65 protein-coding genes and 4 tRNA genes are annotated in these 83431 nt (G+C 73.0%); 40 read left to right on the top strand and 29 right to left on the bottom strand.

Annotated features, from left to right (window positions below):
* Positions 1-41: 41 nt before the first annotated feature.
* The gene (locus QOZ89_RS35340) at positions 42-389 is read right to left on the bottom strand and encodes a hypothetical protein (RefSeq protein ID WP_071049086.1); all 348 of its coding nucleotides are present in this window, start codon (positions 387-389) and stop codon (positions 42-44) included.
* A gap of 104 nt (positions 390-493) precedes the next feature.
* Here QOZ89_RS35340 and QOZ89_RS35335 point away from each other — a divergent pair, with 104 nt between their 5' ends.
* Complete coding sequence (locus QOZ89_RS35335) at positions 494-1564, top strand: IS630 family transposase (protein WP_241841751.1); 1071 nt, start codon at positions 494-496, stop codon at positions 1562-1564.
* Positions 1565-1953: 389 nt separating this feature from the next.
* On the opposite strand, the gene QOZ89_RS35330 is transcribed toward QOZ89_RS35335, so the two are convergent.
* From QOZ89_RS35330 to dut, 3 genes are all read right to left on the bottom strand, one after another.
* Entirely contained in the window at positions 1954-2472 is a 519-nt protein-coding gene (locus QOZ89_RS35330; RefSeq protein ID WP_312628178.1) for a gamma carbonic anhydrase family protein, read from the bottom strand.
* 283 nt (positions 2473-2755) lie between these two features.
* Entirely contained in the window at positions 2756-3484 is a 729-nt protein-coding gene (locus QOZ89_RS35325; RefSeq protein WP_071052909.1) for a DUF3710 domain-containing protein, read from the bottom strand.
* A gap of 146 nt (positions 3485-3630) precedes the next feature.
* Positions 3631-4284, bottom strand: a complete 654-nt coding sequence (gene dut, locus QOZ89_RS35320) for a dUTP diphosphatase (protein WP_312628175.1) — start codon at positions 4282-4284, stop codon at positions 3631-3633.
* Between dut and QOZ89_RS35315 the strand changes: the two genes are divergently transcribed.
* The 4 genes from QOZ89_RS35315 (at position 4283) to QOZ89_RS35300 (ending at position 6554) form a co-directional block, all read left to right on the top strand.
* Positions 4283-4426 carry a hypothetical protein gene (locus QOZ89_RS35315; RefSeq protein ID WP_157910604.1) on the top strand — a complete coding sequence of 48 codons (144 nt, stop codon included), beginning with the start codon at positions 4283-4285 and terminating at the stop codon, positions 4424-4426. The genes dut and QOZ89_RS35315 overlap by 2 nt on opposite strands.
* Positions 4427-4554: 128 nt before the next feature.
* On the top strand, positions 4555-4863 hold the full coding sequence (locus QOZ89_RS35310; RefSeq protein ID WP_312628173.1) for a DUF4235 domain-containing protein: 309 nt from the start codon (positions 4555-4557) through the stop codon (positions 4861-4863).
* A 298-nt stretch (positions 4864-5161) separates the two neighbouring features.
* Positions 5162-5542: an OB-fold nucleic acid binding domain-containing protein gene (locus QOZ89_RS35305; protein ID WP_071052908.1), complete on the top strand. Its 381-nt coding sequence runs from the start codon at positions 5162-5164 to the stop codon at positions 5540-5542.
* Positions 5543-5684: 142 nt separating this feature from the next.
* Positions 5685-6554 carry a DUF3159 domain-containing protein gene (locus tag QOZ89_RS35300; RefSeq protein WP_312628169.1) on the top strand — a complete coding sequence of 290 codons (870 nt, stop codon included), beginning with the start codon at positions 5685-5687 and terminating at the stop codon, positions 6552-6554.
* 303 nt (positions 6555-6857) lie between these two features.
* On the opposite strand, the gene QOZ89_RS35295 is transcribed toward QOZ89_RS35300, so the two are convergent.
* Together QOZ89_RS35295 and QOZ89_RS35290 are read right to left on the bottom strand one after the other, a co-directional pair.
* The gene (locus tag QOZ89_RS35295; RefSeq protein ID WP_071052907.1) at positions 6858-7544 is read right to left on the bottom strand and encodes a potassium channel family protein; all 687 of its coding nucleotides are present in this window, start codon (positions 7542-7544) and stop codon (positions 6858-6860) included.
* Positions 7545-7549: 5 nt separating this feature from the next.
* Entirely contained in the window at positions 7550-8215 is a 666-nt protein-coding gene (locus tag QOZ89_RS35290; RefSeq protein WP_071052906.1) for a potassium channel family protein, read from the bottom strand.
* Between the two features lie 345 nt (positions 8216-8560).
* Between QOZ89_RS35290 and QOZ89_RS35285 the strand changes: the two genes are divergently transcribed.
* From QOZ89_RS35285 to dxs, 3 genes are all read left to right on the top strand, one after another.
* Positions 8561-10651: an APC family permease gene (locus tag QOZ89_RS35285; RefSeq protein ID WP_312628190.1), complete on the top strand. Its 2091-nt coding sequence runs from the start codon at positions 8561-8563 to the stop codon at positions 10649-10651.
* Positions 10651-12246: a class I SAM-dependent RNA methyltransferase gene (locus QOZ89_RS35280; protein ID WP_397428900.1), complete on the top strand. Its 1596-nt coding sequence runs from the start codon at positions 10651-10653 to the stop codon at positions 12244-12246. The genes QOZ89_RS35285 and QOZ89_RS35280 overlap by 1 nt, the downstream gene beginning before the upstream one ends.
* Before the next feature lie 470 nt (positions 12247-12716).
* Complete coding sequence (gene dxs / locus QOZ89_RS35275) at positions 12717-14723, top strand: 1-deoxy-D-xylulose-5-phosphate synthase (protein WP_071052934.1); 2007 nt, start codon at positions 12717-12719, stop codon at positions 14721-14723.
* 440 nt (positions 14724-15163) lie between these two features.
* Here dxs and QOZ89_RS35270 read toward each other — a convergent pair whose 3' ends face one another.
* Positions 15164-15340, bottom strand: a complete 177-nt coding sequence (locus tag QOZ89_RS35270; RefSeq protein WP_198543541.1) for a hypothetical protein — start codon at positions 15338-15340, stop codon at positions 15164-15166.
* On the opposite strand from QOZ89_RS35270, the gene QOZ89_RS35265 reads away from it, so the two are divergent.
* Entirely contained in the window at positions 15327-16337 is a 1011-nt protein-coding gene (locus QOZ89_RS35265; protein ID WP_071052904.1) for a lysylphosphatidylglycerol synthase transmembrane domain-containing protein, read from the top strand. The genes QOZ89_RS35270 and QOZ89_RS35265 overlap by 14 nt on opposite strands.
* 14 nt (positions 16338-16351) lie before the next feature.
* On the opposite strand, the gene QOZ89_RS35260 is transcribed toward QOZ89_RS35265, so the two are convergent.
* Entirely contained in the window at positions 16352-18397 is a 2046-nt protein-coding gene (locus tag QOZ89_RS35260) for a phosphatidylglycerol lysyltransferase domain-containing protein (protein ID WP_083419731.1), read from the bottom strand.
* Positions 18398-18668: 271 nt separating this feature from the next.
* The gene (locus QOZ89_RS35255; RefSeq protein WP_071052903.1) at positions 18669-18920 is read right to left on the bottom strand and encodes a DUF6158 family protein; all 252 of its coding nucleotides are present in this window, start codon (positions 18918-18920) and stop codon (positions 18669-18671) included.
* 151 nt (positions 18921-19071) lie between these two features.
* Between QOZ89_RS35255 and QOZ89_RS35250 the strand changes: the two genes are divergently transcribed.
* On the top strand, positions 19072-19284 hold the full coding sequence (locus QOZ89_RS35250; RefSeq protein ID WP_071052902.1) for a hypothetical protein: 213 nt from the start codon (positions 19072-19074) through the stop codon (positions 19282-19284).
* Between the two features lie 164 nt (positions 19285-19448).
* On the opposite strand, the gene QOZ89_RS35245 is transcribed toward QOZ89_RS35250, so the two are convergent.
* From QOZ89_RS35245 to QOZ89_RS35215, 7 genes are all read right to left on the bottom strand, one after another.
* Positions 19449-21755, bottom strand: a complete 2307-nt coding sequence (locus QOZ89_RS35245) for a 3-hydroxyacyl-CoA dehydrogenase NAD-binding domain-containing protein (RefSeq protein ID WP_071052901.1) — start codon at positions 21753-21755, stop codon at positions 19449-19451.
* Between the two features lie 301 nt (positions 21756-22056).
* Positions 22057-23259 (bottom strand): thiolase family protein, encoded by a 1203-nt coding sequence (locus QOZ89_RS35240; RefSeq protein WP_312628161.1) that lies wholly within the window; start codon positions 23257-23259, stop codon positions 22057-22059.
* A 254-nt stretch (positions 23260-23513) separates the two neighbouring features.
* Entirely contained in the window at positions 23514-23735 is a 222-nt protein-coding gene (locus QOZ89_RS35235; RefSeq protein ID WP_312628159.1) for a hypothetical protein, read from the bottom strand.
* Positions 23736-24486: 751 nt separating this feature from the next.
* Positions 24487-25467 (bottom strand): S1C family serine protease, encoded by a 981-nt coding sequence (locus tag QOZ89_RS35230; protein ID WP_312628157.1) that lies wholly within the window; start codon positions 25465-25467, stop codon positions 24487-24489.
* 121 nt (positions 25468-25588) lie between these two features.
* The gene (locus tag QOZ89_RS35225) at positions 25589-26911 is read right to left on the bottom strand and encodes an HRDC domain-containing protein (RefSeq protein ID WP_083419730.1); all 1323 of its coding nucleotides are present in this window, start codon (positions 26909-26911) and stop codon (positions 25589-25591) included.
* A gap of 644 nt (positions 26912-27555) precedes the next feature.
* The gene (locus tag QOZ89_RS35220; protein WP_083419729.1) at positions 27556-28242 is read right to left on the bottom strand and encodes a DUF3000 domain-containing protein; all 687 of its coding nucleotides are present in this window, start codon (positions 28240-28242) and stop codon (positions 27556-27558) included.
* Positions 28243-28403: 161 nt separating this feature from the next.
* Entirely contained in the window at positions 28404-28817 is a 414-nt protein-coding gene (locus QOZ89_RS35215; RefSeq protein ID WP_312628152.1) for a hypothetical protein, read from the bottom strand.
* 683 nt (positions 28818-29500) lie between these two features.
* Between QOZ89_RS35215 and hemE the strand changes: the two genes are divergently transcribed.
* The 6 genes from hemE to katG all read left to right on the top strand — a co-directional run bounded on the left by hemE (position 29501) and on the right by katG (position 38891).
* Positions 29501-30607, top strand: a complete 1107-nt coding sequence (gene hemE, locus QOZ89_RS35210) for a uroporphyrinogen decarboxylase (protein WP_071052896.1) — start codon at positions 29501-29503, stop codon at positions 30605-30607.
* 132 nt (positions 30608-30739) lie between these two features.
* Entirely contained in the window at positions 30740-32194 is a 1455-nt protein-coding gene (gene hemG, locus QOZ89_RS35205; protein WP_312628149.1) for a protoporphyrinogen oxidase, read from the top strand.
* A 136-nt stretch (positions 32195-32330) separates the two neighbouring features.
* Positions 32331-32984, top strand: a complete 654-nt coding sequence (hemQ, locus tag QOZ89_RS35200) for a hydrogen peroxide-dependent heme synthase (protein WP_312628186.1) — start codon at positions 32331-32333, stop codon at positions 32982-32984.
* Between the two features lie 1674 nt (positions 32985-34658).
* Positions 34659-36119, top strand: a complete 1461-nt coding sequence (locus tag QOZ89_RS35195) for a sugar transferase (RefSeq protein WP_071052894.1) — start codon at positions 34659-34661, stop codon at positions 36117-36119.
* A gap of 63 nt (positions 36120-36182) precedes the next feature.
* Entirely contained in the window at positions 36183-36623 is a 441-nt protein-coding gene (locus QOZ89_RS35190) for a Fur family transcriptional regulator (RefSeq protein WP_071052893.1), read from the top strand.
* A gap of 24 nt (positions 36624-36647) precedes the next feature.
* Positions 36648-38891, top strand: coding sequence for a catalase/peroxidase HPI (gene katG / locus QOZ89_RS35185; protein ID WP_071052892.1), 2244 nt, complete (start codon positions 36648-36650; stop codon positions 38889-38891).
* A 254-nt stretch (positions 38892-39145) separates the two neighbouring features.
* Here the strand turns inward: katG and cysC are convergent, their stop codons facing one another.
* A complete protein-coding gene (gene cysC / locus QOZ89_RS35180) occupies positions 39146-40879 on the bottom strand; it encodes an adenylyl-sulfate kinase (RefSeq protein WP_083419728.1) in 1734 nt (577 codons plus the stop codon).
* 223 nt (positions 40880-41102) lie between these two features.
* Here cysC and QOZ89_RS35175 point away from each other — a divergent pair, with 223 nt between their 5' ends.
* Together QOZ89_RS35175 and QOZ89_RS35170 are read left to right on the top strand one after the other, a co-directional pair.
* A complete protein-coding gene (locus QOZ89_RS35175) occupies positions 41103-41873 on the top strand; it encodes a 3'(2'),5'-bisphosphate nucleotidase CysQ (RefSeq protein WP_198543537.1) in 771 nt (256 codons plus the stop codon).
* Positions 41874-42195: 322 nt separating this feature from the next.
* Positions 42196-42777 (top strand): YceI family protein, encoded by a 582-nt coding sequence (locus tag QOZ89_RS35170; RefSeq protein WP_071052891.1) that lies wholly within the window; start codon positions 42196-42198, stop codon positions 42775-42777.
* Positions 42778-43000: 223 nt separating this feature from the next.
* Here the strand turns inward: QOZ89_RS35170 and QOZ89_RS35165 are convergent, their stop codons facing one another.
* On the bottom strand, positions 43001-43633 hold the full coding sequence (locus tag QOZ89_RS35165; RefSeq protein ID WP_071052928.1) for a TetR/AcrR family transcriptional regulator: 633 nt from the start codon (positions 43631-43633) through the stop codon (positions 43001-43003).
* A gap of 108 nt (positions 43634-43741) precedes the next feature.
* Here QOZ89_RS35165 and QOZ89_RS35160 point away from each other — a divergent pair, with 108 nt between their 5' ends.
* Positions 43742-45520 (top strand): MFS transporter, encoded by a 1779-nt coding sequence (locus QOZ89_RS35160; RefSeq protein ID WP_241842266.1) that lies wholly within the window; start codon positions 43742-43744, stop codon positions 45518-45520.
* A 222-nt stretch (positions 45521-45742) separates the two neighbouring features.
* Entirely contained in the window at positions 45743-45931 is a 189-nt protein-coding gene (locus QOZ89_RS35155) for a hypothetical protein (protein WP_071052890.1), read from the top strand.
* Positions 45932-46174: 243 nt separating this feature from the next.
* Here the strand turns inward: QOZ89_RS35155 and QOZ89_RS35150 are convergent, their stop codons facing one another.
* Positions 46175-47596 carry an ATP-binding protein gene (locus tag QOZ89_RS35150; RefSeq protein WP_274536619.1) on the bottom strand — a complete coding sequence of 474 codons (1422 nt, stop codon included), beginning with the start codon at positions 47594-47596 and terminating at the stop codon, positions 46175-46177.
* Between the two features lie 313 nt (positions 47597-47909).
* Between QOZ89_RS35150 and QOZ89_RS35145 the strand changes: the two genes are divergently transcribed.
* Complete coding sequence (locus QOZ89_RS35145; protein WP_241842265.1) at positions 47910-48971, top strand: ATP-dependent DNA ligase; 1062 nt, start codon at positions 47910-47912, stop codon at positions 48969-48971.
* Positions 48972-49182: 211 nt separating this feature from the next.
* Here QOZ89_RS35145 and QOZ89_RS35140 read toward each other — a convergent pair whose 3' ends face one another.
* The 4 genes from QOZ89_RS35140 to QOZ89_RS35125 form a co-directional block, all read right to left on the bottom strand.
* The gene (locus QOZ89_RS35140; RefSeq protein ID WP_312628140.1) at positions 49183-51459 is read right to left on the bottom strand and encodes a hypothetical protein; all 2277 of its coding nucleotides are present in this window, start codon (positions 51457-51459) and stop codon (positions 49183-49185) included.
* A 30-nt stretch (positions 51460-51489) separates the two neighbouring features.
* Positions 51490-51879 (bottom strand): hypothetical protein, encoded by a 390-nt coding sequence (locus QOZ89_RS35135; protein ID WP_071052882.1) that lies wholly within the window; start codon positions 51877-51879, stop codon positions 51490-51492.
* 155 nt (positions 51880-52034) lie between these two features.
* Positions 52035-52817 (bottom strand): pyrimidine reductase family protein, encoded by a 783-nt coding sequence (locus QOZ89_RS35130; RefSeq protein ID WP_071052881.1) that lies wholly within the window; start codon positions 52815-52817, stop codon positions 52035-52037.
* 78 nt (positions 52818-52895) lie between these two features.
* The gene (locus tag QOZ89_RS35125) at positions 52896-53780 is read right to left on the bottom strand and encodes a prephenate dehydratase (protein WP_071052880.1); all 885 of its coding nucleotides are present in this window, start codon (positions 53778-53780) and stop codon (positions 52896-52898) included.
* A gap of 315 nt (positions 53781-54095) precedes the next feature.
* On the opposite strand from QOZ89_RS35125, the gene QOZ89_RS35120 reads away from it, so the two are divergent.
* The 3 genes from QOZ89_RS35120 (at position 54096) to QOZ89_RS35110 (ending at position 56362) form a co-directional block, all read left to right on the top strand.
* Complete coding sequence (locus tag QOZ89_RS35120) at positions 54096-54563, top strand: NfeD family protein (protein ID WP_071052879.1); 468 nt, start codon at positions 54096-54098, stop codon at positions 54561-54563.
* Complete coding sequence (locus QOZ89_RS35115; RefSeq protein WP_083419721.1) at positions 54560-55597, top strand: SPFH domain-containing protein; 1038 nt, start codon at positions 54560-54562, stop codon at positions 55595-55597. The genes QOZ89_RS35120 and QOZ89_RS35115 overlap by 4 nt, the downstream gene beginning before the upstream one ends.
* Before the next feature lie 246 nt (positions 55598-55843).
* A complete protein-coding gene (locus QOZ89_RS35110) occupies positions 55844-56362 on the top strand; it encodes a DUF2231 domain-containing protein (RefSeq protein ID WP_083419726.1) in 519 nt (172 codons plus the stop codon).
* Positions 56363-56879: 517 nt separating this feature from the next.
* Here the strand turns inward: QOZ89_RS35110 and treZ are convergent.
* From treZ to glgX, 3 genes are all read right to left on the bottom strand, one after another.
* Positions 56880-58796 carry a malto-oligosyltrehalose trehalohydrolase gene (treZ, locus tag QOZ89_RS35105; protein WP_071052877.1) on the bottom strand — a complete coding sequence of 639 codons (1917 nt, stop codon included), beginning with the start codon at positions 58794-58796 and terminating at the stop codon, positions 56880-56882.
* Positions 58797-59087: 291 nt separating this feature from the next.
* The gene (treY, locus tag QOZ89_RS35100; RefSeq protein ID WP_312628130.1) at positions 59088-61634 is read right to left on the bottom strand and encodes a malto-oligosyltrehalose synthase; all 2547 of its coding nucleotides are present in this window, start codon (positions 61632-61634) and stop codon (positions 59088-59090) included.
* A gap of 317 nt (positions 61635-61951) precedes the next feature.
* On the bottom strand, positions 61952-64135 hold the full coding sequence (gene glgX, locus QOZ89_RS35095) for a glycogen debranching protein GlgX (protein ID WP_071052876.1): 2184 nt from the start codon (positions 64133-64135) through the stop codon (positions 61952-61954).
* Positions 64136-64559: 424 nt separating this feature from the next.
* On the opposite strand from glgX, the gene QOZ89_RS35090 reads away from it, so the two are divergent.
* Both QOZ89_RS35090 and QOZ89_RS35085 read left to right on the top strand, forming a co-directional pair.
* The gene (locus QOZ89_RS35090) at positions 64560-65090 is read left to right on the top strand and encodes a DUF3145 domain-containing protein (RefSeq protein ID WP_071052885.1); all 531 of its coding nucleotides are present in this window, start codon (positions 64560-64562) and stop codon (positions 65088-65090) included.
* A gap of 747 nt (positions 65091-65837) precedes the next feature.
* Entirely contained in the window at positions 65838-66131 is a 294-nt protein-coding gene (locus QOZ89_RS35085; protein WP_071052875.1) for a DUF4193 domain-containing protein, read from the top strand.
* A 135-nt stretch (positions 66132-66266) separates the two neighbouring features.
* Here the strand turns inward: QOZ89_RS35085 and QOZ89_RS35080 are convergent, their stop codons facing one another.
* A complete protein-coding gene (locus QOZ89_RS35080; protein ID WP_071052874.1) occupies positions 66267-66884 on the bottom strand; it encodes an isochorismatase family protein in 618 nt (205 codons plus the stop codon).
* A 72-nt stretch (positions 66885-66956) separates the two neighbouring features.
* Here QOZ89_RS35080 and QOZ89_RS35075 point away from each other — a divergent pair, with 72 nt between their 5' ends.
* The 5 genes from QOZ89_RS35075 to QOZ89_RS35055 all read left to right on the top strand — a co-directional run bounded on the left by QOZ89_RS35075 (position 66957) and on the right by QOZ89_RS35055 (position 70005).
* Positions 66957-67769, top strand: a complete 813-nt coding sequence (locus QOZ89_RS35075) for a DUF3097 domain-containing protein (RefSeq protein WP_312628114.1) — start codon at positions 66957-66959, stop codon at positions 67767-67769.
* A gap of 139 nt (positions 67770-67908) precedes the next feature.
* Positions 67909-68874: an N-acetylmuramoyl-L-alanine amidase gene (locus QOZ89_RS35070; RefSeq protein WP_071052872.1), complete on the top strand. Its 966-nt coding sequence runs from the start codon at positions 67909-67911 to the stop codon at positions 68872-68874.
* An 840-nt stretch (positions 68875-69714) separates the two neighbouring features.
* Positions 69715-69787 (top strand) — tRNA-Gly (locus QOZ89_RS35065).
* 45 nt (positions 69788-69832) lie between these two features.
* Positions 69833-69904 (top strand) — tRNA-Cys (locus QOZ89_RS35060).
* 29 nt (positions 69905-69933) lie between these two features.
* Positions 69934-70005, top strand: a tRNA-Val gene (locus QOZ89_RS35055).
* A gap of 659 nt (positions 70006-70664) precedes the next feature.
* On the opposite strand, the gene QOZ89_RS35050 is transcribed toward QOZ89_RS35055, so the two are convergent.
* Positions 70665-71096, bottom strand: a complete 432-nt coding sequence (locus QOZ89_RS35050; RefSeq protein WP_007520135.1) for an SsgA family sporulation/cell division regulator — start codon at positions 71094-71096, stop codon at positions 70665-70667.
* Between the two features lie 605 nt (positions 71097-71701).
* On the opposite strand from QOZ89_RS35050, the gene QOZ89_RS35045 reads away from it, so the two are divergent.
* Together QOZ89_RS35045 and QOZ89_RS35040 are read left to right on the top strand one after the other, a co-directional pair.
* Positions 71702-71773, top strand: a tRNA-Val gene (locus QOZ89_RS35045).
* A gap of 868 nt (positions 71774-72641) precedes the next feature.
* Positions 72642-73154, top strand: a complete 513-nt coding sequence (locus QOZ89_RS35040) for an HIT family protein (RefSeq protein ID WP_071052884.1) — start codon at positions 72642-72644, stop codon at positions 73152-73154.
* 61 nt (positions 73155-73215) lie between these two features.
* On the opposite strand, the gene QOZ89_RS35035 is transcribed toward QOZ89_RS35040, so the two are convergent.
* Positions 73216-75333: an elongation factor G-like protein EF-G2 gene (locus QOZ89_RS35035; RefSeq protein ID WP_312628100.1), complete on the bottom strand. Its 2118-nt coding sequence runs from the start codon at positions 75331-75333 to the stop codon at positions 73216-73218.
* A 926-nt stretch (positions 75334-76259) separates the two neighbouring features.
* Here QOZ89_RS35035 and pgsA point away from each other — a divergent pair.
* The 7 genes from pgsA to QOZ89_RS35000 all read left to right on the top strand — a co-directional run bounded on the left by pgsA (position 76260) and on the right by QOZ89_RS35000 (position 83200).
* Positions 76260-77081, top strand: a complete 822-nt coding sequence (pgsA, locus tag QOZ89_RS35030) for a phosphatidylinositol phosphate synthase (protein ID WP_083419724.1) — start codon at positions 76260-76262, stop codon at positions 77079-77081.
* 17 nt (positions 77082-77098) lie between these two features.
* Complete coding sequence (locus tag QOZ89_RS35025; RefSeq protein ID WP_083419719.1) at positions 77099-78073, top strand: phosphatidylinositol mannoside acyltransferase; 975 nt, start codon at positions 77099-77101, stop codon at positions 78071-78073.
* Positions 78070-79209 (top strand): glycosyltransferase family 4 protein, encoded by a 1140-nt coding sequence (locus tag QOZ89_RS35020; RefSeq protein WP_071052870.1) that lies wholly within the window; start codon positions 78070-78072, stop codon positions 79207-79209. Before QOZ89_RS35025 ends, QOZ89_RS35020 begins: the two co-directional genes overlap by 4 nt.
* A 78-nt stretch (positions 79210-79287) precedes the next feature.
* Entirely contained in the window at positions 79288-79869 is a 582-nt protein-coding gene (locus tag QOZ89_RS35015; protein ID WP_071052869.1) for a hypothetical protein, read from the top strand.
* Between the two features lie 372 nt (positions 79870-80241).
* Positions 80242-81186 (top strand): pyridoxal 5'-phosphate synthase lyase subunit PdxS, encoded by a 945-nt coding sequence (gene pdxS / locus QOZ89_RS35010; protein ID WP_071052868.1) that lies wholly within the window; start codon positions 80242-80244, stop codon positions 81184-81186.
* 172 nt (positions 81187-81358) lie between these two features.
* Complete coding sequence (pdxT, locus tag QOZ89_RS35005) at positions 81359-81964, top strand: pyridoxal 5'-phosphate synthase glutaminase subunit PdxT (RefSeq protein ID WP_071052867.1); 606 nt, start codon at positions 81359-81361, stop codon at positions 81962-81964.
* Between the two features lie 480 nt (positions 81965-82444).
* A complete protein-coding gene (locus QOZ89_RS35000; protein ID WP_312628088.1) occupies positions 82445-83200 on the top strand; it encodes a YebC/PmpR family DNA-binding transcriptional regulator in 756 nt (251 codons plus the stop codon).
* Positions 83201-83431: the final 231 nt, after the last annotated feature.

Below are 83431 nucleotides of genomic sequence, written 5' to 3'. Positions count from 1 at the left end.
CTAGTGCAGCTCCGCGTAAATCTTGCTGGCCTGGCTGGTGATCAGCCGATCCAGGCGGTGGGGTCGCCGGCGTAAAGCCCGCAGGCGCAGTTGAGGGCCTGTTCGGGCGTGCCGACGGACTCGCCACTCGGCAGGTAGGAGTCCTCGTAGGCGCCGCGGCTGTCGAGGTAGATCGCGAAGCCCCACTGGTCGGGCTGGCCGGTGTAGCGCAGCCGGCACAGCGGGTAGGGGGCCGCGTCGTCCGCCTCGTCGGCGAAGACGGCGTCGAGGTAGGCGAAGTCGCCGCGGTAGCGGATGGTCAGGTCGCGCAGCTGGGGCCAGCGGGCGGTGTGCTGGGTGCGCAGCCGGTGTTCCAGCACTACCCGGGCCATCTCGGGGATCTTCGCCACGTCCCTATCCTGCCCGCCTTGGCGTGTCGGACCCGCGCGCGGGTCTGCCCGGTTCTTCCCTGTCGTCCTGGAACTGTCCCTTCCAGGATGCGGTGGGTGCTCAGGTGGGCAGCTGGTCCGGCGGTCCGAGGGTGGTCCTCGGCGCCGCGCAGCGTCAACGGTTCAAGAAGCTCGCCGGGACGGTGAGTGCCCCGTTCGACCAGGTCAGACGGGCCCGGATCCTGCTGGACGCGGCCGACGGCCGGTGGGGGCCGGTCGCGCTCGGCCGCCGCCACGGCGTGCACGCGGACACGGTCCGCCGGCTGTGCGCCCGGTTCGCCACCGACGGCGAGGCCGCGCTCGTCGACCGGCCCCGCCCCGGCCGGCCGCGCCGCTACGGCCCGGACGCCCGGCTCGCGGTGCTGGCCGCCGTCACCGAGACCGCCCCACAGGCGGCGTCGCAGTGGTCGCACCGGCTGCTCGCCGAGCATCTCGCCCCCACGGTCGGGATGTCACCGGCGCAGATCGGCCGGGTCCTGGCCGATCTCGACCTCAAGCCGCACCGGGTCCGGGGCTGGCTCAACCGGCCCGCCGTCCCGGACTTCGCCGACCGCGCCGCCGCGGTCTGCGACCTCTACCTGCACCCGCCCGCGGACGGGGTCGTGATCAGCGTCGACGAGAAGACCGCGATCCACGCCCGCTCGCGGCGCCACCCGACCCGCCCGATCCGCCCCGGCTCCCCCGCCAGGCGCGAGTTCGAGTACGTCCGGCACGGCACCGTGTCGCTGGTCGCGGCGATGGACGTCGCCACCGGCGAGGTCCTCGGTGAGATCATCCCCGGGAAGAACAACTCGGCGAACTTCACCTGGTTCCTGACCAGGCTCGACGAGGCGATCGACCCGACACTGAAGATCTACCTGGTGATGGACAACGGGTCGAGCCACACCGCGCACGCGACCCGGCGGTGGCTCGCGGCCCACCCCCGGTTCGTCGTGACCTACACCCCGAAACACGCCAGCTGGCTGAACATGGTCGAGATCTTCTTCTCGACCCTCACCCGCCAGCTCCTGCGGCGCGGCGACTTCACCTCCCGCGACAACCTCGCCAACAAGATCCTCCACTTCATCGAGGTCCACGACCGCACCGCCAAGCCCTACCGCTGGACCTACACCGGCGAACCCCTCAAAGCCGCCTGACAACCCCAGCAAGACTTACGCGGGGCAGCACTAGTGACTTGTCTACACAGCCCAGCCACAGTTCGTGACGGCGCATCAGCGCTGTGTCGACTCGGCCACCTCGCCGACCCAGACCAGGCTCTACCACCGCCATGTGCCAGGGGCCCGGAACCAGGCTGGGAGCAGGGTCCCTGCCGGATCGGCGACAGGGTCCCCGCCGGATCGGCGGACGGGGTCCCTGCCGGATCGGCGAAGCCGATCTGGGAGGTCGTGATCTGGGAGGTAAGCGATCTGGGAGGTCAGGCTCAGCGCCCGCGGACCTCCCAGATCGACTCCGCAAGCTCCGTCGATCCGGCAGGGACCCCGGGCGGCGCCCGGGTGCGGGCGCGGAGCGTCCGGCACGGGATGTCTCAGTCGAGGCGGCGCAGCTCCTCGCGGAAGCGCTTGCCGTTCTCCACGTAGTGCTCGGCGGCGATGGCGATGCCCGCGGCGCTGGCGGCACCTTCGCGGATCTTGGCGGGGACGCCGAGAGCCATCGCGCCAGGCGGGACAATGCCGTTGTTGCTGACGACCGCGTTGGCGCCGACGATCGCGCCGGAGCCCACTCGGGCGTTGTGCAGCACGATCGAGCCGGAGCCGATGAGTGCCCCGTTCTCGACGGTGCAGCCCTCCAGGTGGGCGACGTGGCCGACCACGCAGTCGTCGCCGACGACCGTGCTGTGCAGGGCGGTGGTGTGCACGACCGTGCCGTCCTGGATCGACGTGCGGGCGCCGATAATGATCTTACCGGTGTCGCCTCGCAGCACCGCCCGCGGCCAGATCGATGACTCAGGGCCGATCGTCACTGACCCGATAACGGTCGCGTCCGGATGGACGTACGCCGAAGGGTCGATGTCGGGAACCTGGTCCCCGAGCGCGTAGATGGCCAACTCTGCCTCCGAGGACATGAGCGCCCGCGGCCGCGCGTTCGCGTGCCCGGCACGAATGTGACAGTGGGTGTGACAGCGGACCGCCACGTCCGGCGTCCCCAGCCATCTTGGCGCCTACCCGTTTTCGGACGCCCCTGAAAATGACGCGCGACGCTTTCCGCCGCCCAGCAGGGCGTGAAGCGCCGCCGGCGGAAGGGTCGCCGACGGCTGGACAGCGGTGCGTACCACTCAGGGAGCCCCTTCCCGGGCTGCCAGGAACTCACCGGTGAGCTCGCCGGTCAGGTCAACGGAGCTCGGCGATGCGGGCGCCGGGTGTGGGCATCTGCGGGCGGCCGGAGGTCGCGTCGGTGCCGGTACCGTCGTCGTCGTCGCCCAGACCCTCGACGTGGTCGGCGACCTCCTTGGGCAGCTTGAGCGGCAGGGGGTCGCGGACCGGCATCGCGTCGTCGCCGCGGACGACCACCAGCTGGCGCAGCGTCTCCTCCAGCAGCGGCGCCCGGGACGGGTCGAGCGCGCCGGGGCCGGTCATCACGGCGCGCACGAACCAGCGCGGCCCGTCGATCCCGATCATCCGGCCGGGGACCAGCTGGCCGGGCACCGGTGTCGGCAGCGCGAGCTCCAGCTCGCGGCCGTAGCGGCCGTCGACCGTGTGCGGCGAGCCGCCGTTCGCCTGCAGCTGCTCGATGATCTCGGCACGGACGTCATCCCACAGGCCCCGGGTCTTCGGGGCGGCGAAGACGGCCAGCTCCATGGCGCTGTGGCCGTCGGCGACGACCACGCTCATCGGCCGGCCCGACGTCTCCTCGACCTGGAACTGGATCTGCGCACCCTCCAGCGCGGGCACCCGCAGGGCCCCGACGTCGAGGCGGTGGATGTCATCACGCGGGGCGTCGTCGACGTCGTAGGGTCCCCGCGGGTTGTCGACCGCGCCGGCGTGCTCCTCGGGCTCCGGCTCCTCGTCGATGAAATCGGCCTCGTCGGCCTCCTGCCTGCGACGGCGCCCGAATGCCATGGCCTTCCCTCTCCTGCCTTCTCACCGAGCCAGTCCCGCTCGGCTCAACGAGCGATCACCCCGAATGGGTCCCGCCCCGGGCGGTCCCCGGGCCGGTTGACGAATCTTCGTGTCGTCGGCCCTGGTGCTCCTCCCCCAGGGATCCGCTAGCGCGGATCTCTGGGGACCCCGGCGCGGCCGAGGCCGCCCCCGGGGACGCCCGTCGAGCCGAAGCCGCCGTCGCCGCGCCCCGAGGCCGGCAGCTCGTCGACCTCGCGGAAGACCGCGTGCTCCACGCGCTGCACGACGAGCTGGGCGATCCGGTCGCCGCGGGACAACCGGATCGGCTCGGTCCTGTCCGTGTTGATGAGGATCACTTTGATCTCCCCACGGTAGCCGGCATCGACGGTACCGGGTGCATTGACCACGGAGAGCCCATGCCGCGCGGCCAGCCCGCTGCGCGGGTGCACAAAGGCTGCATACCCAGCCGGCAGCGCGATGGCGAGCCCGGTTCCGACGATCGCGCGCTCACCGGGGGCCAGTGTGACGTCCTGCGCCGTGACCAGGTCCGCGCCGGCGTCCAGGGGCTGGGCGTACCAGGGCAGCGGCAGCTCCGGGTCAAGCCTGCGCGCCAGCACCTCCACCGACGCGCGCCCTGCCTCGGTCCCAGGTCCCGGCAGGGGCGCCGCGACGCGGGGCGGCAAGCCCGCGGGGAGGGCCGGTCGGCCCGCGGGGGCGGCCGGTAGGCCCGCGGCCACGGCATCGTCGGCCACGGCGTCGCTGGTCGCGGCCTCGGCTGCCGTCGGATCGAGGGCGGTCATGGCGGCTCTCCTTCTGATCGGCCTGATCGGCCTGGTCAACGGGCGGGTGCCGACATGCGCGCGCCAGCCGCTGGTGGCGCGGCCGGCGGGACCCGCCGGCCAGGGACGATACTGGCTGCGCACACCATCACTGGGTGGGTAGGTAGGGCAACGGCGGCGTGCGCGGACGGCGCCACACCGACGGTGGGACGCGGAGACGACATCCGCGCGGACAGGGCACGAACGACCGGCGCCGCACACACGAGCGTCGAGAACACGGAGAGGTGCACGGTGGCGGGACCGGTATCCAAGGTCGGCTGGAAGATCGTCGGGGGAGCGGCCACCGTGGCGGGCGGCACGGCGGCCACCAAGAGCGTCAACGCCGTCTACCGGAAGGTACGCGGCGGCGAGCCGCCCAAGAACCTGGCACACCCGGACACGACCTGGCGGGAGGCGATGTTCTTCGCGCTGCTGTCGGCGGTCGCCGTCGCGCTCGGCCGGCTCGCGGCCGAGCGGGTCGTCGCCACCGGCTGGACACGCGTGACCGGCGGGCTGCCGCCGGGCATGGAGAGCAAGGAGCCGGTCGCGTCGACCGATTGAGGTCGACCGACTGAGACAGGGCCACGGCGCCGGCCTGGAACATGGGCCGGCGCGCGCTGCGGGCCCGCCCCCGGTCCCTGTTCGCCGGGGCGGTTCCGCCGGTGGCGGTTGGCGCCTCCCGACGCTGTCGGGGCGTCAATCGGGCGACCGTCAGCGAGAGGACGGAGATCGAGGTCACAAAACCTACGGCCCGACCCCCTTTGCCGGGGCACACTGCCTTTCAGGGGTGTTTCAAGCCGATGTCCACGGACTCGGCGAGAAGCGCGGCCTGACATCGGTGGGTCAGATCGGAGGAGTCGTGGCTGAACGAGGCGGCTGGTGGGGCAAGGTGGTGCACCGGCTGACGGCCGACGACGACGAGCTCGAGGCGGAAGACCTGCAGCGGGCGGCCCGCGCCGAGGGTGCGGTCCCGATCGGGGGCTGCCAGGACCATGAGGCCGCCTGCGTGGCCGGCACCGTCCGGTCAGTCACCGTGCGCACGCGGTCCGGTGCGCCGAGCCTCGAGGTCGAGGTGTACGACGGCAGTGGCTGCGTGACGCTCGTGTTCCTGGGTCGTCGCCAGATTCCCGGTCTGGACGCCGGCCGGTCGTTGAAGGCGACCGGCCGGATCAGCCGGGACGACCGGCGGACGACGATCTTCAACCCTCGTTACGAGCTGCTCCCGGCAGCCAGCCACTGAGCAGCCGCTGAGCAGCCGCTGAGCAGTCATCGAGGCGCCACCGCCACACCTGGTGCCGGCCTCGCCGTCGGCGGGGACGCACGCCGGGACGGTTACTCTTGCGGGAGCCGACCGTCCCCAGGAGAGTGAGCCGACCTACCCGATGCCAGGACTGTCCCCTCGAGGGAACAACGCGCCCGACGTCCCGCCGCCGGGCGAGGACGCCCCGTTCGACGTGATCCCGCTCGACGTGGCCGCTCACCGGGAGAGCCAGCGCCCGCGGACGGACGGCCAGGACCCGGCCGATGGCCGGGGCACGGCGAGCGCCGAGTTCAAGGTCTCGTTCAGCGAGGCGATCGGCGGGCCCCGCGGGATCGTCGACAGCTCGCTGCCGACGATCGCGTTCGTCGCCCTCAACAGCGCCGCCGGGCTGGCCTCGGGGATCATCGGCGCCGTGGTCGTCGGCGTCGCGATCTTCATTCTGCGCATGGTCCGCGGCGAGCCGAAGCAGCAGGCGTTCTCCGGGCTGCTCGCCGTCGGTGTGGCGGGCTACATAGCGTCCAGGACCGGCCGCGGCAAGGACTACTTCCTGGTCTCCATCCTGCGTAACGCGGGCGCCGTCGTCGTCGGGGTGGCCTCACTCGCCGTCCGCCGGCCGCTCGCCGGCTATGTGATGGCCGGCCTGGACCAGCGGTACGCCGACTGGCGCAACCACCGCGACACCCTGCGGGCGGCGAACTGGGCCACCGGCGTCTGGATCGTCGTGTATTTCCTGCGGTTCGCGGTGCAGGGTGTGCTCTACCTCGCCGACCGGGACGGATGGCTCGCGGCCGCGAACCTCGCCCTTGGGCTGCCGCTGTTCGGCCTGGCCGTGCTCGCGACGCTGGCGATCGTGCGCAAGCTCGCCCCGGCCTCCCGCTTCGAGCCACCGGACGCCGCCGAGGAGGGCCCAGCCGACGCGGTGGACCCGGTGGCCGACAACGTCGACCCATTCGCGGCCAGGGCCGCCGTCAGGGAGCCGTACGACGACTAGCAGGACCGGCCGCCGGGCTCCGGTCACCGCAAACACACAGCGGCTGTGACGTCGTTCTGGCGAGCCATGCGCGCAACCCAGCCAACGGTGGTGACGGCGCATCAGCGCTGGCGCCCGGGGTCCCTGCCGGATCGGCGACAGGGTCCCTGCCGGATCGCGAAGCCGGGGTCCCTGCCGGATCGCGAAGCGATCTGGGAGGTCTGCTGGAAGGTCTGCTGGGAGGTCAGCGATCTGGGAGGTCGGGCCTCAGCGCCCGAATGCGGCGCCCGGTGCTGGGCGCGGAGCGTCCGGCACGGGACCGCCCTATGAGATGGACGGCGGGGTCGCGCCGAAGAGGGCGGCGAGCTCGGCCTCCGCGTCGGTGGTGACGGCGACGGCGAGCACCTCGTCACCGGGCTCCAGCGTGCTGTCCGGAGACGGGACGACGGCCTGGCCGCCGCGCAGGATGACGACCAGCGCGCAGTCGCGCGGCAGCGAGATGTCGCCGACCGACTGGCCGGCGACCGGCGAGTCCGCCGGCAGGGTGAGCTCGACCAGCGACGCATCGGACTGGCGGAACTTCATCAGCCGGACCAGGTCGCCGACGCTGACCGCCTCCTCGACGAGCGCGGTCAGCATCCGCGGGGCCGACACCGCCACGTCGACGCCCCAGCTGTCCGTGAACAGCCACTCGTTCTTGGGGTGGTTCACCCGGGCCACCACCCGGGGCACGCCGAACTCGGTCTTGGCCAGCAGCGAGACGACCAGGTTGACCTTGTCGTCACCCGTCGCCGCGACCACGACCGCGCAGTTCTCCAGCCCGGCCGACTCCAGCGACGACAACTCGCACGCGTCCGCCTGCAGCCAGCGCGCCTTCGGGAGCGACTCCGGACGGATCTTGGCGCCGTCCCGCTCGATGAGTAGCACCTCGGTGCCGTTGTCGAGGAGTTCGCTCGCGATCGACCGGCCGACCTTGCCTGCGCCGGCGATCGTCACCACCTGACGCGTCATGACCCTCAGACCCCCTTGGGTGGGTTGGCGCGCACGGCCGCCTCGGCCTCGGTGACGCGCTTGCGGGCCACGGCGGCGTGCAGGATGTCGCCGTCCTGCACCATCGTGCGCCCGTCCGGGATGATGCCCTCGCCGTACCGGGTCAGGCAGGCGACCCGGATGCCGGCCGCCTGCTCGATCTCCTTGACCGGCCGGCCCGCCCAGCTCTTCGCGGGGGTCAGCTGGGTCATCAGGGCGGCGCCGGACGGGTGGGTCCACTCCGGGGTGACCGCCTCGGGCAGCAGCCGGGCGAGCATCTGGTCGCGCGTCCAGCGCACGGTGGCCACCGTCGGGATGCCGAGCCGCTCGTAGACCTCGGCCCGGCGGGGGTCGTAGATCCGGGCGACGACCCGTTGGACGCCGAACATCTCCCGCGCCACCCGGGCGGAGATGATGTTCGAGTTGTCGCCGCTGGACACCGAGGCGAACGCCTCGGCCTTCTCGATGCCGGCCTCGATCAGGGTGTCCCTGTCGAACCCGACACCGGTGACCTTGCTACCGGTGAACGACGGCGGCAGTCGGTGGAAGGCACTGGGGTCCTGGTCGATGACGGCGACACCGTGCCCGAAACGTTCGAGCTCGATCGCCAGCGCCGAGCCGACCCGGCCGCAGCCGAGGATCACGACGTGCATGGGGCGAGAGCGTAGCGGTGCCCGATGCCCTGGGTCGACGGACCGGCGCCGTCACGCGGGCGACGCGTACCTGTCGCGCCCGCGGCGCCCGTTCGCCGCGCTCCGCGGGCTATGCCGCGGGTCACATGCCGGGCGGCCGCCCAGGAGCGCCGGCCGCCCGGTGGCGGCGGCGGCGCGGGGTGCACGCGTGCTGGCGTGCTGGGGTTTCCCGGCATGGGCCGATCACCGCGACGGTCCGCGCCGGGGATCCCGCGTGGTCCGCGCCCGGCCCGGCACTCTGGCCGGACCTTTGCGATATGCGCCATGCCGAACAGGTCGACGGGGTTGCTCGGTAGCATCCTGCGCGTGGCGCTCACGGACCGGCTGAAGCGCGTCTGGGTCGGCCGCCCTCTCGGAAGTGACCGGCTCGGTGAGACGTTGCTGCCGAAGCGGGTCGCGCTGCCCGTGTTCGCCAGTGACGCGCTGTCCTCGGTGTCGTACGCGACCGAGGAGATCCTGCTGGTGCTCTCGCTCGGCGGGCTGGCGTTCTACCACTTCACGCCGTGGATCGCGCTCGTCGTCGTCGCGCTCATGCTGACCGTCGTCGCGTCCTACCGCCAGACCGTGCACGCCTACCCGAGCGGCGGCGGCGACTACGAGGTCGCGACGGAGAACATCGGCGGGCCGGCGGGGCTCACGGTCGCCAGCGCCCTGCTGGTCGACTACGTGCTGACCGTCGCCGTGTCGGTCTCCGCCGGGGTGGCGAACCTGACGAGCGCGGCCACCAGCCTGGCCCAGCACAAGGTGCTGATCGCGGTGGTGCTCATCGTCGTGCTGACGATGATGAACCTGCGCGGCGTGCGCGAGTCGGGCACCGCGTTCTCGATCCCGACCTACGGGTTCATCCTCGGCATCTTCGTCATGATCGTAATCGGCTTCGTGAAGATGGCCTTCGGGCACACTCCGCGAGCGGAGAGCGCCGACTACCAGGTCGCCGCGACCAGCCACTACTCCGGGCTGGCGCTCGCGTTCCTCGCGCTGCGAGCGTTCTCCTCGGGCTGCACGGCGCTGACCGGCGTCGAGGCGATCAGCAACGGTGTGCCGGCGTTCCGCCCGCCCAAGAGCAAGAACGCGGCGACGACGCTGCTGGCGATGGGCCTGATCGCCGCGCTGATGTTCATCGGCGTCACCGTGCTCGCGATGGCCAGCAAGGTGCACGTCGCCGAGGACACGAAGAACCTCATCGGCGCGCACGGCGAGCAGCCGACGGTGATCGCCCAGGTCGCGGCGGCCGTGTTCGGCGGCGGCTCGATCGGGTTCGTCTACATCGCCGCGGTGACGGCGCTGATCCTGATCCTGGCCGCGAACACTGCGTTCAACGGCTTCCCGGTGCTCGGCTCGATCCTCGCCCGCGACGGCTACCTGCCGCGCCAGCTGCACACCCGCGGCGACCGGCTCGCCTACTCCAACGGGATCCTGCTGCTGGCCGGCTTCGCCACCCTGCTGGTGATCGTGTTCAAGGCCGAGACCACCCGGCTGATCCAGCTCTACATCGTCGGCGTGTTCGTCTCGTTCACCCTGAGCCAGACCGGCATGGTGCGCCACTGGCAGCGGGTGCTGCGCGGCAGCTCGGTGCTCGCGACGACGCCGGGCGGGCGGCGCAAGGTCCGCCGCTCCCAGACGATCAACTTCTTCGGGGCCTGCATGACGGGCCTCGTACTCGTACTCGTACTGGCGACGAAGTTCACCCACGGCGCGTACATCGTCGTCATCGCGATGCCAGTGATCTTCGTGGCGATGCGGGCGGTGCGCAAGCACTACGACCGGATCGCCACGGAGCTCACCCCGCCGCCCGGCCCGCCGACGCTGCCGTCCCGGGTGCACGGCGTCGTCCTGGTCAGCAAGATCCACGCGCCGACGCTGCGGGCGCTCGCCTACGCCAAGGCGACCAGGCCGCACAGCCTGGTCGCGGTGACCGCCGCCGTCGACCCGGCCGACGCCGAGCGGCTCACCCAGGAATGGTACGAGCGCGGCATCACCATCGACCTGGTGACACTCGCGTCGCCCTACCGGGAGATCACCGGGCCGGTGCTCAAGTACGTCGCGGACATCCGCAAGGACAGCCCGCGCGACGTCGTCGCGGTGTTCGTCCCGGAGTACGTCGTCGGCCACTGGTGGGAGCACCTGCTGCACAACCAGAGCGCGCTGCGGCTCAAGGCGAGGCTGCTGTTCCAGCCCGGGGTGATGGTGACGAGCGTGCCCTGGCAGCTGGAGTCGTCGTCGAACGCGCAGCGCCGCATGGACGGGGAGGCCGCCGGCGCCGTCCGGCGCGGCCAGGCCGGGCCGCGCGGCCCCGGCGCCGTCGCCGCCGTTGGCGCGAAGGCACCGTCGGCCGCGACGGCGCCTTCGCCAGGCTCGACCGCGTTGTCCAGCCGGGCCGACGGGCCGGAGGGCTAGTGCCGCCGGGGACGCGGGGCCGCCGGCGGCCCGAGGAGGGACATTCTCGCGCCTCCTCGGGCCATGGACCGGCCAGGCCCGACCAGGCCGGTCCTGGCGGCGACCACCGCGCGGGTGCGCGGTGGGCCGACGAGGACTACGAGGGCGACGAGGACCACGCGGGCGGCGAACTGATCGACCTGGACGTGGGTCCGGTGGCCCACGGCGGGTTGTGTGTGGCGCGGTCCGGCGGCAGGGTGGTGTTCGTCCGGCACGCGCTGCCCGGTGAGCGGGTGCGCGCCCGCGTCACCGACCGTTCCCACGACCGGTACTGGCGCGCCGACGCCATCGAGATCGTCGAGCCGTCGCCCGACCGGGTGGAGGCGCCCTGCCCGCACGCGGGGCCACCCAGGCCGGAGGCCCCGGGAGCGGTACGGGACGAACGTGGCCACCCTCGCCATGGCCAGGGAGGCTGCGGTGGCTGCGACTGGCAGCACGCCTCACCCGCCGCCCAGCGGCGGCTGAAGGCCGAGGTGGTCGTCGAGGCGTTGCGCCACCAGGGGGGCCTGGCCGCCCACGTGGCCTCCGGCGGCGAGACGGGTGACACGAAAGGCGCGCCGGGACTCGCCGTCGCGGTCGAGGCGCTGCCCGCCCTGGATGACGAGGCGGATGACATGGGCGCGCCCGGCCCGGCGCGGCAGGTGGGCCGGCGGGCCCGCGGGGGAGACCTCACGGTGGCTCTGCCAGCCGGCGAAGGGCTCGGCTGGCGCTCCCGGATGCGTTTCGCCGTGACCGCGGACGGCGAGGTGGGGCTGCGGATGCACCGATCGCACCAGGTCGTGGCCACGCCCGACTGCCGGATCGCGCATCCGCTGGTCGTGGATGCCGTCGCCGGGCGGCGCTTTCCGGGGGCGGAGGCGGTCGAGGTCGCGGCGAGCGTGAGCTCCGGGCGGGTGGCTGTTCGCCCGACCGGTGGCACGTCCCGCGACGTCGGCCGAGCGGCTCACGGCGGCGGGCTGGTCGAGCGAGTGCTGGGCCGGGAGTTCCGGGTGGACGCGTCCGCGTTCTGGCAGATCCACCCGGCGGCGGCGCGCACGCTCGTCGGCGCGGTGCTCGCCGCCCTCGAGCCGCGGCCGGGGGAGCGGGCCCTCGACCTGTACGCGGGCGCGGGCCTGTTCGCGGCCTTCCTCGCCGAGGCGGTCGGCCCGGACGGCGAGGTGATCGCGATGGAGTCCGACGCCGCCGCGGTCGCCTCGGCGACCCGCAGCCTCGCCGACCTGCCGTGGGTGTCGGTCCGGCCGGTGCGGGTGACGGCGGCGACTGTACGCCACTGCGTCGGCGGCACCCAGCCCGCAAGGGGCGCCCAGGGCGGGGGGCGCGTCGACGTGGCGGTGCTGGACCCGCCGCGGACCGGCGCCGGCACGGACGTGCTGACCGCGCTGCTGGCGCTGCGGCCCCGGGCGGTCGCCTACGTGGCCTGTGACCCGGTCGCGCTCGGGCGCGACCTCGCCGCCGCCGCGGCTGCCGGCTACCGGGTCGACGGCGTGCGCGCCTTCGACCTCTTCCCGATGACCGCGCACATCGAGTGCGTGGCCTGCCTGGTCCCCGCGCCGTAGCGCCGCCTCGGCCATGCCTCTCGTGTGACGGAACGCTGTCGCGTCGACATCCCGTGTCGATAGTCCGTGTACTGGATTGCTTGGATGCGGTATCGGCATTGTGACGGTGAGGTATCGGTGGCCATGCCGGCCGTTCCGGCGGCTGTACCGCCGCCCCGGGATGGTGCGTTCCCCAGGACACGCTGGCAGCCCGGACCAGGCCAGATCCGCGCCGGCGGGTAGTCGGATGACCGACATGGCGTGGCGGCCGAACGGCGGTAGGTTCAGCAGAGTACTGGTGCCGGGACACGTTGTCGCTACAACAGAGTGTTGCCACGGCGGAGAGTGGATTCTACCGCCAAAACGCGCGAATTCACCCGCGGCCGTGGCGATCTCACATGTCGGGTGCCGGTCCCTTGGCCGACATCCGGCCAGGCTAGGCTTTCCCGGACCCCGGGACCGAACCCCAGTCGGGGGAGGGAGTGCACGCCGTGTCGCTGCTGTCGACGATCAACAGCCCACAGGACGTCAAACGCCTCAGCCCCGAGGAGCTGCCCGCACTGGCCGCGGAGATCCGTGATTTCCTGATCCACGCGGTCGCGCGCACCGGCGGCCACCTCGGACCGAACTTGGGCGCAGTCGAACTGACGTTGGCGATTCATCGGGTATTCGACTCGCCCTTTGACCGGATCCTCTGGGATACCGGTCATCAGTCCTATGTGCACAAGCTGCTCACCGGCCGTGCCGACGGATTCGAGAAGCTGCGCCAGCGCGGCGGGATGTCCGGCTACCCCAGCCAGGCCGAGTCCGATCACGACATCATCGAGAACTCGCACGCCTCCACCGCGCTCTCGTACGCCGACGGCCTCTCGCGGGCCTATGCCCTGCGGGGCGAGGACCGCCACGCCGTCGCCGTCGTCGGCGACGGCGCGCTCACCGGCGGCATGTGCTGGGAGGCGATCAACAACATCGCCGCCGGCGACCGCAAGGTCGTCATCGTCGTGAACGACAACGGCCGCTCCTACGCGCCGACGATCGGCGGTCTCGCCGACCACCTGGCCGCGCTGCGGCTGGCTCCCGAGTACGAGCAGGTCCTCGACGTCGTCAAGCAGGTCCTCGGTCGCACCCCGCTGGTCGGCGCCCCGCTGTTCGACGCGCTGCACGGCATCAAGCGGGGCATCAAGGACGTCGTCCAGCCGCAGGGCATGTTCGAGGACCTGGGCCTGAAGTACGTCGGCCCGGTCGACGGCCACGACTCCGCCGCGATGGAGCAGGCACTGCGCCGCGCCAAGGACTACAACCGCCCGGTGATCGTGCACGCCGTCACCCGCAAGGGCTTCGGCTACCCGGCCGCCGAGCAGGACGAGGCCGACCAGTTCCACTCGGTCGGTGTCATCGACCCCAAGACCGGGAAGTCGACGGCGGCGAAGAAGGGCCTGTCCTGGACGAGCGTCTTCTCCGAGGAGATCGTCCGGATCGGCTCGGAGCGGCCGGACGTGGTCACGATGACCGCCGCGATGCTCCAGCCCGTCGGCCTGCACGCCTTCTCCAAGGCGTTCCCTGACCGGGTGTTCGACGTCGGCATCGCCGAGCAGCACGCGACCACCTCGGCCGCGGGCCTCGCGATGGGCGGCCTCAAGCCGGTCGTCTGCATCTACGCGACCTTCCTCAACCGGGCGTTCGACCAGGTCCTGATGGACGTGGCCCTGCACCGCCAGCCGGTCACCTTCGTGCTCGACCGCGCTGGCGTCACCGGTGAGGACGGCCCGTCGCACAACGGCATGTGGGACATGTCGATCATGCAGGTCGTGCCCGACCTGGAGATCGCCGCGCCGCGGGATGAGGCGACGCTGCGCACCCTGCTGCGCGAGGCGGTCGCCGAGACCGAGAAGCCGAACGTCATCCGCTTCCCGAAGGGGAGCGTCTCGGCCGACGTGCCGGCGATCGACACCGTCGGCGGCGTGGACGTGCTGTTCCGCGAGCCGGCTGTCGCCCGGCACCGCGAGGTGCTGCTCGTGTCGGTCGGTGCGATGGCGCCGACCTGCATGGAGGTCGCCCGCCGGGTGGCGAGCCAGGGCATCGGGATCACCGTCGTCGACCCGCGCTGGGTCAAGCCGGTGCCGGCCGAGATCGTCGAGCTGGCCCGCGACCACGATCTGGTCGTCACCGTCGAGGACAACGGCCGCGTCGGCGGTGTCGGCTCGGCCATCGCGCAGGCCCTGCGTGACGCCGACGTCGACATTCCGCTGCGCGACTTCGGCATCGCCCAGCGGTTCCTCGACCAGGGCAAGCGCGACGAGGTGCTCGCCGAGGTCGGCCTCGCTCCGCAGGACCTCGCCCGCAAGGTCGTCGAGGCGGTCGCCCGCCGCCAGCCGGCACTCGCCGGCGAGCCAGGCACGTCGGCCGAGACGACTCCGTCCGGCGAGCCGGTGATGCCTGAGCAGGCCACGGCGAAGGCGGCCAAGGCCTCGCCGCGGCAGCGCCGCTCCACCGAGTAGCTCGTCGGCCACGGCCGAGAAGCACGGCCACGGCTCACCGCTCTCAACCGCCGGCCAGGCACCCGCCTGGCCGGCGGTTTCGGCTTCCGGGCCGTCCGACCTGGCCCCGCCGGCGAATGGCGGACCGAACCTGGCCCAGACCGAATCGCATACCAGGCTGGCGATCAATGCCCGGCGGCGGCGCGGCATCTCCGACTGATCGCGAACCGGGTATGAACAAATCCGGCAAATTGGGAGGTCTGGCGCCGATCGGCATGCCAGGGCCGCGATCGGGTCGGTCGATGTGGCAGGGGGCGGCCGATGATCCGGCGTGATGTATGCCGATCGGTGCGGACGGGGCGTCGCGGCGCGTCATCGGCGCGCCCCTAGTCTGGACGGGTGCATGCTGACACCGCGCCGAACCAGGCGGCGATGACCGGGCGGCATCGCGCGGGTCGCGCTCAGGCCGGAGGCCAGCCGTCGACACGGTCGTCCGCCGCGGCGGACGAGTCGACGTCGGAGCCGAATCCGCCCGGGCCGCCGATCACCGGCGCGCCGGAGGCCTCGGCCGTGCCGGGGATGCCGGCCGTGCCGGGGACGCCGCCGGCGTCGGGGACGCCCGCGATGCCGGGGCGCAAGGGCGGGCCGCGCGCCTTGCTGGTGCGCGGGGCGCTGCTGATGGCCGTCGGGCTGCTCGTGGTCGCGCTGGTCAAGGGGTGGCACGACGTCAGCGCGTCGATCCGGGAGCTGAGCGTCGTCGGGGTGGTCGGCTCGGCCGTGGCGACGGTCCTCGCCGTCGGGCTGACGGTGCTGTCCTGGCGGGCGGTGCTCGCGGGGCTGGGCGCGCGGCTGCCGCTGCGGGCGGCGACACGGATCTTCTTCGTCGGCCAGGTCGGCAAGTACATCCCGGGCAGCGTGTGGCCGGTGCTCGCGCAGATGGAGCTGTCGCGCGACTACGGGGTGGCTCGGCCGCGCTCGGCGGCGGCGAGCCTGATCGTGCTGGCGCTCGCCGTGCCGTGCGGCGGGCTCGCCGCCGCCGTGACGCTGCCGTTCGTCTCCCGGGACGCGCTCACGAGCTACTGGTGGGCGTTCGCCGCCGCGTTGGCGTTCATGCTGCTGCTGTGGCCGCCGGTGCTGCGCAGGCTGCTGGCGGTCGCCTTCCGGCTGCTGCGCCGCCCGGCGATGACCGAGCCGGTCCCGGGACGGACGGTGCTCGTCGGCGCCGGCTGGCTGCTGGTCAGCTTCGGCTGCTACGGCGTCGCGACGTTCCTGCTCGCCCGTGACCTCGGCGCGAGTGTCGGCGGGCCGCGGCTGCTCGCCCTCGCCGTCGGCGGCTACGCGCTGGCCTGGACGGCCGGCTTCCTCGTGCTGGTGCTGCCCGCCGGCCTCGGAGTTCGCGAGGCGGTGCTGGTCCTGGCCCTGTCCCCGGCGCTCGCCAGGGAGCCCGCACTGGTGCTCACGCTGGTGTCGCGGCTGCTGGCCACCGTCGCCGACCTCGTCTGGGCCGGCGTCGGCGTCGCCCTGCGCCCGCGCGGAGCCGCCCTTCCGACCGGCGCCGAGGCCGACGCCGACACCGGCGACGTTTCGACGACGACCGATGCGCTGCCGCCCGGAGGCGTCACCGCCCGTCGCTGACGTCCCTCGGCGGTCTAGCCGGGATGCTGGGGCTGGCGGGAACGGCGCCAAGGCCTGGGCCAGGTGAGATAGGCCTCGGCCTCCATCATGGCGACGGCGACCCTGGGCAGGTCGCGGCTGGTGGGGAAGCAGATGTAGCGCGGCTGCCAGGCCGGCTGGAACCGGGCGTTGAACCGGTAGAGGCTCTCGATCTGGAACCAGCGGGAAAGGAACACCAGCAGCCACCGGCCGCTCCTGGCCGCCGGGCCCGCGCCGAGTCGGCCGCCGAGCTCAAGGGCCTGGCGGAAGGCGGCGAAGTTGAGCGAGATCCGGCGTACGCCCAGCTCCCGGGCGGCGCGGACGGTCGCCACGATGAGGTACTCGGTCAGCCCGTTGTCGGCCCGCGGGTCGCGCAGCATCATGTCGAGGGACAGGCCGTCGCTGCCCCAGGGCACGAAGTGCAGCAGCCCGCGCACCGCGCCGCCGGCCGGGGCGGTATCCCCGTCGGCCGGCGGAACTCGGCCGGCCTCGGGCAGGCTCACGGCGGTCACGGCGACACAGTCGGCGGCGCACGCGGCGACGGCGGCCTTGTCGTCACCGTCACCGCCGCGGCCACCGTCGTCGGGGCCGACCTGGCCGCCGGCTCCCGCGGCGCACTCGGCGAACCGCCCGAGTGCCATCGAGAAGCCGCGTTCCCGCTCCGAGCCGCGCCAGGCGCGCGTCAGCCGGCTCAGCTCGGCGAGCTCCGCCGCCGGCAGGTCACGCACCCGCGCGGCCTTCGCCTCGTAGCCGGCGCGCTCGACCCGGGCGACCGCCTGGCGGACCCCGCGCATAGCCCGGCCGTCCAGGCTGAAGTCGTCGACGGAGAGCACGGCCTCGTCACCCAGCTCCAGCGCGGTCAGGCCGGCCCTCGTCCAGGCCGTGCCGCCGGACGCCGAGCAGCCGATCACCGCCGGGACCCAGGCGTGCCGGGCGGCGACCCGCAGGAACTCGGCGATGGCGCCCGGCCATGCCTCCCGGTCGCCGAGCGGGTCGCCGCTGGCGAGCATCACCCCGCCGACGACCCGGTACGCGATCGCGGACTTCCTCGACGGCGACCAGATCACCGCCTTGTCCCGGCGCAGCGCGAACCAGCCGAGCGAGTCGTCGCCGCCGTGGCGGGCAAGCAGGTCCAGCAGCCGGGCCTCGTCGTCCGCGTCGTGGCGGGGGTGCGGCCGGGGCGGGCGCAGCGCCATCCAGGTCGGCAGCGCCACCGTCAGCAGGCCCATCGCGGCGAGCGTCCTGGCGACCATCCGGTCGATCCGGCCCGAGGCGAAGCCGACCGGGCCGTGAATCCCGATCATGCCGCCCAGCACATGCTCGATCTGCTCGGACAGCGGGTACTCGCTGATCGACCTCGACCAGCCCAGGCGCAGCATGAGCAGGCCGCTGCCCACCGACAGGCCGAACAGCGCGGCGAAAGCGCCGACGGCCCGCCAGCGGCTCGACGGGTCCGGCTCGGCGTGGAAGTCCCGGTGGCGGTAGAGCAGCCAGCCGGTGACCGCGGCCGACCCGACGGCGTCGTCGTAGTCGAGGCCCTTGAGCAGGTGCAGCACCGTGCTCACGGCGGCGAGCGCGAGCACGAGCTGCCAGGCGCGCCGCTTGCGGCGCGCGAGCCCATGCGCGAGCAGGACCAGCAGGACGCCGACGAGGACCGTCAGCGTCCGAGCGTGCTCCGGGATACCCGTCGGCAGGATGGCGCGCAGCTCGGCCATCCGCCGATGGCCCGGCGGCGTGACCGCCGACAGGATGTCGATCAGCCCGAGCCCGTACGCCAGCAGCGCGGCCGCCCGTGGCGAGGCTCCTCGCCGCCAGCCAGTCGCCGTGCCCGTGGGCGCCGGGCCGCGATCGGCCAGGTTCCCGCCTCGGCCACGACGCTGGCCCGCCCTGATCCGCCCGGCGGCGGGAGGACTGGCCGTCCGCGCGCCCAGCGTCGCGGTGCCGCGGGTGGCGGGGGACGTGGCGTTTCCCGCCGTGGGGCTTGTCGACGGCGGCCGGGAAGCGGCACGTGCCTGCCTCGACGACGGTGCCCGGTTGGTCATGGGCCCATTCTGGCCTGATCCGACGATGTCCTGATCCCGTGCCCGGTCTCAGTTTCCCGCGGCTCGCGATCAGGTGCGCACGTCGCGCGGCCCGCGGACAGGCTGAGGACGCCCGTCCGCGGGCGGTGACACGTGTGTGGCCCGGCAGGAAGGGCCTTTGTGCCGGGCCACACACGTGATGCTTCGTGGTCGCGCGTGGTGCTTCGGTCGTTGTCGTCGGCTTCGCGCCGGTGGGGTTGGCGGCGTGCGCGCCGCGCGGACGTTCGCCGCGTCAGCGGCCGGCCGCGAGCCGGCGCGCGCCCGCGCGCGTCCGGGCGGGGTCGGGAGCCGACTCGACCGGGAACCGGGTGAGGTACTCGGCCTCCAGTTCGAGCATCCGCCGGGTGTGGGTCGCGAGCGCGTCCTCGCTGCCGCCGACCACCGTGTCGTGGCGGGTGGCGTGCAGCCGGTCGAGCTCGTGGCGCAGGTCATCGTCGCTGAGCTGGGGCGCGGGGACTCCGATGGCGTGCTGCGTAGCGGTCATGGCGGCGAGGTACCCGGATCACCCCGATCTATCCCGGGCACCCGATGATCTCTCGACTGATGGATGAATCATGTGAATCATGGCGAGCCTCGTGTTAGTCGCGGCTCCGTGGGAATCGGGGGGAAACCGAACGAACCAAACGGAGTGGGCGATGGGCGTGCTGGACAGTCTCCTGACCGGACTCGACGACAAGACCCGGGCGCGGACCCTCAACATGATCGCGCAGAGCATCGCCGACGACCGTGAGCGTGCGCCCGAAGCATCACACCGCCGTCAGGTCGACACCGGGACCCGCACCCGCCGGTCCACCGGACCCCGTGCCCGCCACGAGCGGCGTGTGCCCTCAGGGGACGTCTCATCCTGACGACCGTGGGCTCGGCCGAACAGATCCGGATCAGGACAGTGCTCGCGCCCGCTCGGTCTCGTCGGCCAGCCAGCGCGGCACGGGTTTTACTGCGGCGCGGCGAGACCGCCGCGGGGCCCCCAGCCTGGCTGGGGGGCCCGCGGCGGCCGGACGGGGACGTGCCGTCAGCGGACGGTGGCGACGCCGGGTGGGGTGAAGCGGGCGCCGGCGATCTTCTCGCTGACGCCGATGCGGTCCAGGTACGGGGTGATGCCGCCGAGGTGGAAGGGCCAGCCGGCGCCGAGGATCATGCAGAGGTCGATGTCGGCGGCCTCGGCGACCACGCCCTCATCGAGGAGCAGACGGATCTCCTGGGCCAGGGCCGACAGCGCCGAGGCGCGGACCTCTTCGCCGCTCGGGGCGAGCGCCGAGCCCGCGGACGCGCCGTCGCCGGCGACCGGGCCGCGGGCGAGCGCCGCGGCCTCCGCGTCGACGATCTGGGCGCCGTCCGGGCCGGTCGTGTAGACGCTCGTCTTGCCCGCGGCGACCACCCGGCCCAGGCCGGTGGGGGAGCGGAACCGGTCGGGGAACGCGTCGTGCAGCGTCTCCGCGACGTGCAGGGCCACCGGTGGGCCGACCAGCGCGAGCAGCGTCAGCGGCGACATCGGCAGGCCCAGCGGGTCGAGTGCCGCGTCCGCCTCGGCGACCGGCGTGCCCTCCTCGATCGCGCCGAGCACCTCGCCGAGGAAGCGGGTGAGCAGCCGGTTGACGACGAACGCCGGCGCGTCCTTGACGAGGACGGCGTTCTTGCCGAGCTTCTTGGCCACCGCCAGCGTCGTGGCGACGGCCGCGTCGTCTGTCCTGGCCGCCCGCACGACCTCGACGAGCGGCAGCACGGCGACCGGGTTGAAGAAGTGCAGGCCGGCGACCCGCTCGGGGTGCGCGAGGCCCGCGGCCATGTCGGTCACGGACAGCGCCGAGGTGTTGGTCAGCAGCAGTGCGTCGGGGCGTACGACCGCCTCGAGCTCGCCGAGCACCGCCTGCTTGACCTTCAGGTCCTCGAAGACGGCCTCGATGACGAGGTCGGCGTCGGCGAACGCCTCCTTGGTCAGCGAACCGGTGACCAGGGCCTTGAGCCGGTTGGCCTTGTCGTGGGAGACCCGGCCGCGCAGCAGCAGGTTGTCGACCTCGCGGTGGACGTAGCCGACACCCTTGTCCAGGCGGGCCTGGTCGAGGTCGGTGAGCACGACCGGCACCTCGAGGCGTTGGGCGAACAGCAGCGCGAGCTGGCTGGCCATCAGCCCGGCGCCCACGACGCCGACCTTCGACACCGGCCGGGCGACCTTCGGGTCCGGCCCGCCGACCGGCTTGCGGGCGCGCTTCTGGGTCAGGTCGAAGGCGTAGAGGCTCGCGGCGAGCTCCTCGGAGACCGACAGGTCGGCGAGCGCCGTCGTCTCGGCGGCGTAGCCGGCGTCGCGGTCGGCCGTCTCGGCGAGGGCCAGCAGTTCGAGCGCGCGGTAGGCGGCGGGCGCGGCGCCGTGCAGCTTCGCGTCGGCGAGGGCCCGGCCGCGGGCGAGCGCGTCCGTCCAGGCCTGGCCGCGCTCGACGGCCGGGCGGGCGGCGACCGGGTCGACAATGTCGTCGGACAGCCGCCGCCCGCGCGAGGCTTCGCCATCCGGGGTTCCTGCCGGATCGGCGACAGGGTCCCTGCCGGATCGGCGAAGCCGATCTGGGAGGTCGGCGATCTGGTAGGTCCGGCGCGGGCTTTGGCCAAGGCCGCGCAGCACCTGGCCGACCCAGGCGAGCGCCTCCTCGAGGAAGTCCGCCGGCTCCAGCAGGACGTCGGCCAGGCCGAGCTTCGCCGCCTGCGGGCCCTTGAGGGTGCGGTTGGTGTTGAGCGGGTTCTCGATCGCGAGGGTGACCGCCTTGTCGGCGCCGACCAGGTTCGGCAGCAGCTGGGTGCCGCCCCAGCCAGGCACCAGGCCGAGGAACACCTCCGGCAGCGCGAGCACCGGGATGCCGGCGGAGAACGCCCGGTAGTCACAGTGCAGCGCCAGCTCCAGGCCACCACCCATCGCCGCGCCGTTGACCAGCGCGAACGTCGGCACCTTCCGGCCTGCGAGCCGGCCCTCGCCCACGCGGCGCAGCGCCATGTGCCCCAGCTCGCCGAGCTTCTCGATGGCCGGCCGGATCGCGTCCGGGTCGGTGAAGGACGACCGGAACGACAGGTCCGCGCCGACGCAGAAGATGAACGGCTTGCCGGTGACGGCGACCGCGGCCACCGGCGGCGTGTGCGCCTCGATCTCGTCCACCGCGGCCAGCAGCTCGCGCAGCCCGGCGGGGCCGAACGTGTTCGGCCGGGTGTGGTCGTGCCCGTTGTCCAGCGTGATCAGGGCGACCGGGCCGTCGACCCCGGGAAGCTGGGCATAACGGACGTAGGCGTGCGTGACGACCTCGTCCGGGAAGTCCAGCGCGACGTCAGTGCTGCTCATGCGGTATCTCCTGGTTCGCTCCGTGCGGGCTGAGTCGCTGGTTCGCTCCGTCCGGACGCGGCGCTACGGCCCCTTACTCGCTTCGCTCCCAAGGGACCTGCGCGCCGCGTCCTCCTCCGCGCCGCGTCCTCCTCCGCGAACGTGCGCTACGGCGACCTCCGCTGCGGCCCAACCACTTCGCTTTGCTCGTGGCCGGGCCTCCGCGGAGGCACGCCTCCGCGCCTGGTGGTGCCGTCCCAGCATCAGGCAGAGGTTGCCGAAGGGCGCGATGATGGCGGAGCCTCACGCGCCCGGGGACAGATCAGCCAGCATGGTGGGGGTTCTCCCAGATCGTGGTCGCGCCCATGCCGAAGCCGACGCACATCGCGGTCAGGCCGTAGCGGACCTCGGGGTGCTCCTCGAACTCGCTGGCGAGCTGCGTCATCAGCCGCACACCGGAGCTCGCCAGCGGGTGGCCGAGCGCGATCGCCCCGCCGTAGGGGTTGACCCGTGGGTCGTCGTCCGCGAGGCCGAAGTGGTCGAGGAACGCGAGCACCTGCACGGCGAACGCCTCGTTCAGCTCGAACAGGCCGATGTCGTCGATCGTCAGACCGGTGCGGGCGAGCGCCTTCTCGGTCGACGGGATCGGGCCGACACCCATCACCTCGGGCGCTACTCCGACGAACCCGAACCCGACGAGAGACATCTTCTTGGACAGGCCCAGCTCGTCGGCGACCTCGCTCGCGGCCAGGATGCAGCCCGTCGCGCCGTCGTTGATGCCGGCCGAGTTGCCGGCCGTCACCTTGCCGTGCGGGCGGAACGGGGTCTTCAGATGCGCCAGGGTCTCGACGGTCGTGCCCGGCCGCGGCGGCTCGTCGACCGTCACGTACTCCCAGCCGGTCTCGGCGTGCCGCGCGGCGACCGGGACCAGGTCCGGCTGGATCTTTCCGTCCGCGTAGGCCTTCGCGACCTTCTCCTGCGACGCGGCGGCGTAGGCGTCGGCGCGCGCCTTGGTGATGTCCGGGTAGCGGTCGTGCACGTTCTCGGCGGTCATGCCCATGACCAGCGCGGACGGGTCGACCAGCTTCTCGGAGACGAAGCGCGGGTTCGGGTCGACGCCCTCGCCCATCGGGTGGCGGCCCATGTGCTCGACGCCGCCGGCGATCGCCACGTCGTAGGCGCCGATGCCGATCGCGGACGCCGTGGTGGTGACCGCCGTGACGGCGCCCGCGCACATCCGGTCGATCGCGTAGCCAGGCACCGACTCGGGCAGCCCGGACAGGATCCCGGCGACCCGGCCGATCGTGAGCCCCTGGTCGCCGATCTGGGTCGTCGCGGCGATCGCCACGTCGTCGACCCGCTCCGGTGGCAGCGACGGGTTGCGCCGCATCAGGTCCCGGATGACCCGGGCGACCAGGTCGTCCGCGCGGGTCTCGGCGTAGACCCCCCTGGCCTTGCCGAACGGGGTCCGTACCCCGTCGACGAACACGACGTCGCGGACTGCACCGCGGGATGCCTTGAACACGTGGGTCCTCCCCGGCGAGGAACGGCTCGGCTGGGCCGTGCCGCCGGCGTCACCCGGTGGCACCCAGCCAGCCTACGACAGAGTTACCGATGAGTAGGTAACGCCCGCCAGGTGTCGTCCATGCCCACCCCGCCCGGTCCGCCCGGCCTCGCCCACCCCGCCGGTGATCGACGACGGCGGTGGAGGCAACGGGGACACGACGACGGGCCGCCACCCCTTCGCCGCCCGGCGGGCAGTTCGCGGGAGCTGGTGGGTCAGACGGTGCGCAGGCAGTAGCGGCCGTCCTGGCGGTCGACGCGGTAGGCGCGGCTGGCGGCCGCGTGCTCGCGCCGGACGAGGACGGTGACGTCGCGCTCGGACTCGGTGGCCGGCGCGGGCGCGAGCGTCACGCCAGTGACGCTGGCTGCGCGGATCGGCCCGCCGTCCCGGGCGTTCTGGGCCTGCAGGTCATTCTGGAAGTGGCCGAGGCTGTACACCTGGCCGGCGGCCGCGTGCTCGTCGAGCGTCTGGGCGCACAGCCGCTGGTAGGCGGCCCACAGCTGACCGTGGCCGATCTGCGTCAGGTAGGCGCTGTCGGGGGCGCTGGGCTCACGAGAACGTCGGCGCGGGGGAGTTGAGGGATAGGCGGGATCCGCGGTCGCGGCCTGATGACCTGCTGGCTAGGCCGTGCCGTCATTCTGGGGACGGGATCCGCTCCTCGAACCGCGTTCGTCGCCCCGGCGACTGTCGCCCACGCGGCACCCATCCACGTCATCCGGTGGTTTCGTCGGAGCTTCGGAGGCTGTTGCAAAATCAAGCCGACCAAGATCGGTAGTCGAGTGTGTACGGCCGAGGTGGCCGCTGCCGGACCAACGCCGGCCACCTGGACTGATCCGGTGGGCCGGATCGGGCCCGTGGGCGAATTTTGCAACAGCCTCTTCGACTCCGAGCATCACACCGGATCATGGGGCAGCCATCGTGTCGGGCAGGGCGAGACCGTCCGCCCACGACCTGGCCACGACACCTTCCCGCCGAGCTGCCAGCACGACCTAGCCACAGTTGGCGACGGCGCGTTAGCGCAGTGCCAACCTGGCCACAGAAGGTGGCAGCGCATCAGCGCAGTGCCAACCCGGCCACGTCCTCAACCCGGCACCACACCAACCACGGCCATACGCCTGTATCCGGCACCACGCGGGGAGGACGCTCAGCGTCCGACAGGCGGGGCGGCGCGTCCAGCGCCCGCCCGCCTCACGCGGCGTCGGTCAGCTCGCGGGGGACGGCCACGACGTCGACGAGGGCGCCGTTTCGCCAGACGGTGATCTCAAGGCGGCGGCCGATCGCGTTCTCGACCATGAGCTTCTGGATGGCGGTGCTGGTGGTGATCTCCTGGCCGTCGACGGACAGGACGACGTCGCCGCGGCGCAGGCCCGCGCGCTCGGCCGGGCTGCCGTCGACGACCTGGGCGACGCGCAGGCCGGCTCGCCGGCTCACCTTGGCGGCCAGCGCCGGCGGCAGCGGGGCCTCGGCGCCGGCGATGCCGAGCCAGGCACGGCGGACCCGGCCGTGGCGCATCAGGGTGGCGATCAGGCCGCGGGTGGTGTCGTTGATCGGGACGGCGAGGCCGAGGCCGATGCCCGCGACGGCCGTGTTGACGCCGACCATGCGCCCCCGGCTGTCGGCGAGCACGCCGCCGCTGTTGCCCGGGTTGAGCGCCGCGTCGGTCTGGATGACCTCGTCGACGACCCGGCCGGACTGGGTCGGCAGTGAGCGGCCGAGCGCGGAGACGATCCCGGCGGTGACGCTGCCGGCAAGGCCCAGCGGGTTGCCGAGCGCGACCACCAGCTGGCCGACCCGCAGCAGGCCGGCGTCGCCGAGCGTCACCGGAGGCGGCACGTCGCCGCGCGCCCGCAGCACCGCGAGGTCCGACAGTGGGTCGCGCCCGATCACGTCGGCGACGACGTCGGCGCCGTCGGTGAAGGTCGCCTCGGCGGTCTCCGCCCCCTCGACGACGTGCGCGCTGGTGAGCAGGAAGCCGTCGGCGGTCAGGACGCTCGCGCTGCCGGCGCCCTGGCCGCGCCGGCCGCGTACCCGCAGGCTGGCGACGCTCGGCAGCACCGTCTGCGCCACGTGGACGACCGCCGCCGAGTACGCGTCGAGCGGCTCCTGCTCGGCCGGCTCGCCGCCGACGACAGATCCGTCACGCTGGGCTGGCGGTACGTCATCACTCATGCCGCGAGCAACCACCGGCGGCCACGGATCGTGCCCGGGTTCGCGTTCGGCGGACATCCCAGGCCAACCCGCCCGGCCGCCCGCGTCGGGAACGGCGCCTCCAGGGAGACGGCCTCGGCGCCTAGGAGACGGCCTCGGCGCCGCCGCCGAGGGGACTCGCGGACGCGGGGGCGGCGGACCGGCCGGCCCGGCGTGGCGGGCCGGGCTCGGCCACGGGGGGCTCGGCGAGGGCGTCAGCGATCGCGGCGGCGGTCAGGTCCACCTGCCAGGCGCGGGCACCGCCGGCGCGCAGCGTGCCAGCCACGGTCGCGGCGGAGAGCTCCCCGGGCGGCGACCAGGCGACCCGCCTGGTCAACGCCGGCTCGATCAGGTTCTCCACCGGCATGTTCTGCTCGCCGGCGACCTTGTTCAGGCTGGCGCGGACGCGGACGAGCCGGGCGGCGGCGATCGGGTCGCGTTCGGCCCACCGGTTGGGCGGTGGCAGCCCGTCGCCGCCGGTGGACGCGGTCGCGGGCGGGAGATCCGCGTCTGGCAGCGCCGCGGCCTGGGTCAGCGCCGTCATCCACACGCTGGCGCTGCGCCGCAGCCGCGGCCCGGAGAACACCGGCAGCTTGACCAGCTCGGTGGCGTCCGCCGGCGCCGACAGCACCGCGTCGATGATCGCGCTGTCCGGCAGTACCCGGCCGGGCGCGATGTCGCGGGCGCGTGCGATCTTGTCCCGGGCGGTCCACATCGCGCGGACCGCCGCCAGCTGCCGGCGGCTGCGGGCGCGGTGGATGCCGCTGGTGCGCCGCCAGGGCTCGGCCCTCGGCTCGCGCGGCGGGGCGGCGACGATCGCCGCGAACTCCTGCAGGGCGAAGTCCAGCTTGCCTGTCTCGGTGAGCTCGGCCGTGAGCTCGTCGCGCAGCTCGACGAGCAGCTCGACGTCGAGCGCCGCGTAGCGCAGCCATGGCTCGGGCAGCGGCCGGGTTGACCAGTCGGCCGCGGAGTGTCCCTTCTCCAGGCCGAACCCGAGCACCCGCTCGACCATCATCCCGAGGCCGACCCGCTCATAGCCCAGCAGCCGGCCGGCGAGCTCGGTGTCGAACAGCCGCGTCGGGCGCAGCCCCAGCTCGGCCAGGCACGGCAGGTCCTGGCTCGCCGCGTGCAGCACCCACTCGCACTCGCCGACCTTCTCCTGAATCACGCTCAGGTCGGGCAGCGTGACCGGGTCGATGAGCGCCGTGCCGGAGCCGCGCCGGCGGATCTGGACCAGGTAGGCGCGCTGGCTGTAGCGATAGCCGGAGGCGCGCTCGGCGTCGAAGGCCACCGGGCCCTCACCCGCCGCGAGCCGCTCGGCGACCTCCGAGAGAGCCCTCGCGTCGCAGGTGACGGGGGGCACGCCCTCGACCGGTTCCAGCAGCGGGGTGACGGCGGGCGACACCGGTTCTGCCGCGTCGATCACGTCTGGTCTGCCACCCCCGCTGAGCTGCCGTGTTGAGTTCGGAACCGTCGACGTCACGATCGGCGATGGTACGTGTGAATGCCGCCGTTGGCAGGCCGGTCGGCGGATCAAACGTACCGTTTATACGCTTCGTAACGAGGCTACCGGCATCAGTGACCGGCGTACCGCCATATGTACGCGGCTCGCCCACGGAGTGCGCTCAGCGCCCGCCATCGGGCGCTGAGCGCCTTCCCCGTGTGGTTCGTGGTTGATGCGTATGGCGGCGGCCGACCTGCTCCCGACCTTATCGGGGCCTTCCAGGCTCGCCATGGCCTGGGGCGTGGAACAGAGCGGTGGCGGAGGTCGTACTGGTGAGCTGTTCACGCAGCCCGGCGCCCACCGGTGACGGCGCCTCTAGCGCTGCGCCAACGTAACCACCTCACCGACCCGACTCCGGCCCGGACCGCGGTCATCTGCGCCGGCCCGGAACCAGGCGAAGAGCAGGGTCCCTGCCGGATCGGCGACAGGGTCCCTGCCGGATCGGCGGACGGGGTCCCTGCCGGATCGGCGAAGCCGATCTGGGAGGTCGTGATCTGGGAGGTTAGCGATCTGGGAGGTCAGGCTAAGCGCCCGACACGAGGCGAGCGCGTCCAGCGCCTCGCTCGCTAGAAGCGGCGTCCCGGGAGCTGGACGACGCCGGCGATGCGCGGCGGCAGACCGGCCATCGCGGCCAGGAGGTCGGCGAACGCGTGCAGGTGGGCGGCGGTCTCCTCGGCCGACCAGGGCGTCCCGCCTTCCCCGCCGGGACGGACCGGGCCGGCTGTCTCCGCCCAGTTGGGCGACCAGGAGCAGCGCACCTCGACGTCGAAGCTGTCGCCGTCGGGCGCGAGCACCCCGAAGCGGCGCGACGTCGTCGTGGTGACGGTGCCGCCGAGAGCGCGCGCGCCGGCGCCGTGGGCGGCCATCGCCTCGACCAGCCAGGACCACGCGACCTCGGGCAGCATCGGGTCGGCCGCGACCTCGGGCTCGACGGCGGCGCGGGCGTAGCAGACCAGCCGGGCGGTGCCCTCCCAGGCGTTGTGCCCCGCCGGGTCGAACAGGAGGACGAGCCGGCCGGCGGCGAGGTCCTCGTCGTCACCGGCGAGGCTGGCCGCGAGCGCGAGCGCGTACGGGGCGACCCGGCTCGGCGGCGTCGTCTCCCGCACGGCCAGTTCGGGGCGTAGCGTGCCGAGCGCCTCCCGCAAGGCTGTCGCCGCGGCGACGAAAAGGCCCGGTCCAGCGAGGGCTGGTATGGCCACCGCAGTCGCCGCCGCTCGCGCGGCCCCGGCGTCGGGGGACAACTGGGCGCCCATGGCGGCCACGTTAGGGCGTGGGCGCAGATCCCGCTGCCCGGACGCCGGAGCGTGCTGCTTCGACCCCGATGGGTGTGCCCGGTGAGGGATTGCCCAATGTGGGCCGACGGCCGCAGGAACGACGCCGGGAGCAGGTGGCTCCGGCGCCGTGCTGTACAGGCTCACGCTCGTGACCGCGGGGCGCGTCCGGCGCTGGCCAGAGAACGTGGCCGCGTCCTGCCGCAGGGCGAGGCGTCCGGCTCGCGGCCGGGTGCCGCTTGGCGGACCACCCGCGGCCGAGGCCGCTCCGCCTCGTCGTCCGGCTCCGCGCCGAGCTGGGTCAGGGGCGCGACCAGGATCGCGGTACCGCAATACACGCAGGCCAGCTCGGGACAGTCCGAGCCGTGCCCGTCGAGGCATTCCGGCCGTTCGAACCGCCGCTCGTCGGCGCACTCGGGGCAGTGGTGGTACTCGCCGGCCGGCTCGCGGCCATCGGCGGCGGTGGCCGCTCCCCGCCGGTCTCCCGGCGCGAGGCGCTCGGGGTCCGCGCGCAGGGCGGGATGATCAGGCTGATCGGGCTCGCGTCCAGGGAGCATGACCGCACCTCCTGTGGCCGGCTGGTTCTGCTGGTCGGCATGGTCGTGAGCGCTGGAGGCCCGCCCGCGCGGCTCGCCGCCATCGAGGCTTGGCGCGGTGCACAGCGCCGTCTGACCGGCGGTGGTGGTGACGGCTGCCTCCGACGCGTCGGTCGAGCGAAGCTCGACATCGGGGTCCGGGATCGCCCCCGGGGCTATATCGCGGCCCGTGGCGAAGCTGCCCCGCAGCGTGCAGGCGGCGCCGGCTCGGCTCGGACATCGCCTGCACTCCCAGCCCTTTCGGACGGCTCAGACGGTGCCACGACCATGACTGATCTCCACGCATTCCCCCCGGCGTGTCGCGGCCAGACCATCTGCGCACGGCCCGTCACACATGTCGCGAGCGTCCCGGTTCCAGCTGTTGGGCGCCCGATGTGCATTCTTGGCGCTGTGTCGGGCGCATCGAAGCACCGCCGGCGCCTGCCGGGCCAGGCCAGAAACGCCCCGCTGTGGGTGCGGCGGCCGGGCTCCCGGGGGGAGTAGTTTCTACCAGACGTAGAAGAGCTGGAGCCCGCCCCCCGGGTGGGCCGGCGGGCCGTTGGCTACGCGGGTTCGGCACCCTCGGCCGGCGCGTGTCACGATCGGAGTATGGGCGTGAGCGCAAGTTGGGTCCCCGGATGTCGCGAAGCGATGGCGGGAGAGCGATGAACGCCGCGACGGAGCAGCGAGCGCGCGGCTCGGTGGGAACACCGTCCGCCTCGACCGCGCCCGACGGGCCCCGACGGGCCGGGCTGGCCGAGAGCGCGCCCCTGCTGCGTGCCGCCAGGGGGGAACCGACCGACGTCACACCGGTCTGGTTCATGCGCCAGGCCGGCCGGGCGCTGCCCGAGTACCGGGCGCTGCGCGCCGGGGTGCCGATGCTGGACTCCTGCCAGGACGCCGCGCTGATCACCGAGATCACGCTGCAGCCGGTCCGCCGGTTCGGGACGGACGCGGCGATCTTCTACTCGGACATCGTCGTACCGCTGGTCGCGATCGGCGTGGGCGTCGACATCGTGGCCGGGACCGGGCCGGTGGTGGCCGAGCCGGTCCGCGACGCCGCCGGTCTCGCGCCGCTGCGCCCGCTGTCGCCCGACGACGTCCCCTACATCCACGACGCGATCCGGCTGCTGCTCGCCGAGCTCGGTGACACCCCGCTGATCGGCTTCGCCGGCGCGCCGTTCACGCTGGCCAGCTACCTCGTCGAGGGCGGGCCGAGCAAGACGCACGCGAAGACCAAGCAGCTGATGTACAGCGACCCCTCGCTGTGGCACGCCCTGCTGGACCGCCTCGCCGAGATCACCATCGGCTTCCTGCGGGTCCAGGTCGACGCGGGCATCGACGCGCTGCAGCTGTTCGACTCGTGGGCCGGCGCGCTCGACGAGGCCGACTACCGCCGTTACGTCGCCCCGCACAGCGCCAAGGTGCTGGCGGCCTTCGAGGGCTCGGGCGTGCCGCGGATCCACTTCGGCGTCAACACCGGCGAGCTGCTCACCGCGATGGGCGAGGCGGGCGCGGACGTCGTCGGCGTCGACTGGCGGGTCGGGCTCGACGAGGCGGCCCGCCGGGTCGGTCCGGGCCGCGCCGTGCAGGGCAACCTGGACCCGACCGCGGTGTTCGCCCCGCCGGACGTGCTCGCTGAGAAGGTGCGCGACGTGCTGCTGCGCGGGTCCAAGGCCGAGGGGCACATCTTCAACCTCGGCCATGGCGTGCTGCCCGAGACCGACCCGGGTGTGCTCGCCCACATCGTCGACCTCGTCCATGGCGGCTAGGAATCCGTCGGCCCCGCTCGCGGCGGCCGGCAACCCGGCCCCCGCGAGCGCCGCCGGCCGCGGGGTGCGCGACATCGACGAGCCCCCGCGCCCCCGCGGGCTCGTCCCAGGTCGCGGAGGGAGCGTTCCAGCGTGCGAGTAGTGATCGTCGGCGGGGGCATCGCGGGGCTCGCCGCGGCGCACGCGCTGGCCGGCCGGGCCGAGGTGACCGTGCTGGAGGCCGGCGACCGGGTGGGCGGCAAACTGCGCACCACCCCGCTCGAGGGGCTCGACGTCGAGGAAGGCGCCGAGTCGTTCCTGGCCAGGGTCCCGGAGGGGCTGCGACTGGCCCGCCAGGTCGGCCTCGGCCACGACATCGTCCACCCCGAGACCACCTCGGCGTCGCTGTGGATCAACGGCCGGCTGCGGCCGATCCCACCGAACACGCTGCTCGGGGTGCCGACCGACGCGCTGGGGCTGATCCGTTCCCGGGTGCTGTCCCCCTGGGGGCTGGTGCGCGCCGCCGCCGACCTCGTGCTGCCGCGCGCGAAGATGCCGGACGACCCGACTGTCGGCGACTACGTCGGCGCCCGGGTCGGCCGCCAGGTCGTCGACCGGCTGGTCGACCCGCTGCTCGGCGGCGTCTACGCCGGTCGGGCCGACGCGCTGTCGCTGCGCGCCACCGTCCCGCAGCTCGTGCCGATCCTGGCCGAGGACCGCTCGCTGCTGCTCGGCGCCCACCGGGTGCGGGCCCGCACGGCGCCGGCAGCCACGACGGTGCCGTCGCCGGTGTTCGCCTCGGTGCGCGGCGGGCTTGGCGCCTTCGCGGCCCGGGTCGCCGAGGCCAGCGGCGCGACCGTGCTCACGGGGGTGCTCGCGCGCCGGCTCACCCAGGTGGAGGGCGGCTGGCGGGTCGACTTCGACGAGTCCGGGCCGGCCGCCGACGCCAGCCCGGATGCCGTGGCGGTCGGGCCGCGCGGACGAGGCTCGCTGGACGCCGACGCGGTGATTCTCGCGGTCCCGGCCGGGGCGGCGCGCGAGCTGCTCGGCCCGGTCGCGCCGCGGGCCGCCGCGCCGCTGGCCGGCGTGCCGTACGCCTCGATCGGGCTGGTCACGCTCGTCTACCGCGACGTGGACCTGCCGGCGGGCAGCGGCTTCCTGGTGCCGGCCCGGGAACGTGCCACGATCAAGGCCGCGACCTACCTGACGTCGAAGTGGCCGCACGTGTCCGGGGGCGGTCCGCTGCGGGTGGTCCGCGCGAGCGTCGGACGGGCGGGCGCCGACCAGGACCTGCGCCGCTCCGACGTCGAACTCGCCGGTGTGGTGGCCGCGGAGATCGCGCACGCCGTGGGCCTGCCCACGCGCCCGGTCGCGAGCCGGGTCAGCCGGTGGGGCGGGGCGCTGCCGCAGTACCTGCCGGGCCACCTGGAGCGGGTCGTGATGGTGCGCCGGGCGCTGCCACCGGGGCTGGCGGTCGCCGGCGCCGGCTATGACGGGGTGGGCATTCCCGCCTGCATCCGATCCGGTGAGGCGGCGGCGGTGGCGGTGCTGCGGTCCGAGACAGATGCGGTCGGCGCGGTGAGCCGTTCCGCGAGCGAGGAAGAATAGACGTATGTCGTCCACCCAGCCTTCGTCCACGTCGCAGCCGGAGACCTCATCCCAGCTGGAGACCACGTCGCCGCGGCAGGAGCCCGGCGCCCAGCACGGTGAGACGGCGAAGTCCGCCCGCGACCTGAACGCGGAGATGCTCTACACCAGCTGGTCGGTGTTCGCCGCCCGGCGGTCGCTGCCGGCCGACCGGCCCGCCGTCGCCGCCGAGGTGGACACGCTGCTCGACGGCGCGCTCGCCAAGGACGTCTACACCCGGGGCATCTATGAGATCTCCGGCTACCGCGCCGACGCCGACATCATGATCTGGTGGACGTGCCCCGACCCGGACCTGCTGCAGGAGACCTACCAGCGGTTCCGCCAGACGACGCTGGGCGCGCACCTCGCCCCGGTGTGGTCGGCCGTCGGCCTGCACCGGCCGGCCGAGTTCAACCGGAGCCACATCCCGGCCTACGTCCGCCGTGAGGACCCGCGCGACTACATCTGCGTCTACCCGTTCAACCGCTCGCTGGAGTGGTACCTGCTGCCCGACTACGAGCGGCGCGGAATGCTCGCCGAGCACGGGATCATGGGCCGGGAGTACGAGGACGTGCGTGCCAACACCGTCTCCGCCTTCGGCCTCGGCGACTACGAGTGGCTGCTCGCCTTCGAGGCGGACCAGCTGCACCGGATCGTCGACTGTATCCGCCACCTGCGCGCCAGCGCCGCCCGCCGGCACACCCGGCTGGAGACGCCCTTCTACACCGGCGCCCGCAAGCCCGTCTCGGACATCGTCGCCGCCCTGCCCTAACTGTGTTTCTGGTTCGCTCCGTCCGGGCAGCGCGCTCCGGCCTCGTACTCGCTTCGCTCCCACGAGACCTCCGCGCGCTGTCCTCCTCCGCTCACGGGCGCTGCGGCGACCTCCGCTGCGGCCCGCCTACTTCGCTTCGCTCGTAGGCAGGCCTCCGCGGAGGTGCGCCTCCGCGCCCAGCGCGGTTGCGTTCCGCTGTGGCGACACCAGTCCGAAGACGAGCGCGTTCGCGGGGTCACTTCGCTTCGCTCGTAGGCAGGCCTCCGCGGAGGTGCGCCTCCGCGCCCAGCTCGGTTGCGTTCCGTCGTACGTCACCAAGCCGAGGCCGCACCTCGGGCGGGCCAACTCGCTTCGCTCGTGGCACGTTTGCGGGACGTCTCTACGAGCGGAGTGAAGTGGGGCGCCGCGTGGGTGCCGCTTCGGACTGGTGACGATCAAGCGCGAAGCACCCACGCCTGCGCGGAGGCCCGGCCACGAGCGAAGCGAAGTGCCCCCGCAAGAGGGCTGTGGTCTCTCGCAACGTCCGAGCGGTTCGCGACTGAGCTGGCGCGGAGGCGTGCCTGCGCGGAGGCCCGGCCACGAGCGAAGCGAAGTGCCCCCGCGAACGCGGTCGTCTTCGGACTGGTGACGTCACAGCGGCCCGCAACCGAGCTGGCGCGGAGGCGTGCCTGCGCGGAGGCCCGGCCACGAGCGAAGCGAAGTGGTTGGGCCGCAGCGGAGGTCGCCGTAGCGCACGTGAGCGCAGGAGGACACGGCGCGGAGGTCCCTTGGGAGCGAAGCGAGTAAGGGGCCGGAGCGCCGTGCCCGCACGGAGCGAACCATCAACAAGGTGGGGTCGACGTCCGCCTGGGCGCCCCCACCCGTCCGACGGACGCCGACCGCTCTCACCCTGGCCGTCATGGCGGCCGGGGGCCTCGCCCCGGGTCGCCACCCCGGGTTTCGCGGACAGTAACACCTCGACGTCGTTGTGTAACTCACTGTCGAGGTGAGCGTTGGGTGGCGGCAGGGCGATGGCCTCACCGACCGCGAATGGTGGCGAGCCTTCGGTTGGCCGCGTCGGGCCAGTGGTGCATTTCGTCATAAAGGCATGCCATCGCGCGTGGCTGGTGCACGTTCGTCCATTGATGACGGTCATCGGTCGGATGGCGCGTTCTGCCACGTGGGGGCGCTGGTCGGGCAATCGTCAGGGACGGGTAAGTTTGCCCGCGTGACCACGGTCTGGTGGTCTCCTACGCCCCCGCGCCGGCCCAGTCGCCGCGGCGGGACGTGGGAACGCGGCTCGCCGCGGTGCGCGCCAAAGGGGAGCGCTCGAGCATGGGTGTGTCCGCGCGGTGAGGCGTGGGGGGAGCCGGTGGAGTCGCCCACCGCGGAGGAGAACGTGCTGACGCTGCAGGGGTGTGCGGCGCGTCGGCGTGCGGGCGGCGCGCGGTGACGGCGACCTTTCCGGGCGGCCGTGGCCCGGCCGCCGCGCCGGGCGGGGTTCCGCGTGCCCGCGTGCCCCGGGCCGGTGGGCAGACCGTCGGCGGACCGGTGCCCGGCGGGCGAGTGGCCGGCGGCCCACCGGGTGGCGCGCCAGCCAGCGAGGGAGGCGTCAGAGCGCCCGCTGGCCGGCGGGAGGCCAGTCCGCCCCGGCAGGCGGCGCCGCCCAGCCATGCCCCGCGACGCGGCCAGACCATGCCGCCGGGCGGCTACCGGGCCCAGCTGTACTGGGAGCGCCGCTATGTCCGGGTGCTGATCGCCTTCGACGCCGCGGCTTGTGTGGTCGCGGCCGGCGTGGCGTACGTCATTCGGTTCGGCGGCTTCCTGCACTTCGAGACGCCGGCCGTGACACCACGGTGGTACCTGCTCGCGACGGTGCTGCTGCCGCTGGTCTGGATCGTCTCGATGTCGTTGAACCGGGCCTACGAGCCGCGGTTCCTCGGCGGCGGCTCGGAGGAGTTCCGACGGGTCGTCAACGCCGCGGTCCGGGTCGTCGCGACCGTCGCGACCGTGTCCTACGCGACCAAGGCGGAGATCGCCCGCGCCTACGTGCTGGTCGTCTTCCCGGTCGCGATCGTGCTGACCGTGGCCGGCCGGATCGGCGGGCGCGGCCTCCTGCACCGGATGCGCCGGCAGGGTCGCTGCATGCACCGGGTGCTCGTCGTCGGCGCCGGCGAGTCGGCGGCGTCGCTGGTCCGGCTCGCGCAGCGCGACCCGACAGCCGGGTGGTCGGTCGTCGGCGTCGTGCTGGACCGCTCGCCCGGCCGGCACAGCAGCGACCGTCCCGAGCGCAGCGGCTTCGACCTGCTCGGCGTGCCGATCGTCGGCACGTCCGAGTCGCTGCACACCTCGATCAGGGCGACCCGGGCCACCACGGTCGCGATCTCCCCGCAGGTGGACGGCGAAACCCTGCAGCGGATGCTGTGGAACCTGGAGGGCTCGGACGTCGAGGTGCTCGTCTCGTCGGCGCTGACCGACGTCGTCGGCCCGAGGATCTCGATCCGGCCGGTGGCGGGCCTGCCGCTGCTGCACATCGAGGAGCCGGAGCTGACCGGCTCGCGCCGGGTCATGAAGATGCTCTTCGACCGGGCGGTGGCGCTGGCCGTCGTCCTGTTCTTCTCCCCACTGCTGCTCGGGCTCGCGCTCGCGGTCCGGCTCAACAGCCGCGGCCCGGCGATCTTCAAGCAGGTCCGGGTCGGCCGGGGCGGCCAGCCGTTCAAGATGTACAAGTTCCGCTCGATGTACGTCGACGCCGAGGCGCGCCTGGTCGGGCTGCGGACGAGCAACGAGGGCCAGGGCCTGCTGTTCAAGATGCGCGACGACCCTCGGGTGACCGGGGTCGGGAAGTTCCTGCGCAAGTGGTCGCTCGACGAGCTGCCGCAGCTGTTCAACGTCCTCAAGGGGGACATGTCGCTGGTCGGCCCCCGCCCGCCGCTGCCGAGCGAGGTCGCCGAGTACGAGGGCGACGTGCACCGCCGGCTGATGGTCAAGCCCGGCCTCACGGGCCTGTGGCAGATCAGCGGCCGCTCCGACCTGGCCTGGGACGAGTCGGTCCGCCTCGACCTGCGCTACGTCGAGAACTGGACGCTGGCCATGGACTTCGTGATCCTCTGGCGCACCGTCTTCGCCGTCCTCCGTCGCGAAGGCGCTTACTGAGACTGTGGAACGGGTTCCAGTGTTTTCTTGACAGGTTCAAGAAAACGGGGGAGTGTGGCTGCCATGGCCGCCGCCTTGGACTTCCAGCAGATGCTGCGAGGGGCCGGTCTGCGTGTGACCCGTCCTCGGATGGCGGTGCTGGGCGCGGTGTTCGCCCACGCACACGCCGAGACGGACTCGATCATCGGCGCCGTGCGCCGCGAGCTGCCCGAGGTGTCTCACCAGGCCGTCTACGACTCGCTGCACGCGCTGACGGCCGCGGGGCTGGTCCGGCGCATCCAGCCGGCCGGCTCCGTGGCCCGCTACGAGTCGCGGGTCGGGGACAACCACCACCACGTCGTGTGCCGCTCCTGTGGCGTCATCGCCGACGTCGACTGTGCCGTCGGCGATGCGCCATGCCTGACCGCGTCCGACGACCGTGGCTACTCGATCGACGAGGCCGAGGTCATCTACTGGGGCCTGTGCCCGGCCTGTTCCGCCGGGCGTGCGCCTGAACACCCCTGACCAGCGAGGCTCGGGAGGAGTCCCATGTCCGAGAACCAGGAGACAGTCGCGCCCGCCGCTGACACGCCCGCCACCGACACGGAGAGCGGCGGAGGCTGCCCGGTCGTGCACACGCGTGCCCAGCACCCCACCCAGGGCGGTGGGAACCGCGGCTGGTGGCCGAACCAGCTCAACCTGAAGATCCTTGCCAAGAACCCCGCGGTGGCCAACCCGCTCGGTGAGGAGTTCGACTACGCCGAGGCGTTCACGTCCGTCGACCTCGCCGCCGTGAAGAGCGACATCGCCGAGGTGCTGACGACGTCGAAGGACTGGTGGCCGGCCGACTTCGGCCACTACGGCCCGTTCATGATCCGGATGGCGTGGCACGCCGCGGGCACCTACCGCATCGACGACGGCCGCGGGGGCGCCGGCACCGGCCAGCAGCGGTTCGCGCCGCTCAACAGCTGGCCGGACAACGGCAACCTCGACAAGGCCCGCCGCCTGCTGTGGCCGGTCAAGAAGAAGTACGGCCAGAAGATCTCCTGGGCCGACCTGATGGTCCTCGCCGGCAACGTCGCCCTGGAGTCGATGGGCTTCAAGACCTTCGGCTTCGCCGGCGGCCGTCCGGACGTCTGGGAGCCGGAGGAGGACGTCTACTGGGGCCCCGAGTCCGTCTGGCTCGACGACGAGCGCTACAGCGGCGACCGGGAACTCGAGGAACCCCTGGGCGCGGTCCAGATGGGCCTCATCTACGTCAACCCGGAGGGCCCGAACGGCAACCCGGACCCGCTCGCCGCGGCCCGCGACATCCGCGAGACGTTCCGCCGGATGGCGATGAACGACGAGGAGACGGTCGCCCTCGTCGCCGGCGGCCACACCTTCGGCAAGACGCACGGCGCCGGCCCGGCGGAAAGCGTCGGCCCCGAGCCCGAGGGCGCCCCGGTCGAGCTGCAGGGCCTCGGCTGGAAGAGCTCGTACGGCACCGGCAAGGGCGGTGACGCGATCACCAGCGGCCTCGAGGGCATCTGGACGAACACGCCGACGACGTGGGACAACAGCTTCTTCGAGATCCTGTTCGGCTACGAATGGGAGCTGTTCCAGAGCCCCGCGGGCGCCAACCAGTGGCGGCCGAAGGATGACGCCGGCGCCGGCACGGTCCCCGACGCCCACGACCCGTCGAAGACGCACGCGCCGACGATGCTGACGACCGACCTCGCGCTGCGCCTCGACCCGGTCTACGAGCCGATCTCGCGGCGCTTCAAGGACAACCCGGACGCGTTCGCCGACGCGTTCGCCCGGGCCTGGTACAAGCTGACCCACCGCGACATGGGGCCGATTCAGCGCTACCTCGGCCCGGAGGTCCCGGCCGAGGTGCTGATCTGGCAGGACCCGGTCCCGCCGGTGACGGGCGAGCTCGTCGACGCCGCGGACGTGGCCGCCCTCAAGGGCCAGATCCTCGCCTCGGGCCTGACGGTCTCCCAGCTGGTCTCCACCGCCTGGGCGTCGGCCTCGACGTTCCGCGGCGGCGACAAGCGCGGCGGCGCGAACGGCGCCCGGATCCGCCTCGAACCGCAGAGTGGGTGGGAGGTCAACGAGCCCGACCAGCTGGCCGTCGTCCTGCGCACCCTGACGGGGATCCAGGAGACCTTCAACGTGGCCGGTGGCCGGCAGGTCTCGCTCGCCGACCTGATCGTGCTCGCCGGTGGCGTCGGCGTCGAGCAGGCGGCGAAGAACGCCGGTTTCGAGGTCGAGGTCCCCTTCACGCCGGGCCGCACCGACGCCTCGCGGGAGCAGACCGACGTCGAGTCGTTCGTCCCGCTCGAGCCGAAGGCGGACGGTTTCCGCAACTACCTCGGGAAGGGCAACGGGCGTCTGCCGGCCGAGTTCCTGCTGGCCGACCGGGCGAACCTGCTGACCCTCTCCGCCCCGGAGATGACCGTCCTCGTCGGCGGCCTGCGCGTCCTGGGCGCGAACTACCAGCAGTCGCCGCTCGGCGCGTTCACCACGGCCCCTGGGGTGCTGACGAACGACTTCTTCGTCAACCTGCTCGACCTGGGCGTCACGTGGACGCCGACGTCCGAGGACGCGAACACGTTCGAGGGCCGCGACGACGCCACCGGCGAGGTCAGGTGGACCGGCACCCGCGTCGACCTGGTCTTCGGCTCGAACTCCGAGCTGCGGGCGCTAGCGGAGGTCTACGGCAGCGACGACGCGAAGAAGAAGTTCGTGGACGACTTCGTCGCCGCCTGGGTCAAGGTCATGAACCTGGACCGGTTCGACCTGGCCTAATCCCGATTGCCTGGTCCCGGCCGGTTGATCCTGGCCGGCTGATCCTAGCCGGCTGGTCCGGGCCGCCTGATCCCCGTCGTCCGGGCCGGCGGCACGTGCCGCCGGCCCGGAGGTGGACGGTCTCGGACCCGGATGCCTGTCCCCTCCGCGCTCGGCGCGAGGGGGACAGGTCTCGCCCCATGATCCGGTGGATTCGTCGGAGCCCTGGCTCCGAACATCACACCGGCTCATGGGCGTCCGTGTGTTCGGCGGGGTCAGGCCGGGAGCCAGCCTTCGGCGCGCAGGTGGGTGAGCACGGCGTCGACGGCGGCGTCGGGGGTGACCTGCGCGGTGTCGACGGTGACCTCGGCGTCGGCGGGTTCCTCGTACGGGTCGGAGATGCCGGTGAACTCGGGGATCAGGCCGGCGCGGGCCTTGGCGTAGAGGCCCTCGCGGTCGCGGTCCTCGCAGACCTCCAGCGGGGTCGAGACGTGGACGAGCACGAATCCGGCGCCGCTGGATCCGACCAGCTCCCGCACCCTCGCCCGCGCCGCCGCATGGGGCGCGATCGGCGCGCAGACGGCGATGCCGCCCGCGGCCGCGACCTCGGCGGCGACGAAGCCGATCCGGGTCACGTTGGCCTCCCGGTCGGCACGGGAGAAGCCGAGCCCCCTGGACAGGTGGGTGCGCACCACGTCGTCGTCGAGCAGGGTGACGTGCCGGTCGCCGCGCTCGAGCAGGCGGACCACCAGCAGGCCCGCGAGCGTCGACTTACCGGAGCCGGCCAGCCCGGTGAACAGGACGGCGAAGCCGCGGGCGCACCGCGGCGGGTAGGCCCGCGCCAGCTGGGCGGCCACGCCCGGCGGGGTGAGCTCCGCCGGGATCGGCCTGCCGGCGGCGAGCAGCGCGGCGAGCTCGGCGCGCCCCGGCGCGCCCAGCGCCGGCCCGGTGATGCTGCCGCCCAGGCCGTAGAACTCGGCGACGTGCGCGCGCAGGGTCACGAGCTCGGCCAGCCGGTCGGGCTCGCCGGGATCGCCGGTAGGTACGCCGAACGGCGAGGTGGCCGTGATCCCGGGCTCGCGGGGGGCGGCGAGTTCCGCGCTGGGCACGATCGGGACCAGCACCAGCAGCGCCTTCGCCGGCTGCGCGTCGGAGGCGCGCGCGGTCCGGCCCCCCGCGGCCTCGGCGCCCGCGGGTGGCGCGGCGGGACCCGGCGGGTAGAACGACACGGCCGCCGAGGTGCGGGTGGCCTCGGCGGCGATCGCCTCGCCCGCCAGCGTCGCCTCCGTCGGGCGGATCGGCGCGTCGAGCGCGTCGAGCGCCGCGCGCAGGGCGCGGACCCGCAGGTGGTGACGCGGGTCGGTCGGGTCGGCCCCTCCCACGGGCGCGAGCACCACGCACCGCTTGCCCTGCCGGGTCAGTGCCCGGACGCGGGCGATGTCGGCCGTGTGCAGCAAGCCGTCGGCCCAGACCGCCCAGGGCGCCCGCCCGCCGGGCTCGAACCAGCCGCGCTCGCGCAGCAGCGCGCGCAGCTCGCCGGGCCGCGGCCGGAGCCCCGGGTAGTCGGGATGGGGTGGGGGCCGCAGCCCTTCGACCCGGCCCGCCAGCCGCGCCTGCCCCGGCCCCACGGCGTCGGCCTCCTCGTCCCGCGCGCCGGTCCCGGCGGACGGGCGGACCAGACCGACGTGCAGCGCGGCGATCATCACCCCCTCGGGGTCGCGCAGCGCCACCGTGTCGCCCGGGGCGACATCCGCGACGGCCTCGGCCGGGACGACGAGCATCGGCATCCGCAGGCCGTCGCGCAGCGTTGACTCCGCGTACCCGGGCACCGGGCCGAAGACGCCCAGCAGCAGTAGCTCCAGGTCGGCGAGCTGGGCGAGGGTGAGCGTGAGCGATCGCCAGCCCCTGGACGCGGTGGTCAGCTCGGCGGCGCGGTCCGCGTCGACCAGCGCCAGGCGACCTGACGGATCGCCGGGCGATCCGTCAGGGGTGCGAGTGGTGGCGGACACCCCGCGACCGTAGCGGTTACGGCGACATTACGGAGCACGATCGGTGCCCGTCGCGCCGTCTCTTGTCGTGCCCTCCGGGGACGGATGGTCGGCACAGACGGACGATCGGTGCAGAATCGACGAACACCGTCCGTGGGCGGACCCACCGCCCTGCTCGCGCCCATTTCCGCGGGCTGGGCAACAGATGATTGATGGCAGCCGTCTGCCATAGAATTTGAGGGTGATGAGCATCGACAGCACCACCGAGCTGACCGACGCCGCGCTCGCGAGCCGGCTCGCCACCGACGCGGGCCGCCGGCTGCTCGAGATCCGCGACGAGGTGGGTTTCGCGGACGGCGCCGCGCTGCGCGACGCCGGCGATGCCGGCTCTCAGAAGCTGCTCGCGGCCGCCCTTGCGCACTACCGGCCGGCCGACGCCGTGCTGTCGGAGGAGGCCGTCGACGACCGGGCCCGGCTCACCGCCGACCGAGTCTGGATCATCGACCCGCTCGACGGCACCCGGGAGTTCTCCGAGACCGGCCGCACCGACTGGGCGGTCCACGTCGCTCTCTGGCAGGGAGGCGCCCTCGCCGTCGGCGCCGTCGCGCTGCCCGCGCTCGGGGTGACGCTGTCGAGCGATACCATCACCCCCCCGGCCCCGGCCGAGGCCGGGCCGCCGCGCCTGGTCGCGAGCCGCACCCGCGCTCCCAGACTGGTCACAGACGTCGCCGAGCGGATCGGTGGCGTCGTCGTCCCGATGGGCTCGGCCGGCGCCAAGGCCGCGGCGGTGATCCGCGGCGAGGCGGACGTCTACCTGCACGCCGGCGGCCAGTACGAGTGGGACTCGGCGGCCCCGGTCGCGGTGGCGCTGGCGGCCGGCCTGCACGCCACCCGCATCGACGGCTCGCCGCTGCGCTACAACCAGCCCGACCCGCTCCTGCCTGACCTCCTGATCTGCCGCCCCGGCCTCGCCGACGCGGTCCTCGCGGCGATCGGGGAGTCCGCGGCCGGCTGACCCGACAGGGCGGCCCGCGGCGTGGCGTCGTCGCGGCGAACTGCCCCGCGCCGCAGGCGAAGACCGTCCCAGGAAAGCAGCCGGGCGACCGCCTGTGACCAGGGAAACCACCCATTCGTGCCATCGGTGGCGACCGTCGGAGGTGTTATGTATACGAGAACGTATACGAGAGCTTGGATTGACCCCGAGTGGCGGCCTTTGACCGGCTAGCATCGGCCTGCGCCCTGCGGGGGATTGGTCGCGTTCTTCCGGTGCTCTGGCTGGTCGTCCCGCGCGGTCTGGTGACCCCACCTCGTCGTCCCTCACCGCACGGAGGCCCCGAATGACCGCTCCCTCGACCGCCGTGCCCGGCGTCGGCTCGCTCCCTCTCGCGGCCGGCTCGTGGACGCTGGACCCGAAATCCTCCAGCGTCACCTTCCAGGTCCGCTATCTCGGCGTCAGCAACTTCCGCGGCCGGTTTGACGAGTTCGAGGCGACGCTGACTGTCGGCGAGACGCTGGACTCGGTGTCCGTCACCGCGTCGATCGAGATGGCCTCGGTCAACACCGCGTTCGCGTTCCGCGACACCCACCTCCACGCCGCCGAGTACCTCAACGCGGTGGGCCAGCCGCACATCACCTTCGCCTCCACGTCGGTGACCGAGGGGCCGGACGGCTACGAGGCGACCGGTGACCTGACGATGAACGGGGTGACCAGGCCGGTGGTGCTGGTCGTCGAGTACTTCGGCAGCGAGACGCACCCCATGGACGGCAGCCTGCGCGCGGGTTTCGCGGCGAGCACGGTAATCCTGCGCAGCGAGTTCGGCGTCGACTTCAACGTGCCGATCGGCGTCGACAAGTTCGCCCTCGCGGACAAGGTGAAGGTGGAGCTCGACCTGCAGTTCCTGGCGCCCACCGCCTCCTGACCGCTCGGTACGCGCCCTGAGCGGGCCGCGAGAATCTCGGCCTACGGGTACCCGGTGCCCGCTGGACGCCGCGGCCGCGGCGGTGCCCGGTCGTTTTGGCGCCCGCCGCGGCCGTGACAGCCGCCCTCAGCTGGCTCCCGACGGCTTCGTCGCAGGAATTACGGGTTCCCGCTCTTCTGCTCACCCGCCGCGGGGCGCGGCGGGCTGAAACCCGACTCTGGGTTTACCTGGACGCCTGGGCGTGGGCGCGCAGGAAGGTGTCGACGCCGGCGTTGACGGCGGCGCGGACGCGCTCGTCGGAGACCGGCCGGGTGCCGTGCTCGGTGAGGTCGGCGATCTCCGCGCTGATGAGGGCGAGGAACTGGCGGGCGGCCAGCGCCGGGTCGGGCACGGTGAGGTGGCCGGCGTTGCCGAGCATCGCGAGCCGGCCGGCCAGCGCCTCCAGGATCGGGGCCGTGGCCTTGGCGCGCACCACCCGGTAGACCTCGGGGTCCCGCGCCGTCTCGGCGGCGATCATGCGCGCGAGGAAGATGGCGCACGGAGTGCGCTGGCACTCGACGAGTTTCATGCCCAGGTCACGCAGGCTGGCGAGCCACCCCTGCGTCGAGAAGTCCAGGCGCTGGATCACCTCCAGGACCTGGGCGTTCTGCTGGACGGCCGAGTCGGCCACCGACTCGCGGAACAGCTGCTCCTTGCCGCCGAAGTAGCTGTAGATCGTCGGCTTGGAGACGCCGGCTGCCGTGGCTATCGCGTCGATGCTCGCCCGCTGGTAACCCTCGTCGCCGAAGATCGGCGCCGCCGCGTCCAGGATCACCCGTCGCTTGTCCCGTCGGGCCACCCGCCGCGTGTCCACCATCGTCACGTCCTGAGTCTAGCCGGACATTGACGGACCTCGGACGTTGCCACACTAAACGGTGTGGTTTAGTTTCGTGGCATGGTAGTAAGTTCGGAGAGCGCCGACGGTATGACGACCAGCGCGCGGACGCCCGCCATCCCGCGACCGGCCGCCCCTGACAGCCGGGAAGGCCCGGACAGCCCGGGCGGTGGGCGGCGGCCCGTGCCGCCTCGTGCCGAGCCGGGCGCGGATCCCCGGCGGGTAGAGCGGCCGGCCACGCAGGTCGGCGGCCGGCCCGGTGGGCAGTCCGTCGGACAACTCGGCGGACAGCCCGAGGGAGAGCCGGGAGCGCGGAGGGACACGCGGCCGGCGGAGCGGGCCGAGGCGCCGACGGGTGCCCTGGTGGCGCTGGGGCTCGCCGCGCTGGTGGCGGTGCTCGACGGCACCGTGGTCTCGGTCGCGCTGCGCACGCTCGCGACCGACTTCGACGCCCCGCTCACCACGGTGGTCTGGACGACCGTCGGCTACCTGCTCGCGGCGGCGACAATGCTCCCGCTGCTCGGCTGGCTCACCGCCCGGTTCGGCGGCCGGGCCGTGTTCCTCGCGGGCCTTGGGCTGTTTGGGCTCGGCTCGGCGCTGGCGTCGCTCGCGTGGTCGGCCGAGGCGCTGATCGCCTTTCGGGTGGTGCAGGGCCTCGGCGGCGGGCTGCTCGAGCCGGTGGCGCTCCTGCTCACTGCCCGGCTCGCCGGCCCGGAACGGGTCGGCCGGGTGATCGGCACGATCTCGATGATCGTCAACGTCGCACCGGCGGTCGGACCGGTCGTGGGCGGCCTGCTTCTCGCGACCGGGCACTGGCAGTGGATCTTCGTGGTGAACATCCCGCTGTGCCTCGGCCTGCTCGTCGTCGCGTTTGTGTTCATCCCGGCCGACCGCCCGGCCCGCGCCGCGGTCGCTGGCGGCCGGGCCGCCGCCGGCGCGCCAGGTGCCGCCGACGCGCTGGCGGTCGCGGACACCACGGCGGTCGCGGACACCACGGCGGTCGCGGACACCGCGGGGGTCGCGGACACGGCGGCGGGCGCGGGTGTTGCGGGCAGCCCGTCGCAGGGTGCCGAGGCCGGCGGCGCGGCGCCGACGGCCGACGTGCGTGGGCTCGTGCTGCTGACGTCCGGCTACGTCGCGATCCTGCTGGCGCTGACCAGGGCGGGCCAGGCCGGCGTGGGCCTGGTCGTGGCGCTGGCCGCCGCCGTGGGGGTCGCGTTGCTCGGCGGCTACGCCTGGCATGCCCTGACTACGCCCACCGCGCCGGCCTTCGACCTGCGCCTGCTGCGCCGGCCGGGGTTCGGCGCCAGCCTCGCGGTGATGAGCTGCGTCGGGCTGCTCATGTACGGCCAGCAGTCGGCGTTGCCGATCTTCGGGGCCGAGCGGCACCACCTGCACGGCGTCGGCCAGGGCCTGCTGGTGTGCGCGCTGGGGCTCGGTCTGTTCGTCTCGATGTCCTGGGGCGGCCGGGTCAGCGACCGGACCGGGCCGCGTCCGCTGGTGCGGGCCGGCGCCGTGGTCACCGCCGCCGGTCTGGTGACCTTCGCGCTCACTCACGACAGGCTGCCGCTCGCGGCCGTGTTCGCCCTCTTCGTCGCCATCGGGCTTGGCTTCGGCGCCACGGCGGCCCCGACGTTCGCCAGCGTCTTTCGCATCCTGCCGCCCGCCGAACAGCCGCAGGGGACGACCGCGATGTTCATGGCCGTGCAGCTGTCCGCGTCGCTCGGCATTACCGTGCTCGGCCTGTTGCAGGCCAGGGCGGGCGACGACTGGCTCACCTGGCTGTTCGCCCTCATGACCGCAGCGGCGCTGGCAATGCTCGTCCTCAGCCGCCGCCTACCCGGTCGCCCCGCTGAGCCGTCAGCCTGACAGCACCGGCATCGACGGCGGTCTCACTGCGATCCAGAATCAGACCGGCGCCGTCACCCTCCAGCTGACCAACCTCCGTGGCGGCATCGTCGCCACCGTCGATGACACGGCCGCCGTTAGTTTCATAGAGGGGGAGGGGGCAGGTAGATGAGTCGGCAGGCATCGCGGCCCGGGGCGGGACGTGAGGAAAATCGCTGCGACGGGGAGTGTCTGGAGGACGGGATGACCGCGGTCCAGGTGCTGAGAATATTACTGAAGTCACCAAGATTTCTTTGTGGCGCGATGCTGGCCGCGGGCGCGGTCGTGGCCACGGAGAATCTTCAGCCCTGGCTCCTCCTGCTGGTTTTGCCTGTGACGGGCATGGCTTTGGGGATCCTGGCGGGTAAAACTTTTGGCCGCCGGAACGGCTAGCGCTTCCCTTCCCGTCCTCGCGGCCCGAAATGGTGGCGCCTTGGCGTGGCAGGCGGCGCCGCGGCGGCGGGAGGACCGACCAGGCCGAGAAGCGACAAGGCAACCGCCGCCGTTGACGGGCCGCGCGTGGGCCAACATCGGAGGGACGATGCGGACTCTCGCCAGCAAGCCCGCTCTTGACTCCTATCACCTCGGCGTCAGTCAGAGTCGCCGCCGTCATCGGTGGCCGCGTGAACGCAATGTTCAGGTCGGGGTGGCCGGCGTGTAGCGCCGCGTGGGCGACTTCGCCACTCCGATCGCGGTCACCATGCCCTGGTCGGTCAGGGCCGTGAGGGCGGCCCTGACCCGGGCGGCGGTGAGCCCGCTCGTTTCCTCGATCTCCCTGCGGGACAGCGGTCGCGCGGCCGAGCGCAGAACGTCGAGGACGAGCCGGTCTCGTTCCCCAAGGAGAGGGACGCCGGCCGTCGCGGTCGTGAGCGTGGCCGTCGGGCGGTCGGGCAGGGACGAGGCGGGGGCCTGCCGCGTCGACGGTCCGGTGAAGGTCACCTCGAACCAGGAGATGTGATCGGCGAACCGTGGAGCGGGCAGTCCGGCGGCCGCCGTCGCGCGGACCATGGCGCGGATGCCCGATGCGCGGTTCTCGCACACTGTTCTGCCCTCGCCGGGTATCTCGACGTCCTCCAGGAGCTTGAGGAGGAGGGCGTTACGGGCCGACGACAGGCCAGGCTGGCCGAGCGCCTCCAGACGGATGGCACCGAACAGACCGCCGGGGTTGCGCACCGTTATCCGGTCCGGATAGACCTCGACCTGCACCTGCGTGCCGAGCGAGTACGGGCCGAGATCGCGGTGCACGACCGCGTTGACGACCGCCTCGCGCAGCGCCTCGATCGGGTAGTCGTACGCTGTCGAGGCTCCGCCGCCGGGCGCTATGACCGTGCCGCGGCGCATCGTACGGGTGAGTTGGACGAGTGTCTCCCGCACCTGGAGCGGAACCGGGCCGTCGAATGCTCGGTTCTCGAGAAAACGGGTTCCGGTCGTGATGTCGGCGCCGTCCACGGTCGGGTACTCGACGAGCGTGATCTTCAGCTGCGGGTAAAAGTGCTGCGGTAGGCGGCCGAAGCAGAGTAGTCCGGCGAGCGAGGGCACGGGGCCGGTCTTTCCGGGCACCAGCACGCGGGTGGCCAGCAGCAGTTCATGCTCGTCGAGCGTTCGGTAGGCATACGGGCGCTGCAGCCGAAGGCGCTGGGCATACGGACCTACGATTTCCGGCATCAGGTCGTCTGGCCCGGCCTCCTCGACGGGCGCGGCGTCATCGACCGGCTGCCCGCGGGCGGCAACCAGGGCATGTACCTCCGCCGGGCCAAGCCGGTAGTCGCCGTCGCCGACCCGGACGTACGCCCCGTTGGTCAGCCCGGCGCCCCGGTAGTAGCAGGGCTTGTGGCTCCGGTCGATCTCCGCTACCTCGGCGACGACCAGCTGGGTCCCCTCGAACCCCATGATCTCGATGAGCGGCGTCAGGGGAGGGGCCATCTGGGTGCGCGCGAGGTCGGCAAGTGAGTCTCTGATCCTTTTCGGGTCGGCCACGCCGGTAGCCGCGAAGTTCTGGGCCTCGTCAAGGCCGAGGACGATGACTCCCCCACCCGAGGAATTGGAGAACGCCGACAGGACTCACGTACCGATTTCGGTAGGTCCCGCTCAGCGCGTTTGGCCTCCACCCAAGCCAGGTCGGTTCGGGCCGCGCGCAGGGCGCGCACCAGCTCGGCGAGTTCCGCGGCCAACATGGCTAAATCTTAGCGAAGCTTCGCGAGAGCTTCGCGAGAACTTCGCGAGTCTTGGGGCCAGCTTCGCGGCAGGCGCGGAGCTGGCGTCGAGGGTGTTGACATCCCCGCGGTCGCTGGGACAGCCGGGCGCGCCAGTTGCGTGCTCGTGGTGTGCTGTTCGCCTGTCGGTGGGCGATCATGGGTGGGTGGACCTTCCTGTGTTGCCTCCCGTGAAGCCGATGCTGGCGAAGGCTGTGGCGAAGATTCCCGTCGGGATGAGCTATGAGCCGAAGTGGGACGGGTTCCGGTCGATCGTGTTCCGGGACGGGGACGAGATCGAGATCGGGTCGCGGAACACGAAGTCAATCAAGAGGTACTTCCCAGAGCTGGTCGAGGCGTTCCTGGCGGGGCTGCCGGAGCGGTGCGTGCTGGACGGGGAGATCGTGGTGCCGGTAGGGGACCGGCTGGACTGGGCGGCGCTCGGGCAGCGGGTGCATCCGGCGGCCAGCCGGATCAGGCTGCTCGCCGCCGAGACACCGGCGTCGTTCGTCGCCTTCGACCTGCTGGCCCTCGGCGACACGTCGCTGGTGGACAGCCCGTTCGCCGAGCGGCGGCGGCTGCTCGCCGACGCCGTCGGCGCCACGGCGGCCACTGTCGCGGCCGTTCACGTCACGCCAACCACGACCGACGTCGACGAGGCGGCCCGCTGGTTCGAGACGTTCGAGGGCGCGGGGCTGGACGGGCTGATCGCCAAGCCGCTGGACGTGCCCTACCAGCAGGACAAACGCGTCATGTTCAAGGTCAAGCATGACCGGACAGCGGACTGCGTCGTCGCCGGCTACCGGCCGTACGCCGCCGAGCCGACCGCCGTCGGGTCGCTGCTGCTCGGCCTCTACACGGACACGGCCGACGGGGGGACGGTGCTCGCCGCGGTCGGGGTGGCGTCGGCGTTCTCGCGGGAGCGGCGCCGGACGCTCGCCGAGGAGCTCGCGCCGCTGGTCACGGACCTGGCCGGCCATCCGTGGGCGCCGGAGCGGATGGGCGACACCCGCACGCCGTGGGAGGCGGGGGAGAGCCGCTGGGGCAAGGGCAAGGACCTCTCGTTCGTGCCGCTGCGCCCGGAGCTGGTCGTCGAGGTCCGCTACGACCAGCTGGAGGGGCCCCGTTTCCGCCATACCGCCCAGTTCGTCCGCTTCCGCCCGGACCGTGACCCGGACAGCTGTACCTATGCCCAGCTGGAGGAGACCGTGCGCTACGACCTGAGCCAGATACTGCTCTGAGCCGCTGAGCTGAGCCGGCCGGCCGGCCGCTGAGCCGGCCGGCGGCCGAGCCGCTGGCTGAGCCGTCGGGCGGCCGAGCGGCTTTGCGCCGGGTCGGGCCCGCCAAAGGTTCGATGATCGGCGGCTTTGTATCTGGATCCGAACCGGGACGGCTCCCGGAACTCGGACTCGGATACAGAACTGGTGATCATGGCCGTTCGGAGGCGGTGGCTCAGTCGGTCGGGTGGGGGAGGACAGGGAGGCGGTCGTTGTTGGCTACCAGGGCGGGGCTGGCGAGCCAGCGCAGGTAGGCGGCGCGCTTGGCGGAGGACATCCGTTCCGGGGCGAGTGGGTGGTCGGCGGCGTCGAGGAAGTCGTCGAGCGGGCCGGTGATGAAGCCGTCGGCGCGTGGGTCGCCGGTGAAACGGCGGCGCCGGCCGGCGGCGTCGGTGACCTCGACGGGAATGATCGGGTCGTCGGCGCGGCGCAGCCAGACGGCGGTCGCCGACGCCACGTAGGCCGCCTGCCAGCCGGGCAGGGCCGCCGCGGCGGTCCGGGCCGAGTCGATCGCGGCCAAGGCGTCCGAGGACAGAACGGGTGTGCCGAACGGTTTGAGGTCGGCCGCCGCGGCGGCCACCGGCACACTTACCGCGAGGCCCGTGAGCGTGCCGACCGGGTCCGCAGGCTTGACCGCGCGGACGATCGCGGCGAGCTCGTCGATCACCTTCGCGGTGGCTCTGGTGTCGTCGCGCGCGTCGAGCTCGCCGCGCAGCGTGAGCTGGTCGGCGGTCCGCGCGAGCGTCGCGCCGAAGAAGGCGAACAGCGCCGACTGGCGCAGTTGCCCGAGCGCGCGCGGGCTCGCCGGGTAGGCCGTCCGGCCGTCGCCCCGGTAGCCGCGGGTCGCGGCCCACTGGGCCTGCTCCCATCGCCGCGCGACGAGCGCCGCATCGGTCGCGAGGGCACGGGCGAGCGGCCCGCCGGCGGCCAGCGCCTCGCCGAGCAGGTCCGCCCACAGCTCGGCCGGGATCCGCGCCCCGTCGGCCGGCCCCGCCAGATGCGTCGACCAGGGCCCGCCCGTGTCCGCGGCGTGACCGGAGGCCGCGGCGGCTGGCCAGGCGGTGACCAGGGCTCCGCCGGAGGTGTCGCGCAGGGCGTCGCCGGCGGGAAGCAGACCGGTCACCGAGGCGTACATCTCCTCCCGCCACACGCCGAGCACCTCGCCGATCGCGGCGCGCAGGCCGGCGGGCAGCGGCCAGGAGGTGTCCCGGTGGCGTGCCTGGTCGAGATGGGCGGCCCGATACTGATGAACGGCGAAGCCGAGCCGGGCGACGAACGTCGCGGCGCCCGCCGGGTCGGCCCGGCGTGCCTCGGACCCGCCGGCGCGCCCGGCCAGGTGGGCCCAGGCGCTCGCGACCCGCTCCGGCACACCGGCGTCGATCGGCGGCGGCAGGGCGGCCAGCCGGGAACCCGCCAGGATCGCCTCGACATGGTCGGTGGCGAAGCGCGCGACGAGCGCCGGCTCGGCGGCGATCGCGCGCAGCAGCGCGGCGGCGTAGTCTGCCCGGGCCGCAGCCGGCCCACCGCCGAACAGGCCGACGTCACGGACGGCGCCACCCGTCCCTGGGCCAGTGAGCGGGGCCGGGCGGACCCGGTAGTGCTCGCCGCGCACGTCCGTGCCGGCGAACAGCGCGTCACCAAGCAGACGCAGCGTCGCCGGGGCGAACCGGCCATGGCCGAGCAGGGGGCCGAGCAGGGTCGTCTCGGCGGCGCCTGTCTCGCCGCGCGCGTTGAACCGGGCAAGCCAGCCGGCGGTGAGCCGCCCGGCTCGGCTGAAGGTGGCGAGCGCGGCGCCGAGCGCCGCCGTCAGCGCGCCCGCGGTCTCGGCCGGCAGGCGCCTGCTGGGTGCGTCCACGACCGTGCGTGGGCCACCGTGGCTGGCGTGGACCCGCGCGCCGCGCGCGGTCGCCTCGATGACGTAGCCACCGCCGCGGACGCCCTCGGCCAGGCGCAGGACGGCGGCCAGTCGGTCGGGGCCGACCGCGTCCACGAAGCCGGCGACCAGGTCGGGGTCGTTCGCGCCGACGTCCAGCCGGGCGGCGGCGGCGGCGATCGTCGCCACATCCGGGGACGGCCGCAGGGCGGCGCCCACGAGCTCGATGCCGAGCAGCGTCCCGGCGGCCTGGGCGGCGCCGCCATCCCCGCCGAAAGGGTCGGGCGGCAGCGTCAGCATGACCCTCCCGCCGCTCGCCGTGCCGCCCGCCGCCACAGGGCCGTCGAGCGTCACGGCGCGGTGTGCCCCGTCCGCGGCCTGTACCAGCGCGAGCCGGCGGGTCAGCATTCGCTGCGCATCGTCGGCCCATACGGCGGCGCGCCGCAGCTCCGCCGCGGGGTCGCCGGGCCGGCCGAGCGGGGCGAGCAGCGCCGCGACCACCCGCGCATACCGCCACAGCACGTCACGCAGCGCCTTCAGCCGCTCGACGAGCGTCCTGGTGAGGGCTGTGTCCAGCATGACGCGTTCGCGGGGACCGGGCACGGCCGATCACCGCCCGCCGGGCGGGACGCCCGGAACCGGCACCGCAGGGATCGCCCGCGGGTCGTCCGGCGCCACCCACTCCGGCTCGGCCCTCGCCGCTCCGGCACAGTCCAGCGCCGCCCCGGCGAGCGCCTCCGCGGTCACGGCGCGCACCCGGGAGAGCTCAGTACCCCACGCCGTCGCCGCCCGGCCCTCCCACGCGCCGCCATCGAACACCGTGGTGACCTGGTCGAACGCCGTCGCTGTCTCGGCGTCCACCATGCGGAGCGCCGCGGTCGCGGCCAGCAGCGTGCCGCGCCGCTCGTTGGCTACCAGCCCGGCTGGTGGCAGCGCCGCGGGGCCGCCACGACGGCCCGCGCTGCCCGCACCACTCGCGTAGACCGACGTGCCCGCCACGGTCCACCGCCCTTCGCCAACGATCGCCGACCCGGTGCCCGCGCATCGCCCGGGACTGGCTGGCACGCTAGCCAGACCGCGACGCGCTCGGAAGAGGTCGACCGCTGGCTGTGGACGGCCGCTGACCTGTGGATATGACGTGGGGTAGCGACCCGTTACTGTTCGCGGGTGAGCCGGTAGCGGAGGAACAGCGTGCCGTCCTCCTCGAGGAGATGCGCCAGTTCCATCGCCCGTGCCGACGGCCAGGGGAGCCCGGCGACGATGCCCAGGTGCCCCGGCCCGCCGAGCAGCGGCGCGACCGTCAGGCACAGCTCGTCGAGCAGCCCGGCGCCGGCCAGCTGGGCATGCAGCAACGGGCCGCCCTCCGTGAGCACCCGCGGCAGGCCGCGCGCGACCAGCTCGGCCAGGGCCGCCTTCAGCTCCACCCGCTCGTCGCCGCAGACGACGACGTCGGCGACCTCGCGCAGCGCCGCCACCCGGTCCGCCGGCGCGCTCGCCCGAGTGAGCAGGAGCGGCCGGACCTCGGCGTCGAACAGGCGCGCCGTCGGGTCGAGCTCCATCGACCCGCTGATCACCGCGATCGGTGGGACGGGCGCGAGCCCGGCCGCGACCCGCGCCTCCCGTCGCTCGGGCGGAACGATGGCGGGGCCGTAGTCCTCGGTCCGAGCGGTGCCCGCCCCGACGACCACGACGTCGGCGAGCCAGCGCAGCGTGCGGAACACCCACCGGTCCGCCGGCCCGCCGAGGGCGCCCGAGCGGCCGCTCACCTCGGCCGCACCGTCCGCCGACGCGACGAAGTTCGCGCGGACGTGGGCGGTGCCCGGGAGGAGCGCGGGCACGGCGTAGGCGGCATCCAGGTCGTCCTGGGCCAGGCCGGGGTCGCCCGGCCCGGGCCGGGCCGGCGAGCCGGGTTCGGGCAGGGGCAGCAGGCGGCGCATCGGCCCGACCCTAGCGTTCGGCCCCGGCCGATGTGCCGTGTGTGCGGGGGCTCATGACGGCGGCCCTTCCTGGACGGGTCAGCCGGCGGCGTCGCGGGGCCGGCTGGCGGCGGTGCTCCCGGCGATGCGCTCGCGGTACCGGCTGGCGCGGTAGACGCCGAGGATGCGGTAGTCGGCGAAGAAGGCCAGCTCCTCGAACGCTCGCGCGACGGCCGGCTCCTCCGGGCTGCCCTCGATGTCGGCGAGGAACTGGGTGGCGACGAAGTTGCCGCTCACCATGAAGCTCTCCAGCTTCGTCATGTTGACGCCGTTGGTGGCGAAGCCGCCGAGCGCCTTGTAGAGCGCGGCCGGCCGGTTCTTCACCTCGAAGAAGAACGTCGTCACCAGCTCGTGCACGCCGGCGGCGGCCCGGAGGTTCTCGCCGGAGAAGATGAGGAACCGGGTGGTGTTGTGGTCCTCGTCCTCCAGGTCGGCGCGCAGGATCGTCAGCCCGTAGACCTCGGCGGCCATCCCGGAGGCGATCGCCGCCCTGGTGAGGTCGCCGGACTGGGCGAGCTCGCGCGCGGCCCCGGCCGTGTCCGCGTCCGGCACGGCCCGCAGGCCGAGCCCCCGCAGCGCCTCCCGGCACTGGGCCAGCGCCTGCGGATGGCTGTGCACGGTCTTCAGGCCGTCGAGCGTCGCGCCCGGCAGCGCCATGAGCTGGTGGTTCACCGGCAGGAAGTACTCGCCGATGATGTGGGCCGTCGCCTGCGGAAGCAGGTGGTGGATGTCGGCGACCCGGCCCGCGGTGGAGTTCTCCACCGGGATCATCGCCAGCTCCACCGTGCCGTCCTCGATCGAGGCGAAGCACTCCTCGAAGGTCTGGAACGGCACCGCGTCGAAGTCCGGATAGACGTTCCGACAGGCGAGATGGGAGTTCGCTCCAGGCTCGCCCTGGTAGGCGATGCGCTGCCGGGATGTCATCACGGACACGGTGTGGTCACGGTTCCTTTGTCGGGAATGGGTTGCTGGCGGGCGGTCGGACATCCGCGCCCGGTTCCCCGCCGGATCGGCGACAGGGTCCCTGCCGGGTCGGCGGTGAGAGGCTGTCATCAACGGTACCCAACCCGGTCCGCCAGCCGGCCTGCGCGGGTTGAAGCCACGCTCGGGCCCGGGGGCAACCCGACCCGCGATGTCCGCGTGGGGGTCTTTCGCGACGGTCGAACGGCCTGATTCCCGTTTGTCCGGCGGCCGACATTGAGGCGTCATCCGACGCATGACCGGGCCTACGATGAAGTCGTGCCGGCAGAGGTTGTCTGGTTCGTGGTGGCGGGGGCGCTCGCGGTCGGTGAGCTGCTCACCGGCGGTCTCTTCCTGCTCATGTTGGCGGGCGCGGCGCTCGTCTCCGCGCTGGTGGCGCTCCTCGGCGGCGACACGGCCTGGCAGGTCGTGGTGTTCGTGGTCGCGTCCGGCGGCCTGACCTTCGGGCTGCGCCCGATCGCCCGCCGCCACCTCATGAACACCCCGCTCACCACCACCGGCACGGATGCGCTGATCGGCGTCGAGGGCGTCGTCCTCGAGCGGGTCGACCGTGACGACGGCCGGGTGAAGATCAGGGGCGAGGTCTGGTCGGCGCGGGCCTACCCGGAGGACGCCGTGCTCGCCGCCGGTAGCCGGGTGCGGGTGCTGCGTATCGACGGGGCGACGGCCGTCGTCCACCAGGAGGAAATCCCGGGGCCGGAGGCTCCACGAGGGGAATTGGCATGACCGGTGGACTGATCGCGGCGGTCGTCTTGGCGTTCGTCGCGCTGATCTTCGTCGTCCGGACGATCAAGATCGTCCCGCAGGCCCGCGCGATGGTCGTCGAGCGGCTCGGCCGTTACAACCGCACCCTCGTGCCGGGGCTCGCGCTGGTGCTGCCGTTCATCGACCGGATCCGAGAGCGCATCGACCTGCGCGAGCAGGTCGTGGCCTTCCCACCCCAGCCGGTGATCACCGAGGACAACCTGGTCGTCGGCATCGACACGGTCCTGTATTTCCAGGTCACCGACCCGCGCGCGGCCACCTACGAGATCGCCAACTTCATCCAGGCGATCGAACAGCTCACCGTCACCACACTGCGCAACGTCATCGGCGGCCTGCACCTGGAGGCCGCGCTCACCTCGCGGGATCAGATCAACACCGCGCTGCGCGGCGTGCTCGACGAGGCGACCGGTAAGTGGGGCATCCGGGTCAACCGTGTGGAGATCAAGGCCATAGAGCCCCCGCGCTCCGTGCAGGAGGCGATGGAGAAGCAGATGCGCGCCGAGCGGGACCGCCGCGCCGCGATCCTCGGCGCCGAGGGCATCCGGCAGAGCGAGATCCTGCGCGCCGAGGGCGAGAAGCAGGCGGCGATCCTGCGAGCCGAGGGCGACCAGCAGGCGCAGATCCTGCGCGCCGACGGCGAGGCGAAGGCGATCGCGACCGTGTTCGCCGCCATCCACGCGGGTGACGCGGACCAGAAACTGCTCGCCTACAAATACCTGCAGACCCTCCCGGAGATCGCCCAAGGGCAGGCGAGCAAGCTGTGGATCGTCCCCAGCGAGCTGACCACCGCGCTCGGCAACGGCCTCGGCGAGCTGAACGGCCTGCTCGGCAGGCCGTCGGCAGCGGCTCCGCCCGCGAGTCCGGCCTCGACGCGGCCGCCGGCCGGGTTGCCTTCGGCCGGCGACGGCGACCCGGACGCCACCCCGCGGCCCGGTGGCCGCCTCGCCAAGCCGCCGGCCTCCGCCTCCGGACCGGAGGGCCTTCCCACCCCGTAGCGCCGAAGGCTGGTCGCGCCGGCCGGCGGCGGGCGGCAAGCCGGCGGGCGCATCGCGCGGTCCCGTCGGTGCGCCTGGACCGGCTGGCACCAGGCAAGTAGTAAGCAGGCTGCTAAGGCGGCGGGGTTTCTCAGGACATCTTCAGGCGACGTCGGCAGGGTCTAAGGCGATCTCCGCCGCGGCCTGCGTGCCGCGGCGGATGGTCCGCTACCCCTCATGTCCGCTCAGCCCACGCCGGAGGCCGCGTTGCCCGATACTGTGTCCGGGCTTCCCACCCATGCCCTGATTGTCCACGCCACGGTCGTGCTGATACCGCTGGCGGCGGCATTGTTGGCGCTCTCCGCGCTGTGGCCGCGGCTGCGGCGCACCCTCGGGCCTCTGCCCACGCTCGGCGCGGCCGTCGCGCTCATCCTGGTCCCGATCACGACGGCGACCGGAGACAAGCTGCGCGACCGGCTGGGGGTCGACAACCCGCTGATCAACCGGCATGCGGACCTCGGCGAGCAGCTGCTGCCGTGGGTGGCCGCGCTGTTCGTGGCCGCGGTCCTGCTGCTGTGGGCCGACGGCTGGCGCCCCACCGCCTGGTCGACACCGGCTCCCGGGACGGGAGCTCGTGCGGCGACGGCGACCGGCTCCAGGATGCGCGTTGTGGCGCTCGTCGTCTCCGTGATCGTGCTGGCTCTCGCCGTGGTGACGGTCGTCGAGGTGATCCGGATTGGCCACGCCGGCGCGGAGGCCGTCTGGCAGGGCGTGGGCACCAGCTAGCGGCTAGAGGGCCAAAGGGCGTGCGAAAATGATCTTCCTTCGCACGTCCGGCGGCCGTTGTCCCCAGGATCACTGACGGGATGTCAGCTGGCGGCTGGCGGAGCGTGGCTGGCGGAGCGTGGCCGCGCCTCTCCGGCCGGGATCTTTCGCGCTTGGAGGGGTGGGAGCGGTGCCGGCTGGGCACGTCTGACGATGGTCACCGAGCGGGCCGTGGACTTTCCGGCGGTCCGGCCGGCCGGCCTGGCGGACCGGTGACAGGGCCCCCGCCGGATCGGCGGGGCGGGGCGGATTTTCCGACGGCGGGCGGGGCGGCGACGATAGGGCCATGGCGACGTACGTGATTCTGCTGGTAGTGGTCCTGCTGTTCGCGCTGGGCCTGCTCGGGCTGCTGTACTTCGTGCTCCGCCGCGCCGAGAGCCCCCAGGAGACCACCCGCGAACGCTAGGCCGAGGGCCAGGCGACGATGGCGGGCCGTCGCCTGGCATCCAGCCGCGGCGGAGTACCAGGCCGCGGGGTGCTAGGCCGGTGGCCCGCCCGATGCCGGGCGGTGCTCCCCGAGGTGGCGCGGCAGCAGCCGGGCGATCACCACCGACTCGCCGTCGGTCTCGACGCTGTCCGGTTGGTAGACGAATCCGGGGGTCGACGCCGCCAGCACGTCGAGCACCACTCCGCCCGGCCCTGGCAGGTCCGTGTCGTCGCCGGCCGGATCCGTCGGGTCGACGGGGATCGACTGCCGCGTCCCCGACAGGTTGCACACCACTGCGACCTCGGCCGGCGGGCCGCCTCGGTACAGCACGAACCACCGGGCCTGCTCGTCGTAGGCGCAGCGCACGCCGTCCCAGGACGGGTCGGCGAGGTCCTCGACCGCGCGGCGCAGCCCGATCAGGCGCCGGTGCCAGTCGAGGAGGCTTCGGTGCGGCTCGGCGGCCGGCTGTGACCAGTCCAGCTTCGACCCGGTGAACGTGGCCTCGTCCTGCGGGTCGGGCACATCGTCCGGGTTCCAGCCATGTGTGGCGAACTCGGCCCGCCGGCCGTCGCGGACCGCCTGGGCGAGCCAGTCCGCCTCATGGTCGGTGAAGTAGGCCCACGGGGTGGTCGCGCCCCACTCCTCGCCCATGAACAGCATCGGCGTGAACGGCCCGGCCAGCAGCAGCGCGGCGCCGACCCGCAGCAGACCGTCGGACAGCGTCGCGGCTGCCCGGTCGCCGGTGGCGCGGTTGCCGACCTGATCGTGGTCCTGCAGGAAGGTGACGAGCCGGGACGCCGGCACCGACGACGGGATCTTCCGCCCGTGGGCGCGGCCGCGGAACGTCGAGTACGTCCCGTCATGCACGAATCCGCCCTCGAAGGCCTTCGCGAGCGTCGCGAGCGAGCCGAAGTCGCGGTAGTAGCCCTGCCGCTCGCCGGACAGCGCCGTCCACAGGGCGTGGTGGACGTCGTCGGCCCACTGCCCGTCCATCCCGTGGCCGCCGGCCTCGAGCGAGGTGATCATCCGCGGGTCGTTGAGATCGGACTCGGCGATGAGGAACAGCGGCCGTCGCTGGTGCGCGCCGAGGCGGCGGACGGCCGTCGAGAGCTCCTCGAGGATGTGCATCGCCCGGCTGTCGCGCAGCGCGTGCACCGCGTCCACCCGCAGCCCGTCGCAGTGGTAGTCCCGCAGCCAGGCGAGCGCGTTGTCGAGGATGAAGGCCCGTACCTCGTCGGAGTCGGAGTCGTCGAGGTTGACCGCCGCGCCCCACGGGGTGGCGTACCGGTCGGTGAAGTAGGGGCCGAACCGTCCGAGGTAGTTCCCGTCGGGTCCGAGATGGTTGTAGACGACGTCCATGACCACGCCGAGGCCGCGGGCGTGGGCGGCGTCGACGAACCGCCTGAGTCCATCTGGGCCGCCGTACGGGTCGTGGACGGCGAAGAGGCCGACGCCGTCGTAGCCCCAGCCGTGCCGGCCGGGAAAGGCGTTCACCGGCAGTAGCTCGACGGCGTCGACGCCGAGGTCGACGAGGTGGTCGAGCCGGCCGATGGCGGCGTCGAAGGTCCCCTCCGGGGTGAACGTGCCGACGTGCAACTCGTAGAGCACGCTTCCGGCGAGCGGCACGCCCCGCCAGCCGTGGTCCGTGCAGGCGAACCGGCCGTGGTCGACGACCCGGGAGCGTCCGTGCACCCCGTACGGTTGCCACGCCGACCGTGGGTCGGGCAGCTCCTCGTCCGCGCCGTCTAGCCGGAACGCATAGTCGGTGCCGTGCCCGGCGCCCGGCACCTCGGCCGTCCACCAGCCACCGGCGGCCGGCGCCAGGTCGGTGACCAGGTCCGCCGCGGACCCGGCGGCACCGGCCTCGTCCGGCCCGTCGGGGCCGCCGGCCTTGGGCGGGCCGCCGGGCTCGGCGGTGACGACGGCGACGGACTTCGCGAGGGGTGCCCAGACCCGAAAAGTGCTCATCGCCTCTGTCATACCGCCCGAACCCCCACCCGCTAAACGCCGAACGCCGAACGCCACGACTTTGCCGTGCGCCGCCTCGGTGGGCGACGACCGTCAGGAGTCGCTGGTCGCGGAACACAGCCTCGTGGTCGTCGTGCGGGCGGTGGGTGACCTCCCACCAACATCGCCCAGGCGAGGGCAGGCCCGCCGGAGGTCAGTCAGACGCGGTGCGTCGGCGGTGGCGGGTGGCGTCTGACTGGTCTTGGGCCTGGTGGCCTCCAGCAGCGGCAGAGGGCCGGGGCTGGGATCGGCTCAGGGGACGCGGATGAGCATGGTGACGGGGAAGTCGCGCAGTAGGCGCAGGACGTAGGCGGTACCACCGTCGTGGCGGCGGCCGGTGAGGACGTCGAGCCAGCGGCCGTCGGGCAGGGTGAGCGTGGTGTCGCGCCAGCCGCCGCCGCGGCGTAGGCCCAGCACCAGCCGGGGCACCACGGTCACCACGGACTCGGCCCTCGTGAACGCCACCAGGTGCTCGGCCGCCGAGCCCGACGCCCACAGGGGCCGGTAGGACGACCCCGGCCCGAACCACTCGGGGTGCTCGCGGCGCACCCGCAGCGCCCGGGAAACCACCAGGAGCTTGGCGGCGCCGGTGTCGTCGAGCGACGGCGGGCGCCGCGGCACCGGGTCGGTGCCGAGCTCGCCGAGCAACTTGGTGCGCTCCCCGAAGTTCACCGGCCGACGGTTGTCCGGGTCGACCAGCGAGTGGTCCCACAGCTCCTGGCCCTGGTAGACGTCCGGGACGCCGGGCGCGGTGAGCTGCAGCAGCCGGGCCGCCAGCGAGTTCTGCCGGCCGAGCTCGACGATCGTGGAGACGTAGTTCTCCAGCGCGGCGACGAAGTCCGGGTCCTCGAGGGCCGCGTCGACGTAGGTGGTGAGCGCGTTCTCGTACGAGGGGTCCTGGTCGCTCCACGAGGTGTGCACCTTGGCCTCGCGGACCGCCTTGAGCATGTACTCGCGGACCCGCTCCGCGGAGATCGGCCATGCGCCGACCAGGGTCTGGATCAGGTGGTAGACGGTGACCGGGTCCGGCCAGCCGCGCTCGGCGTCGGTGTGCCGGTAGCCGAGCCGGCCGAGCTGGCGGACCACGTCCGCCCAGCCGCGCGGGTCCTCCGAGAGGACCGCGAGGCGCGCTCGGACGTCCTCAGAGCGTTTGGTGTCGTGGGTGGACAGCGTCGTCATCGTCAGCGGCCAGGTCCGCGCCGTCGTGACGTTGGCCTCGTGGAACTCGTGGACGGCGCTGCGCGGATGGCCGGGCGGGAAGGCCGGGTAGGCACCCGGGTCACCACCTACCTCGTTGAGCGCGACCACTTGGCCGAACCGGTAGAACGCGGTGTCCTCGACACCCTTGGCCATCACCGGGCCGCAGGTCTGCTGGAAGCGGACGACGAACTCCGCCGGGCCGCCGAGCGCCAGGTCCTCGATCAGGTCGATCTCGGTGGCGCGGCGCGGGAGCCTGCGGCGGGCCTCCTCGCAGGCCCGGACGACGTGCGAGCGGGCCTCCAGCGACGGCGTGCCGTCGGGGCGGAGGTAGGCCCGGTAGACGCCGAAGCCGGCGAGCACCTCGCGCAGCGCCTCGCGCAGGCCGGTGCGGGTCAGGTCGGCGCGGTCCCGGCGGGCCTCGGTGAGCGCGAGCGCCGTCAGCCGGTCCAGCTCGGGGCGCAGCACGTTGTCCAGCACGTCCAGCTTGGCCTGGTGCGCGGTGTGCGCCCAGTCGGGCGCCTCGCCGGAGACCTCGGCGTAGAGCGCGGCCAGCGGGCGGGCGGCATGCGGGTCGAGGAAGAGCCGGGTGATCCTGTTCAGGGCCTCGTAGCCGGTGGTGCCGTCGCAGGCCCACGCCTCGGGCAGTGACTCGTCGCCCTCGAGGATCTTCTCGACGACCGTCCACACCCCGCCGGTCGCGTCCGAGAGCCGGCGCAGGTACTCCTCCGGGTCGGCGAGGCCGTCGGGGTGGTCGATGCGCAACCCCTCGACGGTGCCGGCGCGGACCAGGTCGATGAGGAGGCGGTGGGTGGCGGCGAAGACGTCGGGGTCCTCCTGGCGCAGTGCCGGGAGCGTGGTGATGTCGAAGAACCGCCGGTAGTTGAGCTCGGTGCCGGCGGTGCGCCACCAGCACAGCCGGTAGTACTGGGCGTCGAGCGTGCCGGCCAGGTCGTCCGGGTCGGCGGTGCCGGGCGCGACCGGGAGGACGTGGTCGTAGTAGGTGATCACCCAGTCGTCGCCGTCGGCGGCGTCATCGTCGGCGCCCGCGTCGCCGAACCCGGCGAGGTCCCCGGCGCCGGTCTCCGCCGCGTCGACGGTCCTGACCAGGGTGATCTCGTCGGCCTCGAGGCAGTCGTGCAACGGCTGGCCGAGCAGCGGCATCAGCACCTTGCCCGGGTTGTCCGTCGACGCCCAGTCGATGTCGAACCAGCCGGCGTAGGGGGAGTCGGGGCCCTCGCGCAGCACCGACCACCAGACGGGGTTCGCGGTCTGTGGGGTCGGGATGGCCATGTGATTGGGCACCACGTCGACGACGAGGCCCAGCCCCGCCCGCCGGCAGGCGGCGGTGAGCCGGCGCAGCCCGCCGACGCCGCCGAGCTCCGGGCTGATCCGGCCGTGCTCGACGACGTCGTAGCCGTGCATCGAGCCGGGCGCGGCCTCAAGGACCGGCGACAGGTACAGGTGCGAGACGCCGAGCGCCGCCAGGTACGGCACGATCACCGCGGCGTCGGTGAAGTTGAACTCCAGGTGCAGCTGGAGCCGGTAGGTCGACGTCGGCACGACCCGGGTGCGCTCGTCGCCCATCGGGCCGTCATTCATCGAGACCCCCCATCCGCCCCCCACCGGCGGTCGGTCCAACGACCCGGACCCGAGCAAGGTGGAGCGAGCCGTGAAAGCGCCTGCGCCAACGCCGGTCGGTATGGGCTCGAGTTGGCCGGGGTCCCCGGGGATCCTGCCCGATCGGCGACAGGGTCCCTGCCGGATCGGCGGAGCCCGGGGTCCCCGCCGGATTGGCGGAGCCGATCTGGGAGGTCTGCTGGGAGGTTAGCGATCGGGGAGGTCTGCGATTTGCCACACCGACCCCCGCAAGGCAGCACATGACCGACCGCGTGCCTCGGGCGAATCGGTGGGGGGGCTTAGTCGGCACGGCGCAGGACCAGGGTCGAGCGGGCGTCGAGGGGTATTGCGTCGCCGGCCTTGACCAGGTGGGGCCCGGCGTTCGCCCGGGTGTCGCCGTCAGGGGGCTCGGCGGCGGCGCGGGTGTCGACGACGATCTCCCAGCTGGCCCCGAGCTCCGCCGGCGGCGCCTGGAAACTGACCGTCTCGTGGTGGGTGTTGAAGAACATCAGGAACGAGGTGTCGACGACCGGCTCGCCGCGTTCGTCCGGGTCGGGGATGCCGCGGCCATTGAGGAACACCGCCAGCGACTGCGCCGTGCCGGACTCCCAGTCGTGGTCGGACATCTCGCCGCCGTCCGGGCGCAGCCACACGATGTCCTTCAGGGGGACACCGTCGTCCTTCGGGGGAGCGCCGTCCTCGTACTCGCCGTCGCCCGTTCCCCGGATCGGGGCGCCGTGGAAGAACCGGCGGCGGCGGAACACGGGGTGTTCACGGCGCAGCCGCGACACCGCGGCGGTGAACCGCTCCAGGTCGGCGTTCTGGGTGGCCAGCGACCAGTCCACCCAGCTCGTCTCGTTGTCCTGGCAGTAGCCGTTGTTGTTGCCGCCCTGGGTACGGCCCAGCTCGTCACCGGCGACGAGCATTGGCACCCCCTGGGACAGGAACAGCGTTGTGAGCAGGTTACGGGCCTGCGCCCCGCGCAGCGCGAGCACCGCCGCGTCGTCCGTCGGCCCCTCGACCCCGCAGTTCCATGACCGGTTGTCGTCGGAGCCGTCCCGGTTCTCCTCGCCGTTCGCCTCGTTGTGCTTGCCGTTGTATGAGACCAGGTCGGCGAGCGTGAAGCCGTCGTGCGCGGTGACGAAGTTGATCGACGCGATCGGGCGGCGGCCGTTGAACTGGTAGAGGTCGCTGGAGCCGGTCAGCCGGGAGGCGAACTCGGCGATGCCGTGGTCGGCGCCGCGCCAGAAGTCGCGGACGGTGTCGCGGTACTTGCCGTTCCACTCGGTCCACAGCGGGGGGAAGTTGCCGACCTGGTAGCCGCCCTCACCGACGTCCCACGGCTCGGCGATCAGCTTCACCTGGGAGACGACCGGGTCCTGCTGCACCAGGTCGAAGAAGCTCGACAGGCGGTCCACGTCGTAGAACTCGCGGGCGAGCGTCGCGGCCAGGTCGAACCGGAAACCGTCGACGTGCATCTCCGTCGCCCAGTAACGCAACGAGTCCATGATCAGCTGGAGCACGTGCGGGTGGCGGACGTGCATCGTGTTGCCGGTGCCGGTGTAGTCCATGTAATACCGCGGGTCGTCCTCCATGAGCCGGTAGTAGGCCCCGTTGTCGATGCCGCGGAAGCAGAGTATCGGGCCCAGGTGGTTGCCCTCCGCGGTGTGGTTGTAGACGACGTCGAGGATCACCTCGATCCCGGCGTTGTGCAGGTCCCTGACCATGCCCTTGAACTCCTGGACCTGCTGGCCGAGGCCGCCGGAGGCGGAGTAGGCGTTGTGCGGGGCGAGGAAGGCGATCGAGTTGTAGCCCCAGTAGTTGCGCAGGCCCTGGCGTACCAGGTGCTCGTCGTGTACGAACTGGTGTACCGGCATGAGCTCGACGGCGGTGACGCCGAGCTTCTGGTAGTGCTCGATCATGAGCGGGTGGGCGACGCCGGCATAGGTGCCGCGGTAGCCGTCGGGCAGGTCGGGGTGGCGCATGGTCAGGCCGCGGACGTGCGCCTCGTAGATGACCGTCTTCTCGTACGGGGTGCGCGGCGGCCGGTCGCCGTTCCAGTCGAAGAACGGGCTGATCACCACCGACTTCATCACGTGCGGCGCCGAGTCCGCGGTGTTGAGGCTGTCCGGGTCGCCGAAGGTGTAGCCGAAGCACGCCTGGTCCCAGTCGATCTCACCGTCGACGGCCTTGGCGTACGGGTCGAGCAGCAGCTTGCTCGGGTTGCAGCGCACGCCGTGGGCCGGGTCGTGCGGGCCGTGGACCCGGTAGCCGTAGCGCTGGCCCGGGCCGACTCCGGGCAGGTAGCCGTGCCAGACGAAGGCGTCCTTCTCATGCAGCTCGACGCGCCGCTCGGTGCCCGCCTCGTCGAACAGGCACAGCTCGACCCGCTCCGCCACTTCGGAGAAGATCGCGAAGTTGGTGCCGGACCCGTCATATGTGGCGCCCAGGGGATAGGGGTGGCCAGGCCAGACCTGCGACATACCCGCGAAGCCTACGGAATCTACCCCCTCATGGGTCCGGTGCCCGTGCGCGCGCCTGGTGTTCCGTGGACGGAGGAGCGCATGCGGCACGCTGGGCGAACGGGATCGGCCGGTGGGGGAACCGTGTGGCGCCGAACGAGGACCAGCGTGTCGTGGCTCACGGGGCCGTCCGCGGCGGAAGCGGGCCGAGCCCGACCCGGCACGGGCTGGTGCGCGGCGGCACGGACCAGACACGCGCCGGAGACCTCGACGACACCTCGGCTGGACTGTCACCCGGATTGCGGGTGAGATAACTCGTTTGGGTGGCGAAACCGGTGGTCCGCAACCCCCACGACATGGCACGATCGTCCAGTACACGGAACAGGCCACCACTGACGAGACGCAAGGGGAAGGCGTTCCTCGTCGACGGAGGTACTCCGTGGTCATGTCGTCAGCCCATGGGCTGTCATCCAGCTCGGCGTCGAACGTGGTGCCGGGCATGTTGTCGGTGCTCGCCTGCCCGCCGGCGCTGTGCCCACACCTGGAGTTCGCCGTGTCCGGCGCACTGTCGGCGACGGTGTCACTCACCTGGTCGCCGCAGCCTGCCCGGCCGGGCAACCTCTACGCCGGGCTGGAGTGGCGGGGCGCCCCCGCCACCGCTGGCCGGCTCGCGACCCGGCTGCGCCGCCTCGGCCACGTCTCCTTCGAGGTCGTCGAGGGCCCGTCGCCCGGCTGTGACGCGGAGCGCTACTCCTACACCCCCGACCTCGGCCTGCACCGGGTCGGCATCGCCGCCAATGGCGACGTCGTCATCGGAGAGGCCGCGCTGCGTGCCCTGCTGGAGCGGGGCGAGGGCCGCGACACCCTCGCCCGCGGGCTGCACCGGCTGCTCGGCACCGACTGGGACGACGTGCTCGAGCCGCTGCGCCGCGGCGGCCATGGAGCCCCGGTGACCTGGCTGCGCCGCACGGGCTAAGGGGCGGCGGGCGCTGGACGCGCCGCCCGCCCGGGGTCCCTGCCGGATCCGGGGTTCCTGCCGGATCGACGGAGCTTGCGGAGTCGATCTGGGAGGTCCGGGAGCTTGCGTAGCCGATCTGGGAGGTCCGCGGGCGCTGAGCCTGACCTCCCAGATCGCTTCGCGATCCGGCAGGAACCCTGCTCCCTGCGTGGTTCTGGGCCCTGGCCTATGGCGGTGGTGGGGCTGGATTCGGGTTCACGACGTGGTTGGGTTGGCGCTGCGCCGATGCGCCGTCACCGGCGGTGGCTGGGGTGGGCGCGTTGTCCGCCGGACGATTTCGTGGCCGGCTGATGCCTTGCCAGGTTGCTGCGGCGTCGGCGGGTGCGGTGCGTGCGTTGGTTGGCGGGACGACATCGCGGCCACTTGGCTCCGGCTGGGCTGGTGCGGCGTCACCATCGGTGGCTGGGTTGCGTACATTGCTCGCCAGAACGACGTCAGCTTGCCCTGGTCGGGCTTCGGGCTGGCGTAGGTTCAGCCGATACCGACGGGCCATCGAGCGCGGGGCGGCGGCGCGGCCATGGGCCGGCACGACCACGCTGCGCGGTGACCCGGTCGTATCGTGTGGCGAAGGCCACAGGAAAGTCCTGGGCACAGCCTGGGCACATTGCCAGACAGTCGTGCGTTGTGGGTTGGGCACGAGGAGCGCGACCTCCGAAATCGGCCTCGCCGGTTTCGCAGGGACCCCGACCATCTGGGAGAAATCAAGTGGCCACCGACTACGACACCCCCCGTACCACGGATCTCGAGGATGCCCCCGAGCAGAGTCTGGAGGCCCTCAAGGCGCGGCGGGCGGACGCGGCGGCCGACCTCGGTGATGAAGTCGACCCGTTCGAGACCGAGCTCGACCTGCCCGGAGCTGACCTGTCCGGCGAGGAGCTGAACCTGCGGGTGCTGCCTCGCCAGGCTGACGAGTTCACCTGCACCAGCTGCTACCTGGTTCACCATCGCAGCCAGCTGGTAGATGCTCGTCGCATGATCTGCCGGGACTGCGCCGCATAACGACCATCCGCCCGCAAGACACGGAAACCGCACATCCATACCGCGCAGGCCCGGTCGCCGGGGCTCCGAGGTCCATGCCGATCGGTGAAGCCGATCGGGGAGGTCCGCGCCCCCGGCCCGGGACCCGCGCCCGGCCTAAGAGATGACGTCTGACCTGGCCAGCGGGGGAGTGTCCACCTGGACGCCCGCGGCGCGCAGTTCGGCGACGGCGCGTTCGTCGTCGCCTGGCTGAAGGTTGACGAAGCGGGTGAGCTCGAGCGGGACGACGACGTCCAGCCCGAGACGCCTGGCGTCCAGGGCTGTTTCCTTGACGCAGTAGTCGCCGGCGAGACCGACGACCACCACCTGGCCGCAGCCGGCCGCCACGAGCCGGTCACCAAGCACGGTCGACGTCCGCTCGCCCGACCTGGGGTCGCGCACCGAGAACCCCGAGTAGCCGTCGGCACCGTCGACACCCTTGCGGATCACCTCGCCGGTGACACGGGTACCGGTGTGGAACTCGGCGCCGGCCGTCCCGGCCACGCAGTGCGGCGGCCAGACGCCCCCGGACGTCACGAAATGCGGCGTGACCTCAGGGTGCCAGTCCTGCGTCCAGAAAACGGGTGAACCGGCCGCGGTCGCCCTCTCCACCTGCGCATTCACCGCGTCGACGATCTCCTCGCCGCCACGGACGTACAGGCTGCCTTCCCTCGTCGCGAAGTCGTTCTGCAGGTCGACGACGATCAACGCGACCCCAGGGCCATACGTCGTCATCGGCGTGTTCCTCCCGTGCCGCCCGGTGTGCCCGCGTGGGGTCACTCGTGCTGTGATCCTAGGGTGTCGGGTATGCGTAGCCGCGACTATGGCCGGGATGTACTGGCCCCTTCCGCGAAGAAGGCGCCGGCAGCCATACCCGTTGTCGAGGCGGAGCCGGACCTCGTCGTCGAGGACGCGGGGAGTGGTTTCTGCGGCGCCGTCGTCGGCTTGGACGCCACCGGGGTCACGTTGGAGGACCGGTTCGGCGTCCGCCGCCTCTTCCCACTGGAAGACGGGGCGTTCCTGTTGGAGGGCCGGCGGGTGACTCTGGTCCGGTCGCGGCGGGCCGCGCCCGCGGGTCCCGGGCGGACCGCGTCCGGCTCGGTCGCGGTGCCGAACGCGCCGGCGCGGGTCGCCAGGGCCGGCCGGATCTACGTCGAGGGCCTGCACGACGCGGCGCTCGTCGAGCGGGTCTGGGGCGACGACCTGAGGGTCGAGGGCGTCGTCGTGGAACCCCTCGACGGAGTGGACGAGCTGCCGGCGATCGTGGCGGCGTTCCGGCCGGGCGCCGGGCGCCGGCTGGGGGTGCTCGTCGACCACCTGGTCGCCGGCTCCAAGGAGAGCCGGATCGCCGCGTCCGTCACAGGCGAGCACATCCTGGTGACGGGCCATCCCTACGTTGACATCTGGCAGGCGGTGAAGCCCGCCTCCGTCGGCATCCAGGCCTGGCCCGAGGTGCCACGCGGGCAGCCGTGGAAGGAAGGCGTGTGTCGCGCGCTCGGCGTGCGCGAACCCGCCGAGATGTGGCGGCGCGTGCTGGCGTCCGTGGACAGCTACAGCGACCTCGAGGTGGGTCTGCTACGCGCGGTCGAGGAGCTCATTGACTTTGTCACCACCGGCTGATCCTTCCCCGTCCGGGAGCCGCCCGCCGCCCGCGGGCGGCGGCCGCCCGACCGGTGGCCGCGCGGCGCCGCGGCCGCGACCGCGGCAGGCGGTCGGGGGGCGCCGGAAAGGGCCGTCCCGGCAGAGCGAGCGGAGTTACGTGCTCGCGGGACGGTCGCCGCTCGCCGCCGGCAGGGGGGTACCGCGGCCCATGCTGGCGCTGACGGCGGCCGTGGTGCTGCTCCTGGCGGTACTGGTGGCCGTGCTGGCGGGCGGCGCGGCCGGTGGGGCCCCGTCTGCGGGGCACGCCGCCGTGGACGGCGCGGCCGGCGCGAGCGGGGCTGGCGACGCGCCCGCCTCGGCGGTGCCGGGCGGGGTTCCGTCGGCGACGGCGGTCCCCAGCCCGGTGGTTCCCAGCTCCGCGGCCCCCGGCGCGGTGCCGCCGGAGGACGACCTGCGCGGGCGGGTGGTCGTGCTCGACCCGGGGCATGACGGCGGCAACGGCGCGGCGCCGGCGCAGATCGACCGCAAGGTCGACGCCGGCGGCTTCCTGAAGGAGTGCGACACCGTCGGCGCGAGCACCGACGCCGGCTACCCGGAGCACGCATTCACCTGGGACGTGGCGAACCGGACGGCCCAGCTGCTGCGCGACCGCGGCGCCACCGTCGTGCTGACGAGGAACAATGACACCGGCGTCGGCCCGTGCGTCGACGCGCGTGCCCGGGCCAGCGCCGACGCGCACGCCGACGCCGCCGTCTCCATCCACGCCGACGGCGGCCCAGCGGACGGCTTCGGGTTCCACGTCATCGCACCGGACCGCGCGCCCGACAGCGTGAACGCCGGCATCGTGGTCGCCTCCGGGCGGCTGGCGACCCAGCTGCGCGACGCCTTCGCGTCCTCGACCGGTGAGGCACCAGCCAACTACCTCCCCACCCACCAGGGCATCGTCGACCGGTCCGATCTGGGCGGCCTGAACCTGTCGACGGTTCCCAAGGTCTTCGTCGAGTGCGCCAACATGCGCAACCCGGCTGACGCGGCGCGCGTCAGCGACCCCGCCTGGCGCCAGCGCGCCGCCGACGGCATCGCCACCGGCATCGCCCGCTACCTCACCGCACCCGCGAGCTGAACGCCTGAGGAGCGCGACATCCGGCCGGTCATTCTCGGACGGTCGGGGCGAGGTCCGCTACCAGTGTCGATCCCTTAGAGTGACTGCTTGTATGCGGCTGACACGGCCGCTGGGGGCCTATCGCGAGGGGCCTCGGCTGTCCCGCTGGGCTCGCGACGGCGGTGCCTCAGGCACCGTTCCGCCGGGCTCCGCCGGACGGTCGAGCTGTGTCGCTTCAGCCCGCCCATAGGCGTGCGCATCCAACACAGGTCGGACGACGCGATGCGGACTGTGTCGGATGCGCGCGGACTGTGTCGGATGCGCACGTCCATAGGCGGGCTGAGCCGCCACAACTCGCCGACAGAGGACGGCGCGGCGGGGACCTGAGGCGTGGAGCCTGGGTCTCGAGGGCGTCGGCGCGACTGGTGGCAGCCAAACCGTGCGCGCCGCGGGACGCCACCACCCGATGGTGCCGCGGAGTGGCGGCAGCCGGGGTGCTGAGGCTCGGGTGGGTGGTGATGATGACGATGGGGGCTGGGCGGCCGAGCCTTGCGCGTGGGCGGAGACCGGCCGGGCGTGGCGCTCCGAGCGGGCAAGATGCCTCACTCGGGTGCCCACGACAGACCGATGGCGCGGGGTATCGCGCAACATCTGGACGACGCTTGCGCGCTGTTCGACGATCGGCCCCGCCGTCCGCTAGAGTTCACCTTGCACCCGATGGGGAGCGGCAAAGGGAGGCAAACCGGGGTAACCTGGGCCTTCTGCTAGACTCCGGAGGGCGGCGAACCTACCGGTTAGTGATCGAGTCGTGAGACACGGTCATGGTGACAGGATCTCGGTCCTGTACAGTAGGCAACGCACGCGGACGTGGCTCAGTTGGTAGAGCATCACCTTGCCAAGGTGAGGGTCGCGGGTTCGAATCCCGTCGTCCGCTCGGAAGTAGCGAGGTCACGAGGTCAAGCCCGTCAAGGCCTCCTCCGGCGGAGTGGCCGAGTGGCTTAGGCAAGGGCCTGCAAAGCCCTGTACGCGGGTTCGATTCCCGCCTCCGCCTCGCACTTACACGGGTGTAAAAACCCTTTCGGGCGATTAGCTCAGTGGGAGAGCGCTACCTTGACACGGTAGAGGCCACTGGTTCAATCCCAGTATCGCCCACGAGCCGGGATTCGGCTGCTCGCCGCCTTTTGGCGGCTTCGCCACCGGCCGCGATGTCTGCCCAAGGGGGCGACCCCCTGGAACCCCCGGGTCAGGGGGCTTTGCCCCCCGGCCGCTCGCGCTTCGCGTGTTGCGGCCTTTCTCGTTTCTTGCGTGGCGTTGTTTCGGGTGCGGCGCGATGGGCTGCCGGCTTTGTATGGCCGCGCTTGGTGTGTCCCGATGAGGTGCCGGCTCTGCGTGGTCGTGTTTGGGCGATTTGCGATGGGCTGCCGATCTTGCCGGCCGGGGTGGGTTTGTCGTGGTGGGCTGGTGGGGCCGCGGGTGGTTGGCTTGGCGGCGGAGGGCTGTCGGCCTGGGGCACTTGGTGGCGCTTCGATGAGCTTGCCTGCGTAGGCGATGCGGTACCCCGGAAGTGGTGGGTCGGCCGGATGACGCCGGAGCGGGACGTCTGGCCTGGGTGATCGTGAGAGCAGCCGGCGGCGTCGGTCGCGGCCTGGGCCGTGGCGCCATGTCGGCGGTGTGGTGCCCAACCGGATTGCGGGGCGAAAAAACCCGTCCGGTGGGGGCCCACCGGACGGGCCTGGCGATATGTCGTTCGCCGGACGGTGCCCGCACCGGAATTCGCGGGTCGGGCCCTGGCGGCGCCCGACCCGGGCGCATCACCGGTCGGGGCCACCCCAGATGAGGAGAGCCAGCTCGGCGTCGAGGTCGATCACGTCGCTCTCACTGCCGAGAGGGACGGCCGCGTAGGTGCGGCGTAGGAACGCCAGCACCTCTGAGCGGGGCATCTCGAACAGGGCGTGCCCTGACGGGCTCGACAGCGACAGGCAGACGATCCTGCCGCCCGACTGCGCCGCGGGCCAGACCTGGACGTCCCCGTCACCGGCCGGGCGACGGACGCCGTCGCTCAGGAGCTGCCGGGCGAAGGTCCACTCGACGACCTCGTCCGCTCCGGTGCGGAACCCGATGCTGACCGCATATGGGTCGTCGGGCTCATACCGGACCGTCGCGGCGACTGGGACCGGGGCACCCCCTGGCACGACGAGCCGGAGGGCGAGTTCTGCGGTGATCGAATCGTGACGAATAGTCATCGGGCGGCCTCTCAGCGGTGCGGTGGTGCGGGCGAGCACCCGTGTAACGAGATAGTTCCCACTCTGCGTCTCGTAGGAAACAAGGTTATGCCAAGACAACATCTGTTACGACGGTTCGGGCGAGTTGCCCGTCCGGGGAGCCCTGGATCCCCAAAGATCCGCGTCGCGAGTCTCTGGGAGAGGCGCCCACATCCGTCAGGTCCCCGTTGCGGGGGGCCGGCGTCGGTCCGAGCCACCGGGAGGCGACGTCGGTCCTCGTTGCGACCCCACCGGGAACCTCCCGGACACGGACCCCACTGCCGTGGCCGTGCCCCGACATCGTTCCCCGCGGCGCGGTCCTCAACCACGGCGAGTGCCGACCAACGCCCACAGGAGCCCCAGTGACCGAACATCAGTCAGACATGGGACGGACATGCCCCTGACGCGAGGCTCGACCCACGCGGAGCCCATGCGGCACGCCGTTTCATCCCTCCCATCGGGTTGTGTAAGCTGAGCCCCACAGTCAGTCGATCGAGGGACTGGTCGGTGGAGTGGTTGATCGACGAGATGATCGGTCAGGGACTACTCGACCATCCGGCCAGAGATCGAGTTCGGCTGCGACTAGCGGGCGTATAGCTCAGGGGTAGAGCGCTGCCTTCACACGGCAGAGGTCCGTGGTTCGAAACCACGTACGCCCACGAGCCGGGATTCGGCTGCTCGCCGCCTTTGGGCGGCTTCGCCACCGGCCGCGATGTCTACCCAGGGGGGCGACCCCCTGGAACCCCCGGGGTCAGGGGGCTTTGCCCCCCGACACCCCCGGCCGCTCGCGCTTCGCGCGTTGCGGCCTTTCTCGTTTCTTGCGTGGCGTTGTTTCGGGTGCGGCGCGATGGGCTGCCGGCTTGGTACGGCAGTGCTTGGTGCGTCATCATGACTTCCGGACTTGCGGGGCCATGTTGGGATGCGTCGCCGTGGGCATCCGGTCTTGTGCGGTGCTGGAGGGGGGCGTCGCGACGAGGTTCTGGTCTTGTGCGGCGATGTATGGGTGTGTCGGGTCGCGGGGCTTTGGACGGAATCAGGGGTGGGATTGCTTCGGCTTCCCGTTTGCTCGGGGACTTGGTCGCGCTTGGGCGGCCGGGGGTCATGAGTCTCCTCGGGTCGGGTGTCGGTCCGAGTCTGAACGGTGGCCGAGTTGGTGGCCACTGATCGACTAGGGCTATGCCCCGGTCTGGGCGGGAGAGGGGGGCGGGTCACCCTGGGCGGGACGGCGGCAGGCCGGGCGTCACCCTGGTTGGGGCGGGCTGCCGGCGGGTATGGGGCTTGGCCTGGATGGGCAGTGGGACGGCCGGTGGCGGATCCGGGTAGCGGTGCCGCGGAGTCGTCGGGGCGCGCGACTGGCTGCCCGGCGGGCAGGTAGGCGGGATTCGGGTGGGGCTGGCGGTGCCAGTGGGGCTGGTACGGTCGGGGGCGCGGTGCGGGATGGCAGGGATGTGAGGTAGGCGGTTGAGCGGGGTGGCGGACGGCTCGACGCCGAGCGGGATCTGGCTGGACGAGCAGGCGGGCGTCGGGATGCCGGACGCATTCCGGCGGCTGTACACACCGCATCGGATGGCCTACATCAAAGGCGAGGGGCGGTCGGACAGCGACGGGTGCCCGTTCTGCCTGATTCCGGCGATGACCGACCAGGACGGGCTCGTGGTAGCCCGTGGCGCGGTGGTCTATGCGGTGCTCAACCTCTACCCGTACAACGCGGGGCATCTGATGGTGGTCCCGTACCGGCACGTGGCCGACTACGCCGACCTCACGCCGGACGAGACGACCGAGATGGCGTTCTTCATGCAGCGGGCGCTGCGCGCGCTGCGGCTGGCCAGCGGGGCACACGGGTTCAACACCGGGATGAACCTCGGGTCGGTCGCCGGCGCGGGGATCGCGGCGCATGTGCACCAGCACGTGGTGCCGCGCTGGGGCGGGGACACGAACTTCATGCCGGTGATCGGGGGCACCAGGGTGCTGCCCGCGCTGCTGGGCGAGACCAGGGCGCTGATCGCCGACGCCTGGGAGAAGACCGCCGGCGAGGGCTGACAGCGGTACGAGTCCGCCTTCTGCCCGGTCGAGGCGGGGGCGCCTCGACCGGGGCAGAAGGTCAGCTGGCGCGGTCGCGGATCATCGTGGATGCCACATGGTCGGGCATGGGCTCGTAGCGAGCCGGGGAGCGGGTGAAGGTGCCGGTGCCCTGGGTAAGGGAACGCAGCTCGATGGCGTAGCGGATCATCTCCAGCTCGGGGACCTCCGCCCTGATGACGGTGCGACCGACGTCGCCCGCGCCCAGGGGCTCCATCCCGATCACGCGGCCGCGGCGGCCCGAGAGGTCACCCATGACCGCGCCCACGTGCTCGTCGGGCACGAGGACGGAGACCTCCAGGATCGGCTCGAGCAGCGCCACCCCGGCCTTCGCGGCGGCGTCGCGCAGGGCGAGGCCGCCGGCGATCTGGAACGCCATGTCGGACGAGTCGACGCTGTGGGCCTTGCCGTCGACGAGGCGGACCCGGATGTCGACCATCGGGCAGCCGGTGGTGACACCCTTGGCCATCTGGGCGGCGATGCCCTTCTCCACGGACGGGATGAACGAGCGGGGGACCGCGCCACCGACGATCTTGTCGATGAACTGGAGGCCCGAGCCAGCGGGGAGGGGCTCCACCTCGATCTGGCAGATCGCGTACTGGCCGTGCCCGCCGGACTGCTTGACGTGCCGGCCGAGGCCGTGTGCCGCGCCGCGCAGGGTCTCGCGCAGCGCGATCCGCGGCTCGCCGCGGTCGACGTCGACGCTGTACCGGCTCGCGAGCCGGTCGAGCAGCACGTCGGCGTGCGCCTCGCCTATGCACCACAGCAGCAGCTGCCCGGTCTCGGTGTCCGTCCGCACGGTCACCGTCGGGTCCTCGGCGGCCAGGCGCGCGAGCGCCCCCGGCAGCTTGTCCTCATCGGACTTGGTGCGCGGGTCGATCGCGATCGGCAGCAACGGCTCCGGCATCGCCCACGGCGCGAGCAGGCGTGGGTCGTCCCGGTCGGAGAGGGTGTCACCGGTCTCGGCGGTGCCGAGCTTCGTCACCACGCAGATGCCGCCGGCCGGGCAGGCGTCGACGGGGTGCAGCGCGGTGCCCTCGGGCAGCGACAGCCCGCCGATCTTCTCGTCGACGTCGTGGTCGGGGTGGCCGGCGGCGGCGCGCCCGTGGCCTGATACGTGCACCGTGGCGTCGGGGCGCAGCGTGCCGGAGAAGACCCGCACGACCGACATCCGCCCGACGTAGGGGTCGGTGGTGGTGCGTACGACCTCGGCGAGCAGCGGACCGTCCGGGTCGGCGGAGATCCGTGGGCAGTCCGACCCGTCGCAGCGGGTGAGCGGCGGCATCGGGTGTTCGGCGGGGGAGGGGAACGCGTCGACCATCATGTCGAGCAGCTCGACCGAGCCGACGGGCGGGCCGGCGCCGTTCGTGGCGCGCGCGAACGGGAGCACGGGGTGGAAGGAGCCGTGCGCGATGGCGGTCTCGGCGTCGTCGAGCAGCATCTTGGGGTCGAGCTCCTCACCGCCGAGGTAGCGGTCGAGCAGGCCCTCGTCCTCGCTCTCGGCGATGATGCCCTCGATCAGCGCGCCCCGGGCCGCCTCGAAGGTGCCGTCGAGCCCGGCGGGCTCGTCGACCTCGTGCCGGCCTCCGCGGCCGTACTCGACGACGCGGCCGGTGAGCAGCCCGACCAGGCGGGCCTCGTCACCGCCCTGGGCGGCGCCGTCGGGTAGGAAGACGGGCAGGACGCCGGTGCCGAAGGCGTCCTGGCAGGCGGCGACGGCGGCGGTGAAGTCGGCCCTGGGATGGTCGAGGCGGGTGACGACGACGGCGCGTGGCATGTTCACGTCCGAGCACTCGGCCCACAGCGCCCTGGTGGCGCCGTCGATGCCGTCGACCGCGCTGACGATGAACAGCGCGGCGTCGGCGGCGCGCAGCCCGGCGCGCAGCTCGCCGACGAAGTCCGGGTAGCCGGGGGTGTCCAGCAGGTTGATCGTCATGTTTCGATGGCGCAACGCGGACAGCGTGAGGCTGATCCCGCGGGTCGAACGGTGCTCGCCGTCCCCGTGGCGGGCCTGCTCGCGGCTCTGCCCGGCGCTCGCGGCGCCGGTCACGGTGAGCAGGTCCTCGACCAGCGCGGTCTTTCCCGCGCCGGTGTGACCCACGAGGACGACGTTGCGGACATTAGCCGCGGCAGACGGCATCTCGGCCTCCGTTCGGGTCCTGCCGAGCGCCCCAGGTTTCAGGCCACGGAGCCTCCGGGCGCGCCGCTACGCCATGATCGCGCGCCCTTTGGCCTTAGCGCGTCATGAGCCGACGTTCCGGGGGCCTGCGTTCCAGGGGGCGGGGGCCGCCGCGCGCGGAAAGAAAGAGCATGTTCGTTCGCGCCTCCTTTGGCCTCCTGCGCTCGGACGGGTACTGACGTCGCCGCCCAGCCTGCGCTCATGTGACCTAAAGCACAAGTCCGGTGGTTCGCTCTGGGACAAGCCTGGGGTCGGGCGGGAAGGTTGTCATGGTTCGCTCCGTGCGGGCACGGCGCTCCGCGGCCGTCCTCGCCTGGCGGCTCGGACGACCACTCCGCGCCGTGTCCTCCTCCGCTCACGTGCGCTCCGGCGACCTGCGCTGCGGCCCAACCCACGTCGCTTCGCTCGTGGGCCGGGCCTCCGCGCAGGCGCGCCTCCGCGCCAGCCCGGTTGCGTGCCGCCGCAACATCACCAATCCAAGACCGGGCCTGACCCGAAGCTAGATCCCTGCGGAAGCCACCGCTCGGACGCGAAACCCACCGCACGAGCGCAGCGAAGTGCTTCCGACACCACCCCCCTGGCCCGGTCCGTGACGCTCCATCGGCGGGTGACCGTGCTGGGCGCGGAGGCGCGCCTCGCGGAGGCCCGCCTACGAGCGCAGCGATGTAGGCGGGCCGCAGCGAGGTCGCCGGAGCGCCCGTGAGCGGAGGAGGCGGACCTCCCAGATCGACTCCGCAGGCTCCGTCGATCCGGCAGGAACCCCGCGGCGCGGAGGTCCCTTCCGCAGCGAAGCAAGGAAGGGGCCGTAGCGCCGTGCCCGGACGGAGCGAACCAGCAATACAGTGAACCCGCGCGAAGAACACCGCGCCGGACACGACGGGACGGACATGCTCGCTAGCAAGGCGCGGCCGCAGATCAACCGGCTGCTGGAGCCGTTCAGCCGATGGGCGGCCAGGACGTCGCTCTCCCCGGACCTGGTGACGATCATCGGCACGGTCGGAGTGGTCGGCGGCGCGCTCGGCTTCTTTACCCGGGGCGTGTTCTTCCTCGGCACCATCGTGATCACGCTGTTCGTCTTCTCGGATCTCATCGACGGCGCGATCGCTCGGGCTCGCGGGATCTCGTCGAAGTGGGGCGCCTTCCTCGACTCCACCTCCGACCGGCTGGGCGACGGCGCGGTCTTCGGCTCCCTGGTGATCTGGTACGCGGGCGACGGCGACTCGTTGCCGCTGGCCGGGGCGGCGCTGATCAGCCTGGTCGCGGCCGCCGTCACGTCCTACGTCAAGGCGCGGGCGGAAAGCCTCGGTTTCACCTGCAACGTCGGCCTCGCCGAGCGCGGCGAGCGGCTGCTTGTCCTGCTCGTCGCCTCTGGCCTCTATGGCCTCGGTGTGCCGTACCTGCTGCCGATCGCGCTGTGGGTGCTCGCCGCGGCGACCGTCATCACGGTCATCCAGCGGATCTGGCACGTGTACCGGCAGTTCCAGCGTTCCGGCGGCGCGGGTGCCGCGTCGCCGGAGGCCGCGGGCGCCGACGCCCTGCCGGCTGGCGAGCCTTCGGCTGACCAGCCCTCGGCCAACGGGGCGGCGGCCAACGGGGCGCCCGCTTACGGGGCTTCGGCTGATCGGGCCGCCGGCCCGGTGGGCCAGAGGGCCGTGGTCGGCGCGGTCGTCGGTGTCGAGGCGGCCGGTCCGGTCACCTCGGCCGGCTGAACCGGGGGCCGCGTCCCGTGCCCTCCTCCGGACGGTTCACCGACCTCACCTATGCCGTGGGCTGGCGGGTCGTGCGCGCGCTGCCCGAGCGGCTCGCCGCGCGCGGTTTCGCCGCCGGGGCCGACTGGGCTACCCGCCGCGGTGGCAAGGGAGTGCGGCGGCTGCGGTCGAACCTCGCGCACGCCGTGCCCGACGGCACCGACCTCGACGCACTGACGAAGGCCGCAATGCGCTCGTACGCGCGCTACTGGCTCGAGGTCTTCCGGCTCCAGGACATGCCGCCCGAGCGCTACATCGGGGACATGTTCATCCACGACGAGCACTACCTGCGCGACGCGTACGCCGCCGGCAAGGGCATGATCCTGGCGCTGCCGCACATGGGGAACTGGGAGCAGGCCGGCGCCTGGCTCGCGGGCACCGGCGTGCCCTTCACCACCGTCGCCGAGCGGCTGAAGCCTGAGTCGCTGTTCGACCGGTTCGTCGCGTTCCGCGAGTCGCTCGGGATGGAGGTCATCCCGCTCACCGGCGGCGCCGAGCCGCCGTCGGCGCTGCTCATCGAGCGGCTCCTGGCCGGCGGCTGCCTCTGCCTGCTGGCCGACCGGGACCTGTCCGCGCGCGGTGTGCCCGTGGACTTCTTCGGCGCGTCGGCGCGGATGGCGGCGGGGCCGGCGGCGCTCGCGCTGCGCACCGGCGCCGCGTTGCTGCCGACCACGCTCTGGTTCGAGGGAAAGGCGTGGCGCGGGCGGATCTTCCCGCCCGTCGAGCACACCGACGTGGCGACGATGACCCAGGAAATGGCCGACGCGTTCGCGGCGGTCATCGTCGAGCACCCGGCCGACTGGCACATGCTGCAGCGTGTCTGGCTGGACGAGCCGGACGGGGCGGCGCCGGAGCGGGCCGCCGGCCAGGCGGCGCCCGGTGGCGCGGCCGGTGGGAACGGTGACGTCGAGGCCGGCGGGAACGGCGGCCCGTCGGGGCCGGGAGAGCGGTGAGGGTCGGGCTGGCCTGTCCTTACACCTGGGACGTCCCGGGCGGGGTGCAGGTCCACGTCCGGGACCTGGCGGAGACGCTGATCGCGGCCGGGCACGAGGTGTCGGTGATCACTCCGGTCGACGACGCGGACGCGCTGCCGCCCTACGCCGTCGACGCCGGCCGTGCGCTGCCGGTGCCGTACAACGGCTCGGTGTCCCGGGTGCTGATGGGCCCGGTCTCGGCGACGCGGGTGCGCCGCTGGCTGCGTGAGCACGACTTCGACGTGCTGCACGTCCACGAGCCGACCGCTCCGAGCGTCGGCCTGCTCGCCTGCATGCTCGCCGACGGCCCGATCATCGGCACCTTCCACACGGCCAACCCGCGTTCGAAGATCCTCACCGCCGCCCAGGGCGCCCTCCAGCCATCGCTGGAGAAACTGCGAGCCCGGATCGCCGTCTCCGAGGCGGCCAGGCGCACGATCGTCGAGCATCTCGGCACCAGCGCGGTACTGATCCCGAACGGGGTGCGCGTCGCCGCGTTCGCGGACGCCCGCCCGCTGCCCGGCTACGAGCCGCCGCGGCACACCGTGTGCTTCCTCGGGCGCATCGACGAGCCCCGCAAGGGGCTGGACGTACTGCTCGCCGCGCTCCCGGAACTCGCCCGCCGGGTGCCGGGCGTGCGCCTGCTTGTCGCCGGCCCGGGTGACGTGGCGGCGGTGCGATCCCGGCTCGACCCACCGCTGCGTGACCGGGTGGACCTCGTCGGCCTCGTGCCGGGGGAGGACAAGGCCCGGGTGTTCGCCTCCGCCGACGTGTACTGCGCGCCGAACACCGGCCAGGAGAGCTTCGGCATCGTGCTGCTGGAGGCGATGGCGGCGGGAACCCCCGTCATGGCCAGCGACCTCGACGCGTTCCGCCGGGTGCTGGACGACGGCAGGGCGGGGCGGCTGTTCGGCGTCGGCGAGCCGGCCCAGCTCGCCGCGGGGCTCGCCGACCTGCTCGGCGACGACGCGGCGCGCGCCGCGCTCGCCCGGCGCGGCCGGGCCCTCGTCGCCGGCTACGACTGGCCGGTGATCGTCGAGTCGATCGTCGACATCTACCGCATGGTCACCGCCGGCGCAGACCCCGTCTCCCTGGCCTCCGCCGCGGACGCCTGAACCTTCCTGGGCGGAAGGTTCTGTGATGCTTGGGACGTCCCGGGCCGGGCGGTCGCCTGGTCGTCTACGCTGCCCGGAATGACAGTCGTCGTGGCCGTGGTCGCCGTCGTGGTGGCGATCGCGACCTACCTCACCTGGATCGCCCGTCGCCTCGACCGGCTCGGCGTCCGGGTGGACGCGGCCCGGGCCGGGCTGGTCGCCCAGCTCGCCGCCCGCGCCCAGGCGGCGGTCGCACTGGCCGAAAGCCGCGGGCTCGTCTCGCTGGCAGCGGCGGCCGAGCAGGCGCTGGCCGGGCATGCGGCGCTGCGGGCCGGCGCGTCGCTGGACAACGGCGTCGAGGACACGGAGAACGAGCTCAGCCGTGCGCTGCGCGCGCCCGAGGTGGGCAGCGCCGGCCAGGGTGCCCCTGAGCTACTGCACGCCGTCGACTCGGCGGCGGCCCGGGTGGCGCTTGCCCGCCAGCTGCACAACGACGCGGTGCGCGACCTGCGGGCGCTGCGTGGCCGGCGCCTGGTGCGGATGACGCGCCTGGGCAGCCGGCGCCCGCTGCCGGCCTACTTCGAGATCGACGACGCCCTGCCGGCACGGGGCGGGCCGCTGGGCGCCCCGCCGCCGGGCATTGGGCGCCCGACCCGGGTGGTTCCGGGCGGAGCCATATAGCGGTGGTGGCCGGAGCGGCGGAGTGGCCGGGGGCGCCAGCCGCCGGGAGTGATCAGCGGGACGTGTCGTGATGAGGGTCGGGTGCGGCGTCCGGCCGTACCATGGTGGTGGTATGTCCGCCCGGGGCGCGGTGAGGGCTGGCCGTGGCGGCCGGCCGGGGATCACCTGAGGCCGGTCGGGAAGGCCGGCCGAGGGCTGGGGCAAAGCCCCGAACCGCCTTCCAATGCCTGCCCTGTCCGGCCCCGACGCGCGGGTTCTGTGGTCCGTCGGGACGACAGGAGGCACGCGGCCGCCACGGCCGAGGGCCGACCGGCGCGGGACATGACCGGAGCACCTGACCGTGACGAGGACACCCGAGAGAGACGGACCGCCATGCCTGCCGGAGCTACGCCAGCTGGAACGCCCGCCGGAGTCCCCGCGCCCGCCGGGCCGGCGAGGCAGGCCGGCACCATGCCCGTGAAGCGCGGCATGGCCGAGATGCTCAAGGGTGGTGTGATCATGGACGTGGTCACACCTGAGCAGGCCAAGATCGCCGAGGACGCCGGGGCCGTCGCCGTGATGGCGCTCGAGCGGGTCCCCGCCGACATCCGCGCCCAGGGCGGCGTCGCCCGGATGAGCGATCCTGACATGATCCAGGGGATCGTCGAGGCCGTCTCCATCCCGGTCATGGCGAAGGCCCGGATCGGGCACTTCGTCGAGGCGCAGGTGCTGCAGGCTCTGGGCGTCGACTACGTCGACGAGTCCGAGGTGCTCACCCCGGCCGACCCGCACCACCACATCGACAAGTGGGCGTTCACGGTCCCGTTCGTCTGCGGCGCGACGAACCTGGGCGAGGCGTTGCGGCGGATCTCCGAGGGCGCCGCGATGATCCGCTCGAAGGGCGAGGCGGGCACCGGCGAGGTGTCCAACGCCGTCGTGCACATGCGCACGATCCGCGGGGAGATCGCCCGGCTGTCGACGCTGCCCGCGGACGAGCTCTACGCCGCCGCCAAGGAGCTGCGCGCGCCGCATGACCTGGTCGCGGAGGTGGCCCGGCTCGGCAAGCTGCCGGTCGTGCTGTTCACCGCCGGCGGCATCGCCACCCCGGCGGACGCGGCACTGATGATGCAGCTCGGCGCCGACGGCGTGTTCGTCGGCTCCGGCATCTTCAAGTCCGGCGACCCGGCCAAGCGGGCGCGGGCGATCGTCGAGGCGACGACGATGTACAACGACCCCGGTGTGATCGCCAAGGTCTCCCGCGGTCTCGGCGAGGCCATGGTCGGCATCAACGTGGGCGAGCTGCCCGCGGCGGCCCGCTACGCCGACCGCGGGTGGTGAGCTCGGCGGCGAGGCGGACACCCCTGTTCGCTGCCCTTCGGGCAGGTTCCCCAGTGCCCGCGATGTCGACCCGGGGGGACACCTCCCCCGGAGATCCGCTGCCGCGGATCCTCGGGGACCCCGGGGCCCCGGACCCCCCGATGCCGCGCTTCGCGCGGCCAGAGAGGCGGACGTGACTTCGACCAATGCCCGCATCGGGGTGCTGGCGCTGCAGGGGGACGTGCGGGAGCATGCCCGGGCGCTGGCGGCGGCCGGGGCGGAGGCGGTCGAGGTGCGCCGGCCCGAGGAGCTCGCCGCCGTCGACGGGCTCGTCCTGCCGGGCGGGGAGTCGACGGCGATCGGGCGGCTGCTGCGGATCTTCGGGCTGCTCGAGCCGCTGCGCGCCGCGGTCGGCGACGGCCTGCCGGTGTACGGCTCGTGCGCCGGGATGATCCTGCTCGCTCAGGACGTGCTCGACGGCCGCCCGGACCAGCCGCTGATCGGCGGGCTCGACGTCGTCGTGCGGCGCAACGCCTTCGGCCGGCAGGTCGACTCGTTCGAGGCCGACCTGGAGGTCGAGGGCCTGACCGGCCCGCCGCTGCACGCCGTGTTCATCCGCGCGCCATGGGTGGAGAAGGCCGGAGATGGGGTGACGATCCTCGCCAGAGTCGGGGAACACCCTGTGGCGGTCCGGCAGGGCCACCTGCTGGCGACGTCGTTCCACCCGGAGCTGACGGGGGACATTCGGATGCACGAGCTGTTCGTCGACCTGGTGGCCCGCCGGCCCGCGCGGGGCTGACGGCGCCCGGCGCCGGGCCGTCCCCTGGCCCGCGGTGGCCCGTCGTGGCCCGCGGGATGGCGGGCGGCCGGCACGGTTTCACCCAGCCCGCGGTGGGTGAGGCGCCCCGGCCGGCTCCCAGGACGCCGGCGACGGCGCTCCGCGGGCCGTTCCCGGTCGTCGAGCTTCGCTCGACCCGAGGGGCTGGGCGACCCGAGGGGCTGGGCGACCCGAGGGGCTGGGCGACCCGAGGTCGTTGCAAAGATGGTAGGAGGAAACACTACGTTCACCCGGTCGGCCGGCATTGGTGCCCGCCCGGCCTGACAGCCAGAACTTGGCCTCAGGTGCGCGAGGCTCCGCCATTCTCGCGCACCCACCAGCCTTGTGCGATCATGAAGTTTCCCGTGCCGGGAACGGCCGGGCCGACGGACTGGCCGAAGGAGGCGCGACCGTGCTGCATCGTCGCGTCGCTGGAGGCGTTGGGTCAACAGAGGGGCAGGCATGAGCGGTCACTCCAAGTGGGCGACCACGAAGCACAAGAAGGCGGTCATCGACGCCCGTCGTGGCAAGCTGTTCGCCAAGCTGATCAAGACGATCGAGGTGGCCGCGAAGACCGGCGGCGGAGACCCGGCCGGTAACCCCACCCTCGCCGACGCGATCGCGAAGGCGAAGTCGCAGTCGGTGCCGAACGACAACATCGAGCGGGCGGTCAAACGCGGCTCCGGCGAGCTGGCCGGCGGCGTGACCTACGAGTCGATCACCTACGAGGCGTACGGCCCGAGCGGGGTCGCGGTGATGGTCGAGTGCCTCACCGACAACCGCAACCGTGCCGCCTCCGACGTCCGGGTGGCCGTCACCCGCAACGGCGGCACGATCGCCGACCCGGGTTCGGTCGCCTACCTGTTCAACCGCAAGGGCGTCGTGCTGGTCACCAAGACCGCGGGGCTGACCGAGGACGACGTGCTGCTGGCGGTCCTCGACGCCGGCGCCGACGAGGTCAACGATCTCGGTGAGGCCTTCGAGGTGGTCGCCGAGGCCACCGACCTGCACACGGTGCGGGTCGCGGCGACGGACGCGGGCCTGACGGTGGACTCCGCCGAGATCTCCTGGCTCCCGAGCGTCAGCGTGCCGCTGGAGGCCGAGCCCGCCCGCAAGGTGCTCAAGATCGTCGATGCCCTTGAGGACCTCGACGACGTCCAGTCCGTCTGGTTCAACGCCGACATCTCCGACGAGATCATGGAGCTCGTCGCGGGTTAGGTAGCGGGGGCGGGGTTGACTGGAGAAAGCCTTGACCAGTGTCGGGCGGGGTCGGGGCAGAAGGTTGTTGCTGGTTCGCTCCGTGCGGGCGGCGCGCTACGGCCCCGTACTCGCTTCGCTCCCACGGGACCTCCGCGCGCCGTCCTCCTGCGCTCACGTGCGCTCCGGCGACCTCCGCTGCGGCCCAACCACGTTCGCTTCGCTCCGTGGCCGGGCCTCCGCGGGGGCCCG

This window comes from Pseudofrankia coriaricola, assembly GCF_032027725.1.
In the GTDB taxonomy this organism is placed as follows: Bacteria; Actinomycetota; Actinomycetes; order Frankiales; family Frankiaceae; genus Pseudofrankia.
The sequence above is the reverse complement of the archived record's forward strand: the minus strand, read 5'-3'. Positions and strand labels throughout refer to the sequence as shown.

Coding starts and splice junctions, on each gene's coding strand:
- treY (WP_312628130.1), bottom strand. CDS start 61,634: ATGAATGACGGCCCGATGGGCGACGAGCGCACCCGGGTCGTGCCGACG.
- QOZ89_RS35050 (WP_007520135.1), bottom strand. CDS start 71,096: ATGACTATTCGTCACGATTCGATCACCGCAGAACTCGCCCTCCGGCTC.
- QOZ89_RS35000 (WP_312628088.1), top strand. CDS start 82,445: ATGAGCGGTCACTCCAAGTGGGCGACCACGAAGCACAAGAAGGCGGTC.
- QOZ89_RS35195 (WP_071052894.1), top strand. CDS start 34,659: ATGCCGCCGGGCGGCTACCGGGCCCAGCTGTACTGGGAGCGCCGCTAT.
- QOZ89_RS35165 (WP_071052928.1), bottom strand. CDS start 43,633: ATGGTGGACACGCGGCGGGTGGCCCGACGGGACAAGCGACGGGTGATC.
- QOZ89_RS35040 (WP_071052884.1), top strand. CDS start 72,642: ATGCCGGACGCATTCCGGCGGCTGTACACACCGCATCGGATGGCCTAC.
- QOZ89_RS35190 (WP_071052893.1), top strand. CDS start 36,183: ATGGCCGCCGCCTTGGACTTCCAGCAGATGCTGCGAGGGGCCGGTCTG.
- QOZ89_RS35245 (WP_071052901.1), bottom strand. CDS start 21,755: ATGAGCAGCACTGACGTCGCGCTGGACTTCCCGGACGAGGTCGTCACG.
- QOZ89_RS35115 (WP_083419721.1), top strand. CDS start 54,560: ATGACCGGTGGACTGATCGCGGCGGTCGTCTTGGCGTTCGTCGCGCTG.
- QOZ89_RS35315 (WP_157910604.1), top strand. CDS start 4,283: ATGGCGGCTCTCCTTCTGATCGGCCTGATCGGCCTGGTCAACGGGCGG.
- hemE (WP_071052896.1), top strand. CDS start 29,501: ATGAACGCCGCGACGGAGCAGCGAGCGCGCGGCTCGGTGGGAACACCG.
- QOZ89_RS35130 (WP_071052881.1), bottom strand. CDS start 52,817: ATGCGCCGCCTGCTGCCCCTGCCCGAACCCGGCTCGCCGGCCCGGCCC.
- dut (WP_312628175.1), bottom strand. CDS start 4,284: ATGACCGCCCTCGATCCGACGGCAGCCGAGGCCGCGACCAGCGACGCC.
- QOZ89_RS35250 (WP_071052902.1), top strand. CDS start 19,072: ATGGGCGTGCTGGACAGTCTCCTGACCGGACTCGACGACAAGACCCGG.
- QOZ89_RS35140 (WP_312628140.1), bottom strand. CDS start 51,459: ATGCTGGACACAGCCCTCACCAGGACGCTCGTCGAGCGGCTGAAGGCG.
- QOZ89_RS35170 (WP_071052891.1), top strand. CDS start 42,196: ATGACCGCTCCCTCGACCGCCGTGCCCGGCGTCGGCTCGCTCCCTCTC.
- QOZ89_RS35015 (WP_071052869.1), top strand. CDS start 79,288: ATGACAGTCGTCGTGGCCGTGGTCGCCGTCGTGGTGGCGATCGCGACC.
- QOZ89_RS35290 (WP_071052906.1), bottom strand. CDS start 8,215: ATGCACGTCGTGATCCTCGGCTGCGGCCGGGTCGGCTCGGCGCTGGCG.
- QOZ89_RS35075 (WP_312628114.1), top strand. CDS start 66,957: ATGCGTAGCCGCGACTATGGCCGGGATGTACTGGCCCCTTCCGCGAAG.
- QOZ89_RS35125 (WP_071052880.1), bottom strand. CDS start 53,780: ATGACATCCCGGCAGCGCATCGCCTACCAGGGCGAGCCTGGAGCGAAC.
- QOZ89_RS35300 (WP_312628169.1), top strand. CDS start 5,685: ATGCCAGGACTGTCCCCTCGAGGGAACAACGCGCCCGACGTCCCGCCG.
- QOZ89_RS35155 (WP_071052890.1), top strand. CDS start 45,743: ATGACCGCGGTCCAGGTGCTGAGAATATTACTGAAGTCACCAAGATTT.
- QOZ89_RS35175 (WP_198543537.1), top strand. CDS start 41,103: ATGAGCATCGACAGCACCACCGAGCTGACCGACGCCGCGCTCGCGAGC.
- QOZ89_RS35090 (WP_071052885.1), top strand. CDS start 64,560: ATGTCGTCAGCCCATGGGCTGTCATCCAGCTCGGCGTCGAACGTGGTG.
- QOZ89_RS35295 (WP_071052907.1), bottom strand. CDS start 7,544: ATGACGCGTCAGGTGGTGACGATCGCCGGCGCAGGCAAGGTCGGCCGG.
- QOZ89_RS35035 (WP_312628100.1), bottom strand. CDS start 75,333: ATGCCGTCTGCCGCGGCTAATGTCCGCAACGTCGTCCTCGTGGGTCAC.
- QOZ89_RS35080 (WP_071052874.1), bottom strand. CDS start 66,884: ATGACGACGTATGGCCCTGGGGTCGCGTTGATCGTCGTCGACCTGCAG.
- pgsA (WP_083419724.1), top strand. CDS start 76,260: ATGCTCGCTAGCAAGGCGCGGCCGCAGATCAACCGGCTGCTGGAGCCG.
- QOZ89_RS35265 (WP_071052904.1), top strand. CDS start 15,327: ATGCCGGGGCGCAAGGGCGGGCCGCGCGCCTTGCTGGTGCGCGGGGCG.
- QOZ89_RS35255 (WP_071052903.1), bottom strand. CDS start 18,920: ATGACCGCTACGCAGCACGCCATCGGAGTCCCCGCGCCCCAGCTCAGC.
- QOZ89_RS35160 (WP_241842266.1), top strand. CDS start 43,742: ATGACGACCAGCGCGCGGACGCCCGCCATCCCGCGACCGGCCGCCCCT.
- katG (WP_071052892.1), top strand. CDS start 36,648: ATGTCCGAGAACCAGGAGACAGTCGCGCCCGCCGCTGACACGCCCGCC.
- QOZ89_RS35260 (WP_083419731.1), bottom strand. CDS start 18,397: ATGACCAACCGGGCACCGTCGTCGAGGCAGGCACGTGCCGCTTCCCGG.
- pdxS (WP_071052868.1), top strand. CDS start 80,242: ATGCCTGCCGGAGCTACGCCAGCTGGAACGCCCGCCGGAGTCCCCGCG.
- treZ (WP_071052877.1), bottom strand. CDS start 58,796: ATGAGCACTTTTCGGGTCTGGGCACCCCTCGCGAAGTCCGTCGCCGTC.
- QOZ89_RS35215 (WP_312628152.1), bottom strand. CDS start 28,817: ATGCTCCCTGGACGCGAGCCCGATCAGCCTGATCATCCCGCCCTGCGC.
- QOZ89_RS35230 (WP_312628157.1), bottom strand. CDS start 25,467: ATGAGTGATGACGTACCGCCAGCCCAGCGTGACGGATCTGTCGTCGGC.
- QOZ89_RS35325 (WP_071052909.1), bottom strand. CDS start 3,484: ATGGCATTCGGGCGCCGTCGCAGGCAGGAGGCCGACGAGGCCGATTTC.
- QOZ89_RS35220 (WP_083419729.1), bottom strand. CDS start 28,242: ATGGGCGCCCAGTTGTCCCCCGACGCCGGGGCCGCGCGAGCGGCGGCG.
- glgX (WP_071052876.1), bottom strand. CDS start 64,135: ATGTCGCAGGTCTGGCCTGGCCACCCCTATCCCCTGGGCGCCACATAT.
- hemQ (WP_312628186.1), top strand. CDS start 32,331: ATGCTCTACACCAGCTGGTCGGTGTTCGCCGCCCGGCGGTCGCTGCCG.